Genomic DNA, 115,343 nt, shown 5'->3' with positions numbered 1-115,343 from the left:
AAACAGTGTTAAACTCATGCCTTGGTCTACGTGTTTTTGTGCTGCAGCATAAATATCAATCACTTTACGCATATCGGTATCATAAGCTGAAGTGTAGTAACCAATTGTATCATTATCTAAATGAGCAGCTGGGTAATAAATTTTCCCAATTTTCTTTTCTTGCCGTTCTTCAATTAAACGAGTAATTGGATGAATACTAGCGCTTGTGTCATTAATATAAGAAATTGAACCCGTTGGCGCAACTGCTAAACGGTTTTGGTGATACAAACCATATTTTTGCACTTCGTCGCTAAGCGCTTGCCAATCCTCTGCACTTGGAATAAAGACTCCTTCAAATAAAGATTGTACTTTATCAGATTTTGGTTGAGGTGCATCTGCAATATAGGAAGCAAAATAGCTGCCATCAGCGTAATCCGAATTTTCGAAGTTATGGAAAGTTGTTCCCCGTTCTTTTGCGATGTTGTTACTTTCAACTAATGTCCAGTAGTTTAACAACATGAAATAAAGATCCGTAAATTCGATAGATTCAGGAGAACCATATTCCATATGATTTTTCGCAAAATAACTGTGTAAGCCCATCGCGCCTAAACCGATGGTATGATTTAAATGGTTCCCATTTTGAATGGTTGGGACAACGTCAATATCTGAAGAATCTGTCACAAAAGTTAAAGCACGCGTCATGGTTTGCACAGATTTTCCAAAATCAGGACTGTCCATTAAGTTGCCAATATTGGTTGAGCCTAAATTACAGCTGATATCTGTACCAAGTACTTCGTAATCTTGCTTGCCATTAATGACTGAAGGTTTTTGTACTTGTAAAATTTCAGAACATAAATTACTCATGATGATCTTACCATCAATTGGGTTGGCCCGATTAGCCGTGTCAATGTTAATGATATAAGGATAACCTGATTCTTGTTGTAGTTTTGAAACTTCATCTTCTAATTCACGCGCACGGATTTTGGTTTTGCGAATATTTGGATTGTGCACCAAACGATCATATTCTTCTGTGATGTCTACATAAGAAAATGGGACGCCGTATTCTTTTTCAACACTGTAAGGGCTAAATAAATACATGTCTTCATTTTTTCTTGTAAGCTCGTAAAATTTATCCGGTACAATTGCACCTAGAGATAATGTCTTCACACGAACTTTTTCATCAGCGTTTTCCTTCTTAGCGGATAAAAAGCTAATGATGTCTGGATGGAAAACATTTAAGTAAACCACACCCGCACCTTGGCGTTGACCTAATTGATTTGAATAACTAAAGCTATCTTCAAACAATTTCATAACGGGTACAACACCACTAGCGGCGCCTTCATAACCTTTAATAGGTGCACCAGCTTCGCGCAAATTAGACAATGTAATGCCTACACCGCCGCCAATGCGAGAAAGTTGTAGCGCCGAGTTAATACCACGACCAATAGCGTTCATATCATCGGTTAACTGTACTAAAAAGCAAGAAACCAATTCTCCACCGCGTTTTCTTCCGGCATTTAAAAATGAAGGGGTTGCCGGTTGATAACGTCGATGAATCATTTCATCTGCTAGATCAAGCGCCAACTGTTCGTCTCCATCAGCGAAATACAAAGCATTAATCGCTACGCGGTCTTCAAACCTTTCCAAATATTGGCTACCATCATTCGTTTTTAAAGCATATTGGGAATAAAACTTATAAGCTGCCATAAAAGAATGGAAGCGGAAATTTTGATTATCTAAAAACGCATAAAACTCTTCCAAAAATTCTGGCGTATATTTTTGAATAAACGTTTCGTCTAAAAACTCATTTTCGACCAAATAATTCATCTTATCTATAGCAGAATCAAACTTCATTGTATTTGGTTCTACGTTTTCTCTAAAGAAAGCTTCTAAAGCTTCCTGATCCTTATTTAGCGGAATTTGACCATTCACCGGGCGATTAATTTCATTATTAAGTTTAAAGTAACTGACATCTTTTAATGTTTTTAAACTCATGCATACACAACCTTATCTATAAAATAATGGGAAAAAAATAAAAAACAAGGACTTGTGAGTCAGAAGTGACGGACAAATCCCAGTCTTTTTTGAATTTGTTCAAAGAAAGAATTAACTTGCTAGTTGACGCAACTGGTCAGGACGGAACCCAACCACCGTAGTCGCATCTGAAGTAATTACTGGAACACTTTGGAAACCTTGCTCTTTTAACCAATCCAATGCGTTAGGTTCATTATCGATATTAACCTCTTCAAAATTAATATTATTTTCAGCTAAAAAGCGTTTTGTCATTTTGCATTGCATGCAATTATTTTTAGAGAACAGTGTAATATTCATAGTCGTTCCTCCTTGGTATTTCGTTTGATTAACTGTGTCTATCATATAATGAGTAATAAACAAAAGTCAATAGAAAAATACCATATCTTGTGTTTGTGAATCAGAGGAACACTAATTGTTGTGTTTTATTCACAATTTTTTAAAAGTCTTTTACTGTTAAATGAGGGCTTTGCCTTATCTTTTTTACATAAAAAAATCTCTTCAACTCTTTAAAAATTTCTAATTGTGAAAGTCATCTCAACAAAACATTATTCATCCATTCCCTGTTCAAACATTGCTTGACGTTCTTCAAAAGAAACTTCTTTATGAATTTGATGCAACATCCATTGGTAACCAAACGTATCGGCCACGACAGCATTGGTTACACCAAAGTCAGACATATTTGTTAACGGCATTAATTCTTGCCAGCCATGATCCATTGCGCGTTGAAAAGTTTCTTTGATATCAGGAACCATTACATTTAACCAAATCGGTACCACAGTTTCTTTAGGCGCTTGCATTCCAGCGTCAAGATTTTCATCTAGCAAATGAATACGTGTATCATAAATCGTAAACACCACTTCATTTTGTCCCTTAGGAAAATCTGTTTTTTCGATCAATTCTGTCGCAAAAATTTCTTGATAAGTTGCAAAAGCCTTTAATGCGTCATTTACGACAATATCCACTTCCACTCCAGTATGCATACATAAATACCTCCAATTTTTCTTTTTAAGTTTAACACAGAATAGTTAACCTGGATGATTTCTAAAAAGCTTGTGGATAACTTTCGTGCCGAATGAAAGCGTCTTTTTGATGTTATTGAATCATTTCTTTGCCTTTTTTGGCAAATGACGGTGCTGGACAACTTTCTATATCTAAAAGTGAACATACTTCTTCCTAGAATGTCTTTAAGGCGAAAATCAAGACGCTATTTTTTCTTCTTTTTTTCTCATTTTTATAGATTCAGTCGCTGGATTCTGGCAAGAACGTCCCAGAATAAAGTGTCATAAACATTCGTATTCGAAAGATGGATTTGAATTTGTCGTGCATGCGCCGTCATTCTGCCTGCTATATGAAACAGTTTAAAACGGATGGTATCGATCACTGTCGCTTTTTCTGTCGAAGGAAAGGTTAGATGCTTCATCAAGTGAATAATGTTGTAAGCCATAAAACTTAAGGCTAAACGCGCTTGATTGGCGGTAAACGAAGCGCTATCTGTTTTTTCGGCAAAGAAGCCGCCTTTCATTTCTTTAATGAAGTTTTCCATGTTCCCTCGTTTTTGATAGAGTTGAAAAATCGTCTTGGGATCGAGATTCTCAAAGTTTGTAACGATAAACTGAAAATCGCTAAAAAGTAAGGACCCGGCAAGACGAGTGGCTTTCATGGCGACTCGACGTGATTGTCGCCATTTGTTAGCCCGATAGTCCATTAGAAAATATTGCTGTTCGGTTTTCGTATAATCGGTGTCATCTTGATAAAGGACTTGATGTTGAATGTGGTCGAGCAAACGGGCGTTGCTTTTGAGTTTGATCACATAACGGACTTGACGGTCTTCGCAATGGGAAAAAATTTCGGGCTTGGCAAATCCGCTATCTCCACGAACCATGATCAGAGGATCACTGGATCGCTGCTGATATCGATCTAACATCTCCTCGAGATAATCTTCGGCATGGGTAGACGTATAGGATTTTCCGTGACGATGGCGAACATCTAAAGCAAGCCCGGTCAATCCTTCAAAAGTGACAAACGGATGATAGCCATTGATGCCATAGTGATAGATAAACTCGGCTTCTTCTTGTTCCCCGTAGGTGGGACAAGCCGTCGAATCAAAATCGAGCACTAAGTGTTGTGTATTGTCATGGTCTAACCATAGATCCGCTAAGTCTTTGGCTACTTGTGAAAGTTGCGACACATTTTCTGTCGTTAATGTATGCAGAAAGGTCGAAAGCATGGACTGCGAACTAAGGTTTTCTTGTTGAAGCGCTTCTTGAAAGAGGCGATCGTATTGCACTTTATTGGCGTCTCGATCGCGTGAATATCCCGCAATCAATTGATAAAGCCATTGTTTCAAGATTTCTAGCCAGGAATGATGTGAAAATTTGCGGCCATCGTTGATATAAATCCGTTCATTTAATAACTGATCAAAATGAATCTTCTTTAAAAATTCGGCAACCAATACCATTCCGGCATCATTGGTTAAGGCGCCCCCATCATTGGCGATAGAAATTTTCTTTTGAGAATTGAACATTAATGGTTTTTGTTGTAAAGTGAAAGACATAAGAACGCACTCCTTATTGTTATGTTTTGTCGACTTTACAATAACACGAAGTGCGTTCTTTTTGTACACCCAAAAGGTGAAGCAACTAAACTTTTAGAAAAATGAGCATACCAAGGATTGAATCATTCTTGGAAAAATTTATAAATCATTCAGGGTTAACTTTCACGAAAAGAATTTTACTTCTAGCTGTGTCAATATAGTCATATAAATAATAAAAAATAATTTTTTTATTATTTAACTACTAATGTTTTACGATCATCCATTCATGTGGTACATTGTTACTGTTGACGTAAATGAAATTTTAACTAAACTATAGTGAAAAGGTGACAAGAGCAATGTGTGGGATTGTTGGATTTGTGAATACAACTTATTCAAAAGATGAAAAAGCAGATCAGTTAGAACAAATGATGGCACGAATCGTACATAGAGGCCCCGATAACACAGGCCAATTTATTGATGAAGGCGTGGGACTAGGGTTCCGACGCTTAAGTATTATTGATTTAAAATGTGGTAACCAGCCCATTTTCAACGAAAACGACACAAAAGCGATTATTTTTAATGGAGAAATTTATAACTATCAAGAGTTGCAACAAGATCTCCAAGATAAAGGGCATGTTTTCAAGACAAGCGCGGATACAGAAGTTATCTTACATGGCTATGAAGAATATGGAACAGAAATCGTTCAAAAACTACGTGGAATGTTTACTTTTGCGATTTGGGATAGAGAAAAGCAAGAACTGTTTGGCGCTCGCGATCACTTCGGAATTAAGCCATTATATTATTATCATAAAAATAATACCTTTATGTTTGGTTCAGAAATTAAAAGCTTCTTGGATCATCCAGCATTCGAAAAACAAGTGAATCCAGGCGCCTTAAAACCATACATGACGTTTCAGTACCCCGCAACAGACGAAACATTTTTTAAAGATGTCTATCGTGTTCCAGAAGGACACTATTTTTTCGTAAAAAATGGCGAAGTAACATTCACCCAATATTGGGATATGGAATATACGGAAGAAAATATGACAGAAAAAGAAGCGGTGGATTTGATTGACCAGGCCGTTCAAGAAACAACAAACGCTCATCTGATTAGTGATGTTGAAGTCGGAACGTTTTTATCGAGTGGGGTAGATTCTAGCTTAGTGACGACGCTAGCCAAACCTCAATATACGTTTTCCATTGGCTTTGGTGAACACACCTACAACGAATCTTCCGAAGCTAAAAAACTAACAGACATTTTAAACTTACGTAACTACTCACGTGTGATTGAATCTGAAGAAGCCTTTAATGCCTTTCCTGAGATCCAATACCATCTGGATGAGCCTTCTTCCAATGCTTCTTGTGTTCCTCTTTACTTTTTAGCGAAGTTAGCTCGAGAACATGTCAAAGTGGTTCTTTCAGGGGAAGGAGCTGATGAACTTTTTGCTGGTTACACAGAATATGGCTTCTCCTCTAACTCCAAGATGGTCCGTGTCTTTGCTCAAGGGTTAAAGAAATTACCTAAAAAGTCACGTTATCGCTTAGCAAGCCGTTTAAAAAATGCGCATAACTTTCATGGAAGACTTCATTTGTACCAATCCATCGCACCGGCGGAAGATTTTTTTATTGGCCAAGCCTTTGTGTTTGATGAAGATGAAGCTGCAGATTACTTGCAACCAACTTACCAGCAAAGCGAATCGGTACACGATATCGTACACAAACAATATCAAAAAGTCCCCGACCTGCCGGATTTGAAAAAAATGCAATACTTAGATATGCATCAATGGATGCCCAAAGATATTTTATTAAAGGCAGATAAAATGACCATGGCACATTCCCTTGAAGCACGAACTCCTTTATTGGATACCCGTTTAATGGAAGTTGCTGAAAAAATCCCATCCAAATATTTGTTAAATAGTAAAGAGACAAAATACGCCTTCCGTAAAGCCGCTCATCGTCATTTACCTGAGGAATGGGCCAATCGTAAAAAATTAGGTTTTCCAGTACCAATCAAAGATTGGCTACATGAAGAGCAATTTTATCATCAAGTTCGTGACGTTTTTTCATCTGATTTTGCTGCTGATTTTTTTGACCAAGGAAAAATCTTAGATCTGTTGGATCGTAATTACCAACAAGAAATCGATGCTCGACGTAAAATTTGGACAATTTATTCTTTCCTTACCTGGTATAAAGTATATTTTGTTGAAGAAAGTCAACCCAAGAGCTAATGGAAAAACTCAAAAGAAGGAAGAAGCTCGAGTGTATGAAACGACCGGTATCGTTAAGATAGCAGTAGATATGTTGTTATAGAACCTCATTGTTAACTGTTCTTTTGCATGAAAGCTCTTCGTCGTTGCAATCATAATTAACTTAGCTAATTGACGTAAAAAACTATTAGTAAGTGGTAGACTGTTATAAAATTCAATGAGATAAAAATGAGGTGAAGAAAGATGAAGCAAAAAAAGAATCAACTTTCTTTTAAAGAACTACTGCTTACTCTAGTCCTACACCACACTGCTATACTTCTATTTAATTTTATATTTACTAGGCAATTAATATGGGGGCACTTGTTTGTGTATTAGGCGCAATTATTATAGGAACTCCAATTACTTACTATTCGATGAATAATCGAAGTTTTCGATCAATGAATGTAGAAAAATTTTCAATAACTGTATTCATTAACATTCTAGTAACATTAATTATAGGTATGCACTATTTTTTCTCGTAATACATTTGTAAAAATGAAATTAGCAAATAAAAAAGCTCTCCAAGTCTAATAAAATTGACTCTTTGTCAAATAGTGTTGGTAAAGAAAACACGACGAATAAAGGAAGCAGTTAGACGCTATTGTCTAGCTGCTTTTTTTCGCTTGTATAGGTAAGGAACCAGGTTGGAAATATTTTCCTCGGTATAAAAAGATCCGTTGCCGAAAGTTCTCAAAGCTATGGAACCCATAAGCGACTCGTTTTAGCACTTTAATATGATTATTTAACCCTTCTAAAGGACCGTTAGAATAAGGCACTGTCAAAGCAAGATGAATCTCTTTTCGATATTTTCGGAAGGTCTTGATTACAGGCTGAAACGGGTCAGAAAGCTGGGACCCATCGGTTTTCAGTAATTGATCAAAACGTGCTGTGTCTTGCTTATGAAATGCGGAAAGAAAGGATTGATAGAGTTTATAGCCTTGTCTAAGGGCAGAATGATAACGTAATAAGCGATCGACAATCTCTTGCTCGGTTAAATGATCCCGAAAACTAGGCCGCCAATATCGATTTTTATAATCAAGCGTCCAAGCTTTTTTCTGTAGAAGTTTCCAGTATTTTTTGAGGTGCTTATATTCCTTTTGCCGACGGTGAAAGGTGTTCATCACTTGTTTCCGCTGTTGTTGGAAAGCTCGTCCAATATGTTGGCTCATATGGAAACGATCAATGACTAACTGGGCATTAGGAAAAAGGGTTTTGACTAAGGAGGCATACGGACTGTAAAAATCCGAAACGACATAGTGCACCTTGGCTCTTTCCTCTCGAGGATAACGTGCAAAATATGCTTCTAAATGAGGCAGTTGTCGATTGGCGACAATCTCTAAGAGCTGCCGCGTTTCCCCGTTCATCATAATAAAACTCATGGCGCCAGAAACCCGTTTGACCGATTGAAATTCGTCAAAACAAAGCACTTCTGGTAAGGAAGTATTGGGAGATAGCTGTTTGGGTTGAAAACTGTGAAGCACACGTAAAACCGTTGTCGGCGAAACATGCTTCAACCGAGCGACCATTGACATCGATAAGGGTTGCGATAATTTTTCTGCAATGGCGAGTTTGACACGACGAGCGATCGAACAATGACGATCTGCGACACTGGTTTCGGCGATAGACGTTTTCCCGCAAGTTTTACAACGAAAACGTTGCTTCTTCATTTTAAGTAAGGTTTTGTATTCACTCACATCGTTGAGTTGAATCGTCACTTCCTTAAACCCCCATTTCATTAAACAGGCGGTTTCTTCTTCGCCACAGTGAAAACAGGCTTGCGGACGATAAGAAAGCCGACCATAAAAAACAAAACAAATGTCGCCGTTGATGGCTTCTTTTTGAAAACAATTTTCTGCAAAAGTTAGGTTTACATCTAGGATATCTAGGATTTCTTTAGTATAATGAGAGATGGACATCTTGAAACACTCCTTTGGATATTTGTTTGGTAACTTTATTCTACGAGTTTTCAAGGTGTCTGTTTTATATTTTGCTCAGAAAACATAAAAAAACTAGCATTGGCTACAAGAAATTGATTCTTGTTTACCAACACTAGAAATTATAGAGCCATAAAATTGGAGAGCTTTTTTAATAGTTAAGATGAAAATGTAGATATAAAACGAATCTAACATCAATATTATTAGAAAGATTTGCGCTCACGCTTAGGTTTGTAGAAATTTAGGATACTTACAGATTCTTTCTTTTGTTAGAAAGTCTAAAATGAACATTCTTTGCAGTAAAAATATTTAATAATATATTTTTATGACGCGTTGCCCATATGATCCCCAACGTTAAGAATAAGGTCGTAAAAAATGAGTCATACTCAGTTGAAATCCTATTCTTTTTAAACAATATAGAGAATCGGTTTGATTATATGTGTAAAAGAACTGTAAAAGACGAATGAAAGGTTATTTTAGACACTTTCTAGAAGTTAGTGACTTCTATATATTAAACCAATCTTCTCCAGTAGATCAATATGAATCAGATGTACAATTTTTCAATTTAATTCTATGACTACACAAATATAATGAACAAAAACGTTGGGAGATAGTGTTCATTCGATTGTTGAATGAACACTCTAACGCTTAAACAATGTTCGTTCGATTGTTGAATGAACATTCTAACGCTTAAACAATGTTCGTTCGATTATTGAATGAATACTCTAACGCTTAAACAGTGTTCATTCGATTGTTGAATGAACACCCTAACGCTTAAACAGTGTTCGTTCGATTGTTGAATGAACATTACAATACTTAATCCATGTTCGCTCAGCAGCAATTGAGAATAAATTCCCAGAAATACCCCACGTTCACTTAAAAAATAAAACTAGGAAATGGAAAATTATTGGCAATAGGGTTATTTTTCTAATTTTAGCTAAATTATTTTAAACAAAAAAAGAGGAGCAAGAAATGTTTTCGAAGTGCTTTTCGCACCAACATTCTTCTCCTCGTGGGTTTGGCACCCAATGGGCTGTGGGGGGCTCGAACCCTCGACCCACTGATTAAGAGTCAGTTGCTCTGCCAACTGAGCTAACAGCCCAAAAATAAATATATTAGCTTTTCATTTAACACCTTAATTATCCTACCACCCTATGATAAAAAATGCAAGTTGTTTTTTCATTAATTACTTTTAAAGATTTATCATTTATTTCTCAATTTTTTCCTTCGGTACCCATACCGAAATCGAGCCAGCACCCACCGCAAAGACAGCAGAGCCATCTTCTTCAATAGTTACTTCTTCTTCTCGATATCCGATAACATCAACATAAGTTTCACCGGCGTGCAGGCTTCCGACATTCATTTCTTTTTCATTTTCATCATTTGTAGAAATAACTACCGCACATCCTACTGGGTGTTCGTCATCGCCACTTCGTGTAAAACCAATACATCTTGGATCGTCTAGATAACCTTCTGTTTCACCATAAGCAAATTGTCGCCTTATATAAAGCAACTTATCGATAAGTTCCTGACTCCCACCATAATCCACATCTTCTGCATAATAACCGTAGTAATCGGGATAATATAAACAAGGATAACCATAAGAACTAAGCAAAATAATGCCATAAGCTAAAGGTTTGAACCAAGGCTCTACAAAGGATTCTAAAGATTGTCCAGGTTGCGAGTCATGATTATCCACAAAGGTAACTGCATACTTGGCATTGTCAAGATGTAAAGTACCGTCAAACAACTGCGTTAGATCATAATTATCCGGATCGATAGAAGCTTCATGTAAAGCGTAATGGAAGCGCACATCCATCATGGAAAAATCAAAATCCTGTTTTTCTAAATATTCTTCCAATACTTCTGTATCTTGTTCCCAATATTCTGCGACAAAAAAGAAATCTTGACCGAATTCTTCTCGAACATAGTCAACCAGTCCATCAATAACTGAACGTTTAATATGTTTTACCGCATCTAAACGAATACCATCAATTCCCGTTTCATTGATAAACCATTTAATCCATTGTTTTGTCTCTTCCAAAACTTCTTCATGTCCATAATCAATGTCTGCAAACATCAAATAATCAAAGTTGCCAAATTCATTAGACACTTCATCATCGTCGGCCCAACCTTTTCCTTCACCAACAATTTGAAAAATCCCCTCAGTATCTGTTTTTTCGTCTCTAGATACGCCGGAAAAATGACACCAGTGCCATTCAAAATCTGAGTATTTTTTCTCTCTTCCTGGAAAATAGAAATGGGGCCAGCCTTCAATTTCGTGTTCGTCACTAATCGCTTTTTGACGATTGTTTTCATCCACTCGAAAGGCTTGAAAGTTTTCAGTTTCATCTGCAGCTGCTTTATGATTTAATACAACATCTGCGTATACTTGAATACCATACTCATGTAGAGCATCAATAGCCTCATGCAGTTCTTCTTTTGTTCCATACTTCGTGCGTACCGTTCCTTTTTGATCAAATTCACCGAGATCATACAAATCATAGACCCCATAACCCACATCCTCTTGCCCTGTCCCTTTGAAACAAGGAGGAATCCATACTGCCGTAATTCCCTTTTCGCTAAGATGCTTAGCATCGTCACGTAACCTCTGCCAATGTTTGCCATCATTAGGTAAATCCCATTCAAAATATTGCATCATTAATCCATTTAGGCTCATAGTTATCTCCGTTCTTGTGTATTTCATTCCTACACAACTAATAAGTTAAGAGTATCATACTATAATACACAACTTATCCGAAGAAAAACGCTCTAATTAACATTTAAGCCTAAATTAGGGTCTGTATAAGCATACATACGCTGGATTAGACCATTCTCTTCATTAATTTCAAATACATTGCAGAAATGGTTATTTTCAATTGTTTGACCTTCTGACAGTTGACCATATTCGGTGCCTTCTACAACGATTCGATTTTTTTCTACTGTAAAGATAAACGCTTCTTTTCTAAAAAATAATTGTTTAAAATACTGTACCAATTGCTTGTTTACTTGTTCAAAAGCATCCCATCCTTTTGCAATACCAAAAGCAGCAAAAAACACTTCACAGTTTTCATGAAATAATTCCATAATTTTTTCATGACTTCTAGCTTCTACAGCTTCAAAATATTGAATAGCAATTTTTTTATTATCCATCAAATGTCCTCCCAGAAATTATTAAGCAAACTTTTTTGTTCAACTTTTATTAGCTTAATTAAAAGAATATCATCAGAAAAGAAATAGGGTAGAGGGGAAATAAATTTCCGCCCCTCCCGTCGCACCGTACGTACGCTTCTCGTATACGGCGCTCCATTTGTATTGTTTTCACGCTTGATTAAGATAGTAATTTAAAGGATTGACCAATCCAGGTCGATCCTTTTTCTTTATGGCTAAAACTTTCGGACTTAGGGTAAAATTGACGACGTCCATGCCACATTTCCTATACCAACCTAATCTCGAATTTGCCACCTTATAAATATTTTCTTTGGTAAAATGGCATTTGAATAATCGGTTTAATTGTTGTAGATTCGTATAGATTCGTTGTGGCAGTTTCCATTGCTTTATGATGATCACTCGGACTTTATGTCGTAACCATTGCCCAAACTTTGCTAGATAGGTTTTCATATTCCCGATACGGTAGTAATTGATCCAGCCTCTTATCGTTTGGTTGAGTTTCGTGAATGTCACCGCTAAGGGTCGTGACACAGCCTGTTTTCTTTTAAGGATGGCTTTCGTTTTATCATAGAGCTTTGTTTTACTGACTTTGCTCGGTTTACACTGCCAACCCTTCTGGTTCTTCCAGAAGGTAAACCCTAAAAATTGACTCTGTGTCGGTCGTACCACCTTGGTTTTTGTGACGTTCACTCGTAAGAAAAGCTTTCTTTCAATCCAACTCGTAATAGATTTCATTACACGATTGGCTGCCCGCTCACTTTTGACAAAGATATCCGTATCATCCGCATAACGGACAAAATAGAGTCCTCTTGCTTCTAGTTCTTTATCCAATTTGTCCAGATAAATATTCGCTAAAATGGGACTTAAAGGTCCGCCTTGCGGAACGCCCGTTTCATTCGGACGAACAAAGCCATTTTCCATAATCCCTGCTTTTAAGAAAACACGTATTAAGTGAAGCGTTTCTCTATCTTTGACCCGTTCTCTAAGGGTCGAGATTAATTTATCATGATGAACCGTATCAAAATATTTCTCAATGTCCATATCAATGAGCCATTCATAACCTTCATTCAAGTAATCGAGTGCTTTTCCAATCGCTTGATGTGCACTTCGATGGGGACGAAAACCATAACTGCTTTCACTGAAGTGAACATCGAAAATGTGACTCAGTTGTTGCGCGGTTGCTTGTTGTACCACACGGTCTACCACGCTTGGAATCCCTAAAGGTCTTTGTTTTCCATCGGCTTTAGGGATATAGACTCGCTTGACTGCCTTAGGTCGATAGGTCATCGATCGAATCTCCTGAACAAGGTCTCGTCCATGTTGATAGAAGTAATGGTCAAGTTCGTTGACTGTCATTTTATCAACACCCGGAGCGCCTTTATTCTTTCTGACCTGCTCGATGGCTTGTCTCATATTTTGATGACTCGTGATCTTTTCAATGAATCTCATGCGCTGTTCCTCCTCTAGGTGTAGATGGATCCAAGATCGTCCTCACTACTTTTCCCATCGATAGTTACGTTCTACCGTTCTAGGGTATCCTCGTTTCCGGACTGCTTGGATATTTTCTTCTAGCGATTCACACTATACAAACATTCAGCCCTTCACTACATGTAATATCATAGCTACTATGGCCTCGGCTGACTTCTTACGACAAACCTTTTTCGACCGTTCGCAAACGTCCGTAAGATCTCCCAGGGTAAGACACTTATCTTTCTCTCCACAACCTCTTGATTTACTGTCTTGGTTTTACGTTTACCTTTTGGACTTCGGCTTGATATGCAGCCTTATCCACCATTTAGCCTCATCAAGTTCCTGTGCGTAGGTTCAAGAGATTTGCGCCACCACTTCCTTCACCCCATCATCGCTGATTTCGGCTTGTGGCTCGCTACACTTGGCGGTAACTACCCGTGACTAGACTTTCACTAGCTAGATAAATGCCATGCCTGGCACACATAAAAAAATATCGCACTTTTTTGTGCGATACTTACTAAAACGAAAGTATAAGAATTTGTATGCAAGCTTTCACCCACTTCTGAAGTTCATTCTCCGCCGAATGAAGAAAGGTTATTTATTATCCAAAGTTCACTCAATCTTCGTATAATTCTTCTCCAAGCATCTCTAATGTATCAAAGGTACGAGGACCATAGTCCATAAAGTCGTCGTAAGTTGTTGTGTATATTCTATTTTCTTTAATCGCGCTCACATCTTTAAGTAATGGTTCATTTGTAATACTTTCCACCGCTGTTTCGTCTAAATCCGCATTACGATCAGCTGTAACGTAGAGAATAATGTCAGGATCAGCATTAATGATTGTTTCTAAAGAAGGATCTGAGCTACTCCCTTCAATTGCAGGTTGCACATTTAACTGTTCAAGCAGGTCGCTTTGTAAACCTTCTGAAATGTTAAATGCTGCAAATGTTGAATCAGAATCATCATAGGCCACCATTGGAAGAAGCGTTAATTCTTCCTCTCCTTTGTTCTCATCGGCTTTTTCTATAACATCTTGTAGACGTTGTTCCAATTCTTCAGCATATTTTTCAGCACGTTCATTCACATTAAAAATTTGTCCTAAAGTACGTACATCATCGATTACTGCAGTCAAAGGAGGATTCGTGGACATACCACTTGCCGTTTGTATATAAGTTTGTGCGCCTAGTTCATTTAAAGTGGAGACTGACCCCATTGAATCATCATCAAATGACATTTCACGTCCTACGACAATATCAGGTGCGTACTCTGCAACTGTTTCCTTGGATACATTCATCTTATCGCCAATCACTGGGATATCATCAACATCTTCTGCAAATTTCCCAGTAACTTCATTATCTGGTTGAGTAGTGCCGACAATTTTATCTTTTAAGCCCAATTCTAACAAAATCTCAATTGAAGACAGGTTATTTGTCACCACTCGCTCAGGTGCTTCTTCAAATTTTTGGGTCTGAGTATTTCCCTCAGCGTCTGTCACATCTATCTCTAGAGGGTAAGTCGTCTCATTTTCATCGACTTGTTCTTCAGTATTAGCAGTAGCCTCCTGTCCTTCTGTTTGTTGTGAATTACAAGCTGTTAATAAAAGTAAAACTACAAATAATGCGCTTATCAAATAGATAGATCGTTGCTTCATCTGATTCTCTCCTTTAGTCTAAAATGTATAATAACTTATCAATAAATTTTGCGTTTTCGGGTCGTTGTAGACTTCACAATCCACTTCATAAATATCCTTTAAAATTTCTTTTGTGATAACCACTTTCGGTCTACCGTAATATTTCACTTCTCCTTCCTTTATAAAATAGATATAATCACAAAATTGTGCGGCTAATGAAATATCATGTAAAGCCACTAAAGTATTTACACCTAATTGTTTAATCACACGAAGACTTTCTAATTGATACTTGATATCCAAATGATTACTTGGTTCATCTAAAATCATTAAAGTAGGTGCTTGAACAATCGCTCTAGCAAGACAAACACGTTGCTTTTCTCCTCCAGATAGTTGGGAAATAGGCCGATCTCGTAATTTGCACAGGCCTGTTTTTACCAAGGCTTCTTCTACTAATTCGTAATCATGGACACTTTCTTTTTCTAAAGCACGTAAATGAGGCGTTCTTCCCATTAGAACGATTTCTTTTACGGTAAAATCAAAACTATTATTTTGAAACTGTGACACCACAGACATTTGCTGGGCAATTTTTTTAGTTGGCGTATTTTTTAAGTTCAAATCATTTAAATAAATAGTACCGCTTTTAGGTTCTAATACGCGATATACAGATTTTAATAAGGTAGACTTCCCACTACCATTAGGACCCAATAAAGCAGTGAAAGAGTGATCATGTACTTGTAGATCAATTCCTTTAATCACTTTATTTGTTCCTTGAAAAATTTCTACGTTTTCAACATTAAGGTTCATAACATTACTCCTGACTAGTCTTTGAATTGATAATTTTTTTGAATCATGATAAATGCAAAAAATGGCGCGCCAACGATTGACGTAAAGATGCCAATAGGTAATTCATTATTTTCAACCATAGTACGAGCTAAAATATCTACAACGACTAAAAAAATACTTCCAGTCAATACAGTTATAGGAATCAATTTCCGATGGTCTGGACCAACTAAAGCTTGGATATTTTATTTTTTCTTCATCACTATAAAAAAACGAGTTAACTAGAAGAATTTCTAATTGATATTCATAAAAGGAAACACACAATCTTGGCAGCAATCCATATGATTAAAGACTCCCCTTTCTTAAACAAAGTTGTTGACTATAAAAATCTATCTTGCTAGACTATTACGGTCGTCTTTTTAAAGACATACGAAATGAAAAGTAAGGAAGTGATGATGGTGGCTTGGATTTTAGATTGGGGAGAAAAATGTAAACCAAAGCTGGGAAAACACCTTATAGATATACAGGCTGGTTATAAACCAAGCCGCTATGATTTCTTTTAAAAAATAGAATGAGGTGTTTTCCCATGCAAAAGTTTAAAACGCAAAGTTTCATTTTGATTTTAACGTCGTTTCTTTTAGGCTTTAGTGAATTTATTATCGTAGGTATCTTAGATGATATCGCTGCTTCTTTTCCTGTAGATGTTTCTACAGCGGGTTATTTGGTCACCATTTTCGCATTATCTTATGCTATTAGCACGCCTTTTGTGACTACTTTAATTGGGCAAAAACGTTTGCTTAATGTTTTATTATTCCTGATGAGTATATTTACTATCGGAAACTTTGTCACTGCTATGGCACCAACGTATGCTGTTTTAACACTTTCCCGCGTTGTCGTAGCTGTTGTTTCTGGTTCAGGCATCTCCGTGATTATGGCTTTTGCGACTTATTTAGCTCCGATGGAAAGACGCGCTTGGCTTATCGCTTGGATATTTTCAGGTTTTAGTATCGCTTCTGTTTTTGGGGTTCCATTGGGTACATTCTTAAGCACACAATTTGGTTGGCGTTCTGCTTTTTACCTCATTGCTGGACTTAGCTTTATCTTGTTGTTTTTCCTTAAGATAAGTTTACCTGATGATCTGCGGCAAAAATCTTCAGGAGCTACACGTTTTTCTGACCAGTTAGCTATTTTTAAAGATTCACGGATACAATTAAGTGCTTTCGTTACCATGTTCAGCATTGCCGGTATTTATGCTGTGTACACCTACCTGCGTCCTATTTTTTCGACAGAATTAGGGATTGCGCCTTCGTTAGTGACCTTAGCTTTTACAGCTTATGGTTTCATGTCCCTTATAAGTAATCAATTGAGTGGTAAAATCGCGGAAAGACGTGGTTTGCTTACATGCCGAAAGTTTATATTGCTGAAATTTTCTTATTAGGATGTTTGCCTGTTTTGTTAAATATACATTGGGCGGGTTTTATTGATTTAATGTTGATTGGTTTGACGATGTATCTACTCAATTCGCCTATTCAATTGCATATGATAGGTATTGCAGAAAATAGTTATCCTCAATCTATGGTGTTAGCATCTTCTTTTAATTCGATCTTTTCCAATATTGGAATTGCCATAGGTTCTGCTGTTGGAAGTCAAATCGCACAAAATGTTGGTATGCAAGCTCTCGGGCCAGGAGGTGCCGTTCTTGCTGCAATTACATTGGTACTAACACTGATGTTAAATCGTAAGAACGCCCAATTTACGGAAAGTTTAGAAGCTTAAATTTTAGAATGGATCGCCTTTCTTTTTGAAAGGCGGTTTTTTCATCAGGTTTTGTTCAATCTTGCACATAATAAATGAGGTGTTAATATATAATTGTTCGCACAGGCCGCTATAATTTATATCCGGATATGAAATTTATGGCAACACCTCCAATTGATGGCGATTTAACCCAATATATCACTTATCCTAATGAGAAATTACGAGATGAATAAGCTGAAATCTTGTTTATACATCTAACCAAATAAAGAGACAAACCGGAATACTTCTTCAACTTTAAAAGCAAGTCTTCCGATTTGTCTCTTTTTGTTTTTAAATACAATAAAGCAAAAAAATTATAATTTCCCTGCTTTTATTAGCTCTGTTACCTTCGATGCTTTTGGTACAAACGCCACTGACAGATTCCGTAAATAACCAGTAAAGCAATTGTTAACATATTTTGCTGGATATACATCCCCATCTTAAAATAGGTATTCATTTCTGGATAAAACGAAACTTGCGGAACCATATAAATAGAATAACCTAATGATAGAAGGGGCAAAACAAGCCCCCACCAAAAATGTTTTCTGGTAGATAACCAAATCTGAAGTCCCACGCCCCCAAATACTGTAATCAATACAATGAGTAAATCGGTCATTGATAACGGCATAATATCACCTCTTTTTTATTTGACGATTTTATAGTAAGTCTTGGCAGTAATTCTATAAATCATAATGTAAACCAGCAAAAAGATAACAAACGCTAGGAATAGACTCAGCGGAAATAAGTTCACTTGATTTAACATCACTAAAACCATCCCTTTTTTCATCAGCGGCAACATCACGAGTGTATGGACGCCGGTGACAAATACCGGCAAGAAAAAGACGCTTAACATTTGCGAACGAATAGCTTGTTTAATCTCTGCATCGCTTAATCCAACATTACGCATAATCCGAAAACGTTCTTTGTCATCGTAAGCTTCTGAAATTTGTTTATAATAAATGATTAATACTGTCATCATCAACAATAATAACGCTAAGTTTAAAACGAGAAATAAGACGCCTCCTCTTAACGCACGAAAGTTACCGTTAGCCTCTACTCTTGTGTCAACATTGGTAATATTCATCTTTTCTTCATTTATTTTATCTTGATAATGATTGGAAAAATCAATTTTCTCCTCTTTTGTAGCATTTACTAAATCAAATTGTGAGAAAACGCTGGTGGGTGTCGTCATCTCCTGTAAAACATCTTGTTGGCTTTGATCAATTTCTTGTAATACTTCAGGAGAGCTAACAATGATATAGTAACCATCATTTACCGCATTTGACGTTTCATTTCCTATAGCAAACTCTTCAATATTATCTTCTTCTCTTACCTCAAATTGTTGATTTAATAAGGACAATGTGTTCGCTTTATAAGCTTGTACTGTCCCGTGAACAACCACTTCGTTTTCTGCTAAATCTAATTGATCCCCCGAAATTTCCTGATAATTATCTTGATCAACAAAATAAAGATTGGCTGGTGTTTGGTTCGTTTGCGTTGAGTAAACATCTTGTGTGAGCGTAAAACCATTTTTGTCTCGTTGTGCCGGAAAATTTAGATAAGTGTAAGATAGGAAGTCCTCTACTTGAATATTGGTCTCCGCTGAAATCTGTTCGACAACCTCTTGTATTCTTGTTTTTGTGGTATCCTCTGTTTCTGCATCACTATTACCTACTTTCACTTCAGAAATCACATCACGCGGATACTGTGTATTCACTGAATTATCCGTCGTTAAATACAAGGAAGCCGCAATAGAAAACATTAAAACAACACCGACTGATAAAATAGAAATATTGGCCAAACCTACTGCATTTTTTTTCATGCGATAAAGCATACCGGAAATCGGTATAAAATGTTTGGTTTGATAATAGTATCTTTTATTCTTTTTAAGTAGCTTCGAAAAAGTAATTGTTCCTGTAGTAAACAATAAGTAAGTAGCAGCAATTACGATTAAAATGGCTAAAAAGACTAACTGCATCCCTAAAATAGGTGACTGAATCGTTAATGCTAAATAGTAACCGACGCCCATTAAAAGTAAAGCAATAATGGTCCATACAATTTTTATTTTAGGTTCTTTCTCCTCTGTATTGCTTGCTTTTAATAATTCAATGGGATTAGCAAGCCTGACTTGATAGATATTCACAAGTAAAACTGCAAGAAAAATCAAGAGAAAGAAAGCTGAGGTCCATAAGATCGGCTGCATAGAAAGCTCAAAGCCCAAAGAGACAGGCGCAGCTAACATACGTCGAATAAGAAGCGTCGCGACTTTATTTAACAACAATCCTGCTATAAGCCCGACAATTAAGCTAACGAAATAAATAAAAAGAATCTCATAGGAAAGGATCTTGCTTATATGTTTTTTATCCATGCCTAAAATGTTATAAATACCAAATTCTTTTTTTCGATTTTTCATGAGAAAACTATTCATATAAAACAAAAATATCGCAGAAAACAGAACTAATATCACATAGCCTAAAGCTAAAATTGTTTGTAGGTTCGCGCCTCCAGGGATTTGTTTCAAACCGCTATTGACAGATAAGCTTAAAATAACGAAGGTCATCATAACAGAAACAATACTTGAGATAATAAATGGATTGTAAAGTCGGCTGTTTTCGCGAATACTTTGTAAGGCTAATTTTGCGTAAAATCCATTATGCATAATAATCCTCTCCTGCACTCAATACAGTTAGTGTCTGTGAAATTTTTTGAAACATCTGCTCGCTACTTTCTTCTCCTTTATATAATTCATGAAACACATTGCCATCTTTAAAAAAAGAACGCGTTTGGCATGACTAGCTGCTTCGATACTATGTGTGACCATTAAAATCGTTTGTCCTTCATCATTAATTTGATTAAAAAGGGTGAGCAGTTCGTTGGTTGATTTTGAATCTAGCGCTCCTGTCGGTTCATCAGCTAAAACCAAAGCCGGACTAGCAATAAGTGCCCGCGCCACTGCAGCCCGTTGTTTTTGCCCACCAGATACTTCGTAAGGAAATTTCTCTAGCAATTCTAATATGCCTAATTTTTCCGCAATGGGTTTTAGTTTTTCTTCCATCATTTCATGCTTCTTTCCTGATAGAACTAAAGGTAAAAAAATATTATCTTTTAAAGAAAAAGTATCTAATAGATTAAAATCTTGGAAAACAAATCCTAGATTTTCACGTCGGAATTTTGAAATATCTTTTTCCGAAATTTGTACGATATCTTGATCATTTAATAATACTTTGCCATTTGTCGGACGATCCAGCGCTGCTAAAATATTCAGTAAGGTTGTTTTGCCAGAACCCGATTCGCCCATAATGGCAATATATTCTCCACTTTCAACAGAAAAAGAAAGATTCGCCAAGGCTTCCAACTTATTTTTTCCGAATCGATTGCTATATACTTTCTTTAATTCTTGTACTTGTAGAAGACTCATTTTTAGCTCCTCACTTTCTAAGTAGTGATATTTCTTTGTTAATCTAACGATAGCAAAAAAGAGAAATGCCTTTCTATAATTTAAGCTGGCATTTCTCTTTATTTTCTAACAGTTTTGTTAGATTGCTTTATTTTGTAATCATTTCCTGTTTGTCAAAATGTATAGATACTTTTGTCCCTTTTTTAGCTTTGGAAGATAGGAAAAGCTGGTGCCCTAATTTCTGAATCACTTGTTTGGACAGGTAAAAGCCAATGCCCGTAGCATTTTTTTGTTGGCGTCCCGTAAATCCTGTGAAATTTCTTTGACCCACTCTAGGTAAATCTTCTGCTGAAATACCAATACCTGTATCTTCGATAACTAAAGACTGATTTTCTAAATAAATCGATATTGATCCTTCATGAGTGTACTTTAAGGCATTAGAAAGTAGTTGATCGATGACAAAACTTAGCCACTTGGCATCAGTAACAACACGAAGATGAATCATCTCATAATGTAGCGTAAGTTTTTTTCGGATAAAAGAAGGAGCGTACTTTTTAATATTTTCTCGAATTAAGTCATCTACATCCACTTCTTGAAAATGATAATCGGTGGAAGAACTTTCCAAGCGGACATACTGTAAAATCAAATTTACGTACTGATCAATTTTAAATAGTTGTTCTTCCAACTCATCTGAAACTTCTGCTTCATCTTCTTGTAAAATTAAATGAAGTGCTGCAATCGGTACCTTAATCTGATGGACCCAAGTTGTGAAATAATCCAAAATTTCTTGTTCAGTGTGTGCCGCTTCATTTTCTAAAGCTAAAAGCTGCTGGTTTATTTTTTGAATAATTACTTGATAGTCCTTTTCAACAGAACCATTGCTTTCAGGTAAGTCTTTGAATGTGACCTCTTCAGAACTTTTAAGACGAGCTAATTGAGTACGTTTGGTATAGAAATGGTAAAAATCAAAAACACCCATAATAATAACTACAAAACTGCTGATAACAATGCTTAATAAAGCTCTTTCTAGCGGCAATTGATAAACATAGCCCACTACAATATTAACCACAGCAAAAAAGAGACAGAGAAAAAGAAACATTCTTTGTTTGTATAGATATTGGAGTAGTAGCACACCTTTAGTTTTCAATAAGATAACCTTCTCCTTTTTTTGTACGAACAAAATCCTCTAAGCCCATTTCAGCTAACTTTTTCCTTAAACGATTGATATTGGTATACAGTGCGCTATCATCCACATAACTATCTGATTCCCATAGATAAAGCATGAGCTTTTTCCGAGAGACAATATGTCCTTTATTTTCCATTAACTTTTGGAAAACTTTTGCTTCGTTTTTTGTCAGTTCCATCTCATGGTCTTGATAGGAAATCGTAAAGTTGCTGCTATTAAAAATTAAACCACGATGTTCAATTAAGTCATTGGAATCACTAAAGTCGTAACTACGACGAAGAAGCGCTTGTATTTTTGCCATTAAAATTTCCAAGTCAAAGGGTTTTGTAATATAATCATCGGCTCCCATCTCAATTGCACGAAGAATATTCAGATTATCTATAGCCGAGGAGATAAAAATAATCGGCACACTGGAAATTTTCCGCATTTCCCGACACCAATGGTAACCGTCAAAAAAAGGAAGGGTGATATCAAGCAAAACTAGCTGCGGATCAAAGGAAACAAGCGCTGACAAAATGTTTTGAAAATCCTTTGCAATCAAACTTTCATAATCCCATTTTACTAGATGTTGTTTGATTTTATTAGCAATCACTTCATCATCTTCAACGATAAATATTTTCATGACGGCACCTCTTTTCTTCCCATATTTTCCTTTAGTATGCCTTAATCCAAGCTTTCTGTCTAATATTTTCAGCTGTTTAAACACTAGTGACGATTGATCAACGACCCCACCCATATTTCCATTGAAAATAATTGAGAGAAGAACGAAGGCTTTGCTTCATTTATTGCTGCGTTGTTATAGTAATCACTTAGTTTTCCTTGAAATTCTAACTGTAATGTAGGAATTTCTTTTAAATCTTGCGGCGCAACTAAAGATAATGGTTTTTCAAAAGTATTAAACTCGCATTCTGCCAGTACTGAAGCGACAAATTGTGAACAGAAAAATACATGATCTCTTTTTATAGGTCTATTGATTAAAAAACCAAATAAACCAATAAAATTATAATGATAATATTCTTTTTCTGCTTTTATTTGTTCAACATATAACTCCATTTGTTCTAATTGCTCTTGTGTAATATCAAAAGAGTAAACTGCACAGTGCGCTTTTTTAAGTAGCCCCGTTCTGATATTTTCCTCGATAAACCCACCAATAAATGGATTTCTTATATGCTTTCTGCCAAAGCTATAAACTTCCGACAAATCAGAAGTAAAAGCAATGGAAGCATGATTGTAAGGATGATGTGTATACAGCCTAATAAACTTAGTAAACAGCGTTCCCGTATCGGTTAATAGTATATATCCTTTTTTCTCTTCCATAATCTTGCTCCTTTAACTCTCCTATTAAGAATATTTTCTATTCTCAATATAACGATAAAATACTAAAAAAGAATTAATTAATTTCTTAAAAAAGAGTTAACTATTTTCTAATTGATAACAATTATCTAAAACTTGAGAACATCTTTATACCATGATAATTTATTATTAATAATAAAGCTATAAGGAGATCTTTTATAGAACAAAAACAACTCGTCTATGCAAAGTTAGAAGAAATGAATATTGATTTTCAAAGGATTGAGCACCCGGCTGTTTACACAATAGAAGAAATGAAAGCCCTGGATTTTCCAGCGCATTCCACCGTTGCTAAAAATTTATTTTTAAGAAATGGCAATGGGAAAGAACACTATCTGCTTGTGGTTGAAGAGGATCAAAATATAGATTTAAAAGAAGTTAAAACAATGATTGCCTCTTCTCGCTTATCTTTTGCCTCTGAAGAACGGCTTGAAAAATACTTAGGCTTAGCTAAAGGAGCTGTCAGTCCATTTGGTTTATTAAATGACAAACAGAACGATGTGACTGTTTATGTAGATAGTCATTTAAAAGACGCAAATGTCATTGGTCTTCACCCTAATGATAACACTGCTACTGTTTTTATTACTTTTGAGCAGCTCTTGCAATTTATAAAAGAAACAAAACATGAAATCCATCAATTAAATTTTGCTTAATTCATTTTACAAAAGAATACCGAATTGGAGGCAAGTACTTAAATACTTGCCTTTTTCATTGAAAAAAATGCTTGATTTCAGTAAATTTTCAAGCTTTTTTAGTAGATTATACAATAAAAAATATGCTATCCTATTCCAGGATTATTAATAACTCTTGCAAGCTTATAGACTGCTTTAAAGCAGCTTATTATATTTTCAAGGGGAGAAAGGAGTGTAGTAATGGCTAAATTTATTAATAAACATTATAAAAATATCATACTTTGTTTCATAGGAACTTTTATCAATGCGCTCGGTGTTAACTGTTTTCTACTTGGAGCAAATTTAGGAGATGGAGGTACTGTCGGGATATCTTTGGCTTTAAGGTATACGCTTGGCCTTTCGCCCGCCTTAACATCTTTGATTATAAACACTTTAGTCGTTTTTGTCGGTTGGAAATTTTTAAGTAAAACCACAGCAATTTATACTGTGATCGCCAACACTGCACTTTCTTTCTTTCTGAATTTAACCGAAGGAATCAATTTAGGTGTCGACGACTTTGTTATAAACTCTGTGTTCGGGGGTGCTGTTATAGGTATTGGCGCGGGTCTAGTGATCTCAACAGGTAGTACCCTAGGCGGAACTTCAGTTATAGCTAAAGTCCTCAACAAATATCTGGATATAAAAACTTCTCAAGGAATTTTTATGTTGGATGGTCTAGTTGTCCTATCTTTTCTTTTAGTACTTCCTATAGAAAATGTTTTATTTACTATCATTATGCTGTTTGTAACAGAAAGAGCTACCTCCTTTATTATTGAAGGTTTTAACCCTAAAAAGGTGGTTACCATTATATCTAATAAGAATGAGGAAATCAGTAATAAAATCAATGATTTTACAGGCAGAGGTTCAACGTTATTAACAGGTAGCGGTGGTTATAGTAAAAATCAAAGAACCATGCTTTATGTTGTTGTACCGCAATCACAAGTTACTAGGATTAAAAAGCTTGTCAATAAGGAAGACGAACATGCATTTTTGGCCATTCATGATGTTAGAGATGTATTAGGTAGTGGCTTTATCAATATCAATTAAGATAAAAATATTCCTTGTTCCCACCATAATTTACAAATATTGGTGGGAACTTTTTTGATGTCCCTCCAATAATTTTTCAATTGCTGGCATCTTTTTAATGATACCACCATTTTTTATGATTTTGGAGGAGTCATTTTATTTGATGTATTTTCTCCTAAATTGTAAAGGAGAGTCATCGTAATACTCGCCAAACTTTTTGATAAAGTAAGCGACATTTTCCATCCCTACGCTTTCAGCAATTTCTTTGACGGTTCGATTTGTTTCCAACAATCCTTTTTTTGCCATAGTTAGACGAATATTCATCAATCGTTTTTGTGGGGTTATCCCAGTAATTGCTTTATAAGTGTGGCGTAAATATGATTCTGAACCTCGTGCTAAGTGAGCTAATTCTTCTAGGGTTAACTTCTGCTGATAGTTATGAAGTAAAATCGTATCAATTTCTCTTACCCATTCCTGATTGCTAACTGGCTCACCTAAGGGTTGGCATCTTTTACAAGGTCTGTAACCTGCCTGTACAGCCCCTTCTTTTGTATAATAAATTTCTATATTTTCTTTTTTGGGTAATCTTGAAAGACAAGAGGGGCGACAAAAAATCCGAGTACTTTTGACTGCATACCAAAAGATATCATCATAATACTTATTATTAGCTTTTATGGCCTGCCACTCAGTTTTTGTTACACTCACACAATAAACCTCCTCTCATCGAATGTCTTCTAAAGTAAGCAGTTTTAATTTTCTTTCGATCCCTCCTGCATAACCGGTCAGAGAACCATCGCTTCCAATGACTCTATGACAAGGGATAATGATCGAAATAGGATTATGTCCTACAGCGCCACCAACAGCTCGTGCTGATCCGACGTTTTCACCGTAATTTTCTTTTAATTTATCAAGGATTTGCTGATAAGTAATTGTTTGTCCATAAGGTACAGTTTGCAAAATTGATAATACCTTTTGACGAAAATCTGTAACTTTAGGAGCTAATGATAAATGCTCTTTTGCAGGTTTTCTTCCGTCGAAATAGTCACTCAACCACTCTTTTACTTTCTTTATCACACGGTTTTCTTGATAAACAGCTTCTTCTAAAGAATAGGAAGCACCGTAATATTTCTGATCTTCAAACCATAGCCCCAACACAGAACTGTTGTCAGCTAATATTAGGAGATTGCCTAAAGGTGATGCATATTTACTTTTATATAACATCTTTTCCCACCTTTCTTTTATCATCTTTACTCATTTCATCACTAAAAAAATTTCTTTCTTATAAATCTATTATAGCAATTTTTTCCTATAAAAAATAATACAATCTGGCTTTTTTAACCTAAAAAAAGTCCAGACCTATTCTTTTATAGATCTGGACTTTTGCTGTTAAATTAAGCATCTTTCCATACTTCTTGGGCAATGTCTTTGATAAATCTTATTTTATTCCATTGCTGTTCTTCGGTTAAAATATTTCCTTCTTCAGTGGAGGCAAAACCACATTGAGGACTAAGACATAAATTTTCTAAAGGAACAAACTGACTTGCTTCTTTGATGCGAGCGATAATATCTTCCCGATTTTCTAAACTTCCTGATTTAGAAGTCACTAAGCCTAAAACCACCTTCTTTCCAGCTGTTACATTAGCTAAAGGTGAAAAACCGCCTGCACGATCACTATCGTATTCTAGATAATAAGCGTTGACATTTTCTTGGTCAAATAAGGGGCTAGACACATTATCATAGCCACCTGAAGAGGACCAAGTTGACTGATAATTTCCTCGACAAATGTGTGTGTTGATCACAAGATCTTGTGGTTGATTGTCGATAATTGCATTATTTAAAGTAACAAACAACCGTTTTTGTTCTTCCGCTTCTTTTTCAGCCCTAGCGCGCTCTTTACTAGCCACTTTTTCTGGAATACCATTTGTCATAGAAGTGCCAGCTGCTAACATTCCCCAAGTACAATCATCGATTTGTAAGGTTTTAACACCTGCAGCATAAAATTCCGATATCGCTTCTCGATAGGCGGAAATAATCCCGTCAACTAAGGCTTCTGTTGTTGAATATATTTCTTTAGTTGATGCTTCATTTTCCGGTCTAGCCAATTCTGCCCAAAATTGTGCAGGGGCTGGTATCGTTAATTTTACTTCCGTATCTTCTTTTGCATGTTCTTTTGCAAAACGAAAATGTTCTACAAAGGGATGATTTTTTCCACCCAGTTTACCTGTTAGTCTAGCAGTTTCTGCTCGAGTTTCCTTGTCTTTAAACTGATAGCCTTTATCACTTGCTGCTTTTGTAACACCATTGAGTCCCCAAAAGAAATCTAAATGCCACCAACTACGACGAAACTCACCGTCCGTTACAGCGTTAAGTCCAACTTCTTCCTGTTTCTTTATTAAATCAATAATTGCCTGATCTTCTACTTCTTTTAATTCTTCTGCCGAGATGTTTCCTTGCTCAAAATCTTCTCTAGCTTGCTTTAACGCCTCGGGTCTTAAGAAACTACCGACGATGTCATAACGATAAGGTGATTGTTGTTTTAATTTTGTATCTGCCATTATAATTCCTCCTGTATTATCTTTTTATTTATTATTTTTAAATACTTTTGAGAACTGGCTCTCTTCCTTTATATCATCCTTTTTTTATTTAATTTTTTTATCTACAGCATCCTTTGATAAGCTATTTAAAAGAATTTGAACAGCTTGAAATGCTTGAACGCTCACGTTATCCACTGAATCATCAAACATCTGTGGTGCTTTATCTCCTACCTTATCCGAAATTGCGCGCACATTGAGTATCGGAATATTATAAAAACTAGCTACTTGAGCAATTGCGCAACTTTCCATATCCGAACCTATCAAGTCTGGAAAATTTTTGCGTATTGTGTTGATAGTGGCATCATCACTCATAAAAGAATCCGCAGTTACAATCGTTCCTAAATGATAAGTAATATTGTGAACAGCAAATAACTTTTCAACTTCTTGCAAAAGAGCATGGCTAATCGGATAATCAGCTGGCATCTGAGGCACTTGACCATATTGATAGTCAAAGCCTGTCGCATCCACATCACTATAAACAAAACGATCGCTAAGAAGTATTTCTCCTAAGGCTGCATTTGCATGAAAAGTACCAGTAGTTCCAGTATTAATAATTAAATCGGGTGCGACATGTTCACATAACCAAGCCGTACTAGCAGCCGCATTTACTTTACCAATACCTGATTCAACTAAATAAACATCTTCGTTGAGTTTTTCAATAACAGTCTTTCCTTTTTGCCAAATTTGTTTACGTTGTGTGAAGAATTCACGAAAAGGAGTTACTTCTTCTTGCATCGCCGCAATAATAGCAATTTTCACTTTATTCCCCCCAAACTTCATCAATTGATTCGTCTACTTCTACTTTGGTACCTTCAAATTCTTCATCTATATACTCTTGGATTTCAGGGTCATGATAGATTTCTCCTAGCTTTTGCAGATCTTCTTCATCTTCTCTTCCTTCTTGGACTGCAATAATGTTAAAATTCCCTTTATTGTCATCATTAACTTCTTCATGATAAATAGCATCTTCTAATACATTTAGCCCCCCTTCAAGTGCGACCGTGTTACTGATTGGAATTAAATCCAAATCAGATAAAACACGAGGGCCCGTCAGATCATCAATTAAGCTAAACTCGAGATTTTTAAGATTTTCTGCAATATCATCAGGTGTACCCAGCCCATCATCAAAGTCCTCTTCTAGTGTAATCAATCCAGCCGATTCTAATAGGCGCAATCCTCGTGCGGTATTTGCTGGATTATCTGCTAGCGCTACCTGAGCACCATTAGGAAGATCTTCCACAGAATCATACTTGTCTGAGTATAATCCCATAGGTTCCATATAAGTTGTCGCTATAGGAATTAAATTTGTTTCACTTTCTTCGTTATAACTTTTTAAATATTCAATAGACTGAAAAGCATTCGCGTCTACATCGCCATCTGCCACAGCATTATTGGACTGTGTTCCTCCTGTGATTTCTGTTACCTCAATTTCAAGTCCCGCCTCTTGGGCTGCATCTGAGTTTGCGATATAATCCCAAACTTCCGCATCCGAATCTACTGAACTGATATGAACAACACCATCATTTTGCTGTGCACCCTCTTGTTCTGCAGACCCACTATTTCCACAAGCACCTAAAAGCAGTAAAAAAATTGTTGCACCTATATATAAACTTATTTTTTTCATGTGTCACCTTCCTTAATGTTTAAACAACTAATGATACGCCAACAAACAAGCAAATTCTTCCCCCTTATATGTTTTTAGAGATAAAAAAAAATCTCCATCCCTTTGCTTATTATTTCTAATAAACAAAGGGACGAAGACTTTTCGTGTTACCACCCTTATTCATATCGACCTCACAGCCAATATCTCAACGGTACGCATGATACCCGGCAGTATATCGGCTGCTTTCCCGTTTATTCAGCGCTAACTGAACAAAAAGCTTAGAGCTCATCTTCACTAAATTTATTTGCACCCTTTCACACCATCCGGGCTCTCTTTAACAAACGCAATAGTTACTCTTCTCTATTATCGCTTTATCTGTGATTTGCAAATTAGTATAGAGAATAGTCAAAACTTTGTCAAGCTATTTTTTGAAAATTCTTCCATTTTAACTATTAGTCCTTGTATACCATTGCTGCTAAATCAAATTTTTTAATTATTCTGATAATCTTATTTTTAACTAACACCTAAAATTTCCTCTTTGGAATGAATCAATTCTGTTAAAAAGTTACAATAAGGCGTTGGTATTTGGTATTGTTTTCCTTTTCTAACAATCACGCCATTAATATAGTCGATCTCAGTTAAACGTTTATTATCGATTAAATCCTGATACATTGATGGATAATGTAAACCTATTGTTTCTGGATCAAAACTTGATTTTATTTGTGTTAAAACTTCGTCTTTGTCTAGGAAAATATTTTGTGCGTTAGCAATTGCGATAAATTCATCGACAATTTGAGAAATAATAATGTTGGCGTAACTGCTTGCACCAAGACTAGCGATGTTACATTCTAAAACAGTGCATAGTCCATTGACACTTCCATTCACACATGCCTTTTTATAAATAGAGGACAAAATATTAGAAGAATACTTTGCATTTAAATCAGCTCGGTTCAATGCCTCAACAATTGTATTGGCTGCTTGTTCTTGGCCTTGTGCTAAGTTTTGTAAGTCAATCGAACCATCGCCAAATAGTTTCACTTTTCCTGGGCCTTGCAGACCGGAAGTCCACATAGTATTTCCTAAGAAAATATTTTGATAAGGTACATATTTTTTAATCATATCTTCATGACCAATGCCGTTTAGTAGACAAAGTACCTTCGTATCTTCATGTAAAAGACTATTAATAGATTGCAACATGGAATCTAACTGCATAGCTTTAGTAAATAAAATCACCAAATCTGCTGAAAAATCAACCTTTGCAATCTCATTTTGATTATAGGCAGAAATATTTTCAACTATTTTTTCTCCGTTAAAATTAGCTTGTAATCCATTTTTATTGATTGCATCAATGTGTTCTTGCCAACCATCCACTAAAACAACTTCATGATTCGCACGATGTAACATTAGCCCAAAACGACTTCCCATAGCTCCGGCTCCGGCTATAATAATTTTCATATAATTCACTTCCTACTAGGTATATTCATTTCACCCATTTTATTATACTACGCTTATTCCTGATAAAAAACCATTTAAGAGGTTGTAATTTTTTTACGTTCAGATATTATCCGTGCTACACTTTTATTGTACAGAAAATATATTAAGCGGAGGTAATATAAATGCAACAAGAACAATTAATTCTAAAAGAACGTCCGAATGGTTTACCCGATGATAATACTTTCGAGTATAAAAACATTGATGTTTTTGAAGCAGGGCAAGGCGAAATATTAGTCAAAACTTTATATCTCTCAGTTGATCCGTATATGCGTGGCAGAATGTCCGATGCGCCTTCTTATTCTGCACCTTTTGAAGTGGGCAAAGCTTTATATGGAAGTACCGTAAGTGAAGTTGTTCAATCTAATAGTAATGAATTTTCTAAAGGAGATTTAGTCACAGGTACAACGAATTTCCAAGAATATAATGTCGTTAAGCCTTCAGAAGTACGTAAAGTGCAAACAGATCATTTAAAACCAAGTAACGCCTTAAGTGTCTTAGGTATGCCTGCTCTAACGGCTTATTTTGGAATGATGCACATCGGTGAACCCAAAAAAGGGGAAACTGTAGTAGTTTCAGGCGCAGCTGGTGCTGTAGGACAAGTTGCAGGGCAGCTAGCTAAAAGTGTTGGTGCACGGGTGGTCGGTATTGTTGGTTCTGAGAAAAAAGCCCAATATATCACTGAAACATTAGGCTATGATGCAGCGGTTGAATATAAGAAAGGTAATGTGAGCGAACAATTACAAGAGACTTGCCCTGACGGAATCGATGTTTATTATGAAAATGTAGGCGGTGAAATTTCTGAAGCGGTTTGGCCATTACTTAACGTTTTTGCCCGTATCCCAGTTTGTGGTGCAATTTCTTCTTACAATCTTAAAGAAGGTGAAGAAGACATTGGTCTACGCGTCCAACGCTTTTTGATCAACTCTCGCGCAAAAATGCAAGGATTACTCGTGGCTGATTTTGCAGATTCTTTTGATGAAGCTTATGAAGCACTAGAAAAGAAAGTGGCTAACGGTGAGTTAAAATTTGAAGAAACGATTTACGATGGTTTCCATCAAACACCTGATGCCTTTTTAGGTTTATTTAGTGGCGAAAATATCGGTAAACAAATTGTGAAAATCGCTGATAAAGAATAGTTGGATAAAAAAGACCCTAGATAATAGGTCCACTGACGGTTTTTTATCAGTGTCTATTAACTAGGGTCCATTTTTAGCAGGGCGACGGTTATTTTTAATTAAATAATGTTTTCTGTCACCGTCTTAAACGGTGCTGTCATTGAGGGGTTGTTCATAACAATCCCTCTTTCCTTATATAAGGAAGTATAGCATACAAAAGCGGATTATTCAATGAAGTAAGCTTCTTCATAGTGCCACAGTATGAGCATTTCAAATTTAGCTTAGATTTAGAGATGCTATACCATTTATTTTATAAGTAATAGACACTTTTGATATGGACAAAGACAGGAGTGAAATCATAATTTAACCCCTGAAAAATCAAAGATAGTAAACGTTTCATTAGGTTCCCTGGAAACCAACTGAGTCTATATCTGGAGTTTACTTTCATAAAACAAACTTTTTTAGTTATAAAAGCTCCTCTACTTCAACTTACAGTTTCTTTTCAAAACCTTCCATTGGAGCCGCTTGGTTTTGGTAATTTTCTGCTTTTTTGCCATCAGGTGTAAAGTTCATTACACTGCCAAATGATTCTTTCAAATAAGTTTGCATAGCTCCTGAAATGCCTAATTCTTCCATATCTGCAAAACTCATTGTCGTACGAATGCTTGCTTCATCGCCCATCATTACTTTTTCTACCCAACGGGGTTCACGTAAAAGTTCACGACCAATAGCCACTAAGTCAGCGCCGCCGTCTATCATTTCTTCAGCATCTTTCGGAAGTTCAACCGAACCTACGCCGATAAGCAGAATTTCGTTGGCGATTTTTTCCGCAAATTTTTTCAAAATAGGCGTCGTGTCTGTTTCATCATTTAATGACGTACGTTTGTAACTTCCCATAGATAGATGAATATAATCCACTTGCTTTTTAATTGTTTCGGCAAGATATAAAGTATCTTCTAAACGAATACCTGGCGTTTCAACTTCTTCTGGTGAAATTCTATAACCTAATAAAAATGGATCTGTTGCATACTTTTCGATCGTTTCCGTCACTTCTTTAATAACCGCAAGTGGAAATCTCAAACGTTTTTCTCGATCGCCGCCCCATTCATCAGAACGTTGGTTAGAATTGGCAGAATAAAATTGTTGTAACAAATAAGTATTTGCTCCATGTAATTCCACACCATCAAAACCCGCTTGAATGGCTCTTCTTGTAGCAGCTCCAAAGTTTTTAATGATTTGTTCAACTTCTTCTTGTTCTAATGCTCGTGGTGTTTCCAAACCTGGAGGAAATTCTGCTGCAATCGCACTAGCACTTACAGGGGTTTCTCCCCGCAACACTTGTGAGGTTGATTTTCTACCTGCATTAAAAATCTGCAAAATCGCCTTTGCGCCATCCTTTTTGATCGTAGCTGCTAGGTTTTTTAACCCTGGTAGCATTTCATCGTGTGCTACAGAAAGTTCGCCTTCAAAACCTTTTCCATTATCAGAAACATTAGCTACTGAAGTGACAATCATACCTGGACCTCCAGCTCTAGCAGCAAAATAATTAAGCTCATCTTGCGTAATCTTGCCATTATAAAAGCTAGACATTGTAGTCATAGGTGCCATGACTATTTTATTCTTTAAGGTGATGCCATTGTTAAATTGTAAAGGTTCTAAAAATTGATAATCTGCCATAGTTCAACACTCCTTATTTTTTAGCAAAGCTCTTTTCTTTTGCTTTACATATGTTAGTATAAATCTACGAAGAAGAATACGTAAGTACGCACTATAAAGTGCTATAGATACCAAAAAGTTCCTATTGGAAGAAAAGAGGATTTATCATGAGTAAAATATATCAAATGGGCATTGAGGCTACTTTAGATGTTATCGGTGGAAAATGGAAACCTATTATATTATGTAATTTAGGACATGGACCCTTACGCTCAGGAGAATTAAAAAGAAAGCTCCCTAACGTTACGCAAAAAATGCTAACACAACAACTTAGAGAGTTGGAAAAAGATCAGATTATTGCTCGAGAAGTTTATAACCAAGTTCCCCCTAAAGTCGTCTACGCTTTAACAGAAGAAGGAAAGACATTACGAGATATTCTAGTTTCCATGTCTATTTGGGGAGAAAAACGGATTAAACAAGCACAAACAGATGGCGAAGATGTTACTTTATTAAGGGATTATGACGGTTTTATAGAGATGTAAAAAAACATTACTAACTCCATAATGATTAGAGAAGCAAGCTAATCATTATGGAGTATTTTTGTATTGTAAGACTTTTGTAAGATTTACGAAAAAGATTCGAAAGTTTCTCTTATTAAGATAAGTCTATCATCAAATAACAGGGAGGAAATCTTTTGCAAAAATTTTTGGTTGGAATTGTACTTAAAACAAAAAAGAAGCGTGACAACTTATGAACCAGTCAAAGAAATTGACATCCTAAATACGAAAGAAAAACTATGAGGAGGAAATGAACATGGAAAAAATTGTCGATGCACAAGATTTGAGAAAAGTTTATGGTAAAGCGCAAGGAGAACAAACTGAGGCGTTAAAACAACTTTCTTTTACTGTGGAAAAAGGAGAATTTATCGGTATTATGGGCCCTTCTGGTTCGGGTAAATCGACCTTGTTAAATTTATTAGCCACGCTTGATAAACCAACAGATGGAACAATCACCATCGACGGAAATGACGTCACAAAACTAAAGGGTAACCAGATTGCGGATTTTCGTAGTCAAGAAATAGGATTTATCTTTCAAGAATTTAACCTTTTAGAAAATCTAACGGCTTCTGAGAATATTGCGGTCCCCCTTTCACTTCAAGGTGTTAACGCTAAGGAAATCAAAAAAAGAGTAAATCAAATCGCGCAGCGATTATCAATTGATGCCATTTTAGAAAAGTACCCAGCAGAAATTTCTGGTGGGCAAAAACAACGGGTAGCCGCCGCTCGTGCTTTAGTGACTCAACCTGCCATCTTATTAGGTGATGAACCTACGGGCGCTCTTGATTCGCAAAGTTCACGTGATTTGCTGGACACCATGAAAGAATTAAATCAAAATGACCAGATTTCCATCTTACTTGTAACCCACGATCCTTTTTCTGCTAGTTACTGTAAACGGATTTTATTTATCCAAGATGGTGTCATCCAACAAGAAGTCAAAAGAAACGACCAAAGTCGAGAAAGTTTTTATAGACAAATATTAAAGATTCTAGGAACTTTAGAACAATAGGAGGTGAACACAAATGCTTTTAAAATTATCACTGACTGGACTTAAAGGACGCTGGCGCGATTACGCAGTTCTTTTTTCTGGACTAATGATTGCCGCAGGAATATTTTATATGTTTCAATCTATGGCAAGTAACGATGCTTTTTTATCAAGTAATTCTCCTGTAGCTATGACAGGTATTATTTTTCAGCTAGGCTCTGTTTTGCTTGGTATTATCACCTTAGTTTATATTTTATATGCCAATTCTTTTTTGATGAGTATGCGACAAAAAGACTATGCGATGTTTATGATGTTAGGCGCTAAACAACGTAAAATCGCTCTGCTGATTTTTATCGAAACGTTTATTATCGGTCTTTGGGCAACACTTCTAGGCGCTATTATAGGTGTTGGATTGTCCTCTATTGTAAGCAAACTTTTGACCAATCAACTGGACATTCAAGTAACAAATTTTTCCGCCTTCAGCGCTAAAGCGCTCCTTCTTACATTAATCTTTTTTACGATCTTATTTTTATTGGCCGCGACAATTAACGCTTCTTCAATCGTCAGAAAGCCGATTTTATCTTTATTAAAAGCAAACGAAATGCCGACTGCCTCACGACGTAAGCCAGTAGTATTAGCCCTAGAAGCCATCAGTGGGCTGGTCTTACTCGGAATTGGCTATTACATGATGAATAGTGTTGACAAGATTGGTTTACTCGCGCTAATCATCGCTTTATTTACAATTGTATTAGGAAGCTATTTCGTTTTTCATTCTGTCATGATTTTTGGTTTAAATCTTTTGAAACGCTCCGATAAATTAAGACTGAAAAATTTAAATAACTTTACATTATCGCAGTTAAGCTTTCGTATTCAAGACTATACTAAAATGCTTTCGATGGTATCGATCATTTTCGCTTTAGCACTAGGCGCGTTAACTGTCGGATTAGGTTTTCACAAGGAAATTCCGAAAATGACTGAGCAAACCTCTACTTATGACTTATTCTTAAATAACGCACAAGATGCTGATCAAAAACAAGTCGAAGAGCTAAATCCGACTTTAGACCTTAGTTATCAGCTAAAAGAAGATGAAGATACGGTTTATTTTAACCAAGAACAGTTTGATGAAGAACCTTTAAACGCGATTTACTATGACACAACGCCTAAAAAAACCACTTATTCTGGTGAAGAATTAGCTAATGATGAAGCTAAGATGGATAGTCTACGGACCTTATTGCTTCCCGAGCAACAGGGAAAAGAGATATCGATGGTCGCTGCAGATGAGTTTAATGAGCTTAATCAGGCAAGCAGTCGCTTACAAGTTGTTCAAGTTAAAGATTTTATGGCCCAAAAAGATGCTGTTGGAAAAATTGTTGCTGAAAATGTAAAACAAAATCCATCTTTAGCCCAAGATCAATTTTCTATGAACCAAAAATATGACATTTACACACTCTACAATGAAATGTTCTCTGGACTTGAGTTTATGGGATTTTTCCTCGGCATCGCTTTTTTGACAATGCTAGCGAGTTGCTTGATGTTTAAAATCCTATCAGGAGCAGCCAGTGACGTTGCTCGTTACAACATGCTAAATAAAATTGGTACGCGAATGAGTTTATTAAAAAAATCGATCAGAAGAGAAATTGTGGTATTATTTTTAGCACCGGGAATTTTAGGCGCTATTCATGTGTTATTTGGTCTAAAAATGTTTACTTCTTTAATTACCGAACCTTATGCCGGCATTTGGTTACCGTTTCTTATCTTCTTCATCTTATATCTGCTTTATTATTTGTTAACGGTCTGGTTATACACCGATATTGTTTTAGAGAAAAAAGAATAGCTTACACAAAATGAAAGCTCCTTTTAAAAGGGGCTTTTTTGCTTGATATTTAGAAATCTATGACCTTATTAGTGGACAAATAAAAGCGCTTGCGTTTATGATAAAGATACGCTTTAGTGAATGGAATTAAACTTCACCTGTCAAAAATGTATTCGTCTAATAAATTGAAACACTTCATTATTTGCAACATTTGTGTACGTAAAAATTCAACTTATGAGAGGTGGTGAAGTTTATGAATCTAACATATCTTTTTATTATCACAATAGCTATTATTGTACTTATTTTTGGTTTTATTAATATTTTTTCACCTAAAACAGGCTGGTGGTTAGAAATTGGTTGGCGGATAAAAGATGCCGAACCTTCCCACGCTGCTTTAATTATGAACCGTGTTAGCGGTGTTTTCATGATTATTATCGCAAGTATAATCATCTATAGAATCATACAGTTAATGTAAATACGCAATTAAAAGCTCATTGCCAAAATTGACAATGAGCTTTTTACTTTAATCGTCGTCTTCTTCTACTTCTAATACTTCACCGTTTTCTGCATCAATAGTGACTTCTGTTTCGTTTCCTTTTTCAAGAACATTGACTTCCCAAGTTTGCTTATCATCAGAAACACGTTCTAATTTCCATTCGCGAGCTTTTCCGCTATTAGCTTCTTTTTCTGCGATATCCGTCGCTTCTTTTTGGCTAATGGCATCTTTTTGATTTAGTTCATAACGAGTTTCCTCTTCGTCATCGTCTTCATCATCTTTATCACTTCTGTTATCAATAATATCTCCAGAAGCTGCATCGATATCCGTATTATATTCCGTTTCATTATCATAGCTTTCCACTTCATATACGTAGCCATCGCGAGTAGGTTCTAATTCGATGCTTTCAACTTTTTTCCCATATTCATCAGCAAAAGTATCCAGAGCTTCCTCTTCTGTTACTTCAATTTTATCCGGATCAGAATTATCAAGTTCTTTATCACTGGTTGAAGCCCAAGCATAACTTCCGCCTACGATAAAAACCGCTGCAACTGCAATACTTCCAATCATTGTCTTTTTGAAATGTTTCATCTTATTTCCCTTCCTTCCTGTTTTTCTATCTTTATATTAGCAAGAATTTCATTTAAAAAAATCAAAAAAGAACATAAATCTGATGAAAATTTCTTCATTTTTTAGGGAAGGTAATCATAAATATGGTTCCTTTCGGTTGATTGTCCTCTATCTGAATGGTGCCTTGGTATTTTGTAACTAGGGCTTTTACGATAGATAAACCAATCCCTGAGCCATTCACTTCACTAGAGCGTGACTGATCAATACGATAAAGGCGCTCGAAGACTTTCTCTTTTTCATCATCCGCAATCCCAATGCCTTGATCGGCAATTTGTAAGCAGATCTTCTCATTTTTTTGCAGCGATAGCTTGATTTCACCTGTTGGCGCATACTTCAAAGCATTTTCTAGCAAATTTTGGATAATTTGTTGCAAATCAGTTTTAGCTGCTTTGATATAAATTTCTGGTGCTACTTGTAAGGTAATTTTTCTTCCAGATGTCAACTCCATGTTTTCTACTTCTTGCGTTACAAGTGATGAAAAATCAATATTTTCTAATTTATTCTTATTTTCTACACGTCCTAATGTTAGCAATTGCTCACTTAATAATTCAATACGCTTGGATTCTTTATCGATAAATTCCAAAGACTGCGGGATGACTTCTGGGTGCGTCTCACTTCTTCGTTGAATCAAGTTAACATGCCCGCGAATCGCTGCTATCGGCGTTCGTAATTCATGGGAAGCGTCACTTACAAATTGTTTTTCACGCTCAATCGCCTCTCGTTGTTTTTCCACTAATGTATTAAATGCCGTGGCTACTTGATAAATCTCCTGAGGATCTTCTGGCACAGTTAAATACCCTTGCGTTTCCTCCAATTGATTCAATTCGTTCGACATCTTACTTAATTTTTGGCTCCAACGGCCTACCATCCAGTAAATGAGTAGCGCACCCACGATTAAACCAACGACATTGAGCAAAAAATTGACCAGCAATAAACTGGTAACAATATCGGCAATGGCTTCACTATCAATAATTAAAGATACTTCAGCATCACCAATCTCTTTTTCTTCATAATAATAACGGTCGTCGTCTACAAATACAAAATGTTCTAAAAACGGAATATTTCTTCCTTGAGAAACATCAGCAAATGTCTCTTCTGCGTCTTCTGAATAATAGCTTTCACCATTTGGCAAGCGTACTTGCAGCACTTCTCCTTCATCTTGTATCACATAGCTATCAACCCAATCAGACCAATTTTGTTGGGATGGATCACTCTTTTCGATCGTTTCAAAAATATGCTCACTGCGATCAGAAACATAGTCATAGACAAAGGCGATAGACACACCAATAAAAATGACATTCATTAACAATAATATCAATGCAAATAAACCCATAAATCGCACGGTTAATTGTCGTTTAGCTGTTTGTTTAACTTTCATAAGGATCCCTCAAAACATAACCCACCCCACGAATGGTTTGAACAAAAGAGTCTGCATCAACTTCTTTTAATTTATTACGTAAGGTGCGAATATATACATCAACCACGTTTGTTTGCCCAAAATAATCATAACCCCAGACTTCATTGAGTAAGTCATCGCGTTTTTTGACAACTTCAGGCTCTTTCATTAATTGATATAAAATCCCAAATTCTTTTGGTGTCAGCTCAATCAATTCATCTTTTACCTGCACTTGGTGTTTAGCTACATCCATTGTAATTTTTTTGTAGTGTAATAAGTTACTTTCTTCATTTTGCACTTGTAACCGTCGTTCAATTACGCGAATACGAGCAAAAAGCTCTTCAATTTCAAATGGTTTGGTGATATAGTCATCTAAACCAGTATCTAAGCCGGTCACGATATCTGTCGTTTGTGTACGAGCGGTCATCATAATAATTGGTATCTTGCTTACTTTACGAATGCGTCGAGCAATGGTAATCCCGTCTAATCCCGGTAACATCCAGTCTAACAAAATCAAATCGAACTGTTCTTTATACTGTAAAAAAGTATCTAACGCGGCTTCTCCATTTTTTTCCCAACTCGTCTTATACCCTTCAAACTGTAATTCACTTTGAATAAAACTAGCCAAGCTTTCTTCATCTTCTACTAATAACAAGTTTAACGGTTCCATTTTCCCCACCTCTTGTCTCTATTATAAAGGATATGTTTATTTTTATTGTAACAGAAGGGTACTATTTTCCCACTTTATTTATTATCAGACATTTTTAAAAGCTTGTCTTAAAAATAGGACAAAAATTTAATGAAGATTTTTTCATTATTATTTGACCACTTTTTTTTAAGTTCATTGCAAAGGGATGTTAAATCCCCACAGGCTAATAATGAATAATGTTTTCTTATTCCACTATTCATTATTCAAATATTGAATAAAACTTTATCTTTTTACTATTCAATATGCCAATAAAAAGAGGAAAAGGGCTTCTTCTTAGTTGTTAAATATACAAAAAACGAATTTGTGTTCATTTAGTCTACGTTATTGAACAATAAAAGTTGATTTCTTTATTCAATCATAAAAAGTTGAATAAAGAAATTGAAAATCATTCTCCAATTTTAAAAAAGTAAAGTAAAATGACAGTTATAATGAATGGCAGTTAAAAAGAATTAAAAGCTATAAGACTTTGACAATTTTAATGCTGTATGCATATGATAATTATCACGAAAGGACTGGGAGGAAAAATAATTTTCTATTCTTTTCAAGACAAATGGTAAAAAGCGTCATAAAAGGAGGACAACAATGATCAACGTAAATTTTTTGGTATTTGATGATTTTGAATCTTTAGATCTATTCGGTGTTGTAGAAATTTTTGGTCGTTTGACTAACATCTATACCTTAAATTACTACTCTATGAAAGGCGGACTCGTTAAAAGTAGCCAAAACGCAGAAATGATGACCCAACCAATAGCTCATTTGACAAATGAAGATATCCTGATTATTCCTGGTGGTAAGGGAACTAGAAAGCTGGTCAAGGACTCAGAATGGATAAAAAAATTAAAACACCTTAGCCTATCAGCTTCTAATGTTCTAACAATCTGTACAGGAGCTGCCTTGCTAGCAAAAACGGGACTTTTAAATGATAAAAAAGCAACCAGCAATAAAAGAGCGTTCGATTGGGTGAAATCTGTTAACAAATCCGTTTTTTGGCAAGAAAAAGCTAGATGGGTGGTTTCAGGTAAGTATTATACTTCCTCAGGGGTATCTGCAGGAATGGATATGGCTTTGGGCTTTATTGCAGACCAGCATGGAAGAAAAACGGCAGAAAAAATTGCCTTTGACATTGAGTATGTTTGGAACGATGATCCTAACAATGACTTATTTATTTCTTAGATGTAACTTTATAAACATAAGCGTATTTAATGCAAAAGTAGGATTTCATTGGTAGAGTAAAATTAATAAAGCATAGAAGGAGTGGTAAGATGTACGAATTACACGAGTTACTTGCGAAATTAAAAGATTACGAATGGGTTAATTTAACACATGTCGTCACAAAAGATATCCCGGTGTATCATACCTTCAACCCTCTGTCAGAAACGACGATCTCAACACTCAAGGAAACAGGTTCTTACTCCGTGGAATATAGCATCGGAAATTCGCACGGCACCCATATTGACGCGCCCAGTCATTTTGCCCAAGGAAAAAGAGATATATTAGATATTTCGCAAAAAGAACGCGCGCTACCTTTGTATGTTCTTCATTTGGAAGATAAAGTAAAAGAAAATCCTGGATATGCTGTAACGGTCGAAGACTTGGAAGAATTTGAAGAAAGTTATGGAGAAATTCCTGCAGGTAGCTTTGTCGCTTTTTCAAGCGGGTGGTATAAAAACTTTGATGACGAAGAGAAGTTTTTAAATAAAGATGAAAATGGTGTAGAGCATACGCCAGGTTGGTCCATTCCAGCATTAGAATATTTGAGTTGCAAAAGAAATATCACTGCAATTGGTCACGAAACACTAAACACAGATAGCGGTCCAAATGCCGCAGAAGCTAACTTTTTGCCTGCCCAACAATACTGGCTAAAAGAAGATAAATACCAAAATGAACTGCTAGCCAATTTAGATCAAGTACCAGCTGTCGGTAGTATTATTTTTACCGCTATGCCACGCATCTTAGCTGCTCCAGGTTTCCCCACTGAAGTATTTGCAATTGTGCCGAAAAATTAAATTTGAAAATCCCCATTTCCTGTTTTGTTGAACCCTCAACACTTTGCGAAATGGGATATTTTTTATTCATCTTTGCATTCTTGGATAGTCTTTCTGGTTTTCTTTATCCATCTTTGCATTTTCGAATAGTCTTCCATGGCTTTCTTTATCCGTCTTTGCATTCTCGGATAGTAATTTTCCTGGTATGCTCACCATAAATAGGACAATAAAAAATGGAAATCCTAATTTATGGAGGGAAGAAGCATGCAAAGTAAAGAAGCAAACGAGGAAAAGCGAATCGCTATTGTAGAAAACTATCTTCGGGATGAAATCAGTCAACATGGGGCAGCCAATGAAGCGCAAGTGAGCGTAGCGGCTTTTAGAAGATGGGTGATTCGATATCAAAATGAAGGCCCCGCTGGACTAAAAAACGCCATAAAAAAACCTCATTTTTCAAGGGAAACCAAGTTACACGCTGTTTGGGATTATTTAGACGGTCGAGGGAGCTTAGAGCAAATTGCCCAAAAGTATGGTTTAAGAAGTCCAAGTTCGCTTACAGAGTGGCTGAAGCGTTATAATACCTATGGAGACTTTAAAACAAGAAAGGAAAAGATTTCCATGGGTAAAACAAGAACGACAACGCAGAAAGAACGTTACCAAATCGTTTTGGATTGTTTAGCGAATGACAAAGACTATCGAGGCATGGCGATCAAATATCAAGTACCTTACCAAAATATTCATCATTGGGTCCAGAAATATGAACAGATGGGCTATGCAGGTTTAGAAGATCGCCGAGGGAAACGGAAAGGAAGCCTGTCTTCTCGAACCTCAGAGGAAAAAATGCGAGATGAGAACGCCCAACTCAAACGTCATAATGATTATTTACGAATGGAAAATGATATTTTAAAAGCCGCGGAAGAAATCGAGAGGAGGAATCGCTCGGACAAGTCCAACACCTAAGGGAATATCAAATCATTTTTTACTTAAATGAAGAAAAAAACTATGCGATTCAACCGCTATGTCGCCTATTACAAGTCACACGTTCTGCCTATTATCATTGGCGTGACCATCCATTAAGTGATCGGGAGAGAAAAAATCAGCGATTGGCGCAAGCCATTCGACAAATTCATCAAGCGCATCCAGATATGGGGTATCGGCGCATTCGAGACGAACTTTACGGTCGTTATGGCCTATCGGTCAGTGATAAACGTGTTTTGCATATTTGTCGTTACGAAGAGATTCAATCGACCATAAAATCACCCGCCAATAGTATGACAACCCCTGCGAAATATCCTTATCATACGGCAGAAAATATTCTTGATCGTCACTTTCATGCGGAAGCACCGAATGAAAAATGGTGTACGGATATTTCAGAATTTCGTTATGGGAACGGAGATCGGAAGCACCGAATGTATTTAAGTGCGATTCTTGATTTATATGACCGACGCATCGTGGCTTATAAACTCAGTGATCAAATGCCCCTCTCCCTTGTCACAGACACTTTGGATCAAGCGGTAACGGCCGAGCCTAAAGCGCAACCTATTTTTCATAGTGATCGAGGCAAACAATATACAAGCAAACAGTTCCATACAAAATTGCGCGATTTAGGAATGACTCAAAGTATGTCACGCGTGGGCAAATGTATTGATAATGGCCCTATGGAAGGTTTTTGGGGTATGCTTAAACGGGAGCAATATTATCGTCGACACTTTGAAACACGTCAAGAATTGACCGACATGATCACCGAATATATAGATTACTATAATCATCGACGCTTTCAACGACGTTTAAATGTGTTACCTCCCATGACTTATCATGAGAGATTTTATCAAGCAGCCTAAGAAGCTTCTTTTTTGGGGGAAAGGGGCAGGTAGGTGTTTTGGACTCGAACAATGAAATGACCAAAAGAAGAAAGACCCATTTATCGTTCAAATCAGCCTTTCTTTTGCGTCAATTTTTAGGTTTAATGCGTTTATTTTTTTCGTGTCCTATTGACGGACCGCACACCACCCTTTTTCTTATCCGACTTTTGCTAATTTTGAGGTTTTTAATCAAATTTACATCTTTTTCGGATAGTAATATCGTCATTTAATATCCAAGATTCCATTCTCGAATAACAAATCTTAAATCCTTTATCCAACTTTTCAATCTCAAATAGTAATTCTGGATTCCTTTATTCAACATAAAATATAGCCAGTTTGAAACAAAACAAGATCCGTCAAACAATTAGGTGTCACTTCCTCCAATGACACAAAAAATTCCAGCAATTGAATCGTCTGCAAAAGTGACTTTTAAATCCAGGGAACGAGCTTCATTAGGATGGTTCTTTAAGTAGTCCACTCCTTTCAACGAATTTAGTATTGTCGAAGATTTCAAACCAAATGATTTCAACCTTTGTTTCCCAAGATTTAATTGATGAAACGCAAATAACCTCTCTACAATTCCATTTGATAAACTTACAATACCACTCGCTCCCCTTTTTAATCCTTTAGGTTAGTTCATAATTAAGCTCCTCTATTTTGATTTGTATTTAACTCATAGTAAGCGTTTTTTCAAAATTATTTTCAAATGTATCATATTTAATCATCATATAGCTTTATTCGTATGTTTTTTTCTATTCTATGATAAAATAACCCTATTAATTCTGAGGAGGACAATGATGATCAATGTAAATTTTTTCGTTTTTGAGGCATTTGAAACGTTGGATTTATTTGGCGTAGTAGAAATTTTCGGACGCTTACAAGATCGCTATAATTTGAATTATTACTCTATGGAAGGTGGGCTTGTTAAAAGTAGCCAAGGAGTGGAAATGATGACACAACCTATCACTCATTTGACAAATGGAGGTATTTTGATTCTTCCTGGAGGCAAAGGAACTAGAATCTTAGTAAACGATCATGAATGGATCGAAAGATTAAAGCAAATCAGTCTAACAGAGACAAATGTATTAACCGTTTGTACAGGGGCCGCCTTGCTAGCAAAAACTGGACTTTTAAATGGAAAAAAAGCTACCAGCAACAAAAGAGCTTTCGAATGGGTCAAATCCGTGAATGAATCGGTCCTTTGGCAGGAAAATGCTAGATGGGTAGTAGCAGATAAATATTATACTTCTTCAGGGGTGTCTGCCGGAATGGATATGGCACTAGGCTTTATTGCAGATCAGCTTGGCAAAAATACAGCAGAAAAAATTGCCTCTGATATTGAATATATTTGGAATGACGATCTTAATAACGATCAGTTTGCTAATAAATAAGATTGCTCCGTTTCCTGTTATCTAATTTGTAAACTTCTTTAGTAAAAAAGGACACCCACTCTCCGGTTCGAAATGATAATTTTGCATAGTAGCATTACTTTGACAAAATATTAGAAAAACCAGGTAGTCAAAAATCGCTACCTGGTTTTATTAAAATTTTATGCAATTGAACATAGCAACAAAGACAATAAAATAACTTATTAATACACATATTTACTACAATTAAAAGATGAGTAAAGCTGTATTATTCACCATCAACGCTAAATAAGAATTTATAAATAGCGATGATCTCAGTTAATTCTTTTTTAGAAACCTGATCCACAATGTCTGCTTTAGTTACATTTCTTGCTTGTAGGTTTAATGCAATTGTTTGGTCCAATAAAACTTTTCCATAAACAACTTTGGTACTTTCTAAAGAATAATACATGGGAAAACCACGTTTTGTTGAGCTAACGGGGGCTACAATTGTCATATTACTTGTTTGTTGCACCATGTCATGGCTTAAAGTAATTGCTGGACGTCGGGTCCTCTGTTTATGGCTTCACCTTGGATTAAAGTTCACATAAAAATATCTCCTTGTGTTACCAAGGCAACGCGTTACCTTCTGCTTTCCCCCAATCTAACTCATGATCACGTTGACCGTCATCTTGCCAGTCCGCAAAAAGGTCATGAATATTAGTCGGCTGTTTTTTTATAGGTGTTAAAACGATTGAATTATTTCGAGTAGTTACAGTTAAAGCTTGATTATCTTCTAAACCTAATTGTTTTACAATATAACTTGGGATTCGAATAATCATCGAATTTCCCCACTGTGTAATACGAGTTTGACCTTTAATATTATTCATTATGATCACTCCTTAAAAAGGTTTCCTTTATATAGGAAAAACGATGTATATACATAAAGTCAACGATAATTACTCACTTACGATTAATTGAATCCATCACGTTTATTTCTTAATTGAACAAATTCATCAAAATCATTCGCACGAATAAATGGGTTGATTTCTTTTTCAATTTCGATTGTCGAAGGCAATGTTGGTTCATTATTTTCTCTTTGTTGCTGAACTTTCTTTAGTGCTTTACTTACTGCTGAATTTGAGGGGTCCACTTCTTTGGCAAAACGTAAATTGGTGTCTGAATACTCGTGAGCTGCATATACTTTAGTATCATCAGCTAGTTGTCCAAATTTATTAACTGTCTCAAACTGCGCTTGGTAATCTCCTGTAAAGACTCTGCCACAACCCGCCATAAATAAAGCATCGCCACAAAAAACTTTATCCTCCACTAAATAAGCGATATGCCCATTTGTGTGTCCAGGTACTGACATAATTTCCCATTTGTGATCGAGTAAATCAATGGTTTCGCCCTCATGAACTATATTTGTAGCATAGGCCCGACACTCTTCCGGTCCATAAACCGTAGTACCCGGATATACAGCTACGATTTCTTTTACACCGCCAGTGTGGTCAGCATGATTATGCGTAAGTAAAATAGCTGTCAAATGTAATTCTTCATGATTAGCTAAATAGTCCAGCACAGGCTGCGCTTCTCCTGGGTCTACAACTACAAGGTTTTGATCCTTTTGATAAAGCCAAATATAATTATCCGATAAAGCTTCTAAAGCTGTCACTGTCATTTTATCTCCTGCTTTCTATCATTTTTCTTATATTCATTTTACTGTAAATATGAATATATGTTAAATCATAGCTAGCAAACTTTTATGATAAAAAATTGTCAAAATGTAGATTTAGCACACAACTTATTGAAACTTATGTGCTTAGCCTGATTTAACCACACTACTTTTGCATACTTATGTGCTTATCTGCTGATAACCACACTAGTTCGCCGATCTTATGTGCTTATTTTGGAGAAATCTCCCATTTTTACAATAAACATTTAAATTAAGCACATAACTTCGGTAAGCTTATGTGCTTATAACGTTTTAACCCCATTAGTTTTGTATTCTTATGTGCTTAATTAAACGAAAGATAAACTTTATCTTTTACCGTTGGATCTAAGGCTTTTTGTATGGCTTGTTTATATTGACTAAAGGGATAAACAATTTGCGGAAAAGTTAGCTGCAGCTCTCTTTTATCTATTAAGTGGAAGATTGTCTCAAACTGCTTTTGCCATTCTTCAAGGGAACAATTTTCGCTCCAATGTCGTAAGTGAAACATTTTTGCTGTAATAGTTAAATGATTCGCGATATATTGAAAGTCCACTTGACGACCTGAAAGCAAACCAATCGTACGGAAATCTCCACCATTTCTGACACAGCGAGCTAAAGTTGTTCCAGCTGAATTGCCAATCATATCGATAGCAGCTTGAACGCCCTTTCCTTTCGTTATTGCCATGACCGCATCAAAAACGTTTTCTATTCCCGAGTTAATCACATAATCCGCACCTAATTTCTTTAACGGTTCTCGATATTGCTCGTTTCTAACTACCGAAATCATTTTAAAGCCTAAAATATTTGCAAGTTGAATAAATATCTTTCCAATCGAAGAATTCCCGGCGTTGACTAATAAAAAATCTTGCTTTTTTAATGTAAATACTCGAGTACACAACAACCAGGCCGTAATAGGATTGATATAAGTTTGGCAAGCTATTTTATAATCGATAGTTTCTGGAACAATAATTAACTGATTAGCTTTCATTACTACTCCCTCTTGCCAAGTTCCCTCTTCTCTTAAAGGTAACACCATTTTACCTATTAATGACTGATTCTCTGCTTTTCCAACTTTTTTAACAACTCCAACACCTTCGTAGCCAACTGTACTGGGCAAGGGAATTCTGTGGGCGTAAGCTCCAGTTACAGGAATCAAATCGGAAGGATTAATGGGCGCCATCATCATTTCAATGAGCGCTTCATCTTCCTCTAAATGCGAAATTCTTCTATTTGTTTCTTGGATAACCAATTCCGGTTGACCAAATTCTGAATAATATAAGCTTTTATAACTCAGTAATATTCACCCTTAACTTTTTATGACTTATGAACGAAAATAATTTATTTCATTGGTATTAAAAATTCACAGATCTTGTCTTCGCCTTCCTCTTCTTTGTAGCGTTCAAGTATAGGCGCATTTGCTATAATATCTAAATGATTTTGAGAAATAGTTTTACCTATATTTTTCCAAAATGAATCGACCGCTTCTGTGGTATGAGTCACAGTAAATACTGCATACTTTCCACCTTCAAAATCCCCCCATATTTACTTGAGAGTCCTGGGAAAAATCTTTATCCGTAAACAGCATTAAATCAAATCGACATTGTTCAACTGGTGTAAGCTGAGGATTACCTTGTGCAATGCCAATAATCCCTTCAGTCTTTTTGTCTTCTTCTAAATGATTATGAGAAATCCATTTTTTTAAGTTTTCCATCATTTGAAAGTTCTCAGGGCTTCCATACTTCCCTATATTTCTAACATGAACCATTTTGTAATTATCCAAAATTTCAATTTGATAATTCATTTGTTACCTCCCAAAATATATTGAGAAGATTAGCTAATCGTTCCTCATCAATAACGGTAACACGCTTTAAAATGGTTTTCACTACCTTTTTTAAAACAGTTTATATTTTTTAATGAAAGATAAGTTGGACCTAATATTTTACGGATTGGGGACATGTCGCTAAAGTTGCCTCCAATATCTTATAGATTGGGGGCACATCTCTAAAGTTGCCTCCAATATTTTATGGATTGGCGGCACATCGTAAGAGTTGCCTCCAATGTTTTATAGATTGGGGGCACATCTCTAAAGTTGCCTCCAATATTTTATAGATTGGCGGCACATCGTAAAAGTTGCCCCTAATCCATTACTATCCAATAAAAACTAAAACGCTAAAACTCTTTATAAAGAATTTCAGCGCTTTTATCCACATGATCAGCTATATATTTTCTAAAAACTTTTCTGCTACTGCTTTGGCGGAAAATGGGTTTTGTCCTGTGATGATTCGTCCGTCCTGTACGGCAAATGATTTAAAGACTCTTGCTTTGACAAACTGGGCGCCATGTTCTTCAGCGACTTTCTCATTATAAAATGGAACAACGGAACTTTTTCCACTCAGGTGTTCTTCTGTTGTCGTAAAGCCTGTAATCTTTTTGTCTTTTACAAAATATTCGCCATCTTTATTTTTCATAAATAACAATCCTGCAATTCCGTGGCAAACGGACATCACATAACCATTATTTTCGTAAATTTGTAAACTAATTTTTTCTAATTCGGGATTGTTCGGAAAATCCCACATCACGCCATGGCCGCCTGTGTAATAAATCCCACAATAATCAGCAGGCGTCACTTCGCTAGGTTTCAATGAATGAGCCAGTGCTTTTTCTTGGAATTGGCGTTGTTCATAGACAGCAAAAGATTCGTCGTCGATCGATTTCATACTACGTGGGTCTAAAGGAACAAAACCACCTTGTGGACTGACATAATCTACTTCAAACCCTTGTTTTTGCACTTCAGCAACAAATTCGGTAGCTTCGCCTAGCCATAAACCAGTTGCTGCATTCTTTTCACCATATTTTACTGTATTTGTTAGCACAACGAGAATTTTTTTCATCAAATCCACTCCGTTCATTATTCTTGTATTTTAATTATGATTTTTCCTTTAGCATGTCCAGACTCTGAATATTCTACAGCTTCTTGCGTTTGTTCAAAGGAAAATACACGATCCACAATAGGTTCTAATTTCCCATCTTCAATATAATCACGTAAAATTTCTAGTTGTTCATCACTTGGTTTCATGAATAGAAAGTGATAGTTCACGTCGTATTGCTTTTCTAAACGTGTCAATTTAAATGAAGCGAGGCTAAACAGCATGGTTTTAAACCAACCGACACCATATTCTTTACCAAAACGAGCATTGGGTGTTCCGCTGATCGTTACTATGTTACCTCCTGGTTTTAGTATTCTAAAACCATCCATCAAGTTTTGACCACCTAAAGTATCAAAGACATCATCATAATCACTTAAGACTTCCGCAAAATTTTCTTCATGATAGTTAATTATTTGATCTGCACCTAGACGAGTTACTAAATCCTTGCCTCGGTTACTTGCTGTTGTAGCGACATAGACGCCCATTAATTTAGCTAATTGAATCGCAATCGTACCAATGCCACCAGAGCCAGCTTGGATTAATACTTTATCGCCTGGTTTTACTTGCATAATATCGTGTAGGGCTTGATAACTGGTCAAGCCAACCAAAGGAATCGATGCAGCTTCTTCAAAAGTAAGATTTTTAGGCTTCAATGCAATATCTCCTTGGTCAATACCGATATATTCAGCAAATGTGCCGATTTTAGACTTTTGTGGTCGACCGTAAACTTCATCACCGACCTTGAATTTTGTTACCTTATCGCCTAATTTTACAATTCGTCCGGCAAAATCATTGCCTAAAACTAAGGGCATATCATAGCTTAACAACATTTTTAGTTTTCCATCGCGAATTTTCAAATCAACCGGGTTAATACTTGCAGCAACAATTTCTACTAATACTTCATTAGCCGAAATTTCAGGCATAGGTAAAGTTAATTCTTCTAATTTTTCTTGTTTATAATGAGAAATTCCCATTGCTTTCATCGTTTGTGCCACGCTTTTTCCTCCTAATCGTTCAAAGGTTTAAACCGTTGAATTTACGAAGATTATCGTATGCTTTTTGGGAATATTAGTCAACTATTATGTTTTCAATTAACCATAACTTTTAAAAAAGACATTAAGTTATAAAATAGGAACTTTTTCACCTAGTTTTATAAATATGGTATAGTATTTAAAAACGAGGTGGTTTGATGAAACTCATTGAATACACAGCAAAATATAAAGATTACCTGAATAACTACTACTTAGCCGACGATACCTTTTCTAAAAGCCCACAAGAATCACTTTTACAAACACATCGAGGTAGCGAGTTGCATCGAATTTTAGCTTTGAACCACGATGATTTGGTTACTTTTTTTGTTTTGGATGAAGGAAGAGATAAATATGATTATACCGATCGTACGGATAGTATCCTTCTACGCAGTTTTTCAACTGATAGCAGATATGCTAGAAAAGGCTTTGCTTTACAAGCGCTTAAGGAATTACCCGCTTTTGTTCAAGAGAAATTTCCTCACATCAAGACAATTATCTTAGGGGTCAACCAGGAAAACACTAAAGCTATTCAATTGTATAAAAAGGGTGGTTTTTATGACACCGGCAGAAAATATTCTGGTAGAAAGGGCTGGCAGCTTATTTTTGAATTACCTATCTATCAATATTATTCCACTAATTAAACAAATGAATCATAGAGGAGCTCATCATGGAAAAACAAGATTTACAACAATTAAAAACAGCATTTGCTGACACCAGAGATTTTCTTTTAGCGTTAGGTGATGAAAAAAGACAACTTATTATTATGGCTTTATTAGAACAAGAATCTTGTGATGGATTGCGTGTCGTCGACTTAACCGAAATTACACAGTTATCCAGACCCGCTGTTTCTCACCATCTAAATATTTTAAAACAAGCAAATATTGTTTCTGTTCGTAGTGAAGGCACCAAAAACTATTATTATTTCTCCAATATGATTGATAATGTCAAAGATATGAAAAAATTAATCGATCAACTGTTAAATCTATTAGAAGAAAAAGAAGTAAATCAATAAAAAAGAAGAAAAAAGCCTCATAAAAAGACTTTTTTCTTCTTTTTTAATTTAAAATCGCAAGTCCTAAACATAAGTAGCCGGCATACAAACACCAGATTAAGTAAGGAGCAAATAAGAAGCTAGCTGCTTTATTAATATAATAAAATACACGCATACAGAAAATAATCAAGGCGATTAGCACGATAATCACCAGCGTAGCAATCCAATAATGGTTGCCGCCAAAAAATAGAATACTCCAGGAAAAATTCAAAATTTGTTGTATGGCAAACAAGGTAATCGCCGAAGCTTTCATCTTTTTTGAAACTTTAGAGACAATCAATAAAAATAATGCTGTCCCCATCAGCGCATATATGATGGTCCAAATCGTACCAATGATACTTCCAGGCGGCGATAGCGGCGGTTTTTGCAATTGTTGATAAACACTTTGAATATCTCCTGCAAAAAATCCGGAAATAATCCCAGTCAATTCAATACCCACGACACTTATTAACCAAACGACCCACTTTCTCATACACTTGACCTCCTAAATTTTTTTACTAATTTTTTTCTATAATAATAGCCATCGTCTTATTTTCTTCATTATAAGCTCGTCCTGTAACATCGCTAAAAATTTCGCAAAACTCAAAACCAGCTTCTTGCATTTCTTTTATCAATGCATCCTTTGTAAAACAAGTATTCCACACATAATAAGGTGTAATTTCTGTATCTGAAACAATCGTGGTTTGTTCTAAAGTAACATCATTCGAATACTTATAATTTCCGTACAATGCAATATACTCATCTGGACGCCAAAAACCTCCGTTTTCACAGTTTTCCCACTTTTGTTCTTCTTGAAATTGTTGATAAAATTTTTGGGAAAAGACATCAAGTAATAATTTCCCACCTGGTTTTAAATGCTGATAAATATTATCCAGTAAAGTTTGACGATCCTTAGTCGATAAAGCACCATAATCACAATAGATTAATGTAGCTAAATCAAAGCTTTGTTTTAAATCCATTGCTAAATAGTCTTGATAATAATAAATATTTGCTAAGCCATGTTGCTGGGCGGACTTTTTGGCATAATCAATCGATCGCTTGGAAAAGTCAACGCCCGTTACTTGATAATTCTCTAAAGCAAACTTTTCTGCATATATTCCTGGGCCGCAGCCTATATCAAGTAGCTTGGGATAGGTTTGTGCTGGAATTTTTTCTTTAATCCAAGACACAGATTGTTCGATAAAAGAAAATTTGCGACTCGCACCAGAAAAATCCGGGTCTAAATGTGCTTTTAGCATTTGTTTCGAGATATATTCATCATCCCAAAAAGCTTCTTTTGATTTTGTATAAAGCGCTGGCTTTTCTAAGCTCTCTTTTAAATTATAAAACATTCACTACCTTCCTTTTTTACTCTTCTTATCTAAAATCGATAAATCATATGATAGACGCTAAAATGACTTGCTTGTTTATGCTCAACCATTTCATAACCAATGTGTGAATAAAGGTTCTTATTTTTTTCGTCCGCTGTATATAAGTAAATCGATTCAAAATCTTTTTTATACCGTTGATGGATTTCATTTAAAAACTGTTTACCTACACCTTTTCCTTGATAATTTGAAGTCACAGCAATCGCCGCTAAAGTGACATAGTTTTCTTTTAAAGGGTGGGTTAATTTCATTGTTTTGCTCATAGAAAATGCATTTCTATACTTTATTTTTGTTAATAATGGGAGCAACTCAAAAACTTCTGGGAAAACAAACCTTAAGGTATGGATCAAAGACTTTTGAGATGTTTTTTTCATAATAGAAACCCCTACAATAGTATCATCGATTTTAGCAACCATGATATCATGTCCCTGTTCAATATAAAGTTTAGCGTTCAACAAAGAAGCTTTATAGTACTGTTTTTCTGTCAGCTCATGATTAAAATTATAGGTATGAGCGGTAATAGCTTCTGTTTTAAAAGTTTCAACAAACAATTTCAACGCTTGCTCTAGCTCTCCATCTAATCCTCTTACTGTATGAAATGTTAGTCTATTCTTAGGCAATGGGCACTCCTTTTTAATTAACTAAATAAGGGGCAGTAACTGTATTGTCAGTTTTCGCTAAATCTTGAACTGTTCCTGAAAACGTAAGATAGCCCCCTTTATCTCCGCCTTCAGGACCGATTTCTATCACCCAATCGGCTCGTTTAATAACACTAATATGATGTTCTAGTAGAATAATACTATTGCCCTCATCTACCATTTGTTCAAATAAGTCTAGGAGCTGCTGAATATCATCTAAGTGCAAGCCGTCTGTTGGCTCATCTAATAGATAAATCGTTCCTTCGCGATGTAAATTATCCGCCAATTTTAAGCGCTGCAATTCACCGCCAGATAATGTCGTTAATGATTGATTTAATTTTAAATAGCCCAAACCTACATCTAAAAGTTGTTTTAATTCTTGGGCAAAAGGTTGGTCTTTAAAGAATGCAAAGCTCTCGTTCACGTTCATATCCAACACATCCACAATGGTCTTTCCTTGATAGAAGTATTGGGTTGCTTCTTCGTTGTAGCGAGCCCCATGGCACAATTCACAAACTGTTGTAACATCTTCCATAAAAGACATATCCGAAACGATAATCCCTTTACCCTTACATCTTGGACAGGCGCCTTTGGAATTATAACTAAACCAAGCAGGACTTACATTGTTTTCTTTGGCAAATAATGAACGGATTTTATCAAAAATATTTAAATAAGTCATCGGCGTCGACCGTAAATTCACACCAATATTTTTTTGTGAAATATAAACCATTTCCTTATCTTGTTGCATAATTTTTTGATAAATGACACTTGCCAATGAAGATTTCCCCGAACCAGCAACGCCACAAATAACAGCTAGCACGCCTAATGGAATATCAACGGAAAGATTTTTTAAATTATGCAGGTCAGCATTTTTTATCGATAATGTATTTTCCGATGTTCTTGGTGAATCGTTCAATGGTACTTTTTCATGAAGGGCTCGACTCGTTATCGTATTTGATTGTAAAAATTCACTATAAGGACCAGCAAACTGTACAGCTCCGCCATTTTCCCCAGCTTTAGGCCCGATGTCTATAATATAATCCGCCATTTGAATAAGTTGCGGATGATGTTCCACTAAAACCACTGTGTTTCCTTTATTTTTTATAGCAATCAGTGCTTGGCTCACACGTTCAATATCTTGCGGATGCAATCCCGCACTAGGTTCATCTAAAATATACATGATATCATTTAAGGAACTATTGATATATTTCGCGATTTTTATTCGTTGTGCTTCGCCGCCTGACAAGGTTCCAGTTGCTCTTTCCAAGGTTAAATAAGATAAGCCGATATCGATTAAAGCTTGTACACGTAACATAATTTCTGACTTTACATTTACAGCGAGAGGATCAGAAATAGCAGTGACAAATTCCTTTAGTTGCTCTAATGACATACTGACAACATCAGCGATATTTTTACCGGAAATTTTACAACTTCTAACCTTCTCATTTACTCGACTCCCATGACAATCTGGACACTCTTTTACCGTTACAAAACGGTCCAATTGTTTTTGGTGACGACGACCTTCATCCGAATGAATAATACTTCTTTGTACACGCGGTACAATTCCCTCATATAAAGCAGTATGTGGCCATTCAGCTGGCGCATTTTTGATTTGTTGTCGTGGCGCATAGAATAATAAGTCTTGTTCTTCTGGTGTGTAGTCTTTAATTTTTTCATCTAAATCAAACAAGCCACTATTAGCATAGCGTTTCCAACGCCATTTTCCTTTGTGAAACGTAGGAAAATCGATAGGGTCTTCGTTTAAAGACTTATTAAAATCAACCAGTTGATGTAGATGAATTTCAGTGACTTTTCCTAAACCATCGCAGGTTGGACACTTACCATCAGGATGATTAAAAGAAAAGGTATCAGAATAACCGATAAATGGTTTCCCAACACGAGAAAATAACAAACGTAAAAAAGTATATATGTCTGTATAGGTTCCCACAGTTGAACGAGAATTCGCTGAAACTTTTTGCTGCTCAATCATAATTGAAACCGGCAAATTTTCAATTTTTTCTACTTCAGGCCGTCCATATTTAGGCAAGTATGCCTGCACATAACTATTAAAAGTATCGTTTAATTCTCTTCTTGACTCAGCCGCCAAAGTATCAAAAACCAAAGAAGATTTTCCTGAACCTGAAACACCGGTAACCACAGTTAATTGATGTTTAGGGATCTCCACTGTAACATCTTTTAAATTATTCTGTTTAGCATTTTTTATTTTGATATATTCCATCACATAAGCCTCCAAATATATCTATATTATAACATGTTTCATCTAAATTTAGTTTTTAGATCACTTTAAGCCTTTGGCGTAAAAAAGCCAGATTTACGAAAAATAAAGTTTGTAAATCTGACTTTTTTATTAATAATTGTAACAGAGAGTGTTTTTCACTCCCCATGTTTTTAATATCAAGTAATATTTTTATCCGTTTATATATCAAGTTCTTCATTTAGCAACAAATCATCATTGGCTGTATCGATGATTTTCAAACGATTTGTTCGTTTAATAAATACGCTTTTGTATTCTTTTTGTCCTTCATCGTTAGAAAACAGTAATACTCTTTTATTTGGATTATCAGTGGCTGTCTCCATGGTTAAGCCTTCCAAATCAATGGTGTCTTGCAAAATATCGCCTTCCTCAAAGTCAGCAACATCATTTTCTGCATCTGAATTTTGCGATTCATCAGTAGAAGTTTCAGCAGTCTCTTCTTCTGTAGAAGCTTCTTCCGTCTCCTCTGTGGATTCTTCCATTGCTTCAGAACTTATCGAAGACGATTGTTCTGTTTCGGTTGATGTTTGTTCAGTTGATTCTGCTGTTTCTGAAGTTGCTGCTACTTCCTTATCTTCATTATTCTCAGTGGATGTTTGTTGTGTACAGCCTGCCAATAACATGGTTGAGATTAAGACAAGCGTTGTTACTTTTAAACTTTTCATTGTAATACTCTCCTTTAAATTATCTGTTTTATTTTATCATGTTTAAAGGGAGTACCCAAGTTTTATGCAAAAGCTTTTTCTTATTCCACTTCAACCACAAACGCTTGCCATGGCTGTAAGTTTATATTTTCAAGTGTCGTAAACTCGTCCACTGTATTTTGTATGATGACTTTTTTCATTTCATCTTCTGAAGAAAAAGGTTGTACTTCGCTGGAAAAGTTCGTTACCACTAACCAACGTTGTCCTTTGTACTTTCGATAATAACTAAAAACTTCATCAACAGTATCCACTAACTGAAAGCTTCCCCAAATCATAATTGGATTTTCTTTGCGTAACTGGATCAGTTTTTGATAAGTATAAAAAATTGAATTGGGTCCTTTTAACGCTAATTCTACATTAATATCTTTATAATTATCATTGAGTGCTAGCCATGGTTTACCAGATGTAAAGCCAGCGTTTGTTGAACTATCCCAAGCCATAGGACGACGTGCATTATCCCGGCCCTTGGCATTAATCGAAGCTAAGATATCTTTTTTATCATAACCTTTTGCTAAGCGTTCATGATACATATTAATGGATTCGATATCGGCTGCTTCAGAAATATCTGAAATAGGTGTATTGGTCATACCTATCTCTTCTCCTTGATAGATGTAAGGCGTTCCTTTCATCATATGCAACAGAATCGCTAACATTTTTGCACTTTGTACGCGATACTTATCATCATCACCCCAGCGTGAAACGATCCGTGGTTGATCATGATTGTTCCAATATAAAGAATTCCAACCTTCATCGCCTAACTCCTTTTGCCACTTGGCAAGGACTTCTTTCAATTTAGCTACATCTAAAGGCGCTAAATCCCACTTTTCGCCATTTGCTTGTATGTCTAAATTCATATGTTGAAATTGAAAGACCATTGATAGTTCTTTACGTTCTGGTTTGGAATATAATTTAGCATTTTCCGGCGTTGCCGCCATCGTTTCGCCTACTGTCAACAAATCGTACTTGCCGAAAGTCTTTTGGTTCATCTCTTGTAAATAATCATGTAACTTGGGTCCGTTCGTTGAAATTTTTTCTTGAGGGACTTTACCGATTAAATCAATCACATCCATACGGAAACCACCGATGCCTTTATCAATCCAAAAATTCATCATATGATATACTTCTTCTCGTACTTTTTCATTTTCCCAATTTAAATCAGGTTGTTTTTTACTGAAAAAGTGAAGATAATATTGCCCGGTCTCTTCATCAAACTTCCAAGCAGAGCCAGAAAAAAAAGAGGTCAAATCATTAGGTGTCGTGCCATCTGCAGCAGGATTTGCCCAAATATAATAATCGCGATATGGGCTGTTTTTATCTTTTCTAGCTTCTATAAACCATGCATGCTCATCAGAAGTATGATTGACGACTAAATCCATTATAATTTTTATTCCCCGTTGATTCGCTTGAGCCAAAAGTTCTTCCATATCGTCCATGCTACCAAATTCATCCATAATCGCTTCATAGTTGGAAATATCATAACCATTATCGTCATTAGGTGATTGATAGACCGGAGACAGCCAAATTGCGCCTATCCCTAGTTCTTTTAAATAATCTAGTTTTTCAATAATTCCTTGCAAGTCTCCAATACCGTCGCCATTACTATCGTTAAAACTACGCGGATAAATTTGATAAACTACAATTTCTTGCCACCAATGTTGTACCATACTATTCCTCCTTTGATTCATTTTAACTATACGCCTTTGCACTAAAAATTGAAAGCGCACTACTAAAAAACTGAACTTTTAAAAACTGTAAATAATAAAAAAGCAAATGTTATGTTATTTGTAAACAACAATTGTCGATCACAAAATTCGTAAACTTTCGCTTTGTTATTTTCATTCCAACACAGCCTTACGTAATTGTTCGATGTCCAATTTTTTCATAGAAAACAGGGCACGGTTAATGTTTTCTTCTTTTTCTGGTTCTGGATTGCTGAGTAGTTCATTTAATTCGCTAGGCACAATTTGCCAAGAAAGACCATACTTATCTGTTAACCAACCACATTCTTCTGGCTGGCCTTCTTCACAGAAACCTTCCCATAACCGATCTATTTCTTCTTGAGAATCACAGTTAACCATTAGTGAGATTGCAGGTGTAAATTTAAACATTGGTCCTCCATTAATCGCAATATATTCCTGATCAGCTAGTGAAAATTCTACTGTTAATACAGTCCCTTCTGGCATGTCAGATACCTTAGCGCCTGAAGAACCATAATAAGTGATATTATGAATAGAACCCTCTTCAAATAAAGAAGTATAAAACTTCGCCGCTTCTTCTGCCTGAGTATCAAACCACAAATTTGTCACAATTTTTTGCATCTGAAAAACCTCCCTTTTCAGACTCTCTGCTACATTCATATTTAGCTTAAACAACATTCCATTGTTATTAAAAAATGGTAACTAATCCTACATTTCACTTTTATTTTAACATAAACGCTTACAAATCGCTTATTGCTAATAATTATTTTATCTAAAGTTTTTTCTTACCACGGCTGTGTCGTAGGTCCGATAGTAAACTCATTAACATTTGTATCTTCTGGCTGATCAATGGCAAAAGCGACAACATTGGCTACACGGTCAGGACCAATTTCGTATTGATCATACATTGCATTTCACAGCAAACAAATACTTATATTACATACGCCCTATACTTAAAAAGCATATTAAGTCATTATTCTTCTATTTTGTCTGCCAAATTAGAAAGGAATTTTGCCGGATTTCCTCCTACAATTGTATTTGCCGGCACATCTTTGGTCACCACAGCTTCTGCGGCGACAACTGAATTCTCCCCCACTGTTACGCCTGGAAGAATAGTAGCATTTGAACCAATCCAAGTTTTTTCTTTCAAAACGATAGGACGCAGGTGCATAATCCCTCGCTTTTCTGGGTGATAATCATGGTTAATTATAGCCAAAACTACATTATGACCAATCAAACATTGATCACCAATTGTAATGCCTCCTTGGTCTTGAAAGCGACAACCAGAATTGATAAACACATTTTTACCGATTTTGATATTTTTACCAAAGTCAGACGTAAAGGGTAAAAACAAGGAGAAACCTTCATCTAATTCTTGGCCAGTGATTTGAGTCATCTGTGCTTTAATTTGCTCATCAGTATACACACCATTATTAAGTTTCGTACTCAGATAACGTGCTTCACTGGATACTTTTGTCATCGCACGATGGACTTCTGTATTGGGATAAATCACTTGCTCTTTTGCAAATCTGCTTAAAAGTTCTGTTAACTCTATTCTTCTCATTCCTCACTCATAATTTTTATATTTTTAACAAACAATACCTTTGCCACTCTATCATAAAATGATATGATTTATTTAGCAAATACTTATAACAAATATGTAACTATGCTTTTAACGTATAGGAGGAAACTTATGGAAATTCGATTGTTACGTTACTTTGTAGCGGTTGCCAGCCAGCAGACCATTTCTGCAGCTGCCCAACAGCTCCACCTTTCACAGCCGACATTATCCAGACAACTAAGTGATCTTGAAAATGAATTAGATACAACGCTATTTATTCGCGGCAATCGTAAAATTAGTTTAACCGCAGACGGACAGTATTTGTTAAAAAAGGCCCAAGAAATTATCCAGTTAACGGATAAAACGACGGCAAATTTTAAGCAAAAAGATGAAACATTAAGCGGAGAAATTTATATTGGCGCGGGTGAAACTAAGGGAATACAAGTTGTCGCTCAAGCTTTAAAAAAGCTTTTACAAAATTATCCTGCCATCCAATTCCATTTATACAGTGGTAACGCTGATGATATTATGAATAAATTGGATAGCGGTTTGCTGGATTTCGGAATTGTGATTGAACCTGCCGATAAGCAAAAATATGATTACATGCATTTACCAGAAAGCGATACTTGGGGTGTATTAATGCATAAAGATAGTCCACTAGCAAGCAAAGAAGAGATTCGTCCTGAAGACTTGCACAATAAGGCTTTAATTATTTCCCGACAAACGACCGTTGATAGTGAGCTTTCAAGTTGGCTAGGACAAGAGATTACAAACTTGAATATTGTCGGCACATATAATCTCCTTTATAATGCTGCACAAATGGCCAAAGAAAAACTCGGCTATGTTTTATGTCTTGATCGTCTGATTGACACTTCCATTGATAGCTCTTTAGTCTTTAAACCACTAACGCCTAATTTAGAAGCAAGTCTTAACATCATATGGAAGAAAAACCAGTTTTTTTCTACAGCAGCACAAGAATTTTTGCAAGAATTACGTAAAACAATTGAAAATGAATAGGAATCTCCTCGATAATAGCCTCGTTTTTTCTTTTCTAATATAAACAAAAAACGCGCTTTAGTGAAAAATCACAGAGCGCGTTTTTTAACATATTTTAAATTCAATGATTATTCAACTCTAGGTTCAGTTCTTGATTGTACTTCGTTTTTGGCTTTTTTCGTTGCTTTATTCGTTTGTTTTGAAAGATAACGACCTGTGGAGCTAGCAGCACCGCTTACTTTATCTTGCACAGTCTCGCTTTCTTCTTGATATTGCTCTTGCGATTTAATATCAACTACATTTACATTAACTTCAATTACTTCTAAATGCGTCATTTCACTAACTTCGCTGGAAATGATTTTTTTCACTTCATCATAGATTTTTCGAACGTCTTTACCAAATTCTACAACAATATCCATATCTACAGCCACTTGTTTTGTACCAACTTCAGTATGAATGCCTGTAGTCACATCATTTGTATTGACTAATTTTTCGGCAATGTTTGAGAAAAATCCTCCATCGATTGTCAACAAGCCATCAATATCTGCTAAAGCCAAACCAATAATCTTTTGAATGACTTTATCCGCAAAAGTTAATTCTCCCGAAATTTGTTGTGTTGTAGTTGTACTGTTGTTTGTTTTATTTTCCATCTGTCTTTCCCCCAATTCATACATTTTTTATTTAAAACGATCAAAAAATCCCATAGTATTTAAATAAATACCAATAAAAGCACCTAAAAAGATACAAATAATAAGTAATAAAGTTTCGGAAAATCCGATCGTTAGCAGAAGAACTGCCAATATTAACCCGATTCCTCCACCAATGATGCCGTATCGATAGCGCTGAAATAATCCTTGCATTTTGACATCCTTCCTATTCTACTCTATTTCTTGGGCCCGCATTTTCTTGTTCATCTTTTAAGTAAACCTCTGTTTTGATCGCATCTGTTGCTAACAAGTCAGAAACCTCATGCCGTATTTGCTCAACTAATTCATTTTGCTTTTCAGTTGTACGCATCGTTTTACGTAGGGCTCCGACAATTTTGATCTTAATCTTTTTCTTACTCATTTTAACCTTTACTCGAGGATTTTCAATAGAAGGTTCTTTTTTTAAGGTTTCTAATACAAAGTTTTCTACAACACTTTTTCGAACGCTTAAACGCCCATTTTTACCTTTGATCACTAGCGTATTGCTCTTTTTCGGATAAAAAATCGTTACAAGCATAAGAAGAATCGCTAAGCCGATAAAAAATACACTCAAGCAAAAAAGTATGATTTGAATATAAGGACCAACCAAAGGATAATTATCCATTGAAATAAAATAAACGGGTAAATAAATTGCTTGCTGGTTTTCAATCAGTACAAAAAAGAAGGTAATAAGTAAGCCGAGCAGCACAATACTAAATAAAAGTTTCCTTATTTTTCCCATCCTTTCACCCTCTCTGATAGATTCAATAGCTAGAATAGAAGTGAGTACCCACTCTTTTCTTTACTATACAATGGTACTCACGCTATTGAAAAACATTTACTCAACTTCGGGCTTATTTTTTGTTTCGGATTTTTCCAGGCCTTCATTTATTTTCCCAGCCGCTTGTTCGGTTTTTTCTGAAGTATAATTGGCAATTTCATTTGCTTTATCTTCTAGTGTTTCTTTATTTTGTTCATATTCTTCTTGTGTTTGAATGTCTGCTACATTGACATTAATTTCAATCACGTCTAAACGAGTCATTTTCTTCACTTCTGTAGTAATGACCTGTTTGATTTGTTCATATATTGCAGAGATGTCTCGACCATATTCACAAATAATCTGCATATCTACAGCCACTTGTTTTTTACCTACTTCAGTATCGATCCCTGCGGTAACATTTTCTGTATTGCTTATTCTATCAGCAACTGATGAAAAGAACCCCCCTTGAACATTCAATAAACCATCGATTTGTTCCATCGCGATACCGATAATTTTTTGGATCACTTTATCGTTAAAAGTTAGCTCTCCAGAAGCTTGAGAACGATCTTCCATTGCTTGAAAAGAATTGTTTCCTTTTGAAGTTTGCTCTGTTGTCATTTTGATTCCTCCTCATTTTATATAGTTCATGTTATCTAAAACAAATAAATTTTTCAAAAAATAACTATAAACATGCTTTTTATTTCATAAAATAAAATAGCTTTTTCTTCTGTTCTTATTATATTTGAAAGTTTTTCAAATCGCCAGCGATAACCACTTTAAGCAAGAAAAAAATTCTTGTTGCCACCATTATTGATAATTATTGGAGGCAACTTTTCTGATGTGGCACCAATCTGAAAAATATTGGAAGCGACTTTTCCGATGTCCCACCGATCTTTAGCAATTTAAAAAATATTTCCTTGTAATCCAGAAAAAAAAGAGAGAAAAATCTCTCGTTTTGTATCTACTGCTTAGATGTAGTAGTTTAATCAAAAAACTCACAACCAATTAAGATTGCGAGTCCTCTCTAGATTCAATATTTTGCTGGTCATTGTCATTATCATTATGATCTTCACTATCAGTGTTAACAAATTGCACTTCAAAAATGGTTTTTTTGGCGTCATTGTCATTGAAAGCATCAAACTGAGCAACCAAGGTAGCATGTTGCCACTTTTGTCTAATACTACTTTTGTATTGCATATCAATTGTCAATTCAGTGGTTTACTCTTTTTCTATTAGCGCCTGTTTCAAACCATCATGAACCTTATCGTTTACTGGAAGCAAGTAACTTTCGTTGCCCGGTAAGATATGCACATATTTATTTTGTAATTGTTCATTATCCAAATATATATCTATATTGATGTTTTTAGCAGTTCCTCCGCCTAAATTATACAAACTAAAATAATCAATACTTTCCTCGCCGATCTTCAATAAATCTACCGCATTTTGTAGCTTAAACTTACCGTTTTCATGAATGATAAATGTTTGCTCAAAACCTAGTGCTGGGTAAAAACCCAAACGCATTTGGTACAGTTGAATTGATATTGAAACACAATAAAAAATCGTCATAACAAGTGTCCCAATCGAACCCACAGCATTTAAAATACTGACAATATCCATAAATAACTCCCCCTTATTTTATACAAGTGTCCTAATTGCCTATACAAGTATAAAATAAAGGCCTTTTTTTATAAAGTATTTCCCTTCAAACATACAAATAAAAAATCTTCTATGCTATTTTTACACAGAAATCGGTCGAGTCGCAAATACATCGTAGTAATGATTTAAAACAGCTAGCATTGTTTGATTCGCAATATTTTTCAATTGCAGATAATCTTCAGGCTGTTTTTTTTGTATGGCATAAAAAGCATCATTGATAAAATCGGAAAAGATGTTCACTTTACTAATACCATGTGTTGCACAACGATTTAAGTTGCTATCTCCACTAGAAGAACCGCCGTGAAGCACTAGCGGAATCGTTGTCATTTCATCTATTTCTTCAAGTCGTTCAAAGTTTATCGTGGGGGCCCCTTTATAAATTCCATGAGCTGTTCCTATAGAAATCGCTAATGAATCCACATTTGTCTGATCAACAAATGCAAGCACATCTTCTACTTCTGTATAGATTGAATCAGTAAGTGTGGGAGATTCGGAAAAATCATTTGACCCCACATGCCCTAATTCTGCTTCTACTGTCACATCAAATTGATGAGCATATTCTACAACTCTTTTAGTTATCGCAATATTATCTGCAAAACTTTCTCTTGAAGCATCGATCATGACCGAAGTAAAGCCCAATTCAATCGCTTTGAAAATAAAATCCGTATCTTCTCCATGATCTAAATGAAGGATAATCGGCACATGACTTTTTTCTGCAAAAAATTTACCGATTAGTGCTGCCTCTTCAATAGCTAATATTTCGCTGTGTGATTGTGCATACGCTAAAATTAAAGGCAAGCCTTTTTCTTCTGCTATCTTCACATAAGAACGTGCACTGTCTAAGTCAATAAAATTAGTAGCTGGTATGGCAAAATTTTCATCTTTAGCAGTAAGTAATGCGTTTTTAGAATTTACTAACATCGTTTATCTCCTTTTTTAAATATCTTTCTTGTAAAAGCGCTTTTATTTAATTGCCCATTATTAATAAATTACATGTTCGATGACGTTTTCGATTTTGATCCCAATCAACAAAATAAATATAACCTACAGAACCAATTAAAGGTTGGCCATCTTTAATGATCAATGTTTGGCTTGAACCAAACAGAGAAGCTCTTAAATGAGCATCCGCATTTAAAATGGTCGTTAAATCGTTGGGGTATTCCGGTGTTTGTTGGGAGAGTTCTTCTAAAAACTGTACGTGATCTTGTCCTGGATATAAATAATCACTTTCGGTTAACTGTCTGGGAATCAGTTTGTCCAAAATACGATTAAGATCAACTTGTAATAATTCATCCCCGTTCCAATCTTTATCATGGACAAACTCTTCAAAAATCACTGAACAAGTAGTATGTTGTGAACTAACGACACATAAACCATCTTGCACACCCGCTTCTTGAATCTCTTGTCGTACTTGATCGGTAATATCTGAATATGTGACTTTTGATCCGTTAGATTCGACTTTTAATGAACCATGTTCAATTTTCATAATTATCTTCCATCCTTTCCTTCTTCATAAACGCGTTGTACCGATTCAATCATTTCTTCTAGCATTTGACTAGGCAAATCTGCTTCGGTGATTCCACTTGTACATCCCGTACCATCGGCACCCAATTTAAGCGTGCGATACACATCCTCAGGGGTACTTATCCCAGCTGCTTGTAAAATATAGATATCCGGGTCAATCTCTTTTATGGCATGATTTGTTTCTTGGATATAACTTTCATCACTTGCTTGTCCCGTTCCAATGAGTTCAGTGGGTTCACAAAGCAAAACGTCAGGTTTAAGTAAAGCAATTGAACGAGCCTCTTCCAAAGAGTTAGCGCATACAATTGTTTTAATTCCCAGTTCTTTTGCCTTTTTCATCGATTGAATAAGCTCTGTTAATTGCAAAGGATGCTCCGCATGGTTCAAAAAGACTGCTCGAGTGCCTGCTTGATAAATAGACTCTGGTAATACTGCCCCCATTCCTCTGCCTGGGTCAATGCCATCCATGTGTTGCGCTGTAACGATAATATGTTGCGTATGACTTGCGATATTTGCTAAATCAGCATAAGGCGCAGTTATAAGAATCGTTAAATGGGGATACTTTTGGGCTAATGTGTCAGCTTTTTGTGCTAATTCCAATAATTTCTTACCATAAAAATAAGACTTCGGATTAAAAGTAAAAAAAGGTGCTTGCAATTTCATCGATCTCTTCCTTTCCATTTGTAAAAATTATTTACATTTGATAAATTTAGTATAACTTTCACAAGAAACCCTGTCAATATATAGTTTTCCAATTGAAAACACATTTAGCATTTGTTAAAACAATTATGTTATAATAAAAAGCACTTATAAAATTAATCCATTCAGGTGATCAAGTTGAACAATAGAAATAAAATGATCGTACAAGCTGCCCTCCTTTTTTATAAAGAAAATGTCAATCAAACAGAGATTGCCAAACAATTGAATGTTTCTCGTCCGACTGTGGCGACGCTACTCAAAGAAGCTGTAGATCGCGGTATTGTTAAAATTTCCATTCAAGACTCAGAAATTATGAATTTTGAACAACAAGAAATTCTCGCTAAAAAATATGGTCTAAAAACTGTTCTTATTTCCTCCGCTACTGCTTCTGAGGAGGAAGCCAAACAAGAAGTCGGCAATCTATGTGCTACTTTTGTAGAAAATAATTTAAAACGTATTAAAAATTTAGGGATTGGCTGGGGATCTACTTTAAATAAGTTTGCAGAAGCAGCCAGTTATCATCACTTTGAAGATTTATCGATCGTACCGCTTATCGGTGGTGTTGATGTATCAAATGTTAAAAACCAGTCCAACCACTTAGCTTTTATCTTATCGCAAAAATATAATTGTCATATAGACTATTTCTATGCGCCAGCCATTGCAGAAAGTTTAGAGATGAAAGAAGCCTTTGACCAATCACAATTTATTCGTGATATTATCCAAAAAGGAAAAAATGTTGATATGGCAATTACTGCAGTGGGCAATCCGATTGAATCGTCCTCCTATCGAAAGTTAGGTTATTTTAGTGAAGAAGACGCTTGTGAAATGAAAGAAAAGAATGTTATTGGAGATATTTTAGCCACATTTTTCAATAAAAACGGCGAGAGTGTTCCAACAAATATTTCAAAAAAAATGATTGGTGTTAATTTGGATGACCTTATGAACATTCCAGAAGTCGTTGTTGTAGCTTCCGGAAAAGAAAAAGCGCCTAGTATCCAGCATTTGTTAAAACAACCGATCATCGATCACTTAATTATTGATGCAGAAATTGCGGCAACATTATAAAAAGGAGCATAAAATGTTTACTTTTGAAAACTATCAAAGAAAATATCTCGCTCAAATGACAAAAGTTTGGAACGATGTGTTAAAAGACGGCGATGCTTTTCCAGGAGAAGAATTATTCACTGAAGAAGAATTTGAGACCTATGTAGCTGAACAAAGCATTGTTCGATGTATGACAATTAAAGGGAAACTAGCTGGTTTCTATGTTCTTCATCCTAATAATATCGGTCGTTGTAGTCACGTTGCCAATGCGAGCTATTGCATCGATAAATCTTACCGCGGAAGAAAAATTTTCTCTAATCTTGTAGAAGACTCACTCATACAAGCAAAAGCGCAAGGTTTTACCGGAATGCAGTATAATGCTGTAGTAACGAGCAATCTCCCTGCCATTCATATCTATCAAAAAAATGGTTTTACTACTGTGGGGACCATTCCTGCAGGATTTCGTTTAAAAGATGGTCGTTATTCTGATATGTATATTATGTCACTAGTGGTGCATGAAACATTTTAAATTAGCTCTTTATGTTTCACACTATTTTCATTCATAAAAAAATCCTTTATACTGAGCTTGGATGACTTATCCAAGACCAATACAAAGGAACTTAATATGGATAAGTATAAAACAATTTCAGCTTTTAATAAATGGTTTTCGAACATAAATTTCAAAAAATTACCTTTTTCTATTCGTGAGAAAATTTCTCAAGCCGACAAGTATCATAAAAAATTTGCTTTTGAACACTTTTTGAAGGTGTTTCTCTATGGCATCGATCATGAGTGTGAAAGTTTACGTGAAATGGATACGGCATTTGTTTCCCCTGATCTACAACAGACCATGGCGTTAGATGCCATCAGCCATTCGCAGCTTTCCCGTGAGCTCGCCCAGATGGATGACGAAATTTTGTGGGCGATTTTCGCACAGTTACTGGAAAAAGCACGGTCAAAAACACCGGTGACTAAACGAAATGCGCTCTATCTCGTGGATTCTTCTACCTTTCCGTTAAATACCACTCGATATCCTTGGGCGGACTTTCGCTCAACCAAAGCGGGGATCAAGCTTCACTTAAAACTTTGTTTTATGGATAAAGAACACTTGTATCCGGATCAGTTTGAAGTCACGAATGCGGTTGAACATGATGACAATCACTTAGAAGTTTTTGTCAATCAACCGGAAGCGACCTATATCTTTGACCGTGGTTATATTGATTACGAGCGACTGGATGAAATGGAAGCCGATGGCTATTTTTTCGTCACAAGAGTGAAGAAAAACACCAAAATCCATGTCAGAGAAACTTATGATACTTCTCAGAGTAAAAACATTTTGCGTGACCAAATGGTGGTGTTAGGTACGCAGGTTTATTTAACCTCCCCGTTTCGCTTAGTGACGATTCAGGATGAAAAGGGAAAACAATTACGTTTTGTCACTAACCGTTTTGATGTGACCGCCCAAGAAGTGGCCGACATGTACAAAGCTCGTTGGCAAATTGAACTATTTTTTAAGCACATCAAGCAACATATGACGATAAAAAAGCTATTTTCCCACAGTGAAAAAGGGGTAAGCAATCAAATCATTCTCGCCATGATTGCCAGTCTACTGACGTATTTACTCAAAGTGGAGACAGGAAGTAAGAAATCTCCTTTTCAAATCAAGCGTCTATTGAAACACTTGCTTTTTCAACCTTTTGAAGAATTATGGGTGTTGCTCGTTCCTACGTGACGAAATAGCATTTGTCGTTGTTGCAATAGTATTCAGATAAATAATGAAAATTTTTTTCTGGAAAAGTCATCCTTTGCGCAAGCATTTGATTTTTTTGTCATTTTTTAGAAAAAAGTTAAAATCTGAATATTCTGATCATATTAATGCACCACTAGTGATATTATGTATAAAGATTTGTAAATTGGTTATAGATGATGGAAAAACTTGGACCTTATTTTAGGTTCAAGTTTTTTATGCTAATACCACCTATCTGCTACAAACGCCCACTTATCCATAAGTTATATACATTTATGAATCATTCCACTATGCTTAATTTGAAGGAGGGAAAGAAGATGAAAGTAAAATTAGAATTAGATCAAGCACTGGACAAAGAAATGATTATTTTAAAAACAAAAACACAGTCATCGGAAATTAAGGAAATTGTTGCCTATATCGAGCAAAAGTCCACACCATTAGTTGGAAAAAAACAAGACAAAAACTATCGAATAGCAATTAATGATTTTGTTAACTTTTATTCCAGTCAGAAAAAAGTTTTCGGTCACACAAAAGATCAAGAATATATTATTTCCTATCGTTTATATGAATTAGAAGAACAGTTGCCTCATTCTTTTGTTCGTATTTCTAATACCGAAATTATTAACTTAGATTACGTACAACATTTTCAATTGAGTAAAAGCGGTTTAATTTTAATTCGTTTGTCAAATGGACATATGACAAGTTCCTCAAAAAGATATTTAAAGAAAGTAAAGGAGCGCTTATTATGATGAAAAAAATTGCAGCTTGTTTAGGTATCGGCATCGTATTCGGCACATTCATCGGTTTAATCTTATCTGTCTTTGCTTCATTAGCCTATAGCCAATCAGAGTATATGCCAGTATCACCAGCGTTTATGTCCTACTTTTCTAATGAAATACAAGCCATGCTAGGAGCAATTGCTTTATGGTCAGCTATAGGCAGCATATTTTCATTGGCTAGTCTTTTTTATTCCCAGACCGATTGGAGCGTCACTAAAATGACCTTGGTTCATTTTAGTGTTACCTATTTGACCTTCCTACCTTTAGCAACAATAGCCGGCTGGACTTCTTTAAAATTAGGAACTTTACTAGGATTCACGCTTACTTTCCTTTTTATCTATGTAATCATTTGGTTTGTTGCTATGTTAAGAGTAAAAAAAGAAATAGATGCGTTAAATCAACATCTGCAAGATAATAGCTAGATTAAAAAGCGTATCCTTTTTGCGGGATACGCTTTTTTAACTGCTATGACATAAGCTGCAATTGCTTATTTTTCATCTCATAAACTTCGTCGGCTAATTTTTCGACAAAATAAGGATCGTGCGAAGTAAAAATAACCGTTCCTTCATAACTTGCGATCAATTTTTCTAAAGCTTCTATGGTTTTGATATCGATAAAATTCGTCGGTTCATCTAATATTAATACATTAGAAGGTCGTACGAACAACAGTGCAATAGAAAGTTTGGTCGCTTCTCCTCCACTTAAAGCCGACAATGGTTTACTAATCTCTAATTGAGCAAAACCTAAATTATTTAAAAGACTACGAACCAGTTTTTCTGGATACTCCGTGCGTTTCATTAAAAAGGTTAGCATCCTTTCTTCGCCATACAATTTATAATCCATTTGTTGGTAAAAAGAAAAAGCAACCTTAGGTGATAAAACAACGCCTTCTCTATCATTTACAATAGCATCCAATAAAGTTGTTTTACCGCTACCGTTTTCTCCTACAATCGCTATCTTCTTATTTAAAGCAAATTGAAAGTCCGTTTGTTTTAATAAGACTTTATCTCCGGCTGTTAATTGTAGATTTTCTCCACGAATAGGATATTTATTATGAATTTCTACTGATTTTGGCGTAGGAAAATGAATTTCTTGTTCTTTGGTTTCTGTTCTGACTTCTTGAAGCTGAGACAAACGTGATTCCATTGACTTAGCAGACTTTTGCATCGATTTTTGCACCGTATCTTTTTGTTTTGAAGAAGAAAGACGATCGGGACGAATACTCTGTTGTTTTTTCTTATTAGATACTTTGCTTGCCTTTTCTGCTTGTTCTTTCTTTTTAGCAATCGCTGTTTCTAAACGTCTTTTCTCTTGTAAATAGTTTTCCTTGTCACGTTCATTTTTTATATGTTCCTGTTCTTTTTGCTCTTTGTAAGAATCATAATCGCCTTCGTATTCAACAACTTTACCATCTTGAATTTCCCATATTTTATCGGCTAATTGATTCAAAAAATAACGATCATGACTCACAAACAGCAACGTTCCATAGTAATAACGTAATTCTTCCACTAATTTTTTTACACTTTCCCGGTCAAGATGAGTCGTTGGCTCGTCCAACAAAAGGCCCATTTGATACACTGAAAGTATTTGTGCTAGCCAAAATTTCGAGCTTTCTCCACCGCTTAATGTCTGTAAATTAATTTTAGGAACATCAAACTGACTCATCAATGCCCAATCAAGTGAATCAATATTCAATAATTCATCCACCTCTGCTATTTGCGGGTAATAATTGAATGCTACTTCTCTTTGAACTTCACCTTCAGGGATTAAATCACCATGAATAATTTTTAAGAGCGTAGATTTCCCCTCTCCATTTCCGCCAATAATACCGATGCGGTCGTTTTCATAAACAGATAATTCATCAATTGCTAATACTTCTTTTGCGCCAAAATTTTGCTGTATATTTTTTAATTTAATTGTTAATTGTTCCATGATATATTCCCTTTCTTACTTAGGAAAAGGAAAAAAATGAGTACACAAAAAAGGATAGTCTTCTACGGAACTATCCTTGCCATTTCAATTTTTATTTTATAGAAAAGTATACACTCATCCCTTGAAATCGCTATTCCTAAGACTTTTGAATTTATATTTAATTATTGATTCAAAAGTGCAAAGCGCAATCTCATAGATGCAGTCATTGTATACTTCCTTCCTTCATAATTTTCATTCTAATAATAACTTAACAGTTAGAAAAAGTAAAGAATTAGCTTTTTCCTATAAAAATTACAGATGAGGAATTAATCTAGCAAAAAGATTATTAGCAAATTCAAAAGTACATAAACATTTATGTATATGAAAGGAGTATTCATATTATTTTTTATTCAAAAATGAACCAAGTTTATCTAACACAATTAAAAAAATAGAGAAACCTATGATTTTTATAATAAATTTAAAAGAGTTTGTATCATGGAAAATAAGATTATCCACGATGAAAATAACACAAGCGTATCCTATAAGGTAAAACCTTTTCCGGTTTCATAGAAACACTCCTACTCAAAATATATTAAATGTCCCATTAAATTTGTCACTAGTGTAAACTACTAAAAATTATTGAGAAATGTTCATTCAAAAACTGATAGCCTTTTGCACTACTTAAAAAGCATGGTCAAAAGTATGGTCAAAACGCAAAAAAGAGGATATCCTCGGCATAGGATACCCCCCAAAAGCTGGTAATTCAGCCTTTTCCTTATTCCGCTGCGTTGGCGTCTTTGAAACCATACTTCTTGTTGAAGCGGTCCACTGGGCCATCTGCTTGCGTGAATTTTTGACGTCCAGTATAGAATGGATGTGAATCGGAAGAGATTTCAACACGTACAACTGGATATGTGTTGCCGTCTTCCCATTCAATGGTTTCTTCTGAATTTTTTGTTGAACCTGACAAAAATTTAAAACCTGTTGTTGAATCCATAAATACAACTGGATGATATTCTGGATGGATATTTTGTCTCATATTATTACTCTCCTTTGCCCTGAATTATTTGCTAAATCAGAGTGTTTCTTTACAACACGTAACATATTAACATTTTTTCAATTTGAATGCAATTGACTCCGCTGATTTCTTTACAGTTAATTTCAGCTACTTCCTCGTTGATCTTTTTGCCTTTTTATCGGTAAATGAAACATCATGAAAAGAGTCAAGAAACTCTTGGTTTGTCTTCGTTTTTTTCAAGAAGCTTATAAATTGTTCTGTATACTCTAAAGAATCACCCAACATATTGTTACGCAAACGCCAAGTTTCTTCTAATTGCTCTGGACTCATTAACAATTCTTCTTTACGAGTACTGGAACGTTTCAGATCAATTGCCGGGAATACTCTTCTTTCAGCTAATTGACGGGAAAGATGCATTTCCATATTTCCTGTACCTTTAAATTCTTCATAAATCACATCATCCATACGACTGCTTGTATCTACTAAAGCCGTAGCTAAAACGGTTAAACTACCGCCTTCTTCAATATTTCTGGCAGCGCCGAAGAATTTTTTAGGTTTATATAAAGCCGCTGGATCAATCCCACCACTTAAAGTACGTCCACTGGGAGGTACGACCAAATTATACGCACGTGCTAAACGCGTAATACTGTCCATTAAAATAACGACATCACGTTTATCTTCGACTAGACGCATTGCCCGTTCTAAGACTAACTCTGAAACGCGTGTATGATTATTAGGCTGCAGATCAAAAGTGGAATAAACAACCTCACCATCTACGCTTCGTTCTAAATCAGTAACCTCTTCAGGACGCTCATCAATTAAGAGCACAATTAATTCTACATCAGGATAGTTTTCTGTAATTCCGTTGGCAACTTCTTTTATAATACTAGTTTTCCCTGCTTTAGGAGGCGCAACAATCAGTCCACGTTGCCCAAAGCCAACGGGTGAAAATAAATCCATAATCCTTGTAGAAATTCTTCCTGGTGTGGTTTCCAATGTAAACGGCGTTTCTGGGTAAAGTGCTGTTAGAGCTGGAAAATGTGGACGTTTTTTAGCTTCTTCCGGATTTTTTCCATTAACACTTTCCACATGCATTAAACCATAATAACGTTCAGATTCTTTAGGTGGACGCGCTTTACCTGCGACCTTATCCCCATTTCTTAAGCTGAAACGACGAATTTGTGAATTGGAAATATAAATATCTTCAGCACTTGGTCCATAGTTAATCGGACGCAAAAAACCGTAACTGTCTTGTGAAATAATGTCTAAAATTCCTTCCATATAGAAGAAACCTTGTTTTTCCGCTTGTGCGCGAATAACAGCCAAAGATAATTCTTTTTTGTTCATTTGACTATAATACGAAATTTTAAAATCTCGTGCGTAATTATAGATTTCTTTTAGCGTCATATTGTCTAATTCCGCCATTGTTAAATAGTCGCTCATTTTTCATCCTCTACCATTTCTATATCGGCTCCTAGCTTTGTTAATTTCTCAATAATATGATCATAACCACGCAAAATGTATTCTACACCACCAATAGTTGTAATACCTTCTGCCATCAAACCGGCAGTAACCAAGCAAGCCCCTGCTCGCAAGTCGGAGGCTTCTACTTCTGCACCATGTAATTGACTAGAACCATTAATAATCATCGTATTTCCTTCAATCGAAGCATTGGCACCCATACGAACTAATTCTGGAATATGATTAATACGTTTAGAATAAATCGTATCGATAACCTCAGAACTCCCGTTTGCTTTTAGTAAAAGCGGCGTAAGTGGTTGCTGTAAATCAGTAGCTAAACCTGGATAAGGATAGGTTTTTACAGATACTGCTTGTAAGTTTTCTGTCTTAGGCACATAAATTGCGTCTTCAGTAATGTCTAACTCCACACCAATTTCTTCTAATTTAGAAATATAACTATCCAAGTGTTCATAAATAACATTTTTGATTTTAACACCTTCACCACAAGCAGCTGCCATAGCCAAATAAGTTCCTGCTTCAATTCGATCGGGGATAATCGCATGACGACAACCATGTAGATTTTCAACACCTTCGATACGAATCTCATCTGTACCGGCACCACGAATTTTGGCACCCATATTATTCAGCAAAGTAGCTACATCAATAATTTCTGGCTCTCTTGCGGCATTTTCAATAATCGTACGTCCTTTGGCTTTTACAGCAGCTAACATCACGTTAATCGTAGCGCCAATAGAAACCATATCCAAGAAAATACGATCTCCTTGCAGTCCTTCTTCTTTCGTACGTAAATACATGGCACCGTGTTCGTTTGTCACTTGCGCCCCTAAGGTTTCAAAACCTTTAATATGTAAATTGATCGGCCGTGGACCTAGATCGCAACCACCGGGTAAGCCCACTACACCTTCGCCGAATTTGCCTAACAACGCGCCCATAAAATAATAAGAAGCACGTAAACTATTAATTTTTCCACTTGGCATCGGAACGGAAACAGTAAGAGTTGGATCAATTTCAAGTTGATTATTTTCAAAAGTGGTTTTTACACCCGTGATTTCGAGGATTTCAATTAAAGAATGGACATCTTGAATGTCGGGTACTCCTTCAAGTGTAACTGGAGAATCTGCTAAAATTGCAGCGGGAATCAAAGCGACGGCACTATTTTTAGCTCCGCTAACAGCTACTTCACCTGACAACGGTTGGCCGCCGTGAATCACAAATTTTTTCATTTTTTTCACCTATTAATTATTTTTTAATGTAATTATACATACGAACCTTATTCTACCATAATAAGAAACTTGAAAAAAGCTAAAAAAACTCACGAACCATTGTTTTGGTCCGTGAGAGCTATCGAAAGGATGAGTTAAGCTTTATCAGCTGAACCGAACCAATCAATATGGTTTTTAGCTTCCTTGATGATTGCTTCTTTACCAGGCGCCAATAATTTACGAGGGTCAAAGCCTTTGCCTTGTTGGTCTTTGCCATCTTCAATGTATTGACGAGTTGCTTTAGCAAATGCAATTTGGAATTCAGTGTTTACATTAACTTTTGAAATTCCCATTGTAATAGCTTTTTCAATTTGGTCTTGTGGAATACCTGAACCACCATGTAGTACTAATGGCACATCTTTACCTACAGCTTCTGTGATAGCTTGTAAATGGTCAAAGTCTAAACCTTTCCAGTTTTCAGGGTATACGCCATGGATATTACCAATACCACAAGCTAAGAAGTCAATACCTGTATTAACCATTTGAATACATTCGTCGATATCAGCTAATTCACCTGTACCCACAATGCCGTCTTCTTCGCCACCAATTGTTCCTACTTCACATTCAACAGACATGCCTTTTGCATGTGCTCTTTTGACAACATCTTTTGTTTTTGCCAGGTTTTCTTCAAAAGGGAGAGATGAACCATCAAACATTACTGAAGTATATCCAGCTTCGATACATTCTAACGCATGTTCATATTCACCATGGTCTAAATGAAGAACAACAGGAACGGTAATGTTCATTGAATCAATTAAGTTATTTACCATATCAACAACTAATTTGTAACCGCCCATGTATTTTGCAGCGCCCATAGAAGTTTGGATTAATACTGGTGCATTTTTTTCTTGCGCAGATTGAAGAATCGCTTGGGTCCATTCTAAGTTGTTTGTGTTATAAGCGCCAATTGCATACCCATTCTTACGTGCTTCCTTAAAAATTTCTGAGCCTGATACTAATGACATAATAGTTTCCTCCTAAATTTTAATTGAACGTTTTTTACTAAGTCTTACTTAGTCAACATCTTTATTTTAGCAAATTATTCCAATTTTTTCTACTAAATCTAGAGGATTCTGTCGATTTTCCAACTTTTTCGCGTCTTAAACACCTGAACAGAAGAAAATTTTCAGAAAAGAAATGAACTTTATCATTCTTTAAAAGCCTGTATAAGAAATATCTTACTATGATTTAAAAAACTCGAAAAGCTTCTCTCAGCTTTTCGAGTTAAAATACTTTAATCTTCTTTTGATGCCAAGGAAGCTTCCACAAAACCTTTAATTAATTTTTGTGGACGGTTCGGACGAGAGATTAATTCTGGGTGGAACTGACAGCCAACAAAGAATTTATTTTCAGGAACTTCTACAATTTCTACTAAATGGTTATCTGGAGATACACCAGAAAAAACCATACCACTTTCTGCAAAAGTATCACGGAAATCATTATTAAATTCATAGCGGTGGCGATGACGTTCTTGTACCACTTCTTCTTCTTGATAAGCTTGTGCTGTTTTCGTTCCTTTTTGCAACTTACAAGGATAAAGTCCTAGACGTAGTGTTCCACCTAAGTCCTCTACTCCTTCTTGATCAGTCATCAGATCAATAACATTGTATGGCGTTTCTGGATCTCTTTCGGTAGTATTAGCGCCTTCTAAGCCAATCACATTTCTGGCAAATTCAACACAAGCCATTTGCATGCCTAAACAAATCCCTAAAAATGGGACGTCATTTTCTCTTGCATAACGAATGGTTTCGATTTTTCCTTCAATTCCGCGATCCCCAAAACCGCCAGGAACTAAAATACCATCGACATTACCTAATATATCTTCTACATTTTCAGCAGTAATTTCAGCAGAATTTATCAGTTCAACATCAATGTCTGAATTATAACAAAAGCCAGAATGTTTTAATGCTTCAATAACTGAAATATAAGCATCAGGTAACTCAACATACTTTCCTACAATAGCAATACGAACAGTCTTTTGTAAGTTCAGCACACGATCAACTAACCCTTGCCATTCTGTCATATCTGCTTCTGGTGCGTCTAGATTCAGATGATCTAAAACAATTTTGTCCATTTTTTGTTTTTGTAAATTTAATGGAATAGAATAAAGTGTATCAACATCACGAGATTCAATCACAGCTTCCGGCGCAACATCACAAAACTGCGCTAGCTTATTTTTCATCCCTTGAGAAATCGCTTCTTCAGTTCGTACCACTAAAATATTGGGTTGAATGCCTAAACCTCGCAATTCTTTTACGCTATGTTGGGTAGGCTTCGTTTTCATTTCCCCTGCTGCTTTTAAATACGGGATTAAGGTCGTATGAATATAAAGCACGTTATCTGAACCTACGTCTCCTTTCATTTGACGTAGTGCTTCCAAAAAAGGTAAGGACTCGATATCACCAACAGTACCGCCAACTTCTGTAATAATGACGTCTGAATCCGTCATATTAGCTGCGCGCATAATTTTTTCTTTGATCTCATTGGTTATATGCGGAATGACTTGAACCGTAGCGCCTAAGTACTCGCCTTTTCTTTCTTTACGAATAACTTCTGAATAAACTTTTCCCGTAGTAACATTAGAATATTGGTTTAAATTAATATCAATAAACCGTTCGTAATGTCCTAGATCCAAATCGGTTTCTGCGCCATCATCTGTTACAAATACTTCCCCATGTTGATATGGACTCATTGTGCCTGGGTCGACATTAATATAAGGGTCGAACTTTTGGATCGTTACTTTCAATCCACGGTTTTTTAATAAACGACCTAAAGAAGCCGCTACAATCCCCTTTCCGATAGACGAAACAACGCCGCCAGTTACAAAAATGTATTTGGTCATAACAAAAAACTCCTTATCCTTTTTTCAGGTGCTGTTTTTAGAAATAAAAGAAAACTCCCTATTCAGTTTGAATAGGGAGCATTATTTACTAAAACGATCATAGCTCTTTAATATAAGAGCGCCCAAGCAAAATATTACCTTGTTCATTTAAGAAAGTCAATCGTTAAAAAACAATTTTATTAATAAAGTTCTAAATACTGATCTCTTTCCCAATCTGATACAGTTTGTCTAAAGGCTGCCCATTCCATTTGTTTTGCTTCAACAAAGTTTTCATAGATATGAGTTCCTAAAGCATTAATCATTACTTCATCATCTCTTAATTCTTTAAGTGCATTATGAAGTGTGGAAGGTAAATCAAAAATTTGTGCCGTTTCACGTTCTTCTTCACTCATCACATAAATATTGCGATCCACACCTTCTGGCGCTACCATTTCGTTTTGAACGCCATCTAGTCCGGCTTCCAACAAAGCAGCAAGTGCCAAATAAGGATTCGCTGAAGGATCAACTGAACGCAACTCCAAACGAGTAGACAAGCCTCTTGAAGAAGGAACACGAATCAGTGGTGAACGATTATGTCCTGACCAAGCCACATGTACAGGCGCTTCATATCCGGGTACTAAGCGTTTATATGAATTAACTGTCGGATCACAAACGGCGGTATATGCTCGCGCATGTTTAATTAAACCAGCCAAGAATTGATAAGCCGTTTTACTTAGCTCCAACTCGCCGCTTTCATCATAAAAGGCGTTTTCTTTTCCCTTAAATAAAGACATATTGCAATGCATGCCAGAACCAGCTATTCCTTCCATTGGCTTAGGCATGAAAGTCGCATGTAAATTATATTTTCTAGCAATCGTTTTAACCACTAACTTAAAGGTTTGTATGCTATCACAAGCATCGACAGCATCTGCATATTTAAAATCGATCTCATGTTGTCCTGGTGCTGCCTCATGATGAGAGGCTTCTACTTCATAGCCTAGTTTTTCTAACTCTAACACAATATCACGTCGGCAATTCTCCCCTAAATCCATAGGAGCAAAATCAAAGTATCCGCCATGATCATTCAAATGTTGAGTGATATTTTGATTTTGGTCAAGTTGAAATAAGAAAAATTCTGGCTCTGGCCCTAGTTCAAAAGAAGAAAATCCTAATTCTTGCATATGTCTTAATACCCGTTTTAAGTTTCCACGAGGGTCGCCCGCAAACGGTGTACCATCAGCATTGTAAATATCACAAATTAAACGACCCACTTTACCATGTTCAGCTTCCCAGGGAAAAATCATCCAAGTGGTTAAATCAGGATATAGGTACATATCACTTTCTTCAATGCGCACAAATCCTTCAATAGAAGAACCATCGAACATCATTTTTTGGTCCAGTACTTTATCCATCTGACTGATCGGTACTTCTACATTTTTTATCATACCACTAATATCGGTAAACATTAGTCGTAAAAATCGAACATTTTCTTTTTTGGCAATCTCTTTAATCTGTTCTGCGGTATAATCTACTTTTGGCATATATTTTTCCTTCCTTTACGGCGGTTTGTAGTAAGAGACAAGTAAGTACGGTAAAACTATAGCTTAGGGCGTTGAGAATCAAAAGGACCTTTGGGATTGAGTCCACCTTGGGATAAAATTTCATCATAAAAAATACGTCGGACATCTTTATCTGTTAACGGTTTTTTATTTTTTGCTTGTTTTTCTTCTTCTTTTCGCATCTTATAAACATGCTTGATACCGGCCATATTTAAACCATCTGAAAGATAATCTTTAATTTCTAGCAGGATATCTATATCATTTAAAGAATATAGACGTCGATTGCCTTCGCTTCTTTCAGGATGAATTAAATCTTGTTCTTCATAGTAACGAATTTGGCGCGCGCTTAAATCCGTTAATTTAATGACTGTACCAATTGGAAAAACTGACATTGAACGCCGCAGCTCTTTTTCACTCATAGGCTTACTCCTCTTTCTTTCATTCGGTCAAGCTACCTAGCAACTATACCAATTTATGTTATAGCTGTCAACAGTTTATGTTATAAAAGCTAACACAAAAAAAATAAGAGCAGTCAGACAATCCCGCTGCTCCTACTTTGCCTGTTCCATACGAGTAATAGCAAAAGAGTGCTCTTTAGCAAAACCTTTGGCTACATACTGCTGTTTTTCTTCTTCAAAATCGGTTGAAACAAGCAATGTATTTTGTTTTAATTTTTCTAACAAACGTCCTTCATCCGGCGCTAAAACTAAAGTATAAGGCTGTAATTTTTCCTTCATAATTGATTGGATCGCTTCAATGAGTTTATCCTTACTAGCAGGATCTTTTGCTGAAACTAAGACATAAGGAAATAATGTGGGAACAAATTGCTCTTTATCTATCAAATCCGCTTTATTATAAACCACCAAAACTGGAATTTGACGCAATTGCAAGTCGTCCATCAACTTTAAAACCGTTTGCTCTTGTTGCTGCCGATTTTCAGCAGAAGCGTCAATCACGTGCAGTAATAAGTCCATATTTTGACTTTCTTCCAAAGTTGAGTGAAAAGCGTCAATTAATTGCGTGGGTAAGTCTTGTATAAAACCAACTGTATCAGTAATCGTGACTTCAAAACCTTCTGGCAAGCGCCATTTTTTAGTCAGTGGATCCAGCGTTGCAAATAATTGATTTTCTTCATAAGCATCTGCGCTTGTCAATAAATTAAGTAAGGTCGATTTTCCAGAATTGGTATAGCCAACTAGACCAATTTGGTATACTTGTTGTTCATTTCTTTGTTGACGTGTTCTTTGGCGATGTTGCTCCACTTCTTTTAGCTCACGGCGAATACTTGTCATTTTTTTGCGAATTAAACGTCGATCAGTTTCTAGTTTAGTTTCCCCGGGGCCTCGGGTACCAATACCACCTCCAAGTCGCGACAAGGTTTTTCCTTGACCGATGATCCGAGGAAAGGAGTATTCTAATTGCGCCAATTCTACTTGCAGTTTACCTTCTTTGGAACGTGCACGTTTGGCAAAGATATCTAGAATTAACTGAATCCGATCAATGGTAGGCGCCTCCAATGCGTCTTCAATAATTTGCCCTTGTCTTGGTGTTAACTCATGGTTAAAAATCACCAAATCGATCGCTTCTTTGTCAATCGTCTGTCTTAATTCTTCCAACTTTCCTTTACCGATAATGGTTTGATGATCAAATTGTTCTCGATTTTGTTCGATAGAAGAAATCATGGTACCATTAGCAGTTTGTGCCAAATTTTTCAATTCAAGCATAGATTCTGCGAAATTATGATGATTTTCCGGCGTCTGTACGCCAACTAAAATCACTCGTTCTTTTTTTACCATACTACACCTCCAACCACTGTGCGACTTCTTTTTTGATCTGTGCTATTTCCTGAGGTTCTTGGAACAAATCGAACCAATGAAAAAACATGCGGTTATTAAACCAAGTCAACTGTCTTTTGGCATAGCGCCTTGAATTTCGTTTGATAAGATCGGTCGTTTCTTGAAGACTACGTTCTTTGGCAAAGTATGGAAAAAACTCTTTATAGCCAATTCCTTTTGCTGCCTGACTGTCGGGATATTTTTTTACTAACGCTGCTTCTGTGATAAGTCCACTTTGTATCATATCATCCACACGTGTATTAATACGCGCATGCAAAAGCGAACGATCAGTGGTTAGTCCAATCATAAAGCTATCATATAATGGTTTGGGCGCTTTTTCTGGCGCAATAATACTTCTTCCGGTTTTCTCTTTTACTTCTAAAGCGCGAATAATTTTACGCTGATTGTTCATATGAATCTTTTTAGCAGCTAAAGGGTCCTTTTTTTCTAATAATTCAAAAAGTGCTTGTGGACCTTCATTTTCTGCAAAAACTTCATATTTATGACGAAGTTTATCATCCTGCTCTTTTTGCGTTGCACCTAATTGATAATCATAAAGGAGGGATTGAATATACAATCCAGTCCCTCCCACAATAATAGGTAAATGCCCTCTGTTACAAATTTCAGTAATTTTTTGCCGTCCTTGCTTTTGAAAGTCGGCTGCAGAATAACGATCTCCGATATCACAAATATCGATTAAATGATGAGAGACTCCCTCTTTTTCTTCTTCGGTAACTTTGGCCGTACCGATATCTAATTGTCGATAAATTTGCATAGAGTCACCGCTTATGATTTCACCCGCAAAAGATTTAGCTAGTTGAATGCTCAGGCTTGTTTTCCCGACAGCTGTCGGTCCTGCAATGACTAACACTTTTTTCATGTCTTTTGTTGATTCCTTCTCTTAGCCAATTGTATTTCTTCCGGAAAATCAGTAAACGCGCCGGAAACTTGTAGGTCCATTACTTTTTTTAAGTTTTCTTCATCATTGACGGTCCATGGACGAACATCAATAGGATAATTAGGAACTTCTGCATCATGTGCCAAGGCCCAATCAAGACTCGGGTGAATGCCCTTGATATATGAACGATCCATCGCCATATTCGTCGCTTCTTCTGAATCCTTCATTACTAAATCAATTCGCGTTTTAGGTTCAAGTTTATGAATACGTTCTAATGTATCTAAATTAAAACTGGAATACCAATAAATAAATGGCCATTCTTGACTCAGCATAAGATCCGAAACTTTTTCTTCAATACCCGGATAGTCTTCCACATTTGTTTTAAGTTCAATTTCTACGATCCCTCGATAATTTCGTGCAATCAGTAAGTCAGTCACTTCTTTTAACGTGGGCACTTTAGTTGATGCATATTTTTCATCAAACCAACTGCCCGCATTCAATGCTTTTATTTCCGCAAGTGTTTTATCTTTAATAGCACCCTTACCATTGGTCGTGCGATTTACTTGTTCATCGTGCATAACAACTAGCTCATTATCTTTCGTTAGTTGAACATCTAATTCAATACCTTCTGCTCCTGCGCGAATCGCTTCAGCAAACGAAGGCAAAGTATTCTCGGGCCTTGTGCCACTAGCTCCTCTATGAGCAAAAATTTTCATCGGTCTCACTCCAATCAGAAATATTGTAACATGTAACGATAAAATCAACAAAAAAAGAAGAAACAGCGCTTTGTCTCTTCTTTTGGCTCATTATAAAGGTTTGGAAAAGTAGGTCAACGGTTCATCGCTGACTTTTTTCATTTGATTTTTCTTTTCATAAATCATTTCTGTTAACTCATCAGAAAGTTCTTCGACCAACATACGCGCGCCTTTAAATGTATAGCCGCCAATTTGAACCGTTTCTTCAGGAGATAAAACGACCTTACGAGTAGCAATTCTTTTAAAAAACTCATCCAAAAAATAATTAGGTAAATAAAAGCTATTTTGAGCTGCAAAAGAATGTAAATAAATATAATCATCCACCGTAATATAGCAATCATCAAAAGCGTTAAAACTGGTGTATTGCTCCATCATAATGACCCGTTTATCCAAAATTTCTACTATTTTTTTATTTAATAATACTAAAGTTTCAATCTCTTTGACCTTATGCTCTAGCATTCTTCTTTTTTCATCTTTACGTTGATCATATCGTATACGTAAATTAAACGCGACCGTTACAACCAATGCGCCAATTAGCACTCCTAATAAGCTTGCGATAAAAACTTGCATTTAACTTGCCTCCCCATTAAAAAATAATTGATGTCTTTATTCTACCAAATTTTCTTTATCATAGCCAAGGTTTTATATTTGACCTTTATTGACCAAATATGTATACTAGCTATTAGAAAAAGATAAATGGACGTGATATAATGTCTTTTAAACGTCTATATTTTCTATGATTTAAAAGGAGGAACATGAAATGAATTTAATTCCAACAGTAATTGAACAATCAGCCCAAGGGGAAAGAGCGTATGATATATACTCTCGTTTATTAAAAGATCGTATTATTATGCTAAGTGGTGAAGTAACCGATGATCTATCTAACTCCATCATTTCACAACTACTATTTTTAGATGCACAAGATTCGGAAAAAGATATTTATTTGTACATTAATTCGCCAGGTGGTAGTGTGACAGCTGGTTTTGCCATTTATGATACCATCAACTTTGTCAAAGCTGACGTGCAAACCATCGTATTAGGTATGGCAGCCTCTATGGGAAGTTTCCTATTAACCGCTGGTACCAAGGGCAAACGTTTTGCTTTACCAAATGCTGAAATCTTGATTCACCAACCATTAGGCGGTGCGCAAGGACAAGCAACTGAAATCGAAATTGCTGCTCGTCATATCTTGAAAACACGTGATCGCTTAAATGAAATCTTGGCTGAACGTACAGGTCAATCACTTGAAGTAATCAAACGCGATACCGACCGTGATAATTACATGACTGCTGAAGAAGCCAAAGAATACGGCTTGATAGATGACATCATGACCAACAAATAAACAATGATTAAAAGTGCCATTGTCTTTACTATTTTGGGTAAAGGCAATGGCTTTTTTGTATTTAATAATAATTTAAGAAGACTATTAGGACCTAATTCTTTTTATATTCAGTGTACTTGCCGTCCAGATAATCTTTGCCTAATTGGCAATAATGATCTACGTTTTCTTTATTGCCTTTAATTTCTTCTGGCGTTAATTCTCTAATCACTTTTGCTGGTCGTCCTAAAGCTAAGGAATTTGGCGGAATCACTGTTCCTTGGGTCACTAAGGAACCGGCACCAATCATACTGTTCTCCCCTATCATTGCATTATTCATAACAATCGAACCCATACCGATTAAAGCGCCGTCTTCAATTTTACAACTATGCAACAAGCACTGATGTCCTACAGTAATGTTGTTACCGAGCACACAAGAAATATCATGATCAACATGAATCACTGTTCCGTCTTGAACATTCGTCCTATCTCCTACAAAAATAGGGGCGTAATCACCACGAAGCACACTATTAAACCAAACAGTTACCTCTTTGCCCAAAGTCACATTTCCAACAATCGTAGCATTTTCTGCAACAAAATTTTTCATAGTTTCCTCTTTCTAATCCAATTAAAATAAGAATATAAAATTATAAATGAGGGTTTCTTTCTCAAACTTCCCTTCATTATTATCAAAATGAAGGGACCTCTCTCGAACTTCCCTTGATTTTGGATAAAATGAAGGTTCCTTTTCTAAACTTCCTTTCATTTCATCTAAAATGAAGGCTCCTTTGTTTAACTTCCCTTCTTTTGTAAAGTATATCATATCACTCACTAGCAACAAAAAAGCGACACCAACTTATAGTCAGCGCCGCTTTTTCTCTTATTCTTGGTCTGCAAATTGGCTATTATATAGCTCTGCATAAAAACCATTTTTAGCAAGTAAAGTATCATGCGTTCCTTGTTCGATAATAGAACCATGATCCATAACTAAAATCAAATCCGCATCACGAATGGTTGACAAGCGATGGGCAATAACGAAACTGGTCCGTCCTTTCATCACTTGATCCATTGCTCTTTGAATCAATGCTTCTAGACGGGTATCTACTGAACTGGTTGCTTCATCTAAGATCAAAATTTCAGGATCAGAAATAATTGCCCTTGCAATTGTTAATAATTGTTTTTGTCCAAGAGAAACATTATCTCCTTCTGAAGCAATTTCCATATCATAGCCTTCTGGTATCGTCCGGATAAAGTGGTCAACATTGGCTGTTTTAGCAGCATCTACTACTTCATAATCGGTAGCATCTAACTTACCAAAACGAATATTATCTGCGATTGTCCCACCGTAGAGCCAAGCATCTTGTAATACCATACCAAATAATGAACGAACATCACTTCGGTTCATTTCCTTAGTATCAATCCCGTCGATTTTGATCGCGCCATCATCTACATCATAAAAACGCATCAACAGATTGATTATAGTTGTTTTCCCAGCGCCAGTTGGACCAACGATCGCTACGGTCTGACCTGCTTTTACACTCAAGTTCAAATCTTCGATCAATGGCTCATTTTGTTTATAAGAAAAATAAACATGATCAAATTCAACATCACCTTGGACATATGCAGGCAAAGCTACTTCATTTTCACTTGCTTTTTCTTCTTCTTCATCTAAAACTTCAAATACACGACGAGAAGAAGCAGAAGCACTTTGTAGCATAGCAGATAATTGCGTGATATTTCCCATTGGTTGACTGACTTGCCAAATATATTGGATGAAAGCTTGTAGTTGACCAACCACAATCACACCACTTAGGACATTTAAACTACCAAAAACCGCAATCACTATATAAGTTAAGTAAGCCGTTGATTGAACCAATGGCATCATAAGTCCTGAAATAAATTGCGCTTTAAACCCATTTTCTTTAACAGAGCGATTTACTTTTCTAAAGTTTTCGGATGTTTCATGTTCACGTCCAAAAAGTTTAATGACATTAAAACCTGTCATATGTTCCTGTACAAAACCATTCATTTCACCTAAAGAGTTTTGCATTCCATTAAAGTATTTTTGCGATTTTGAAATAACAAAACGCGAAATAAAATAGGAAGCTGGAATCATAAGTACAGCTGCTAGTGCCATATAAACATTAATATAAAACATCATTGAGACAGATAATACAATACTCAAAAAAGCATTCACTAATTGAACTAATGATTGTTGTAAAGCGCCACTAACAACATCCACGTCATTCGTTACACGTGAGAATACATTCCCTTGTTGGTGAGTATCAAAATAAGAAACCGGCAACCGATTGATTTTATGCGAAATATCTTTACGCAAATCCTTCATCGCCGATTGTACAACACCGGTCATTAACAAACCAGCAGCCAATTGTGATCCCCCATAACCAATACCAATAAGGACAATGGCGATTACAGTTTGTTTGATGTAAGCAAAATTTATCGGATCGCCATTTGAAATATTACGACTGATTTCTGTGGTCGGAAGTCCTGTAACATAAGGCAAGGCGGTATTAAAACCCACCGTTGCAACTACCAGAAACATGACGAAAATAAATTTAAATTTATAAGGTTTTACTCAAGTTTCGCATACCCAAAATGATGATGTCCCTTTGATAGAACAACGCTGATAGTAAAATAATGGTTCGCTTGACTTTTGTTCAAAGGATACAAAAAGAACTCCTTTTGTTTTATAATGGATTTAACGACAAATCTAAAAACAAGGAGTTCTTGCTCTTATGATACACTTAAAAAACATCAAAAATCAATTACCAAATGAAATGAACGCAATTTTTTCTGAACTGAACGTCCTGAAATGTTTACGACAAACCTCTATTTGTAAGCAAAAAGGCTATTCTCCCGCCATTATTTTTACTTTTCTTTTCAGTTTAGTGTTTAAGGGCAAGACCTTGAACCAAGTCCTCAGCGGACGTGAAGCAGATCAATATATGAAGAAAGATACCGTTTACCGTTTGATGAACGATCCGCACAATAATTGGCGTAGCTTTCTGCTTCGTTTTAGTGCTTCTGTGATCGAAAAGATCCATCGATTAACAGATCCAAGTACCCATCTACGTACGCTTGTTTTGGATGACTCAACGTTCTATCGAAATCGAAGTCAGAAAGTGCCTGGTTTGGCGCGCCTTTGGGATCATGCTTTACAAAAAGGTTATAAAGGCTATCGCATGCTAACTTTAGGCTTTTCTGATGGGTACTCTTTTATTCCTATTGATTTTGGATTGCTTTCAGGCAAAAACCAAGTCAATCAAAAACAAGCGGAAAGTGATCAAAGAACGAGTGGGGCAAAACGCTTCAAAGAAGCCCAACGATCTATGCCTGATGTGGCCATTGAGATGGTGCAAAGAGCCCTTGATCAAGGCGTTTACGCCAGTCATGTGTTAATGGATAAATGGTTTACCTCTCCTAAAATGATCGATCGTTTGCATGATTTAGGCATCCATACCCTAGGTATGGCAAAAAATGGCAAGACCCAATATTTTTATCAAAGACGTTTATATAAATTAAGCGAACTCTACCAAAAGTCAATAAAGGAATACTGTCAAGAAGCCATCATTTCCTCTATTATTGTTCAGCCAAGCAGCGGGAAGACCCCCGTCAAAATCGTTTTTGTCAAAAATCGGAATAACCAAAGTGCTTGGTTAGCCCTTATGACAGATGACCTGACTTTGTCATCCCAAGAAATCGTGAAGACGTACTCGGTTCGCTGGGACATAGAAACGTTCTTTAAAGTTTCCAAATCTCTCCTTCATTTGTCACAAGAAACCCAAACGCGCAATTATCAAGCCTTGATTTGTCATACCACCATTGTGTTCACGCGCTACATCTTATTAAGTTGGCAACAACGCTGTGCCAATGACGAGCGGACCTTAGGCGGCTTATTTTATGAACTTGCTGACCAAATAAAAGAACTTGACTGGTCGGTGGCTTTATTAGAACTAATGGACATTTTGCAAGCAGTCAGTGAAAAAGCGAGTCATAAACTACAAGACTTCATTGAAAGTCAACTGCAGCTCTGGATCGATACGCTGCCCAATTATATCAAGGCTTATCTACCGAATTTGGTGTGCGAAACTTGAGGTTTTATATATTGTCCTACACGTTTTAAAGAAGAAAAAGTATTCATTGTCCTAACTCCTCCTTCGTTAATTGAGACGAAGCAATGTCGTAGTAAACGGAGCTAGATTTTAGTAACTCTTCATGTGTTCCTATACCGACAATATTTCCTTCGTTCAATACAATAATTCGATCTGCACCCATAATCGTACTCACTCGTTGAGCAACAATCAATACGGTGGCATTTGTTGTTTCTTTATCGATTCTTTCACGCAACTTTGCGTCTGTCGCAAAGTCTAAAGCAGAAAAACTATCATCAAATATATAAAGATCAGGTCTTCTTACAACCGCCCTAGCGATAGCTAAACGTTGTTTTTGTCCGCCAGAAAAATTAGAGCCACCTTCAGCAATCTGTGTATCTAAGCCATCGGCCAACTCAGAAACAAAATCGCTAGCTTGTGCGATATCTATGGCTTCATACAGTTCTTCATCAGTTGCGTCTTTATTCCCGTAGAGAAGATTTTCTCTGAGCGTTCCAGAAAACAAGACCGCTTTTTGCGGTACATAACCAATCTTCTGACGTAAAGCAGCAATATCATAATCGCGAACATCAACACCATCTACCAAAATTTCACCTTCACTAACATCATAAAGACGAGGGATCAATTGAATTAAAGTAGATTTTCCGCTACCGGTACTCCCGATAAAAGCGACTGTTTCGCCGGGTTTGGCTGAAAAGGTCGCGTCACGAATCACTGGAGCCTCGGCATGTCCTGGATAAGCAAAAGTAACATCGTCAAAGGCTAAGTAACCATTCGTTTCTGTTGTCGTTACGCCATTTTCTTTATTTTCTATAATAGGTTCAGTATCCATTGCTTCTTGAATTCTGTTTGCTGATACTGCCGCTCTTGGATACATCATAAAAATCGTAGAAAACATCATAAAGGAGAACAATGCGTGGAATATATATTCAATAAAAGCAATCAAATTCCCCACTTCTAATGTTCCAGCATCTATTTGGATACTTCCTTGCCAGATGATATAAGCCATCACGGTATTAAATAGAAAGAAAAATCCTGGCTGCGCTGAAGACATCAAACGAAACAAGTTTTTGGAACTTTTTTCAAAAGCGTCATTTACTTTACCAAAACGTCCTTCTTCAAAATCTTCATTAACAAAAGCGCGAATGACACGTAATCCTGACAAGTTTTCTCGTAAAATATTATTTAACCGGTCAAAATTTCCTTGTTGTTTCCTGGATAATGGGTCAGAAAAACGAGCGATCGCTACAACACCGATCAACAAGAATGGCAATGCCACTAAGACATAAGCACCTAAACTTGCACTCGTTCGTATGACCATAACCAGACTTGCAATAAACATCATCGGCGTCATAAAGCCAGTCCGTAAAAGGTTTTGCATAAACAACATAATTTGATAAGCGTCATTAGTTACACGAGTAATTAATGACGGAACACCTAGTTGTTCATATTCATTATGAGAATATCCTTGTATTTTCTCAAAAAGATCTTGGCGAATGGAGGCTGTTACATTAGTAGTGATACGGGACATAAAATATCCTAAAGAGATATTCATTAATACACCAACAACGACCACTGCTAACATGATTAAGCCTATTTTTTTAATATACGCATCATCATTATTGGCGACCCCCACATCGATCATTTGGCTTAACAATGTAGGTAATCCTAGTTCAATAATAATAAACCCGAAAACACAAATGAAATTAAAGAATAATAACCCTTTGTTTTTCAAAGTATAATGCAACATTAATTTCAAATTTATCCCTCCTTTTTTTGAGCAATTACTTTAAAGATAGCATATAGATATGAAAAAAGTAAAGAAAATGAGAAGCGTTTTTAACAAGTTTTTTCAAACCTTTTTTCATATAAAAATACACCATCCTTTTCTTCATAAGGGACTTTATATTTTCATGTAATTTTCTTGTTTTTGCCGGCGCATTTCTATACTTATTTTTATTTGTGTGATAAACTATCAATGGATAATTGGTTATAACTTAAAAAGATATAATTGCTAACTACTTTCAACAATTATAGATGATTAAGTTGCCAAAAACGGACCTATTTTGGATCAATCTTCACTTATAAATTTAAGTAAAAAGTCAAATAAATAAAGATGCAATAAAGGAGAACATACACATGATCTACAAAGTTTATTATCAAGAAACAAAAGAACGTAACCCTAAAAGAGAACAAACACACTCTTTATACGTGGACGTGGACGATGTCGTGACCGCTCGTCACATCGTTGAAGAAAATACCCCATATAATATCGAATATATACAAGAATTAACTGGAAATCACTTAGAATATGAAAAAGAACAAGCTGATTTCCATATAGCGGAGTTTTAACATGAAACAATCGCTTAAAAACAACGAAACAGGTGTTTTCGCTGTTGGCGGATTAGGTGAAATCGGGAAGAACTGTTATGGGGTACAATTCCAAGATGAAATCGTCTTAATTGACGCAGGAATTAAGTTTCCAGAAGACGAATTACTTGGCATTGACTATGTGATTCCTGATTATAGTTACATTGTTCAAAACATCCAAAAAGTAAAAGCTTTAGTCGTTACACACGGTCATGAAGATCATATTGGCGGAATTCCTTATTTACTAAAACAAGTAAATATTCCTATTTATGCCGGACCGTTAGCTTTAGCTTTGATTACAAACAAGTTAGACGAACATGGTCTACTGCGCGATGCAGAACTTCATGAAATCAATGAAGACACTGTAATCCGTTTTCGTAAGACTTCTGTCAGCTTCTTTAGAACAACCCACAGTATCCCGGATGCTTTAGGGATTGTTGTGAAGACGCCGTCAGGAAATATCGTTGAAACTGGTGATTTTAAATTTGACTTTACACCAGTTGGCGAACCAGCAAATCTTCATAAAATGGCAAAGGTTGGCGAAGAAGGCGTGCTTTGTTTACTATCAGATAGTACAAACGCTGAGATTCCTACTTTTACTAAATCTGAAAAAACGATTGGCTCTTCTATCCTTAAAATTTTTGAAAAGGTAGAAGGACGAATTATTTTTGCTAGTTTTGCTTCCAACATTTTCCGTTTGCAACAAGCTGCTGAAGCTGCAGTTGCTTACGGACGCAAAATTGCCGTTTTTGGTCGCAGTATGGAAAATGCGATTGCCAATGGACAACGTCTTGGCTACATCAATGTCCCAGATGGAACATTTGTTGATTCGCGCGAATTGAACTCTTTGCCGGCAGATAAAACAATGATTTTATGTACAGGTTCTCAAGGTGAACCGATGGCGGCTTTAAGTCGGATCGCTAATGGCACCCACCGACAAATCCAAATTCAGCCAGACGATACCGTGATTTTTTCTAGTTCACCGATTCCTGGAAATACGACTAGTGTAAATCGCCTGATTAATTCGTTATTAGAATCAGGCGCTGAAGTCATTCATGGTAAGATCAACAACATTCATACTTCTGGTCACGGTGGGCAAGAAGAACAAAAATTGATGTTGCGCTTGATGAAGCCTAAATATTTCATGCCGATTCATGGTGAGTTTCGTATGTTAAAAATTCATAGCCAATTAGCTGAAAATACTGGAATTCCTAAAGAAAATTGTTTTTTGATGGAAAACGGCGACATGCTAGCTTTAACCCAAGATTCAGCTCGCCCATGTGGTCACTTTAACGCAGACGACACTTATATCGATGGTAGTGGTATCGGCGATATCGGAAATATCGTTTTAAAAGATCGGCGAATTCTTTCTGAAGAAGGTTTAGTGATCGCTGTCGCAACTATCGATAAAAGTAAAAAGGAAATCCTAGCAGGACCCGATATTTTATCGCGTGGATTTGTTTATATGCGTGAATCTGGTGATTTGATTAAAAAAGGACAAAACATCCTTTATAATGCATTACGTGATGCACTAAATCAACAAGATACTAGTGAATATAAATTAAGAGAAGCCATGAGCCAAGCGTTACAACCATTTCTTATCGAACAAACGCAGCGTCATCCAATGATTTTATCTATGATTATGACACCAGATAATAAATAGAAAGAGCAGCCTGAAAAATGGCTGCTTTTTTTACATCCTTATTTCTACATATTCAACACTGGTTTTAATTATCTATGGGCTATCTCCATTCATTCAACATAGGTTTCTCATTTCTATGGGCTATCTTTGCTCATTCAACATAGGTTTCGCGTTTCTATGGGCTATCTTTGCTTATTCAGTATTAGTTTTCTTTTTTATACTACTTTTTTTCATAAAAAAAAGACGTTCATAACTTTCATTATGAACGCCTTCTTTGTGAATTTGGTTTTTAAAGTATTGCTAGTTTTTAACTATACTTTTACAACATTAACAGCTTGAGGACCACGATCTGATTCTTCAACGTCAAATGACACAGATTGTCCTTCTTCTAAAGTTTTGAAGCCTTCTTCTTGAATTGCTGAAAAGTGGACAAACACGTCACTTCCGTCTTCACGAGAGATAAACCCGTAACCTTTTTCTGCGTTAAACCATTTTACTGTACCTTGTTCCATTCAAGTTTCCTCCTCGTGCGTTAGCACTTTATAAAATTGTAACATTGCTCGTACTACGTTAGAGACAGGTAACTGAGTGCCACTTCCATTTTCCAAACAAAATTACAAACACTATTCTACTCTCGTGGCTGTTTTTTTGCAAGTAAAAATTACCGCGAATTGATTAATTCCAAAATCCTTCTTCTCTTAAACTGACATATTCCTCGCTACCAATAATTAAATGATCTAAAATTTCAATGCCCATCATTTCTCCGCATTGTTTCAAACGTTTGGTGAACTGACGATCATTTTCCGAAGGTGACGGATCACCACTAGGATGATTATGCGAACATATGATGCGTGCTGCGCTACAACGGACAGCTTCGCGGAAAATCTCACGAGGGTGTGCGACAGATTGGTTAACCGATCCTACAAACAAAGTTTTACGAAAAATCACTTCATTTTTGGTATTCAAATATAAACAAATCAAATGTTCTTGCGAAAAATCTTTCATCTCAAACATTAATTGATGGGCCAAGTCAAAACTTGTCACTACTTTACCAAGCTTGGGTTGATTTGCACGTTGAATGCGACAACCTAATTCCATCATCGCCTTTAATTCAATTGCTTTAATTTGCCCTACTCCTGAGATTTGTTGTAGCTCAGTTAAACTAGCATTTTTTAGTTCGTATAAACTGGGAAACAGTGTTAAGACTCTAGCAGAAAGTTCCATTACACTATATTTCTTTGAACCCGTTCGTAACAAAATCGCCAGTAATTCTTGGTTAGAAAGTGCCTGTACACCATATTCTAATAATCGCTCACGGGGAAGTGAACTTAAAGGGACTTTATTTTTTTCCATAAAAAAACCTCCTTGCGTCCTTATACTAATAAGTACGCAAAAAGGTTACATTTACTTTTCTAAAATTGTTGAAACTTCATTTAATGACGGTAAAACTGCTGAGGTCTTTTCCTTAATTTCGGGAATAGGCTTAATCAAATCGGGCACCATTATTACATCGATGCCTGCTTGATCAGCTGCTAATATGCCATTTTTCGAGTCTTCTAATATAAGCAAATTCTCTTTAGGCAAGTCAAAACGATCTGCCGCTATTTCAAAAATTTCAGGGTCAGGTTTAGCTTTTGTGACATCTTCAAAGGAAACGATATGAGAAAATTCTTCTGTCAAATTATTCTTTTCTAAAAGAATATTGATGATTCTACGCTGATTACTAGAAGCGACGCAACATTTAATATTTTCTTCTTGTAAATAAGCTAATAATTCTTTTAATCCAGGTTTTACTTCAGCAGCGCCTGATTCAAATAACTCCACTGCCCGATCAAAAGAACGGTTGATAAAAGTATTCACTGCTTGTTGGCCAAAAAGCGAATCATATATTTCATGATAAGCTTGCCAAACTTCTTCATCAGAAATCCCTATATATTTCTCATAAGTAGCAAAGTCATAAGAAAAACCCATTCTATCTGCAACTTCTTGTGTCGCTCTATAATAAAGGATCTCAGTATCAAACATCAATCCATCCATATCAAAAATAATCCCTTGTATATTCTGCATTGTCCCCTCCTGATTAAGAAATAAGATCTTTAATTAATTGACGTACCTCTGCCACAAAATAAAGAGAACCTGTCACTAAAATCATATCGTCATCGGAAATTTTTTCTAAAATATTCGCTAAGCCGAAATGCCATAAAGATACGATATTGATTCGATCTTCATCGATTCGTTGATAATTTTTTTCTAAACGCATAACACCTGCGTAATCAAAATTTGTCAGATAAATCTCCGCATTGGAAATTTTCAATAGTTGCTCAAGCATTCCTTCAACATTTTTTCTTTCTAAAGCCGAAAAAATTACATAGATATGCCGATTTTTAAACTCATTATTGATACTTTCTGCTAAGCGCTTGATCCCTTGTTCATTGTGCGCACCATCTAAGATAATCAAAGGCTCTTGGCTGATTCTTTCCATTCTGGCTGGCCAAGCTGTTTTTAATAAACCATTTTTTACATTTTTTTCATCAAATGGAATTTTTTTTAATTGGCAGACCAGATAAAAAAGTTGAACAGCCACAGCCGCATTTTCTGTCTGATATTTTCCAAGTAAAGAGGTGACTAGTTTAGGAATTTTCCCCGCTTCATTATAAAAGTCAAATTGCTCACCCCAGTCAGCATGTGGCCCCTTATAGTCAATAGAGTAGTCCACATTAAAATGATAAACTTTTGCTTGTTGTTTTTCAGCCGTTTCTTCGATGACTTTTAGTGCCTCAGAAGAAATTTTTCCAGTCACAACAGGCACCCCATTTTTGATAATGCCTGCTTTTTGCGCAGCAATTTTTTCAATCGTATCGCCTAATACTTGTTCATGGTCCATCCCGATAGTAGTGATCGCTGTAAGCAAAGGTGCGATAATGTTCGTACTATCATACAAACCACCCAAACCAACTTCCAACACGACCATATCAGGCCCTTGCTCTTTAAAATAAAGAAAGGCAGCAGCAGTCAATACTTCAAATTCTGTGATCTCAAAAAGATCGCTAACAGCATCAGCTGAATCAATAATAGCTTGTATTTTTGCTACAATATTTGTCAATGCATCGTCAGAAATGGGCTGTCCATTGATAGCGATTCGTTCATTAAGTGCTTCAATATAAGGTGAGGTAAAGGTCCCGATCGACCATCCCGTTTCCTGCAACATGGCAGATAAAAAACTAACGGTGGAACCTTTCCCATTTGTTCCAGCAATATGAACAATTGAAAGATCTTTTTCCGGATGATCCAAGGCATCTAACAAGGCACTGATGCGTTGCAAACCTGGTTTTGAACCAAACTTTTGTCGACTTTCAATAAACTGGATCGCTTCTTCTGCTGTTTTTATCACGATATTTCACCTCAAAAATTATTATAACAAATTGATTCAACACATACTATGATCCACGATCCAAAAAGAGTAACTAGCGTGTTATTGCTTGATTTTTTGTAACTGTTCAATCCGTTCTTTTACTGTTTGTTGTTTTTCCAGGTAATCTTTTTGTTTGTCGCGTTCACTTTGAACTACCTCTGCAGGTGCATTGGCAACAAAGCGTTCGTTAGCCAATTTATTTTTCACACGCGCTACTTCTTGATTCCATTTTTCCAATTCCTTTTCCAAACGATTCAACTCTTCGTCAATATTAATTAAGCCAGCCAATGGTAAATAAATATTTGCGCCCGTCAAAACAGCCGTCATCGCCAACTCAGGTGCTTCTAATTCGCTATCGATGACCAGTTTTTCCGGATTACAGAAGCGCTCAATATAGTTTTTATTTTCTTTTAGAAATGTTTCAATGGCCTGATCACTCGTTTGAATAAGCAATGTAATTGGTTTGGAGATCGGTGTATTCACTTCAGCACGAATGTTACGTACGGAACGTATCAATTCCATTAACACATTCATGCCTTGTGCTGCATCTTTATCATTAAATTTTGGATGAACTTCTGGATACGATGCGATCACAAGTGAAGTGCCATTGTGTGGTATCTTTTCCCAAATTTCTTCTGTGACAAATGGCATAATCGGATGTAGTAAACGCAAAATCTGGTCTAGAGTATAAACAAGAACGCTCTTGTTCATTTGTTGTGCTTGTTTATCAGTGCCATAAAGTGTCTCTTTACTCATTTCGATATACCAATCACAAAAATCATCCCAGATAAAGTTATATAACTGACGACCCGCTTCTCCAAACTCAAAGCGATCAAATAGTTCTGTCACTCTTGCTACTGTTTCATTTAGACGTGTTAAAATCCAACGATCTGCCACTGATTTTTTCCCACTAAGATCGATATCTTTTGCAGTCATTTCCTCTACATTCATTAAAACAAAACGAGCCGCATTCCAAATTTTATTAATGAAATTCCAAGCAGCGTCCATTTTTTCATAACTAAAACGAACATCTTGTCCAGGAGTAGAACCATTTGATAAAAACCAGCGCAGCGCATCAGCACCGTATTGATCAATAACTTCCATCGGATCAATGCCGTTTCCTAGAGATTTACTCATCTTACGACCTTCTGCATCACGAATCAGTCCATGAATCAAGACATTTTCAAACGGACGTTCATTGGTAAATTCCAAGCTTTGGAAAATCATACGGCTAACCCAAAAGAAAATAATATCGTAACCTGTAACTAATGTGCTTGTTGGGAAATAACGTTGAAACATTTCATCTGAAGTATCGGGCCAGCCCATAGTTGAAAACGGCCACAAAGCAGAACTAAACCAGGTATCTAAAACATCTTCATCTTGTTGCCAATTTTGACTATCTTGTGGCGCTTGCATGCCCACATACATTTCACCTGTTTCTTTATGGTACCAAGCTGGAATCTGATGTCCCCACCATAATTGCCGAGAAATTACCCAATCATGAACATTTTCCATCCATTGTAAAAAGGTTTGGTTAAATCGACCTGGATAAAAATCAACAGCATCCGAAGTGTCTTGATTATCAATGGCTTGTTGCGCTAAAGGTCCCATCTTTACAAACCATTGTTTTGATAAACGAGGTTCAACGACAGCGTCACTTCTTTCAGAGTGTCCCACGCTATGTACCATTTTTTCTACTTTGACCAAGCGATCTAAATTGTCCAAATCTTTTACAATCGCTTTACGAGCAGCAAAGCGGTCCATATCAGTATAGGCCCCTGCGTTTTCATTCATGGTGCCATCGTCATTCATCACATTAACACGAGGCAAATCGTGACGATTACCTACCTCAAAGTCATTTGGATCATGAGCAGGCGTAATTTTTACTACACCTGTTCCAAATTCGCGGTCAACATACTCATCTGCCACAATCGGGATTTCTTTATCCATTAATGGTAAAATCACTGTTTTGCCAATTAACTCTTGGTAACGTTCATCATCTGGATGAACTGCCACCCCAGTATCTCCCAACATGGTCTCTGGACGTGTCGTCGCAATTTCTACTACGCCTGAGCCATCCGTTAACGGATAGGTCATATGGTAAAAAGCACCTTCTACCTCTTTATGGATAACTTCTATATCAGACAAAGCCGTTCGTGCTTGCGGGTCCCAATTAATAATATATTCGCCACGATAAATTAGACCTTTTTCATATAATTTAACAAATACTGTTCTTACAGCTTCTGATAACCCATCGTCTAAAGCGAACCGTTCGTGTCCATAATCAAGCGACAAGCCTAATTTTTCCCATTGTTCTCTGATATGTTGCGCATATTCTTCTTTCCAATCCCAAGCTTGTTCCATAAACTTCTCACGACCTAAATCATAGCGAGAAATGCCTTGTTCATTTAACTTCGCTTCCACTTTAGATTGGGTCGCAATCCCTGCATGGTCCATTCCTGGAAGCCACAAAGTATCAAAGCCTTGCATACGCTTTTGTCGAATAATAATATCTTGTAAAGTAGTATCCCAAGCATGGCCTAAATGTAATTTTCCAGTAACATTAGGCGGTGGAATAACCACTGAATATGGCTTTGCTTTTTGATCACCACTTGGTTTAAATAAATCCTGTTTTAACCATTCTTGGTAACGACCACTTTCAACTTCTTGCGGCGCGTATTTTTTTGATAATTGATTTTCTGACATTTTACTTCCTCCTTATAGATGACATTTTAATTTGTACTTTGTTCGGCTCACTTTTCTCAGGGCTTGTCACCTTCACTTATAGTAAAGGTAAAGGATACTACGCCTCGCTTTCGCTCGCCCTAGTACTGTTCATCTCTTCGCTTACGCTTCGATCTCATCAAGGTCTAAGCGACAAGTCGCTAAGGACTTGAAGGATCTTCTCTTAGCTCCCTTTAGTCGCTAAATCGTAGTGATTCACAGCAAAAAAGCCCTAAGATGTATATACATCTTAGGGCGCTATTTACGCGGTACCACCTAATTTGCAGTCTTTACGTACTGCCGCTTCTAAGTGAATTAACGATCACGACTCGTTTGGCTCTACTTTTTTCAAACCAAAGACTATCAAGCTACCTTCACCACTTATTGTTGAAAATTTTTCAGCCAGGAATTTTCTCTCTAAAAACAATTCAGTCAGTTACTCCTCTTGATCCTCGTCCGCTTTATTTTACAATGCACATTTTTTAAAGTCAACTTAAATTAAGGCTTTTGCTTCTTTTAAAGCTTTTTGATAATCTGGTTCATCAGACATTTCCGGTACAAACTCTTCATAAGTAATTGTGCCATTTTGGTCAAGCACAAAAATACTTCTAGTAAACTTATCTGCTTCTGGAATATAAAGATTATAGGTTTTACCAAAGGTATTTTCTGGATCGTGTAACATAATCATATCCACGCCTTCTTGGCCACACCATTTCGCCTGATCTTCTTTTGTATTATTTGAGATAGTAGCAAAATTAACATCTTCAAGCTGGCTAGCTTCTTGATTAAAACGTTTTGTTTGTAAGGCGCATACGCGGGTATTGATATCAGGAACAACACTCAAAATTGTAGGTTTTCCATTATCGAAATCTTCCAAATTATACGTACGATCTTGCAAATCTTTCAAGGAAAAGGAAGCTGCTTTTTCACCAACTGCTGGTTGTTGACCAGGTACTTCTAATTCTTCGCCTTTACGTGTAATAATCATAATTTTCTCTCCTTAACTATTTATCACTAGAAATAACGTTTAAAAACTTATATAAATTTTTAACATACTGTTAGTATAAAGTAGTCAGAAAAATTTATAAAAAAATATGCTTATAAAGTAACAACTGAGGGTGTGTTCTTATAATGACGATCAAAAAAGAGCAGTGTTAGCAGTTCAGTTGTTAAATCGATATAGCGTATACTAACATGATTGGGTATCTCCACCCGATCAGGTGCAAAGTTTAATATTGCAGTGATTCCACTATCAACCACTACGTCAATAGCTTGTTGCGCATTTTCACTGGGCACGGTCGATATCACCACTCTAATATTTTTTTCATGCGCTATTTGTTTAAAATCATCCATGCTATAAACATGAAAACCCGTGATCGTTTTGCCAATAATTTCTGGGTCTATATCAAACACACAAGAAATCGTAAGGTTTTTATTACGTCGAAAATTATTATTGGCTAACGCTTTACCCAAGTTACCAAAGCCAATGATAGCTACACAGCTTTTTTCCTCGCTATCTAAGATCTCACTAAAAACTTTAATCAAATAACTAACATCATAACCATAACCACTACGACCTAGTTCACCTAAATAAGAAAAATCACGGCGTATCGTAGCAGAAGGAACCTGTGTGATCTCAGAAAGTTGTTTTGATTTAATTCGTGTCATACCTTTTGTATCTAAAATTGTCAGGTTCCGTAAATACAACGGTAGCCTTTTAGCTGTAGCGCGTGGTATTTTTTCCTTATTATAATCTTTCACTTGCCAGCCTCCTTGTTAATTTGTTCACATAAAAGTGTATCACTCTTCCTGTATTTTAGCAATAGTTCACTTTTTATTGGAACGAATTTCACATTTTTTCACAATACAAGATCAAGCGAACACTTTTTTGCTGTATTATAAAAAAGAGTAAACTCATCCGCTGAAGGATAAATTTACACTCTTTTCTCGCTTTATAACAATTCGGCAAATTCGTCTTCTTGTTCTTGCGCGCTTTCTGGAACAATTTCCTCTACTTTAATATTTGCTAAAGCTCGTTCAATGAGTCCTTCAATATCTAATCTTTCTTCATATTGATGAACCTTATCCAAATGAGGCTTAGTTTTAGGTTGAGGGGGCGCAAAAATAGTACAACAATCCTCAAAGGGTTGAATCGACAGGTCAAAAGTATCAATTTTTTGAGCAGTATCAATGATCTCAAGTTTATCCATTGTCGCTACAGGACGAATAATCGGCGTATTAGTGACTTCATTAATCGCGACCATACTTTGTAAAGTTTGAGAAGCCACTTGTCCCAAAGATTCCCCATTTAATATCACTAATCCGCGCCGTAATTGGCGAATGCTATCTGTTAAGCGCAACATCATTCGTCGAGTGATCGTCATCCAGTATCCTTGAGGGACTCGATTTTTGATTTCCTCTTGAACTTCAGTAAAAGGCACTTCAATAAATTGAATTTGTCCCACATAAGGCGCAAGTTTTGCTGTGAGGTCTTTGGCTTTTTGTAGTGCCTGTTCACTAGTATAAGGAGGGCTAGCAAAATGAACTGCCTCAATTTCCACGCCACGTTTCATGGCCATATAACCAGCTACTGGAGAATCAATCCCCCCGGAAAGCATCAGCATCCCCTTGCCGCTTGTCCCAACCGGTAAACCAGCCGCACCAGAAATTGTTTCATGAGATAAAAAGGCACCGTTACTACGAATTTCTACCCGTAGATTAATATCTGGTTTTTTCATTTGTACTTTAATCTCAGGAAATCGTTCAATAACTGCGTCACCTACTGTAACATTCAATTCATTACTCGTTTGTTCAAATGAATGGTCACTGCGCTTAGCAGTTACTTTAAAACTTTCTTTTCCTGTATAGATTTCACTGACCATTTCTTGGGCACATTTTTTAATTTGCTCAATATCTTTTTCTACTCGTATACTTGGTGAAAATCCTTGGATACCAAACACCATTTTTAGTTTAGGAATAATCAAATCGCTATCTTCGCCATTTAAAACTAAATGCATCCGATCACGATCTGCATGAATTTTTAATCGAGGAAAATCAACCAACGCTTGTCTTACATTTTTAGCCAGTCGTATAATAAATGAACGTCGATTCTTTCCTTTTGTCGATAGTTCGCCATAACGAACCATGATTTCTGAATATTTCACAAAAACACCTCTTAATTAACTTTTGAAAATTTTTGATACAACTGCTCAAATACAATCATAAACTGTTCAACTTCTGCCATCGTATTACTTTCATCTAAACTGATCCGAATCGCACAAGTCGCCAAATCACTTGAAACATTCATCGCTGCAAGCGTGCTTGATTCTGTATTCTTTTTACTTGAACAAGCACTTGTAGTCGACACAATAATCTCTTTTTCTTCTAGGGCATGGACGAGTACCTCCCCACGAATGCCCTGTAATGCTATACATAAAATATGGGGAGCGGCGTTTTCCTCGAGCGAAAAAATTGTCACCTTATTATAAGTACTCAACCCATCTATAAGCGCTCTTTTTAAGTTGGCTAAGTGCTCTGGACGTTGCGCTTTCTTTTCAAAAACAATTCGTAAAGCCCTAGCCATAGCTACAATCGCCGGTACATTTTCTGTGCCACTACGTTGTTCTTTTTCTTGGCCGCCGCCTGTCATTAGTGCTTGCATGCGTCGTCCTTTTTTCCAATAAATAAAACCTACGCCCCGTGGACCATGAAACTTATGAGCAGAAAAACTAGCAAAATCAACACGTGGCGTCAGCCATTTATCTCTATCAACTTTAGCAATTGCTTGAACAGCATCCACGTGAAAATGGATTTTCGGATAGTTTTCCAGTAGCTCACTAATTTCTTTAATAGGTTGGATTGTGCCTATTTCATTGTTCACTGCCATTACAGAAATTAAAACAGTATCTTCTCTAATGAGTTCAGCCAGTTGTTTGACATCTACAAAGCCTTCTGCAGTTACCGGTGCTTGGTCAATTTCAAAACCAAAATCAGCCAATTGCTCAGCTGTTTTTTTTACAGCAGGATGTTCAATACTTGATATAATTAGATGTTTTCCATAAGGTTGTTTTTCAAAAGCAGTCCCTTTTAACACCCAGTTATCACCCTCTGTTCCTCCGCTGGTAAAAACAATCTCTTCAGAAGTAACCTGTAGCATATCTGCAATTTGTTTTCTAGCTTGCGTTAACAAACGATTCGCTTGCATGCCAAGGTAATGTAGACTTGAAGGATTGCCAAATACTCGTTGACTGGTTTTTACATATGTATCTAAACTTTCAGGCAAAATTGCCGTTGTTGCACTATTATCAAAATAGATCATTTATATAAGATCCTCTCTATAAAAATACTGTTTCATTATATCCACAACTGTGATTAGTTTCAAGTTCGACGATTGATACCACTATTCGTCTGATTCGAAGGTATAGGACACTACGCCTCGCTTTCGCTCGCCCTAGTACTGTTCATCTCTTCGCTTATGCTTCGATCTCATCAAGGTCTAAGCGACAAGTCGCTAAGGCCTTGAAGGATCTACTCTCAGCTCCCTTTGGTCGCTGAATCGTAGTGATTCGGTTTGGGGAACTACGCTCGTTCCGCTCGCCCTAGTACTGTTCATCATCTACTCTCAGCTCCCTTTGGTCGCTAAATCGTAGTGATTCGGTTTGGGGAACTACGCTCGTTCCGCTCGCCCTAGTACTGTTCATCATCTACTCTTAGCTCCCTTTGGTCGCTAAATCGTAGTGATTCACAGCAAAAAAGCTGGTATGAACTTAAAGAAGTTCAAAATCCAGCTTTTTAGACTAATTCTTCTCGATTTTCGTAGTAAAAGTCTTCAATCCGTTTAAAAGCTCCTGGTTCTACTCGTTCCAGTGCCGTACCGATCTCATCTAAAGCATCTTTGTAACGATATTCATAATAAAACAGATCAAAAGCACGTTCAATCGAAGCTTTCACTTCAGCATAAGAATGACGATAGCGATTAGCGTGCTGCATCATTTGTTCAGTTAAAGCAGCCTCATCAAGCATATCATGCGTTTTTTCTGTTAAAACACTTAGATCTTCTTTACAAAGGGCAACCATCTCGTTGACTTCATCCATGTCCACTCGAATTTGATTCAATGAATCATCTAATTCTTCTAAGCGGTCAGTTACGCCATAGAAATAATTAAGATAATCACCTGGCAAACCAGGCAAGCGTTGTTTTTCCACCAAGCGTTTTAAGTTACGTAAATCAAACTCGAGATCTTCTGCTTGCTGTTGCGCAACTTTCTCGCCCTTACGTAATTCTCGGATCGCTTGATCGATCTCAACTTGTTCGCTTTCAACCCCATCCAAAATTCTGTACGCTTCTTTATAAAAGCTTTGTGCTTCAGAATAAGCAATCTCATGAGCTTCAAGCTGAGGATCCACTGAGTCATTCCGGCGAGCAACTTCTTCAATTTCTGTTTGGAAACCACGTACTCGTGCTAGTTCATTATGATTCAAGGTATAAGTCTGCGAAGTATGATCAAGTTCAATCAATAGTTGACGATTATTACTTGTCGCATGTTGAATGTAATCCGCAACTGCTTTACGATTTTTTGTGACATAATTTTTAGCTTCGATCTCACGTTCCATTACGTCGTATAACTGATCAATTTGATCGGCCGTTTCAATGTTTGCAGCTTCCACGGTTGAAATTTCGACTTTTTCTAAATCTTCTAATGAATGCTCAACGCGATGATGCACTTGCTGGATATCTTGGGCAAAATTTCCTACAGGAAGCACATATTCCTGCTCCATTAATGTTTGATATCCTTCTTCGATTTCTTCTAATTGTTCAGGGAATGTTTTATGCAGCTTTTCATATTCATCAGGAATTTTTCTCATGAGTTCTTCTAGTTCAAAAGTATGCTTTTCAGCTGATTCTAGAATATCTCGAGCTTCTACGGGATCACCAGAAGTATTTAGTGTAATAAACTGTGTAAATTCACTTTCTACACTTTTTACTTGTTTTTGCACTTCCGCAAAAGCAGGTCCGAACTGATCCCCGTTATCTCTTAGCGCTTGTTTCATTTCTTCATAAACATCCATTGCTTGTTGGACTTTCAATGAATTGCGCTCTTCGCTTTCACGTAATTCTTTAAAGCCTTGACGGACTTTTCCTATTTCGTCTTCAATATCATCCATCGTTTTTTGCGCTTTTTCCACTGCTGCTTTGGCTTTGACAAAGCGAAAAGCTTCATTCAAATTTTCGATCTCGAAAATTTGACTTTCTAATTCAGCAAATTTGTCAGTAGAAAGTTGCTCCCACTTTTGTTCCCACTCTTTAAAAGTACTTTGACTCTGTCCTACCATATGCATTTTTTTTATGGCATCAATATCTTCTTTAATAGACGAGTCAAATAAAGCTTTCTTTCGGTCTTCTAAAGCTTTTAACTTCTCCTGATTTTTCTTGCGCATAAAAAAACCTATACCATAAACAACCGCTGCAAGCACAACGATCGCTATCACAATTCCTAAGATCAGATTACTTCCCATTTAGCTGCCTCCATTTTTGATCCTATCCATCAATCTGTAATAAAAGACAGATGATTTTATTTACTTGATCATTACATCCCATAGAGATTCATTCTTTTCTAAAGAAAAGACATCTAGCTTTGATTATAGCATAAAGACAGTTGCCAATCACTATGAATCCTTAAAAAAATGATACTTTATTGTGCCAATTTTTTCAATTATTTGTTTCTTTTTTAAGAGATCTATACTACAGCCCTTGATTTATAATCCATTTAAAGGTACGCTATTAAAAAAGTTTTTGAATGAGTCAGGCGGAGATAATTTATGAAAACAGCAAAATTCGGCGGTAGTTCTTTAGCGAACGCAACACAATTAAAAAAAGTCGCAGAAATTATCAAGTCAGATAATACTCGACGCTTTGTGGTGGTTTCTGCACCTGGAAAAAGATATGCAACAGATCAAAAAGTAACTGATTTGCTGGTTGAACTTTATCAAAAAAGAATTAACAATGAAGCAACAGATGATTTAATCACTAAAATTTTTGCACGCTATGAAGAAATCAGTCGAGAGTTTCAAATCGAAAAAAGTATTTTAACTGAAATCTATCAGTCTTTGGAAAGTTTAAAAAATTTACCGACGGCAGATAATCCTCATTTTTTTGATGAAATTTTATCAAATGGAGAAAATAATAACGCCAAACTTGTGGCTGGTGTTTTACAAGCAGAAGGTGTCGATGCCCGTTATATTAATCCTCAAGAATTGGGAATTTTTGTATCAGACGAACCTTTAAATGCGCGTATTTTATCAAAAGCTTATCCAGCGATGAAAAATTGGCGTAACAGTTCAGAAGTCTTAGTGATTCCTGGCTTTTTTTGGTTATACGGAAAAAGGCGAAATTTGTACCTTCTCTCGGGGGGGTTCAGATATTACTGGGGCGATCGTCGCTTCAGCAATGAATGTGGATTTGTATGAAAATTTTACTGATGTCAATGGTATTTTTGCAGCACATCCGGGTTATATTCACCATCCAGAACCCATTCGTGAAATTACTTATCGAGAAATGCGAGAGTTGTCTTATGGCGGTTTTTCGGTTTTCCATGATGAAGCATTAATGCCGTCTTATCGCGCGAAAATCCCAGTGGTTATCAAAAATACAAATAATCCAGCACATCCGGGAACACTAATAACTAATGAGCGCGAAAATAAGGAACAACCGGTCGTCGGTATCACAAGTGATGATGGTTTTAGTATGATCTATCTTAATAAATACCTGATGAACCGGGAAGTTGGTTTTACATTAAAAGTGTTAGAAATTTTTAAGGAATTTAATTTAAATTACGAACATATGCCTTCAGGAATTGATGATATTTCCATTATTTTACGGGCGAATCAATTGACCCCTCAATTAGAGGAAGACTTATTACGAAAGATCGCATATGTTATTGATCCTGATGAACTTCGTGTTATTCATGATCTTTCTATGGTTATGATCGTCGGTGAAGGCATGAAACAAAGAATCGGAAGTATGTCTGAAAGTACGGCAGCTTTGGCTAGAAAAAAGATCAACATTGAAATGATCAGTCAAGGAGCTTCTGAGGTGAGTATTATATTTGGTATCCATAAAGAACGCGAGCAAGATGCTATCCGAACATTGTATTATACCTTTTTTGAGTAAGAATATTATCCGTCATCCAATAAGGATCATAAGAATAAAAAATTTACTATAAAGCAAAAACCGACTGAAATTCAGCCGGTTTTTATTATGTGTGCCAGGCATGGCATTTATCTAGCTAGTGAAAGTCTAGTCACGGGTAGTTACCGCCAAGTGTAGCGAGCCACAAGCCGAAATCAGCGATGATGGGGTGAAGGAAGTGGTGGCGCAAATCTCTTGAACCTACGCACAGGAACTTGATGAGGCTAAATGGTGGATAAGGCTGCATATCAAGCCGAAGTCCAAAAGGTAAACGTAAAACCAAGACAGTAAATCAAGAGGTTGTGGAGAGAAAGATAAGTGTCTTACCCTGGGAGATCTTACGGACGTTTGCGAACGGTCGAAAAAGGTTTGTCGTAAGAAGTCAGCCGAGGCCATAGTAGCTATGATATTACATGTAGTGAAGGGCTGAATGTTTGTATAGTGTGAATCGCTAGAAGAAAATATCCAAGCAGTCCGGAAACGAGGATACCCTAGAACGGTAGAACGTAACTATCGATGGGAAAAGTAGTGAGGACGATCTTGGATCCATCTACACCTAGAGGAGGAACAGCGCATGAGATTCATTGAAAAGATCACGAGCCAGCAAAACATGAGACAAGCCATCGAGCAGGTCAAAAAGAATAAAGGCGCTCCGGGTGTTGATAAAATGACAGTCGACGAACTTGACCATTATTTCTATCAACACGGACATTCCCTTGTTCAAGAGATTCGATCGATGACTTACCGTCCGAAAACAGTCAAACGAGTTTATATCCCTAAGCCCGATGGAAAACAAAGACCTTTAGGGATTCCAAGTGTCGTGGACCGTGTGGTACAACAAGCAACCGCGCAACAGCTGAGTCGCATTTTCGATGTTCACTTCAGTGAAAGCAGTTATGGTTTTCGTCCCAATCGAAGTGCACATCAAGCGATTGAAAAAGTTCTTGATTACTTGAATGAAGGTTATGAATGGCTCATTGATATGGACATTGAGAAATATTTTGATACGGTTCATCATGATAAATTAATCTCGACCCTTAGAGAACGGGTCAAAGATAGAGAAACGCTTCACTTAATACGTGTTTTCTTAAAAGCAGGGATTATGGAAAATGGCTTTGTTCGTCCGAATGAAACAGGCGTTCCGCAAGGCGGCCCTTTAAGTCCCATTTTAGCGAATATTTACTTGAATAAATTGGATAAAGAGCTAGAAGCAAGAGGACTGCATTTTGTTCGTTACGCGGATGATACGGATATCTTTGTCAAAAGTGAGCGGGCAGCCAATCGTGTAATGAAATCCATTACGAGTTGGATTGAAAGAAAGCTTTTCTTACGAGTGAACGTTACAAAAACCAAGGTTGTACGACCAACACAGAGTCAATTTTTAGGCTTTACCTTCTGGAAGAACCAAAAGGGGTGGCAATGTAAACCGAGCAAAGTCAGTAAAACAAAGCTCTATGACAAAACCAAAGCCATCCTTAAAAGAAAACAGGCGGTGTCGCGACCTTTAGCGGTGACATTTACGAAACTAAACCAAACGATAAGAGGGTGGATCAATTACTACCGTATCGGGCGTATGAAAACCTATCTAGCAAAATTTGGGCAATGGATACGACATAAAGTCCGAGTGATCATCATAAAGCAATGGAAACTGCCACAACGAATCTATACGAACCTACAACAATTAAACCGATTATTCAAGTGTCACTTCACGAAAGAGAACATTTATAAGGTGGCAAATTCGAGGTTAGGTTGGTATAGGAAATGCGGCATGGACGTCGTCAATTTTACCCTAAGTCCGAAAGTTTTAGCCATAAAGAAAAAGGATCGACCTGGATTGGTCAATCCTTTAAATTACTATCTTAATCAAGCGTGAAAACAATACAAATGGAGCGCCGTATACGAGAACCGTACGTACGGTGCGACGGGAGGGGCGGAAATCTTATTTCCCCTCTACCCTATTATTCTTCTATCGATACCCATTTATAATCATATTTGGCACCGGCACTATGAGACACAATACCTTTTACTTTATCAGAAACCATATGTCCTTCTGCTTTTTGATAAACTGGAATAACACCCATCTCTTCATTGATCACTTTTTCAGCGTCAAGCAAGTCTTGGAAACGTTCTTCAGGATCGTTTACGTGAGTTGTTGCTGAGTCTTCAACTAATTTATCATATTCATCATTACTCCATTTACCAAAGTTATATGAATTTCCTGATTCAAATAAATCAGTAAAACTGCTAGGATCTGCGTAATCAGCTCCCAGCCGCCAACAACAGCATCGAAATCTCCTTCAGTAGAACGATCGATACGAACAGTAAATGGCACCGTCGTTGAATTAACATTCATACCATCTAACTCTTCCCAAGCACCTTGAATATATTCACCTACTCTTTTGGTAGAATCTGTATCCTCAGCTAACAAGTCAAATTCTAATGAATCGATATCTAGTTCTTCTTTAGCTTTTTCCCAATGCTCTTGCGCTTTTTCTGGATCATATTCTAGCGTAGAGTCCGAAACTTCGGTAAAATCTTCATCAGTATCTGGATCTTTTCCAGTTTCTTCTGGAAGTAAGTTTGTCGAAGCGACAGAACCATCACCCAGGACTTGTTCTACTAAAGATTCGCGGTCAATAGCATAAGACAAGGCCAAACGAAGGTTTTTATTTCTAAATGGGGAGTCTTCATCCTCTTGGTTTAATTCAACATAAGATGTACGTGCCTCTTTCACAGATTGATATTCTGGATCATTTGCATTTTGTTGCGCCAACTCTCCGGTAAGAACGACATCATCTGTTTGTCCATCACGGAATAAATTCAAACCTGTTGAAGATTCTTTCACAACTGAAACATTGATTTTATCTAGATTGACACTATCTTTATCCCAATACTCATCATTGGCTGTATAACTCCACTCAGTATCAGAACCCGCTCCTTCAAACTCAGTTAAAGTAAACGGTCCATTATAAACTGAGTCATCACCTGTTTTGGCATAATCTTCCCCTTTTTCTTCAACAATTTCTTGTGGTTGTGGGAAAAGGAAGCAAAGGCTAATAAATTATCAAAAAATGGCGTTGGCGTATCTAATTTGATTTCCAATTCATAATCATTTACCGCTGTAATCCCCAATTCTGAAGGATCCTTATCTCCTTCAATAATATCGTCTCCATTTTCAACGTAACCATAAAGGTAGGCATATTCTGAAGCTGTTTCCGGGTCTACAGTGCGTTGCCAACCGTAAACATAGTCATCGGCTGTCACTGGATCCCCATTAGACCATTTGGCGTCTTCTCTAAGTTTTATATTGTAAGTCAAACCATCTTCTGAAATCTCAGCCATTTCAGCGGCGCCAGCTGGTTGTGGTTCATTATTTTCGTCTAAACGATAAATCCCTTCGTAAACGTTATTAAGCGCTGTAAAACTAATTGTATCCATTGCTAATGATAAATCAGCAGAAGGCATTTCTTGTACGACCGACAAATTAAATTCTTGTGACTCACTCTCTGCTTCACTGCTTTCTGCTGTATCCCCTGTGGTACAAGCAGTTAGCAGTACCGTACTAACCAACATAAGCCCAAACAACTTTTTCTTTTTCATTCAAACACTCCTTCTTATATAAATTGAACTCCTTGATATGAATAACATTGTACAAAAACTGTTATTGTTTTGCAATTAAATTTTCAAAAAATTTTCTATTTTCTAACTTATCTAAAATTAAGCCTCTATAGTGATTTTTACAAAGAAAAGAAACCGTATTCTTTTCAAAAAATAAAAAATTTATTTATAATAAAAGTAAGAAAGGAGCGGATGTTAAATGGTTTGGGATATGAATGATTATCCAAGTACGATGAAAAACTTAGATTCATTAGTTCGTAAAAAGCCATCGATATAGCTAATGCTTTACTACAAGATGGTTATCCAGAAGGTCGTGCGATTCCAATCGCTACAAAACAAGCACAACAATGGTACGACAATGCAAGTTCAGAAGAAAAAGAATCCTTTCGTCAAGAAAAGCCACCCAAAAAAGTGATTCTCATGCGGGTTCAAAAAGAAGCGGAAAATTATTAGATGCAGATGTTAAAGTAAATTACTCAGACAAACAATGGCAAGTCATATCAAAAGGTGCTAAAAAAGCAAGCGAAACTTATGACACTAAAGAAGAAGCCATTGAACGAGCAAAATATATCGCTCAGAATAAAGAAACCAGCTTGGAAATTTATAAAGAAAATGGTGATCTCCAAGAAACACGTGACTTCTCTAAATAATCACTCACCGCATTTATAAAATGGAAAAATCCTTCTGAACTGTTTATCAGGAGAATTTTTTCAGTAAAGCATTTTTTACTTTTCTTCTTTTTGCCGTTGTAGTTCTTTTGTTATTTTGCCCTCGGGCGCAATGTCTGCTTCCCAATTCGCTGGTTTTAACACTTTGTTGGTCTTTTTATCATAATGTGGCTTGCCATCTGGGAATACTTTGCCCATATTCGCTTGATGAACGATGTCCATTATCGGTTGGGGATCAACGCCAAGTAATACAAAAGAACCATAAGTAAAGTACATGATATCTGCTAAAGCATCCGTTTGTGCGACTAACGGATCGATTTCAGCGCTTTGTTTACTTAAAACTTTTTCTTTTGCTTGTTCAATTGCCTCATGTAAACCATCTACTAGTTCAAAAAAATCTTCCTTATTATTCGGACTTGCAGCATATAATAATTCAACAATTTCTTCTACTTTAAAACTTGCCCGATGAAGTGCTTTGCTTTTAGTAAAGGCAGTTGGTTCATCAGGTTGTTCAGGATTAAAAGTTGCATGAAATTCTTTTGCCATTTCAAATGGTTGCAAAAAATATCTTCCTTTCTATTTTGTTAAATTAAATTAAAATAGCGCAAAGCAGCAATGATACCATCTTGGTTGTTTGTGGCTGTCACATAATCCGCTGCTTGTTTTGTCTTTACCGTGGCATTTCCCATCGCAACGCCCATGCCAGCGCCTTGTATAATTTCAATATCATTTAAATGGTTACCAAAGACCATCGTTTCTTCCAGTTTAATGCTTAAATGTTCGACCAAAAACTTAAGACCCGCTAATTTTGAGCTTCCTTTAGGCACAAGATCAACTGAATATGGGTTCGAACGTTTAAGATCACAATGAGGTAAAGCTGTTGCCAATCTTTCAGTCTCATATTCTGGACTCAGCATGACACACTGATAGATAGGTTCTTTTACAATAGCAAGACTACTATACCTTTGTTTGCGTCGATTAGGACTATAATTTTGTAAAAAACGCTTCATTTTCCGGATAGGAAAGTAATGTGGTACAAAGCGCATAAAGTGTAATAAAAGCCGAGATTGGCCAAAACGCATCGTCCAACTCCCTGCAGAATAATTTTTTCCACACAGGATCATTTGACGAAAATGCTGATCTGCATAAGAAACAATCTCAGCTAAAGCTTCTGCTTCAAAGGCGCGCTCATAAATCATCTGCTCTTTAGTATAAACTAGTTGACCATTACAAGCGATAAATAAATCAAAAGGCAAATCTTTTAAAATATGAGCGACACTTTTAGGCGTACGAGCAGTGGACACACCACAAACAATTCCTTTTTTATGTAAAGCGCTAATAGCTTTTTTTGTATTTTTAGCAATTCTTCCCTTATTTGTCAAAAGCGTTCCATCTATATCAAAAAAAATCGCCTTTATCATTTTTTTCACCGACTTCTTAAAACAAGCCTAATTGGCTAGGATTTAAATTCTCAAAATCAAGTTGTAACAGGTCTTTAAACTGTAACGCATTTTCCGCTGCGTCACCACCAGCGTTATTATTAAAAATAATAGCAACTTGCTTACTTTGTTCTTTTACCGACGCAACAGCCTCTTGCAGTTCTTTTAATTCTTCTTGACTATAACGGTAATTAGTACGTAAACGTTTAGCATCTGGTCCAGTAGCATTCCACCCGATATCATTACGTCCATGAAAACGGAAAAAGACAAAAGACGAGTTGGTCACATAAGTATCAAAAGGAATCGTAGTCGATAATTTCTTCGGCTCATCAACGATGACTAAAGAAAAATTCTGTTCTTGCATAAATGCTCTAGTCTGTGCCAAAAAAGCTGAATCATACCAGCTGTTATTACGCAGTTCAATAGCAATCGGCATTTGCGGAAACAACTGACGAAGTATCCTTAAATAATCGACATTTTCGCGCCTACAATCAAAATAAGGTGGGAATTGCGCTAATAAGCAGAATAAATTTCCTTGCTCAATCATAGGTTTTAAACTTTCTAGTAGCTCTTGCGCAATTTCTTTTAACGATCCACCTTCTGTAAGCTCCTCATGCTTAGTAAAAACCTTAGGTAATTTCATAATAAATTGAAAACGCTCAGGTACTTGTTTTAACCATTCTTTGACATAATTTGCTTAGGAATGGGCATAAAAACTTGTATCCATTTCAACCAATGGAAAAAAGCAGCGTATTCAAATAAACTACTTTCTTTTTTCCGGTCAAATATGTATGCTCCTTAAAACTTGTACAGCCAATCTGAATCATTTTACTTCCCTCTTATTTTAAAGTTTAATCTATTATAAACTCAAGTTTCGCATACCCAAAATGATGATGTCCTTTGATAGAACAACGCTGATAGTAAAATAATGGTTCGCTTGACTTTTGTTCAAAGGATACAAAAAGAACTCCTTTTGTTTTATAATGGATTTAACGACAAATCTAAAAACAAGGAGTTCTTGCTCTTATGATACACTTAAAAAACATCAAAAATCAATTACCAAATGAAATGAACGCAATTTTTTCTGAACTGAACGTCCTGAAATGTTTACGACAAACCTCTATTTGTAAGCAAAAAGGCTATTCTCCCGCCATTATTTTTACTTTTCTTTTCAGTTTAGTGTTTAAGGGCAAGACCTTGAACCAAGTCCTCAGCGGACGTGAAGCAGATCAATATATGAAGAAAGATACCGTTTACCGTTTGATGAACGATCCGCACAATAATTGGCGTAGCTTTCTGCTTCGTTTTAGTGCTTCTGTGATCGAAAAGATCCATCGATTAACAGATCCAAGTACCCATCTACGTACGCTTGTTTTGGATGACTCAACGTTCTATCGAAATCGAAGTCAGAAAGTGCCTGGTTTGGCGCGCCTTTGGGATCATGCTTTACAAAAAGGTTATAAAGGCTATCGCATGCTAACTTTAGGCTTTTCTGATGGGTACTCTTTTATTCCTATTGATTTTGGATTGCTTTCAGGCAAAAACCAAGTCAATCAAAAACAAGCGGAAAGTGATCAAAGAACGAGTGGGGCAAAACGCTTCAAAGAAGCCCAACGATCTATGCCTGATGTGGCCATTGAGATGGTGCAAAGAGCCCTTGATCAAGGCGTTTACGCCAGTCATGTGTTAATGGATAAATGGTTTACCTCTCCTAAAATGATCGATCGTTTGCATGATTTAGGCATCCATACCCTAGGTATGGCAAAAATGGCAAGACCCAATATTTTTATCAAAGACGTTTATATAAATTAAGCGAACTCTACCAAAAGTCAATAAAGGAATACTGTCAAGAAGCCATCATTTCCTCTATTATTGTTCAGCCAAGCAGCGGGAAGACCCCCGTCAAAATCGTTTTTGTCAAAAATCGGAATAACCAAAGTGCTTGGTTAGCCCTTATGACAGATGACCTGACTTTGTCATCCAAGAAATCGTGAA

104 protein-coding genes, 1 tRNA gene, 9 pseudogenes and 1 other annotated feature (1 of these 115 running past the window's edge) are annotated in these 115,343 nt (G+C 36.3%); of the genes and pseudogenes, 30 read left to right on the top strand and 84 right to left on the bottom strand.

Annotated elements, in window-relative coordinates; genetic code table 11:
* The 4 genes from nrdE to C7K42_RS00550 all read right to left on the bottom strand — a co-directional run.
* On the bottom strand, positions 1 to 1,974 hold the 5' portion of the coding sequence (gene nrdE, locus C7K42_RS00565) for a class 1b ribonucleoside-diphosphate reductase subunit alpha (protein WP_069028787.1). The gene continues 189 nt to the left of window position 1, outside the view; only the first 1,974 of its 2,163 coding nucleotides appear in the window; it begins with the start codon at positions 1,972 to 1,974; its stop codon lies beyond the left edge, outside the window.
* A 111-nt stretch (positions 1,975 to 2,085) separates the two neighbouring features.
* Positions 2,086 to 2,310: a glutaredoxin-like protein NrdH gene (nrdH, locus tag C7K42_RS00560; RefSeq protein WP_014124464.1), complete on the bottom strand. Its 225-nt coding sequence runs from the start codon at positions 2,308 to 2,310 to the stop codon at positions 2,086 to 2,088.
* A 248-nt stretch (positions 2,311 to 2,558) separates the two neighbouring features.
* A complete protein-coding gene (locus C7K42_RS00555) occupies positions 2,559 to 2,993 on the bottom strand; it encodes a VOC family protein (RefSeq protein ID WP_014124463.1) in 435 nt (144 codons plus the stop codon).
* A 251-nt stretch (positions 2,994 to 3,244) separates the two neighbouring features.
* Entirely contained in the window at positions 3,245 to 4,567 is a 1,323-nt protein-coding gene (locus C7K42_RS00550; protein ID WP_014123528.1) for an IS1380 family transposase, read from the bottom strand.
* A gap of 335 nt (positions 4,568 to 4,902) precedes the next feature.
* Here C7K42_RS00550 and asnB point away from each other — a divergent pair, with 335 nt between their 5' ends.
* A complete protein-coding gene (asnB, locus tag C7K42_RS00545) occupies positions 4,903 to 6,774 on the top strand; it encodes an asparagine synthase (glutamine-hydrolyzing) (RefSeq protein WP_014124462.1) in 1,872 nt (623 codons plus the stop codon).
* Between the two features lie 623 nt (positions 6,775 to 7,397).
* Here asnB and C7K42_RS00540 read toward each other — a convergent pair.
* The 8 genes from C7K42_RS00540 to C7K42_RS00500 all read right to left on the bottom strand — a co-directional run bounded on the left by C7K42_RS00540 (position 7,398) and on the right by C7K42_RS00500 (position 16,019).
* A complete protein-coding gene (locus C7K42_RS00540) occupies positions 7,398 to 8,708 on the bottom strand; it encodes an ISL3 family transposase (RefSeq protein ID WP_061841477.1) in 1,311 nt (436 codons plus the stop codon).
* A gap of 1,047 nt (positions 8,709 to 9,755) precedes the next feature.
* A tRNA-Lys gene (locus C7K42_RS00535) sits at positions 9,756 to 9,828 on the bottom strand.
* 105 nt (positions 9,829 to 9,933) lie between these two features.
* Positions 9,934 to 11,406, bottom strand: a complete 1,473-nt coding sequence (locus tag C7K42_RS00530) for an alpha-amylase (protein ID WP_041591794.1) — start codon at positions 11,404 to 11,406, stop codon at positions 9,934 to 9,936.
* Positions 11,407 to 11,498: 92 nt separating this feature from the next.
* Entirely contained in the window at positions 11,499 to 11,879 is a 381-nt protein-coding gene (locus tag C7K42_RS00525) for a nuclear transport factor 2 family protein (protein ID WP_069028786.1), read from the bottom strand.
* A gap of 168 nt (positions 11,880 to 12,047) precedes the next feature.
* Positions 12,048 to 13,346 carry a group II intron reverse transcriptase/maturase gene (gene ltrA, locus C7K42_RS00520; RefSeq protein ID WP_124175373.1) on the bottom strand — a complete coding sequence of 433 codons (1,299 nt, stop codon included), beginning with the start codon at positions 13,344 to 13,346 and terminating at the stop codon, positions 12,048 to 12,050.
* Positions 13,347 to 13,983: 637 nt separating this feature from the next.
* Positions 13,984 to 15,018, bottom strand: a complete 1,035-nt coding sequence (locus C7K42_RS00510; protein WP_014124457.1) for an ABC transporter substrate-binding protein — start codon at positions 15,016 to 15,018, stop codon at positions 13,984 to 13,986.
* Positions 15,019 to 15,036: 18 nt separating this feature from the next.
* The gene (locus tag C7K42_RS00505) at positions 15,037 to 15,801 is read right to left on the bottom strand and encodes an ABC transporter ATP-binding protein (protein ID WP_014124456.1); all 765 of its coding nucleotides are present in this window, start codon (positions 15,799 to 15,801) and stop codon (positions 15,037 to 15,039) included.
* Positions 15,802 to 15,815: 14 nt separating this feature from the next.
* Positions 15,816 to 16,019 carry an iron ABC transporter permease gene (locus C7K42_RS00500; protein WP_257784584.1) on the bottom strand — a complete coding sequence of 68 codons (204 nt, stop codon included), beginning with the start codon at positions 16,017 to 16,019 and terminating at the stop codon, positions 15,816 to 15,818.
* Positions 16,020 to 16,363: 344 nt separating this feature from the next.
* Here C7K42_RS00500 and C7K42_RS00495 point away from each other — a divergent pair.
* A pseudogene (locus tag C7K42_RS00495) lies at positions 16,364 to 17,553 on the top strand (MFS transporter).
* Positions 17,554 to 17,914: 361 nt separating this feature from the next.
* Here the strand turns inward: C7K42_RS00495 and C7K42_RS00490 are convergent.
* The 6 genes and pseudogenes from C7K42_RS00490 to C7K42_RS00465 all read right to left on the bottom strand — a co-directional run bounded on the left by C7K42_RS00490 (position 17,915) and on the right by C7K42_RS00465 (position 23,471).
* Positions 17,915 to 18,199 carry a hypothetical protein gene (locus C7K42_RS00490; RefSeq protein WP_014124440.1) on the bottom strand — a complete coding sequence of 95 codons (285 nt, stop codon included), beginning with the start codon at positions 18,197 to 18,199 and terminating at the stop codon, positions 17,915 to 17,917.
* Positions 18,200 to 18,214: 15 nt separating this feature from the next.
* Positions 18,215 to 20,230, bottom strand: coding sequence for an FtsX-like permease family protein (locus tag C7K42_RS00485; protein ID WP_103099650.1), 2,016 nt, complete (start codon positions 20,228 to 20,230; stop codon positions 18,215 to 18,217).
* A pseudogene (locus C7K42_RS00480) lies at positions 20,223 to 20,989 on the bottom strand (ABC transporter ATP-binding protein). Before C7K42_RS00480 ends, C7K42_RS00485 begins: the two are co-directional and overlap by 8 nt.
* A 127-nt stretch (positions 20,990 to 21,116) precedes the next feature.
* Positions 21,117 to 22,115, bottom strand: a complete 999-nt coding sequence (locus C7K42_RS00475; protein WP_041591790.1) for a sensor histidine kinase — start codon at positions 22,113 to 22,115, stop codon at positions 21,117 to 21,119.
* Entirely contained in the window at positions 22,105 to 22,776 is a 672-nt protein-coding gene (locus tag C7K42_RS00470; RefSeq protein WP_014124436.1) for a response regulator transcription factor, read from the bottom strand. Before C7K42_RS00470 ends, C7K42_RS00475 begins: the two co-directional genes overlap by 11 nt.
* 83 nt (positions 22,777 to 22,859) lie before the next feature.
* The gene (locus C7K42_RS00465) at positions 22,860 to 23,471 is read right to left on the bottom strand and encodes a hypothetical protein (protein WP_014124435.1); all 612 of its coding nucleotides are present in this window, start codon (positions 23,469 to 23,471) and stop codon (positions 22,860 to 22,862) included.
* A 233-nt stretch (positions 23,472 to 23,704) separates the two neighbouring features.
* On the opposite strand from C7K42_RS00465, the gene C7K42_RS00460 reads away from it, so the two are divergent.
* On the top strand, positions 23,705 to 24,157 hold the full coding sequence (locus C7K42_RS00460) for a prolyl-tRNA synthetase associated domain-containing protein (RefSeq protein ID WP_069028785.1): 453 nt from the start codon (positions 23,705 to 23,707) through the stop codon (positions 24,155 to 24,157).
* A 219-nt stretch (positions 24,158 to 24,376) separates the two neighbouring features.
* Positions 24,377 to 25,222 carry a YitT family protein gene (locus tag C7K42_RS00455; protein WP_103099649.1) on the top strand — a complete coding sequence of 282 codons (846 nt, stop codon included), beginning with the start codon at positions 24,377 to 24,379 and terminating at the stop codon, positions 25,220 to 25,222.
* A 135-nt stretch (positions 25,223 to 25,357) separates the two neighbouring features.
* Here C7K42_RS00455 and C7K42_RS00450 read toward each other — a convergent pair whose 3' ends face one another.
* The 6 genes from C7K42_RS00450 to C7K42_RS00425 form a co-directional block, all read right to left on the bottom strand.
* Positions 25,358 to 25,906 carry a bifunctional transcriptional activator/DNA repair enzyme AdaA gene (locus C7K42_RS00450; RefSeq protein ID WP_014124432.1) on the bottom strand — a complete coding sequence of 183 codons (549 nt, stop codon included), beginning with the start codon at positions 25,904 to 25,906 and terminating at the stop codon, positions 25,358 to 25,360.
* A gap of 15 nt (positions 25,907 to 25,921) precedes the next feature.
* Positions 25,922 to 26,422, bottom strand: a complete 501-nt coding sequence (locus tag C7K42_RS00445) for a methylated-DNA--[protein]-cysteine S-methyltransferase (RefSeq protein ID WP_014124431.1) — start codon at positions 26,420 to 26,422, stop codon at positions 25,922 to 25,924.
* A gap of 170 nt (positions 26,423 to 26,592) precedes the next feature.
* Positions 26,593 to 27,756 carry a 5-methyltetrahydropteroyltriglutamate--homocysteine S-methyltransferase gene (locus C7K42_RS00440; RefSeq protein WP_014124430.1) on the bottom strand — a complete coding sequence of 388 codons (1,164 nt, stop codon included), beginning with the start codon at positions 27,754 to 27,756 and terminating at the stop codon, positions 26,593 to 26,595.
* Between the two features lie 84 nt (positions 27,757 to 27,840).
* Complete coding sequence (locus C7K42_RS00435) at positions 27,841 to 28,554, bottom strand: 5'-methylthioadenosine/adenosylhomocysteine nucleosidase (RefSeq protein ID WP_014124429.1); 714 nt, start codon at positions 28,552 to 28,554, stop codon at positions 27,841 to 27,843.
* A 1-nt stretch (position 28,555) separates the two neighbouring features.
* Positions 28,556 to 29,419, bottom strand: a complete 864-nt coding sequence (locus C7K42_RS00430; RefSeq protein WP_014124428.1) for a MetQ/NlpA family ABC transporter substrate-binding protein — start codon at positions 29,417 to 29,419, stop codon at positions 28,556 to 28,558.
* 492 nt (positions 29,420 to 29,911) lie between these two features.
* A complete protein-coding gene (locus C7K42_RS00425) occupies positions 29,912 to 30,853 on the bottom strand; it encodes a 2-dehydropantoate 2-reductase (RefSeq protein ID WP_069028784.1) in 942 nt (313 codons plus the stop codon).
* A 161-nt stretch (positions 30,854 to 31,014) separates the two neighbouring features.
* Here C7K42_RS00425 and C7K42_RS00420 point away from each other — a divergent pair, with 161 nt between their 5' ends.
* Positions 31,015 to 32,028: an NADP-dependent oxidoreductase gene (locus C7K42_RS00420; RefSeq protein WP_014124426.1), complete on the top strand. Its 1,014-nt coding sequence runs from the start codon at positions 31,015 to 31,017 to the stop codon at positions 32,026 to 32,028.
* A gap of 468 nt (positions 32,029 to 32,496) precedes the next feature.
* Here the strand turns inward: C7K42_RS00420 and C7K42_RS00415 are convergent, their stop codons facing one another.
* A complete protein-coding gene (locus C7K42_RS00415; protein WP_014124425.1) occupies positions 32,497 to 33,684 on the bottom strand; it encodes an NADH-dependent flavin oxidoreductase in 1,188 nt (395 codons plus the stop codon).
* 146 nt (positions 33,685 to 33,830) lie between these two features.
* On the opposite strand from C7K42_RS00415, the gene C7K42_RS00410 reads away from it, so the two are divergent.
* The 4 genes from C7K42_RS00410 to C7K42_RS00395 all read left to right on the top strand — a co-directional run bounded on the left by C7K42_RS00410 (position 33,831) and on the right by C7K42_RS00395 (position 37,490).
* Positions 33,831 to 34,202, top strand: coding sequence for a winged helix-turn-helix transcriptional regulator (locus C7K42_RS00410; protein ID WP_014124424.1), 372 nt, complete (start codon positions 33,831 to 33,833; stop codon positions 34,200 to 34,202).
* A gap of 271 nt (positions 34,203 to 34,473) precedes the next feature.
* On the top strand, positions 34,474 to 35,226 hold the full coding sequence (locus C7K42_RS00405; RefSeq protein ID WP_014124423.1) for an ABC transporter ATP-binding protein: 753 nt from the start codon (positions 34,474 to 34,476) through the stop codon (positions 35,224 to 35,226).
* 13 nt (positions 35,227 to 35,239) lie between these two features.
* Positions 35,240 to 37,036, top strand: coding sequence for an ABC transporter permease (locus C7K42_RS00400; RefSeq protein WP_103099648.1), 1,797 nt, complete (start codon positions 35,240 to 35,242; stop codon positions 37,034 to 37,036).
* 232 nt (positions 37,037 to 37,268) lie between these two features.
* Entirely contained in the window at positions 37,269 to 37,490 is a 222-nt protein-coding gene (locus C7K42_RS00395) for a DUF6199 family natural product biosynthesis protein (protein WP_014124421.1), read from the top strand.
* 48 nt (positions 37,491 to 37,538) lie between these two features.
* Here the strand turns inward: C7K42_RS00395 and C7K42_RS00390 are convergent, their stop codons facing one another.
* From C7K42_RS00390 to C7K42_RS00380, 3 genes are all read right to left on the bottom strand, one after another.
* Entirely contained in the window at positions 37,539 to 38,102 is a 564-nt protein-coding gene (locus C7K42_RS00390) for a PepSY domain-containing protein (protein ID WP_014124420.1), read from the bottom strand.
* A gap of 94 nt (positions 38,103 to 38,196) precedes the next feature.
* Positions 38,197 to 39,519: a sensor histidine kinase gene (locus C7K42_RS00385; protein ID WP_103099647.1), complete on the bottom strand. Its 1,323-nt coding sequence runs from the start codon at positions 39,517 to 39,519 to the stop codon at positions 38,197 to 38,199.
* Positions 39,509 to 40,207 (bottom strand): response regulator transcription factor, encoded by a 699-nt coding sequence (locus C7K42_RS00380; RefSeq protein ID WP_014124418.1) that lies wholly within the window; start codon positions 40,205 to 40,207, stop codon positions 39,509 to 39,511. The genes C7K42_RS00385 and C7K42_RS00380 overlap by 11 nt, the downstream gene beginning before the upstream one ends.
* 621 nt (positions 40,208 to 40,828) lie before the next feature.
* Between C7K42_RS00380 and C7K42_RS00375 the strand changes: the two genes are divergently transcribed.
* The 4 genes from C7K42_RS00375 to C7K42_RS12940 all read left to right on the top strand — a co-directional run bounded on the left by C7K42_RS00375 (position 40,829) and on the right by C7K42_RS12940 (position 44,072).
* On the top strand, positions 40,829 to 41,419 hold the full coding sequence (locus C7K42_RS00375; RefSeq protein ID WP_014124417.1) for a DJ-1/PfpI family protein: 591 nt from the start codon (positions 40,829 to 40,831) through the stop codon (positions 41,417 to 41,419).
* 89 nt (positions 41,420 to 41,508) lie between these two features.
* Positions 41,509 to 42,252 (top strand): cyclase family protein, encoded by a 744-nt coding sequence (locus C7K42_RS00370; RefSeq protein ID WP_103099646.1) that lies wholly within the window; start codon positions 41,509 to 41,511, stop codon positions 42,250 to 42,252.
* A gap of 243 nt (positions 42,253 to 42,495) precedes the next feature.
* Positions 42,496 to 43,191, top strand: a complete 696-nt coding sequence (locus C7K42_RS12945) for a helix-turn-helix domain-containing protein (protein ID WP_200811701.1) — start codon at positions 42,496 to 42,498, stop codon at positions 43,189 to 43,191.
* An 11-nt stretch (positions 43,192 to 43,202) separates the two neighbouring features.
* Positions 43,203 to 44,072 (top strand): IS3 family transposase, encoded by an 870-nt coding sequence (locus C7K42_RS12940; protein ID WP_146028704.1) that lies wholly within the window; start codon positions 43,203 to 43,205, stop codon positions 44,070 to 44,072.
* A gap of 385 nt (positions 44,073 to 44,457) precedes the next feature.
* Here the strand turns inward: C7K42_RS12940 and C7K42_RS13430 are convergent, their stop codons facing one another.
* The gene (locus C7K42_RS13430; protein ID WP_124175402.1) at positions 44,458 to 44,694 is read right to left on the bottom strand and encodes an LD-carboxypeptidase; all 237 of its coding nucleotides are present in this window, start codon (positions 44,692 to 44,694) and stop codon (positions 44,458 to 44,460) included.
* 196 nt (positions 44,695 to 44,890) lie between these two features.
* On the opposite strand from C7K42_RS13430, the gene C7K42_RS00355 reads away from it, so the two are divergent.
* Positions 44,891 to 45,484 carry a DJ-1/PfpI family protein gene (locus C7K42_RS00355; RefSeq protein ID WP_014124414.1) on the top strand — a complete coding sequence of 198 codons (594 nt, stop codon included), beginning with the start codon at positions 44,891 to 44,893 and terminating at the stop codon, positions 45,482 to 45,484.
* 244 nt (positions 45,485 to 45,728) lie between these two features.
* Here C7K42_RS00355 and C7K42_RS00350 read toward each other — a convergent pair whose 3' ends face one another.
* The 8 genes from C7K42_RS00350 to C7K42_RS00320 all read right to left on the bottom strand — a co-directional run bounded on the left by C7K42_RS00350 (position 45,729) and on the right by C7K42_RS00320 (position 51,063).
* A complete protein-coding gene (locus C7K42_RS00350) occupies positions 45,729 to 45,977 on the bottom strand; it encodes a type II toxin-antitoxin system PemK/MazF family toxin (protein WP_094243714.1) in 249 nt (82 codons plus the stop codon).
* 88 nt (positions 45,978 to 46,065) lie between these two features.
* The gene (locus C7K42_RS00345) at positions 46,066 to 46,329 is read right to left on the bottom strand and encodes an AbrB/MazE/SpoVT family DNA-binding domain-containing protein (protein ID WP_014124412.1); all 264 of its coding nucleotides are present in this window, start codon (positions 46,327 to 46,329) and stop codon (positions 46,066 to 46,068) included.
* 83 nt (positions 46,330 to 46,412) lie between these two features.
* Positions 46,413 to 47,120, bottom strand: a complete 708-nt coding sequence (gloB, locus tag C7K42_RS00340; RefSeq protein ID WP_014124411.1) for a hydroxyacylglutathione hydrolase — start codon at positions 47,118 to 47,120, stop codon at positions 46,413 to 46,415.
* Between the two features lie 337 nt (positions 47,121 to 47,457).
* Entirely contained in the window at positions 47,458 to 48,402 is a 945-nt protein-coding gene (locus C7K42_RS00335) for a zinc-dependent alcohol dehydrogenase family protein (protein ID WP_014124410.1), read from the bottom strand.
* 89 nt (positions 48,403 to 48,491) lie between these two features.
* Positions 48,492 to 48,653 (bottom strand): hypothetical protein, encoded by a 162-nt coding sequence (locus C7K42_RS12935; RefSeq protein WP_014124409.1) that lies wholly within the window; start codon positions 48,651 to 48,653, stop codon positions 48,492 to 48,494.
* A gap of 25 nt (positions 48,654 to 48,678) precedes the next feature.
* Entirely contained in the window at positions 48,679 to 48,954 is a 276-nt protein-coding gene (locus tag C7K42_RS12930; protein ID WP_014124408.1) for a GyrI-like domain-containing protein, read from the bottom strand.
* Positions 48,955 to 49,369: 415 nt separating this feature from the next.
* On the bottom strand, positions 49,370 to 50,044 hold the full coding sequence (locus C7K42_RS00325; protein ID WP_014124407.1) for a type 1 glutamine amidotransferase domain-containing protein: 675 nt from the start codon (positions 50,042 to 50,044) through the stop codon (positions 49,370 to 49,372).
* A 17-nt stretch (positions 50,045 to 50,061) separates the two neighbouring features.
* Positions 50,062 to 51,063: an NADP-dependent oxidoreductase gene (locus C7K42_RS00320; protein ID WP_069029376.1), complete on the bottom strand. Its 1,002-nt coding sequence runs from the start codon at positions 51,061 to 51,063 to the stop codon at positions 50,062 to 50,064.
* 206 nt (positions 51,064 to 51,269) lie between these two features.
* Here C7K42_RS00320 and C7K42_RS00315 point away from each other — a divergent pair, with 206 nt between their 5' ends.
* Both C7K42_RS00315 and C7K42_RS00310 read left to right on the top strand, forming a co-directional pair.
* Positions 51,270 to 51,752, top strand: a complete 483-nt coding sequence (locus C7K42_RS00315; protein WP_014124405.1) for a GNAT family N-acetyltransferase — start codon at positions 51,270 to 51,272, stop codon at positions 51,750 to 51,752.
* A gap of 26 nt (positions 51,753 to 51,778) precedes the next feature.
* On the top strand, positions 51,779 to 52,123 hold the full coding sequence (locus C7K42_RS00310) for an ArsR/SmtB family transcription factor (RefSeq protein ID WP_014124404.1): 345 nt from the start codon (positions 51,779 to 51,781) through the stop codon (positions 52,121 to 52,123).
* Positions 52,124 to 52,166: 43 nt separating this feature from the next.
* Here the strand turns inward: C7K42_RS00310 and C7K42_RS00305 are convergent, their stop codons facing one another.
* From C7K42_RS00305 to C7K42_RS00270, 9 genes and pseudogenes are all read right to left on the bottom strand, one after another.
* On the bottom strand, positions 52,167 to 52,634 hold the full coding sequence (locus tag C7K42_RS00305; protein WP_014124403.1) for a TspO/MBR family protein: 468 nt from the start codon (positions 52,632 to 52,634) through the stop codon (positions 52,167 to 52,169).
* A 25-nt stretch (positions 52,635 to 52,659) separates the two neighbouring features.
* Positions 52,660 to 53,493, bottom strand: coding sequence for a class I SAM-dependent methyltransferase (locus C7K42_RS00300; RefSeq protein WP_014124402.1), 834 nt, complete (start codon positions 53,491 to 53,493; stop codon positions 52,660 to 52,662).
* 29 nt (positions 53,494 to 53,522) lie between these two features.
* Positions 53,523 to 54,149 (bottom strand): GNAT family N-acetyltransferase, encoded by a 627-nt coding sequence (locus tag C7K42_RS00295; protein WP_041591787.1) that lies wholly within the window; start codon positions 54,147 to 54,149, stop codon positions 53,523 to 53,525.
* A 13-nt stretch (positions 54,150 to 54,162) separates the two neighbouring features.
* A complete protein-coding gene (locus C7K42_RS00290) occupies positions 54,163 to 56,406 on the bottom strand; it encodes an ATP-binding cassette domain-containing protein (RefSeq protein WP_014124400.1) in 2,244 nt (747 codons plus the stop codon).
* Between the two features lie 197 nt (positions 56,407 to 56,603).
* Positions 56,604 to 57,107, bottom strand: coding sequence for a hypothetical protein (locus C7K42_RS00285; protein WP_014124399.1), 504 nt, complete (start codon positions 57,105 to 57,107; stop codon positions 56,604 to 56,606).
* Positions 57,108 to 57,187: 80 nt separating this feature from the next.
* Positions 57,188 to 58,810, bottom strand: coding sequence for a glycoside hydrolase family 13 protein (locus C7K42_RS00280; RefSeq protein WP_061841427.1), 1,623 nt, complete (start codon positions 58,808 to 58,810; stop codon positions 57,188 to 57,190).
* 171 nt (positions 58,811 to 58,981) lie between these two features.
* Positions 58,982 to 59,464, bottom strand: a complete 483-nt coding sequence (locus C7K42_RS00275) for a VOC family protein (RefSeq protein WP_061841426.1) — start codon at positions 59,462 to 59,464, stop codon at positions 58,982 to 58,984.
* Positions 59,465 to 59,628: 164 nt separating this feature from the next.
* Positions 59,629 to 59,748 (bottom strand): annotated as a pseudogene (locus C7K42_RS12925) (oxidoreductase); the annotation flags it as partial.
* Between the two features lie 68 nt (positions 59,749 to 59,816).
* Positions 59,817 to 60,407 (bottom strand): acyltransferase, encoded by a 591-nt coding sequence (locus C7K42_RS00270; protein WP_231960507.1) that lies wholly within the window; start codon positions 60,405 to 60,407, stop codon positions 59,817 to 59,819.
* A 129-nt stretch (positions 60,408 to 60,536) separates the two neighbouring features.
* On the opposite strand from C7K42_RS00270, the gene C7K42_RS00265 reads away from it, so the two are divergent.
* Complete coding sequence (locus C7K42_RS00265; RefSeq protein WP_061841425.1) at positions 60,537 to 61,421, top strand: LysR family transcriptional regulator; 885 nt, start codon at positions 60,537 to 60,539, stop codon at positions 61,419 to 61,421.
* Between the two features lie 107 nt (positions 61,422 to 61,528).
* Here the strand turns inward: C7K42_RS00265 and C7K42_RS00260 are convergent, their stop codons facing one another.
* The 9 genes from C7K42_RS00260 to C7K42_RS00220 all read right to left on the bottom strand — a co-directional run bounded on the left by C7K42_RS00260 (position 61,529) and on the right by C7K42_RS00220 (position 66,689).
* Entirely contained in the window at positions 61,529 to 62,050 is a 522-nt protein-coding gene (locus C7K42_RS00260) for an Asp23/Gls24 family envelope stress response protein (protein WP_061841424.1), read from the bottom strand.
* A 27-nt stretch (positions 62,051 to 62,077) separates the two neighbouring features.
* Entirely contained in the window at positions 62,078 to 62,260 is a 183-nt protein-coding gene (locus tag C7K42_RS00255) for a DUF2273 domain-containing protein (protein WP_069028775.1), read from the bottom strand.
* 13 nt (positions 62,261 to 62,273) lie between these two features.
* Positions 62,274 to 62,828 (bottom strand): alkaline shock response membrane anchor protein AmaP, encoded by a 555-nt coding sequence (gene amaP / locus C7K42_RS00250; RefSeq protein ID WP_061841023.1) that lies wholly within the window; start codon positions 62,826 to 62,828, stop codon positions 62,274 to 62,276.
* Positions 62,829 to 62,924: 96 nt separating this feature from the next.
* On the bottom strand, positions 62,925 to 63,464 hold the full coding sequence (locus tag C7K42_RS00245) for an Asp23/Gls24 family envelope stress response protein (RefSeq protein ID WP_103099645.1): 540 nt from the start codon (positions 63,462 to 63,464) through the stop codon (positions 62,925 to 62,927).
* 387 nt (positions 63,465 to 63,851) lie between these two features.
* Positions 63,852 to 64,055, bottom strand: coding sequence for a hypothetical protein (locus tag C7K42_RS00240; protein WP_094243721.1), 204 nt, complete (start codon positions 64,053 to 64,055; stop codon positions 63,852 to 63,854).
* 9 nt (positions 64,056 to 64,064) lie between these two features.
* A complete protein-coding gene (locus C7K42_RS00235) occupies positions 64,065 to 64,463 on the bottom strand; it encodes a hypothetical protein (protein ID WP_082786927.1) in 399 nt (132 codons plus the stop codon).
* Between the two features lie 120 nt (positions 64,464 to 64,583).
* Positions 64,584 to 65,423, bottom strand: coding sequence for a class II fructose-bisphosphate aldolase (locus C7K42_RS00230; RefSeq protein ID WP_094243722.1), 840 nt, complete (start codon positions 65,421 to 65,423; stop codon positions 64,584 to 64,586).
* Between the two features lie 46 nt (positions 65,424 to 65,469).
* Entirely contained in the window at positions 65,470 to 65,988 is a 519-nt protein-coding gene (locus C7K42_RS00225; RefSeq protein ID WP_069028772.1) for a YjbQ family protein, read from the bottom strand.
* Positions 65,989 to 65,990: 2 nt separating this feature from the next.
* Complete coding sequence (locus C7K42_RS00220; protein ID WP_069028771.1) at positions 65,991 to 66,689, bottom strand: triose-phosphate isomerase; 699 nt, start codon at positions 66,687 to 66,689, stop codon at positions 65,991 to 65,993.
* A gap of 174 nt (positions 66,690 to 66,863) precedes the next feature.
* Here C7K42_RS00220 and C7K42_RS00215 point away from each other — a divergent pair, with 174 nt between their 5' ends.
* The 5 genes from C7K42_RS00215 to C7K42_RS00195 all read left to right on the top strand — a co-directional run bounded on the left by C7K42_RS00215 (position 66,864) and on the right by C7K42_RS00195 (position 70,717).
* A complete protein-coding gene (locus C7K42_RS00215; protein ID WP_069028770.1) occupies positions 66,864 to 67,790 on the top strand; it encodes a sugar-binding transcriptional regulator in 927 nt (308 codons plus the stop codon).
* A 13-nt stretch (positions 67,791 to 67,803) separates the two neighbouring features.
* A complete protein-coding gene (locus C7K42_RS00210; RefSeq protein WP_103099644.1) occupies positions 67,804 to 68,298 on the top strand; it encodes a GNAT family N-acetyltransferase in 495 nt (164 codons plus the stop codon).
* 96 nt (positions 68,299 to 68,394) lie between these two features.
* The gene (locus C7K42_RS00205) at positions 68,395 to 69,501 is read left to right on the top strand and encodes an IS4-like element ISTeha5 family transposase (protein WP_014123848.1); all 1,107 of its coding nucleotides are present in this window, start codon (positions 68,395 to 68,397) and stop codon (positions 69,499 to 69,501) included.
* A 332-nt stretch (positions 69,502 to 69,833) separates the two neighbouring features.
* Complete coding sequence (locus C7K42_RS00200) at positions 69,834 to 70,265, top strand: LytTR family DNA-binding domain-containing protein (RefSeq protein ID WP_157728016.1); 432 nt, start codon at positions 69,834 to 69,836, stop codon at positions 70,263 to 70,265.
* Entirely contained in the window at positions 70,262 to 70,717 is a 456-nt protein-coding gene (locus C7K42_RS00195; protein WP_094243725.1) for a DUF3021 domain-containing protein, read from the top strand. The genes C7K42_RS00200 and C7K42_RS00195 overlap by 4 nt, the downstream gene beginning before the upstream one ends.
* Positions 70,718 to 70,760: 43 nt before the next feature.
* Here the strand turns inward: C7K42_RS00195 and abc-f are convergent, their stop codons facing one another.
* From abc-f to C7K42_RS00135, 12 genes are all read right to left on the bottom strand, one after another.
* Positions 70,761 to 72,227 (bottom strand): ribosomal protection-like ABC-F family protein, encoded by a 1,467-nt coding sequence (gene abc-f, locus C7K42_RS00190; RefSeq protein ID WP_094243726.1) that lies wholly within the window; start codon positions 72,225 to 72,227, stop codon positions 70,761 to 70,763.
* A gap of 754 nt (positions 72,228 to 72,981) precedes the next feature.
* Positions 72,982 to 73,245: a type B 50S ribosomal protein L31 gene (locus C7K42_RS00185; RefSeq protein WP_014124377.1), complete on the bottom strand. Its 264-nt coding sequence runs from the start codon at positions 73,243 to 73,245 to the stop codon at positions 72,982 to 72,984.
* Positions 73,246 to 73,371: 126 nt separating this feature from the next.
* Positions 73,372 to 74,667 (bottom strand): transcription termination factor Rho, encoded by a 1,296-nt coding sequence (gene rho, locus C7K42_RS00180; RefSeq protein ID WP_124175372.1) that lies wholly within the window; start codon positions 74,665 to 74,667, stop codon positions 73,372 to 73,374.
* On the bottom strand, positions 74,664 to 75,929 hold the full coding sequence (gene murA / locus C7K42_RS00175; protein ID WP_103099764.1) for a UDP-N-acetylglucosamine 1-carboxyvinyltransferase: 1,266 nt from the start codon (positions 75,927 to 75,929) through the stop codon (positions 74,664 to 74,666). Before murA ends, rho begins: the two co-directional genes overlap by 4 nt.
* A gap of 134 nt (positions 75,930 to 76,063) precedes the next feature.
* Entirely contained in the window at positions 76,064 to 76,933 is an 870-nt protein-coding gene (locus C7K42_RS00170) for a class II fructose-bisphosphate aldolase (RefSeq protein WP_094243729.1), read from the bottom strand.
* Positions 76,934 to 77,202: 269 nt separating this feature from the next.
* Positions 77,203 to 78,810: a CTP synthase gene (pyrG, locus tag C7K42_RS00165; protein WP_014124373.1), complete on the bottom strand. Its 1,608-nt coding sequence runs from the start codon at positions 78,808 to 78,810 to the stop codon at positions 77,203 to 77,205.
* Positions 78,811 to 78,989: 179 nt separating this feature from the next.
* A complete protein-coding gene (glnA, locus tag C7K42_RS00160) occupies positions 78,990 to 80,330 on the bottom strand; it encodes a type I glutamate--ammonia ligase (RefSeq protein ID WP_061841035.1) in 1,341 nt (446 codons plus the stop codon).
* Positions 80,331 to 80,386: 56 nt separating this feature from the next.
* Positions 80,387 to 80,767: a MerR family transcriptional regulator gene (locus tag C7K42_RS00155; protein WP_014124371.1), complete on the bottom strand. Its 381-nt coding sequence runs from the start codon at positions 80,765 to 80,767 to the stop codon at positions 80,387 to 80,389.
* 132 nt (positions 80,768 to 80,899) lie between these two features.
* Positions 80,900 to 82,144, bottom strand: coding sequence for a GTPase HflX (hflX, locus tag C7K42_RS00150; protein ID WP_014124370.1), 1,245 nt, complete (start codon positions 82,142 to 82,144; stop codon positions 80,900 to 80,902).
* 1 nt (position 82,145) lies between these two features.
* Positions 82,146 to 83,063, bottom strand: coding sequence for a tRNA (adenosine(37)-N6)-dimethylallyltransferase MiaA (gene miaA / locus C7K42_RS00145; protein WP_094243730.1), 918 nt, complete (start codon positions 83,061 to 83,063; stop codon positions 82,146 to 82,148).
* Positions 83,060 to 83,797: a glycerophosphodiester phosphodiesterase gene (locus C7K42_RS00140; RefSeq protein ID WP_014124368.1), complete on the bottom strand. Its 738-nt coding sequence runs from the start codon at positions 83,795 to 83,797 to the stop codon at positions 83,060 to 83,062. The genes miaA and C7K42_RS00140 overlap by 4 nt, the downstream gene beginning before the upstream one ends.
* Positions 83,798 to 83,887: 90 nt before the next feature.
* Positions 83,888 to 84,406 carry a hypothetical protein gene (locus tag C7K42_RS00135; protein ID WP_069028763.1) on the bottom strand — a complete coding sequence of 173 codons (519 nt, stop codon included), beginning with the start codon at positions 84,404 to 84,406 and terminating at the stop codon, positions 83,888 to 83,890.
* Positions 84,407 to 84,596: 190 nt separating this feature from the next.
* On the opposite strand from C7K42_RS00135, the gene clpP reads away from it, so the two are divergent.
* Complete coding sequence (gene clpP / locus C7K42_RS00130) at positions 84,597 to 85,178, top strand: ATP-dependent Clp endopeptidase proteolytic subunit ClpP (protein WP_014124366.1); 582 nt, start codon at positions 84,597 to 84,599, stop codon at positions 85,176 to 85,178.
* 91 nt (positions 85,179 to 85,269) lie between these two features.
* Here clpP and C7K42_RS00125 read toward each other — a convergent pair whose 3' ends face one another.
* Both C7K42_RS00125 and C7K42_RS00120 read right to left on the bottom strand, forming a co-directional pair.
* Positions 85,270 to 85,761 carry a gamma carbonic anhydrase family protein gene (locus tag C7K42_RS00125; RefSeq protein WP_014124365.1) on the bottom strand — a complete coding sequence of 164 codons (492 nt, stop codon included), beginning with the start codon at positions 85,759 to 85,761 and terminating at the stop codon, positions 85,270 to 85,272.
* Positions 85,762 to 86,034: 273 nt separating this feature from the next.
* A pseudogene (locus tag C7K42_RS00120) lies at positions 86,035 to 87,750 on the bottom strand (ABC transporter ATP-binding protein); the annotation flags it as partial.
* Positions 87,751 to 87,910: 160 nt separating this feature from the next.
* Between C7K42_RS00120 and C7K42_RS00115 the strand changes: the two are divergent.
* Positions 87,911 to 89,269 (top strand): IS4 family transposase, encoded by a 1,359-nt coding sequence (locus tag C7K42_RS00115; RefSeq protein ID WP_124175371.1) that lies wholly within the window; start codon positions 87,911 to 87,913, stop codon positions 89,267 to 89,269.
* Positions 89,270 to 89,312: 43 nt separating this feature from the next.
* Here the strand turns inward: C7K42_RS00115 and C7K42_RS00110 are convergent, their stop codons facing one another.
* Positions 89,313 to 91,046 (bottom strand): ABC transporter ATP-binding protein, encoded by a 1,734-nt coding sequence (locus tag C7K42_RS00110; RefSeq protein ID WP_094243732.1) that lies wholly within the window; start codon positions 91,044 to 91,046, stop codon positions 89,313 to 89,315.
* A gap of 380 nt (positions 91,047 to 91,426) precedes the next feature.
* On the opposite strand from C7K42_RS00110, the gene C7K42_RS00105 reads away from it, so the two are divergent.
* Together C7K42_RS00105 and rnjA are read left to right on the top strand one after the other, a co-directional pair.
* On the top strand, positions 91,427 to 91,639 hold the full coding sequence (locus C7K42_RS00105; protein WP_103099730.1) for a DNA-directed RNA polymerase subunit epsilon: 213 nt from the start codon (positions 91,427 to 91,429) through the stop codon (positions 91,637 to 91,639).
* A 1-nt stretch (position 91,640) separates the two neighbouring features.
* Positions 91,641 to 93,320, top strand: coding sequence for a ribonuclease J1 (gene rnjA, locus C7K42_RS00100; protein WP_014124360.1), 1,680 nt, complete (start codon positions 91,641 to 91,643; stop codon positions 93,318 to 93,320).
* A 290-nt stretch (positions 93,321 to 93,610) separates the two neighbouring features.
* On the opposite strand, the gene C7K42_RS00095 is transcribed toward rnjA, so the two are convergent.
* The 10 genes from C7K42_RS00095 to C7K42_RS00050 form a co-directional block, all read right to left on the bottom strand.
* A complete protein-coding gene (locus C7K42_RS00095) occupies positions 93,611 to 93,811 on the bottom strand; it encodes a cold-shock protein (RefSeq protein ID WP_014124359.1) in 201 nt (66 codons plus the stop codon).
* Between the two features lie 163 nt (positions 93,812 to 93,974).
* On the bottom strand, positions 93,975 to 94,652 hold the full coding sequence (radC, locus tag C7K42_RS00090; protein ID WP_094243734.1) for a RadC family protein: 678 nt from the start codon (positions 94,650 to 94,652) through the stop codon (positions 93,975 to 93,977).
* Between the two features lie 51 nt (positions 94,653 to 94,703).
* Positions 94,704 to 95,366, bottom strand: a complete 663-nt coding sequence (locus tag C7K42_RS00085) for an HAD family hydrolase (RefSeq protein WP_094243735.1) — start codon at positions 95,364 to 95,366, stop codon at positions 94,704 to 94,706.
* 13 nt (positions 95,367 to 95,379) lie between these two features.
* The gene (locus C7K42_RS00080; RefSeq protein ID WP_180991879.1) at positions 95,380 to 96,690 is read right to left on the bottom strand and encodes a bifunctional folylpolyglutamate synthase/dihydrofolate synthase; all 1,311 of its coding nucleotides are present in this window, start codon (positions 96,688 to 96,690) and stop codon (positions 95,380 to 95,382) included.
* A gap of 81 nt (positions 96,691 to 96,771) precedes the next feature.
* Complete coding sequence (locus C7K42_RS00075) at positions 96,772 to 99,417, bottom strand: valine--tRNA ligase (RefSeq protein ID WP_103099731.1); 2,646 nt, start codon at positions 99,415 to 99,417, stop codon at positions 96,772 to 96,774.
* A 266-nt stretch (positions 99,418 to 99,683) separates the two neighbouring features.
* Positions 99,684 to 99,897 (bottom strand) — a binding site (T-box leader).
* Between the two features lie 31 nt (positions 99,898 to 99,928).
* Positions 99,929 to 100,423: a thiol peroxidase gene (gene tpx / locus C7K42_RS00070; RefSeq protein WP_014124354.1), complete on the bottom strand. Its 495-nt coding sequence runs from the start codon at positions 100,421 to 100,423 to the stop codon at positions 99,929 to 99,931.
* A 110-nt stretch (positions 100,424 to 100,533) separates the two neighbouring features.
* Entirely contained in the window at positions 100,534 to 101,196 is a 663-nt protein-coding gene (locus tag C7K42_RS00065; RefSeq protein WP_014124353.1) for a redox-sensing transcriptional repressor Rex, read from the bottom strand.
* Between the two features lie 191 nt (positions 101,197 to 101,387).
* Positions 101,388 to 102,599 (bottom strand): tRNA uracil 4-sulfurtransferase ThiI, encoded by a 1,212-nt coding sequence (gene thiI, locus C7K42_RS00060; RefSeq protein WP_014124352.1) that lies wholly within the window; start codon positions 102,597 to 102,599, stop codon positions 101,388 to 101,390.
* Between the two features lie 11 nt (positions 102,600 to 102,610).
* Complete coding sequence (locus tag C7K42_RS00055; RefSeq protein WP_014124351.1) at positions 102,611 to 103,753, bottom strand: cysteine desulfurase family protein; 1,143 nt, start codon at positions 103,751 to 103,753, stop codon at positions 102,611 to 102,613.
* A gap of 473 nt (positions 103,754 to 104,226) precedes the next feature.
* Positions 104,227 to 105,951 carry a septation ring formation regulator EzrA gene (locus C7K42_RS00050; RefSeq protein ID WP_014124350.1) on the bottom strand — a complete coding sequence of 575 codons (1,725 nt, stop codon included), beginning with the start codon at positions 105,949 to 105,951 and terminating at the stop codon, positions 104,227 to 104,229.
* Positions 105,952 to 106,254: 303 nt separating this feature from the next.
* On the opposite strand from C7K42_RS00050, the pseudogene C7K42_RS00045 reads away from it, so the two are divergent.
* Both C7K42_RS00045 and ltrA (C7K42_RS00035) read left to right on the top strand, forming a co-directional pair.
* Positions 106,255 to 107,605, top strand: a pseudogene (locus tag C7K42_RS00045) (aspartate kinase).
* Between the two features lie 592 nt (positions 107,606 to 108,197).
* Positions 108,198 to 109,496, top strand: a complete 1,299-nt coding sequence (ltrA, locus tag C7K42_RS00035) for a group II intron reverse transcriptase/maturase (RefSeq protein ID WP_124175370.1) — start codon at positions 108,198 to 108,200, stop codon at positions 109,494 to 109,496.
* Between the two features lie 85 nt (positions 109,497 to 109,581).
* Here ltrA (C7K42_RS00035) and C7K42_RS00030 read toward each other — a convergent pair.
* Positions 109,582 to 111,223, bottom strand: a pseudogene (locus tag C7K42_RS00030) (peptide ABC transporter substrate-binding protein).
* A 217-nt stretch (positions 111,224 to 111,440) separates the two neighbouring features.
* Between C7K42_RS00030 and C7K42_RS00025 the strand changes: the two are divergent.
* Positions 111,441 to 111,891 (top strand): annotated as a pseudogene (locus C7K42_RS00025) (DUF2188 domain-containing protein).
* 75 nt (positions 111,892 to 111,966) lie between these two features.
* Here C7K42_RS00025 and C7K42_RS00020 read toward each other — a convergent pair.
* From C7K42_RS00020 to C7K42_RS00010, 3 genes and pseudogenes are all read right to left on the bottom strand, one after another.
* The gene (locus C7K42_RS00020; RefSeq protein WP_103083406.1) at positions 111,967 to 112,455 is read right to left on the bottom strand and encodes a pyrophosphohydrolase domain-containing protein; all 489 of its coding nucleotides are present in this window, start codon (positions 112,453 to 112,455) and stop codon (positions 111,967 to 111,969) included.
* A gap of 38 nt (positions 112,456 to 112,493) precedes the next feature.
* Positions 112,494 to 113,330 carry an HAD family hydrolase gene (locus C7K42_RS00015; RefSeq protein ID WP_014124344.1) on the bottom strand — a complete coding sequence of 279 codons (837 nt, stop codon included), beginning with the start codon at positions 113,328 to 113,330 and terminating at the stop codon, positions 112,494 to 112,496.
* A 16-nt stretch (positions 113,331 to 113,346) separates the two neighbouring features.
* Positions 113,347 to 114,175, bottom strand: a pseudogene (locus C7K42_RS00010) (DUF72 domain-containing protein).
* Between the two features lie 199 nt (positions 114,176 to 114,374).
* On the opposite strand from C7K42_RS00010, the pseudogene C7K42_RS00005 reads away from it, so the two are divergent.
* Positions 114,375 to 115,336 (top strand): annotated as a pseudogene (locus C7K42_RS00005) (IS4 family transposase); the annotation flags it as partial.
* Between the last annotated feature and the right edge of the window lie 7 nt (positions 115,337 to 115,343).

It is taken from the genome of Tetragenococcus halophilus subsp. halophilus DSM 20339 (genome assembly GCF_003841405.1).
GTDB lineage: Bacteria > Bacillota > Bacilli > Lactobacillales > Enterococcaceae > Tetragenococcus > Tetragenococcus halophilus.
Note: the sequence above shows the minus strand (reverse complement) of the source record. Positions and strands in the feature narration are given on the sequence as shown.

Excerpts from the sequence above, each read along its gene's own strand:
- nrdH (WP_014124464.1), bottom strand. The coding sequence starts at position 2,310 with ATGAATATTACACTGTTCTCTAAAAATAATTGCATGCAATGCAAAATG.
- C7K42_RS00555 (WP_014124463.1), bottom strand. The coding sequence starts at position 2,993 with ATGCATACTGGAGTGGAAGTGGATATTGTCGTAAATGACGCATTAAAG.
- C7K42_RS00550 (WP_014123528.1), bottom strand. The coding sequence starts at position 4,567 with ATGTCTTTCACTTTACAACAAAAACCATTAATGTTCAATTCTCAAAAG.
- asnB (WP_014124462.1), top strand. The coding sequence starts at position 4,903 with ATGTGTGGGATTGTTGGATTTGTGAATACAACTTATTCAAAAGATGAA.
- C7K42_RS00540 (WP_061841477.1), bottom strand. The coding sequence starts at position 8,708 with ATGTCCATCTCTCATTATACTAAAGAAATCCTAGATATCCTAGATGTA.
- C7K42_RS00530 (WP_041591794.1), bottom strand. The coding sequence starts at position 11,406 with ATGAGCCTAAATGGATTAATGATGCAATATTTTGAATGGGATTTACCT.
- C7K42_RS00525 (WP_069028786.1), bottom strand. The coding sequence starts at position 11,879 with ATGGATAATAAAAAAATTGCTATTCAATATTTTGAAGCTGTAGAAGCT.
- ltrA (WP_124175373.1), bottom strand. The coding sequence starts at position 13,346 with ATGAGATTCATTGAAAAGATCACGAGTCATCAAAATATGAGACAAGCC.
- C7K42_RS00510 (WP_014124457.1), bottom strand. The coding sequence starts at position 15,018 with ATGAAGCAACGATCTATCTATTTGATAAGCGCATTATTTGTAGTTTTA.
- C7K42_RS00505 (WP_014124456.1), bottom strand. The coding sequence starts at position 15,801 with ATGAACCTTAATGTTGAAAACGTAGAAATTTTTCAAGGAACAAATAAA.
- C7K42_RS00490 (WP_014124440.1), bottom strand. The coding sequence starts at position 18,199 with ATGCCGTTATCAATGACCGATTTACTCATTGTATTGATTACAGTATTT.
- C7K42_RS00485 (WP_103099650.1), bottom strand. The coding sequence starts at position 20,230 with ATGCATAATGGATTTTACGCAAAATTAGCCTTACAAAGTATTCGCGAA.
- C7K42_RS00470 (WP_014124436.1), bottom strand. The coding sequence starts at position 22,776 with ATGAAAATATTTATCGTTGAAGATGATGAAGTGATTGCTAATAAAATC.
- C7K42_RS00465 (WP_014124435.1), bottom strand. The coding sequence starts at position 23,471 with ATGGAAGAGAAAAAAGGATATATACTATTAACCGATACGGGAACGCTG.
- C7K42_RS00460 (WP_069028785.1), top strand. The coding sequence starts at position 23,705 with ATGAATATTGATTTTCAAAGGATTGAGCACCCGGCTGTTTACACAATA.
- C7K42_RS00455 (WP_103099649.1), top strand. The coding sequence starts at position 24,377 with ATGGCTAAATTTATTAATAAACATTATAAAAATATCATACTTTGTTTC.
- C7K42_RS00445 (WP_014124431.1), bottom strand. The coding sequence starts at position 26,422 with ATGTTATATAAAAGTAAATATGCATCACCTTTAGGCAATCTCCTAATA.
- C7K42_RS00440 (WP_014124430.1), bottom strand. The coding sequence starts at position 27,756 with ATGGCAGATACAAAATTAAAACAACAATCACCTTATCGTTATGACATC.
- C7K42_RS00430 (WP_014124428.1), bottom strand. The coding sequence starts at position 29,419 with ATGAAAAAAATAAGTTTATATATAGGTGCAACAATTTTTTTACTGCTT.
- C7K42_RS00425 (WP_069028784.1), bottom strand. The coding sequence starts at position 30,853 with ATGAAAATTATTATAGCCGGAGCCGGAGCTATGGGAAGTCGTTTTGGG.
- C7K42_RS00420 (WP_014124426.1), top strand. The coding sequence starts at position 31,015 with ATGCAACAAGAACAATTAATTCTAAAAGAACGTCCGAATGGTTTACCC.
- C7K42_RS00415 (WP_014124425.1), bottom strand. The coding sequence starts at position 33,684 with ATGGCAGATTATCAATTTTTAGAACCTTTACAATTTAACAATGGCATC.
- C7K42_RS00410 (WP_014124424.1), top strand. The coding sequence starts at position 33,831 with ATGAGTAAAATATATCAAATGGGCATTGAGGCTACTTTAGATGTTATC.
- C7K42_RS00405 (WP_014124423.1), top strand. The coding sequence starts at position 34,474 with ATGGAAAAAATTGTCGATGCACAAGATTTGAGAAAAGTTTATGGTAAA.
- C7K42_RS00400 (WP_103099648.1), top strand. The coding sequence starts at position 35,240 with ATGCTTTTAAAATTATCACTGACTGGACTTAAAGGACGCTGGCGCGAT.
- C7K42_RS00395 (WP_014124421.1), top strand. The coding sequence starts at position 37,269 with ATGAATCTAACATATCTTTTTATTATCACAATAGCTATTATTGTACTT.
- C7K42_RS00390 (WP_014124420.1), bottom strand. The coding sequence starts at position 38,102 with ATGAAACATTTCAAAAAGACAATGATTGGAAGTATTGCAGTTGCAGCG.
- C7K42_RS00385 (WP_103099647.1), bottom strand. The coding sequence starts at position 39,519 with ATGAAAGTTAAACAAACAGCTAAACGACAATTAACCGTGCGATTTATG.
- C7K42_RS00380 (WP_014124418.1), bottom strand. The coding sequence starts at position 40,207 with ATGGAACCGTTAAACTTGTTATTAGTAGAAGATGAAGAAAGCTTGGCT.
- C7K42_RS00375 (WP_014124417.1), top strand. The coding sequence starts at position 40,829 with ATGATCAACGTAAATTTTTTGGTATTTGATGATTTTGAATCTTTAGAT.
- C7K42_RS00370 (WP_103099646.1), top strand. The coding sequence starts at position 41,509 with ATGTACGAATTACACGAGTTACTTGCGAAATTAAAAGATTACGAATGG.
- C7K42_RS12945 (WP_200811701.1), top strand. The coding sequence starts at position 42,496 with ATGCAAAGTAAAGAAGCAAACGAGGAAAAGCGAATCGCTATTGTAGAA.
- C7K42_RS00355 (WP_014124414.1), top strand. The coding sequence starts at position 44,891 with ATGATCAATGTAAATTTTTTCGTTTTTGAGGCATTTGAAACGTTGGAT.
- C7K42_RS00350 (WP_094243714.1), bottom strand. The coding sequence starts at position 45,977 with ATGGTGCAACAAACAAGTAATATGACAATTGTAGCCCCCGTTAGCTCA.
- C7K42_RS00345 (WP_014124412.1), bottom strand. The coding sequence starts at position 46,329 with ATGAATAATATTAAAGGTCAAACTCGTATTACACAGTGGGGAAATTCG.
- gloB (WP_014124411.1), bottom strand. The coding sequence starts at position 47,120 with ATGACAGTGACAGCTTTAGAAGCTTTATCGGATAATTATATTTGGCTT.
- C7K42_RS12930 (WP_014124408.1), bottom strand. The coding sequence starts at position 48,954 with ATGAATTATCAAATTGAAATTTTGGATAATTACAAAATGGTTCATGTT.
- C7K42_RS00325 (WP_014124407.1), bottom strand. The coding sequence starts at position 50,044 with ATGAAAAAAATTCTCGTTGTGCTAACAAATACAGTAAAATATGGTGAA.
- C7K42_RS00320 (WP_069029376.1), bottom strand. The coding sequence starts at position 51,063 with ATGAAAGCAATGGGAATTTCTCATTATAAACAAGAAAAATTAGAAGAA.
- C7K42_RS00315 (WP_014124405.1), top strand. The coding sequence starts at position 51,270 with ATGAAACTCATTGAATACACAGCAAAATATAAAGATTACCTGAATAAC.
- C7K42_RS00310 (WP_014124404.1), top strand. The coding sequence starts at position 51,779 with ATGGAAAAACAAGATTTACAACAATTAAAAACAGCATTTGCTGACACC.
- C7K42_RS00305 (WP_014124403.1), bottom strand. The coding sequence starts at position 52,634 with ATGAGAAAGTGGGTCGTTTGGTTAATAAGTGTCGTGGGTATTGAATTG.
- C7K42_RS00300 (WP_014124402.1), bottom strand. The coding sequence starts at position 53,493 with ATGTTTTATAATTTAAAAGAGAGCTTAGAAAAGCCAGCGCTTTATACA.
- C7K42_RS00290 (WP_014124400.1), bottom strand. The coding sequence starts at position 56,406 with ATGGAATATATCAAAATAAAAAATGCTAAACAGAATAATTTAAAAGAT.
- C7K42_RS00285 (WP_014124399.1), bottom strand. The coding sequence starts at position 57,107 with ATGAAAAGTTTAAAAGTAACAACGCTTGTCTTAATCTCAACCATGTTA.
- C7K42_RS00280 (WP_061841427.1), bottom strand. The coding sequence starts at position 58,810 with ATGGTACAACATTGGTGGCAAGAAATTGTAGTTTATCAAATTTATCCG.
- C7K42_RS00275 (WP_061841426.1), bottom strand. The coding sequence starts at position 59,464 with ATGCAAAAAATTGTGACAAATTTGTGGTTTGATACTCAGGCAGAAGAA.
- C7K42_RS00270 (WP_231960507.1), bottom strand. The coding sequence starts at position 60,407 with ATGAGAAGAATAGAGTTAACAGAACTTTTAAGCAGATTTGCAAAAGAG.
- C7K42_RS00265 (WP_061841425.1), top strand. The coding sequence starts at position 60,537 with ATGGAAATTCGATTGTTACGTTACTTTGTAGCGGTTGCCAGCCAGCAG.
- C7K42_RS00260 (WP_061841424.1), bottom strand. The coding sequence starts at position 62,050 with ATGGAAAATAAAACAAACAACAGTACAACTACAACACAACAAATTTCG.
- C7K42_RS00255 (WP_069028775.1), bottom strand. The coding sequence starts at position 62,260 with ATGCAAGGATTATTTCAGCGCTATCGATACGGCATCATTGGTGGAGGA.
- amaP (WP_061841023.1), bottom strand. The coding sequence starts at position 62,828 with ATGGGAAAAATAAGGAAACTTTTATTTAGTATTGTGCTGCTCGGCTTA.
- C7K42_RS00245 (WP_103099645.1), bottom strand. The coding sequence starts at position 63,464 with ATGACAACAGAGCAAACTTCAAAAGGAAACAATTCTTTTCAAGCAATG.
- C7K42_RS00235 (WP_082786927.1), bottom strand. The coding sequence starts at position 64,463 with ATGGATATTGTCAGTATTTTAAATGCTGTGGGTTCGATTGGGACACTT.
- C7K42_RS00230 (WP_094243722.1), bottom strand. The coding sequence starts at position 65,423 with ATGTTAGTAAATTCTAAAAACGCATTACTTACTGCTAAAGATGAAAAT.
- C7K42_RS00225 (WP_069028772.1), bottom strand. The coding sequence starts at position 65,988 with ATGAAAATTGAACATGGTTCATTAAAAGTCGAATCTAACGGATCAAAA.
- C7K42_RS00220 (WP_069028771.1), bottom strand. The coding sequence starts at position 66,689 with ATGAAATTGCAAGCACCTTTTTTTACTTTTAATCCGAAGTCTTATTTT.
- C7K42_RS00210 (WP_103099644.1), top strand. The coding sequence starts at position 67,804 with ATGTTTACTTTTGAAAACTATCAAAGAAAATATCTCGCTCAAATGACA.
- C7K42_RS00205 (WP_014123848.1), top strand. The coding sequence starts at position 68,395 with ATGGATAAGTATAAAACAATTTCAGCTTTTAATAAATGGTTTTCGAAC.
- C7K42_RS00200 (WP_157728016.1), top strand. The coding sequence starts at position 69,834 with ATGAAAGTAAAATTAGAATTAGATCAAGCACTGGACAAAGAAATGATT.
- C7K42_RS00195 (WP_094243725.1), top strand. The coding sequence starts at position 70,262 with ATGATGAAAAAAATTGCAGCTTGTTTAGGTATCGGCATCGTATTCGGC.
- abc-f (WP_094243726.1), bottom strand. The coding sequence starts at position 72,227 with ATGGAACAATTAACAATTAAATTAAAAAATATACAGCAAAATTTTGGC.
- C7K42_RS00185 (WP_014124377.1), bottom strand. The coding sequence starts at position 73,245 with ATGAGACAAAATATCCATCCAGAATATCATCCAGTTGTATTTATGGAT.
- rho (WP_124175372.1), bottom strand. The coding sequence starts at position 74,667 with ATGAGCGACTATTTAACAATGGCGGAATTAGACAATATGACGCTAAAA.
- murA (WP_103099764.1), bottom strand. The coding sequence starts at position 75,929 with ATGAAAAAATTTGTGATTCACGGCGGCCAACCGTTGTCAGGTGAAGTA.
- C7K42_RS00170 (WP_094243729.1), bottom strand. The coding sequence starts at position 76,933 with ATGTCATTAGTATCAGGCTCAGAAATTTTTAAGGAAGCACGTAAGAAT.
- pyrG (WP_014124373.1), bottom strand. The coding sequence starts at position 78,810 with ATGACCAAATACATTTTTGTAACTGGCGGCGTTGTTTCGTCTATCGGA.
- glnA (WP_061841035.1), bottom strand. The coding sequence starts at position 80,330 with ATGCCAAAAGTAGATTATACCGCAGAACAGATTAAAGAGATTGCCAAA.
- C7K42_RS00155 (WP_014124371.1), bottom strand. The coding sequence starts at position 80,767 with ATGAGTGAAAAAGAGCTGCGGCGTTCAATGTCAGTTTTTCCAATTGGT.
- hflX (WP_014124370.1), bottom strand. The coding sequence starts at position 82,144 with ATGGTAAAAAAAGAACGAGTGATTTTAGTTGGCGTACAGACGCCGGAA.
- miaA (WP_094243730.1), bottom strand. The coding sequence starts at position 83,063 with ATGAAAAAAGTGTTAGTCATTGCAGGACCGACAGCTGTCGGGAAAACA.
- C7K42_RS00140 (WP_014124368.1), bottom strand. The coding sequence starts at position 83,797 with ATGAAAATTTTTGCTCATAGAGGAGCTAGTGGCACAAGGCCCGAGAAT.
- C7K42_RS00135 (WP_069028763.1), bottom strand. The coding sequence starts at position 84,406 with ATGCAAGTTTTTATCGCAAGCTTATTAGGAGTGCTAATTGGCGCATTG.
- clpP (WP_014124366.1), top strand. The coding sequence starts at position 84,597 with ATGAATTTAATTCCAACAGTAATTGAACAATCAGCCCAAGGGGAAAGA.
- C7K42_RS00125 (WP_014124365.1), bottom strand. The coding sequence starts at position 85,761 with ATGAAAAATTTTGTTGCAGAAAATGCTACGATTGTTGGAAATGTGACT.
- C7K42_RS00115 (WP_124175371.1), top strand. The coding sequence starts at position 87,911 with ATGATACACTTAAAAAACATCAAAAATCAATTACCAAATGAAATGAAC.
- C7K42_RS00105 (WP_103099730.1), top strand. The coding sequence starts at position 91,427 with ATGATCTACAAAGTTTATTATCAAGAAACAAAAGAACGTAACCCTAAA.
- rnjA (WP_014124360.1), top strand. The coding sequence starts at position 91,641 with ATGAAACAATCGCTTAAAAACAACGAAACAGGTGTTTTCGCTGTTGGC.
- C7K42_RS00095 (WP_014124359.1), bottom strand. The coding sequence starts at position 93,811 with ATGGAACAAGGTACAGTAAAATGGTTTAACGCAGAAAAAGGTTACGGG.
- radC (WP_094243734.1), bottom strand. The coding sequence starts at position 94,652 with ATGGAAAAAAATAAAGTCCCTTTAAGTTCACTTCCCCGTGAGCGATTA.
- C7K42_RS00085 (WP_094243735.1), bottom strand. The coding sequence starts at position 95,366 with ATGCAGAATATACAAGGGATTATTTTTGATATGGATGGATTGATGTTT.
- C7K42_RS00075 (WP_103099731.1), bottom strand. The coding sequence starts at position 99,417 with ATGTCAGAAAATCAATTATCAAAAAAATACGCGCCGCAAGAAGTTGAA.
- tpx (WP_014124354.1), bottom strand. The coding sequence starts at position 100,423 with ATGATTATTACACGTAAAGGCGAAGAATTAGAAGTACCTGGTCAACAA.
- C7K42_RS00055 (WP_014124351.1), bottom strand. The coding sequence starts at position 103,753 with ATGATCTATTTTGATAATAGTGCAACAACGGCAATTTTGCCTGAAAGT.
- C7K42_RS00050 (WP_014124350.1), bottom strand. The coding sequence starts at position 105,951 with ATGGGAAGTAATCTGATCTTAGGAATTGTGATAGCGATCGTTGTGCTT.
- ltrA (WP_124175370.1), top strand. The coding sequence starts at position 108,198 with ATGAGATTCATTGAAAAGATCACGAGCCAGCAAAACATGAGACAAGCC.
- C7K42_RS00020 (WP_103083406.1), bottom strand. The coding sequence starts at position 112,455 with ATGGCAAAAGAATTTCATGCAACTTTTAATCCTGAACAACCTGATGAA.
- C7K42_RS00015 (WP_014124344.1), bottom strand. The coding sequence starts at position 113,330 with ATGATAAAGGCGATTTTTTTTGATATAGATGGAACGCTTTTGACAAAT.